Annotated in this window: 114 protein-coding genes, 1 other RNA gene, 2 pseudogenes and 1 riboswitch (1 of these 118 running past the window's edge); of the genes and pseudogenes, 98 read left to right on the forward strand and 19 right to left on the reverse strand. The window is 39.3% G+C overall.

The annotated features are described in order from the left end of the window. Nucleotides 1-1,262: immunoglobulin-like domain-containing protein (locus CFS04_RS08340; protein ID WP_369821519.1), on the forward strand; the 1,262-nt coding region annotated here is incomplete at its 5' end. 441 nt (nt 1,263-1,703) lie between these two features. On the opposite strand, the gene CFS04_RS08345 is transcribed toward CFS04_RS08340, so the two are convergent. Continuing rightward, nucleotides 1,704-3,341, reverse strand: a complete 1,638-nt coding sequence (locus CFS04_RS08345; RefSeq protein ID WP_159457893.1) for a leucine-rich repeat domain-containing protein — start codon at nt 3,339-3,341, stop codon at nt 1,704-1,706. Between the two features lie 20 nt (nt 3,342-3,361). Next, nucleotides 3,362-4,042, reverse strand: a complete 681-nt coding sequence (locus tag CFS04_RS08350; protein WP_088810187.1) for a Crp/Fnr family transcriptional regulator — start codon at nt 4,040-4,042, stop codon at nt 3,362-3,364. Nucleotides 4,043-4,451: 409 nt separating this feature from the next. Between CFS04_RS08350 and CFS04_RS08355 the strand changes: the two genes are divergently transcribed. The 10 genes from CFS04_RS08355 (at nt 4,452) to CFS04_RS08400 (ending at nt 10,558) form a co-directional block, all read left to right on the forward strand. Beyond that, a complete protein-coding gene (locus CFS04_RS08355) occupies nt 4,452-4,805 on the forward strand; it encodes an iron chaperone (protein WP_088810188.1) in 354 nt (117 codons plus the stop codon). A gap of 66 nt (nt 4,806-4,871) precedes the next feature. Beyond that, nucleotides 4,872-5,303: a universal stress protein gene (locus CFS04_RS08360; protein WP_088810189.1), complete on the forward strand. Its 432-nt coding sequence runs from the start codon at nt 4,872-4,874 to the stop codon at nt 5,301-5,303. 123 nt (nt 5,304-5,426) lie between these two features. Further along, on the forward strand, nt 5,427-5,828 hold the full coding sequence (locus tag CFS04_RS08365) for a DUF4064 domain-containing protein (RefSeq protein WP_088810384.1): 402 nt from the start codon (nt 5,427-5,429) through the stop codon (nt 5,826-5,828). Nucleotides 5,829-5,833: 5 nt separating this feature from the next. Next, the gene (locus CFS04_RS08370) at nt 5,834-6,244 is read left to right on the forward strand and encodes a peptidase (RefSeq protein ID WP_088810190.1); all 411 of its coding nucleotides are present in this window, start codon (nt 5,834-5,836) and stop codon (nt 6,242-6,244) included. Nucleotides 6,245-6,343: 99 nt separating this feature from the next. Beyond that, nucleotides 6,344-7,348: an inorganic phosphate transporter gene (locus CFS04_RS08375; protein WP_088810191.1), complete on the forward strand. Its 1,005-nt coding sequence runs from the start codon at nt 6,344-6,346 to the stop codon at nt 7,346-7,348. Between the two features lie 45 nt (nt 7,349-7,393). After that, complete coding sequence (locus CFS04_RS08380; protein WP_088810192.1) at nt 7,394-8,593, forward strand: multidrug effflux MFS transporter; 1,200 nt, start codon at nt 7,394-7,396, stop codon at nt 8,591-8,593. Continuing rightward, complete coding sequence (locus CFS04_RS08385) at nt 8,583-8,963, forward strand: VOC family protein (RefSeq protein WP_088810193.1); 381 nt, start codon at nt 8,583-8,585, stop codon at nt 8,961-8,963. The genes CFS04_RS08380 and CFS04_RS08385 overlap by 11 nt, the downstream gene beginning before the upstream one ends. 17 nt (nt 8,964-8,980) lie before the next feature. Beyond that, entirely contained in the window at nt 8,981-9,364 is a 384-nt protein-coding gene (locus tag CFS04_RS08390; RefSeq protein WP_088810194.1) for a DUF1149 family protein, read from the forward strand. A 93-nt stretch (nt 9,365-9,457) separates the two neighbouring features. Further along, on the forward strand, nt 9,458-9,685 hold the full coding sequence (locus CFS04_RS08395; RefSeq protein ID WP_088810195.1) for a hypothetical protein: 228 nt from the start codon (nt 9,458-9,460) through the stop codon (nt 9,683-9,685). A gap of 63 nt (nt 9,686-9,748) precedes the next feature. Then, on the forward strand, nt 9,749-10,558 hold the full coding sequence (locus CFS04_RS08400; RefSeq protein WP_088810196.1) for a ZIP family metal transporter: 810 nt from the start codon (nt 9,749-9,751) through the stop codon (nt 10,556-10,558). 146 nt (nt 10,559-10,704) lie between these two features. On the opposite strand, the gene CFS04_RS08405 is transcribed toward CFS04_RS08400, so the two are convergent. Beyond that, nucleotides 10,705-11,955 (reverse strand): condensation domain-containing protein, encoded by a 1,251-nt coding sequence (locus tag CFS04_RS08405; RefSeq protein WP_088810197.1) that lies wholly within the window; start codon nt 11,953-11,955, stop codon nt 10,705-10,707. A gap of 131 nt (nt 11,956-12,086) precedes the next feature. Between CFS04_RS08405 and CFS04_RS08410 the strand changes: the two genes are divergently transcribed. From CFS04_RS08410 to CFS04_RS08425, 4 genes are all read left to right on the forward strand, one after another. Further along, nucleotides 12,087-12,449, forward strand: a complete 363-nt coding sequence (locus tag CFS04_RS08410) for a PadR family transcriptional regulator (protein ID WP_088810198.1) — start codon at nt 12,087-12,089, stop codon at nt 12,447-12,449. Beyond that, nucleotides 12,446-12,856, forward strand: a complete 411-nt coding sequence (locus tag CFS04_RS08415; RefSeq protein ID WP_088810199.1) for a permease prefix domain 1-containing protein — start codon at nt 12,446-12,448, stop codon at nt 12,854-12,856. Before CFS04_RS08410 ends, CFS04_RS08415 begins: the two co-directional genes overlap by 4 nt. Next, entirely contained in the window at nt 12,856-13,644 is a 789-nt protein-coding gene (locus CFS04_RS08420) for a hypothetical protein (RefSeq protein WP_088810200.1), read from the forward strand. The genes CFS04_RS08415 and CFS04_RS08420 overlap by 1 nt, the downstream gene beginning before the upstream one ends. A 137-nt stretch (nt 13,645-13,781) precedes the next feature. Further along, nucleotides 13,782-14,306: a VanZ family protein gene (locus CFS04_RS08425; protein WP_088810201.1), complete on the forward strand. Its 525-nt coding sequence runs from the start codon at nt 13,782-13,784 to the stop codon at nt 14,304-14,306. Nucleotides 14,307-14,506: 200 nt separating this feature from the next. Here the strand turns inward: CFS04_RS08425 and CFS04_RS08430 are convergent, their stop codons facing one another. Further along, nucleotides 14,507-16,519 carry a penicillin-binding transpeptidase domain-containing protein gene (locus tag CFS04_RS08430; RefSeq protein WP_088810202.1) on the reverse strand — a complete coding sequence of 671 codons (2,013 nt, stop codon included), beginning with the start codon at nt 16,517-16,519 and terminating at the stop codon, nt 14,507-14,509. 107 nt (nt 16,520-16,626) lie between these two features. Here CFS04_RS08430 and CFS04_RS08435 point away from each other — a divergent pair, with 107 nt between their 5' ends. The 7 genes from CFS04_RS08435 to mscL all read left to right on the forward strand — a co-directional run bounded on the left by CFS04_RS08435 (nt 16,627) and on the right by mscL (nt 21,607). Continuing rightward, complete coding sequence (locus CFS04_RS08435; RefSeq protein WP_088810203.1) at nt 16,627-16,941, forward strand: hypothetical protein; 315 nt, start codon at nt 16,627-16,629, stop codon at nt 16,939-16,941. A gap of 150 nt (nt 16,942-17,091) precedes the next feature. Then, on the forward strand, nt 17,092-18,018 hold the full coding sequence (locus CFS04_RS08440; RefSeq protein WP_088810205.1) for an LCP family protein: 927 nt from the start codon (nt 17,092-17,094) through the stop codon (nt 18,016-18,018). Nucleotides 18,019-18,027: 9 nt separating this feature from the next. After that, nucleotides 18,028-18,510 carry an ATPase gene (locus tag CFS04_RS08445; protein WP_088810207.1) on the forward strand — a complete coding sequence of 161 codons (483 nt, stop codon included), beginning with the start codon at nt 18,028-18,030 and terminating at the stop codon, nt 18,508-18,510. A gap of 137 nt (nt 18,511-18,647) precedes the next feature. Next, nucleotides 18,648-19,352 carry a hypothetical protein gene (locus CFS04_RS08450; protein ID WP_244169936.1) on the forward strand — a complete coding sequence of 235 codons (705 nt, stop codon included), beginning with the start codon at nt 18,648-18,650 and terminating at the stop codon, nt 19,350-19,352. Between the two features lie 152 nt (nt 19,353-19,504). Further along, the gene (locus CFS04_RS08455) at nt 19,505-20,500 is read left to right on the forward strand and encodes an NADP-dependent oxidoreductase (protein ID WP_088810210.1); all 996 of its coding nucleotides are present in this window, start codon (nt 19,505-19,507) and stop codon (nt 20,498-20,500) included. 32 nt (nt 20,501-20,532) lie between these two features. Beyond that, nucleotides 20,533-21,144, forward strand: a complete 612-nt coding sequence (locus CFS04_RS08460; RefSeq protein ID WP_088810212.1) for a cyclase family protein — start codon at nt 20,533-20,535, stop codon at nt 21,142-21,144. A 67-nt stretch (nt 21,145-21,211) separates the two neighbouring features. After that, nucleotides 21,212-21,607, forward strand: coding sequence for a large-conductance mechanosensitive channel protein MscL (gene mscL, locus CFS04_RS08465; protein ID WP_088810213.1), 396 nt, complete (start codon nt 21,212-21,214; stop codon nt 21,605-21,607). Nucleotides 21,608-21,630: 23 nt separating this feature from the next. Here mscL and CFS04_RS08470 read toward each other — a convergent pair whose 3' ends face one another. Genes CFS04_RS08470 through CFS04_RS08480 form a run of 3 tightly spaced genes read right to left on the reverse strand, consistent with a single transcriptional unit; the run spans nt 21,631 to nt 25,857 of the window. Then, entirely contained in the window at nt 21,631-23,781 is a 2,151-nt protein-coding gene (locus CFS04_RS08470) for a transglutaminase domain-containing protein (RefSeq protein ID WP_088810215.1), read from the reverse strand. Beyond that, nucleotides 23,781-24,908: a DUF58 domain-containing protein gene (locus tag CFS04_RS08475; RefSeq protein ID WP_088810216.1), complete on the reverse strand. Its 1,128-nt coding sequence runs from the start codon at nt 24,906-24,908 to the stop codon at nt 23,781-23,783. Before CFS04_RS08475 ends, CFS04_RS08470 begins: the two co-directional genes overlap by 1 nt. Continuing rightward, the gene (locus CFS04_RS08480) at nt 24,901-25,857 is read right to left on the reverse strand and encodes a MoxR family ATPase (protein ID WP_088810218.1); all 957 of its coding nucleotides are present in this window, start codon (nt 25,855-25,857) and stop codon (nt 24,901-24,903) included. The genes CFS04_RS08475 and CFS04_RS08480 overlap by 8 nt, the downstream gene beginning before the upstream one ends. Nucleotides 25,858-26,035: 178 nt before the next feature. Between CFS04_RS08480 and rlmN the strand changes: the two genes are divergently transcribed. From rlmN to ssrA, 19 genes are all read left to right on the forward strand, one after another. Continuing rightward, nucleotides 26,036-27,139: a 23S rRNA (adenine(2503)-C(2))-methyltransferase RlmN gene (gene rlmN, locus CFS04_RS08485; protein WP_088810220.1), complete on the forward strand. Its 1,104-nt coding sequence runs from the start codon at nt 26,036-26,038 to the stop codon at nt 27,137-27,139. A gap of 362 nt (nt 27,140-27,501) precedes the next feature. Next, nucleotides 27,502-27,921, forward strand: coding sequence for an Imm48 family immunity protein (imm48, locus tag CFS04_RS08490; RefSeq protein ID WP_088810222.1), 420 nt, complete (start codon nt 27,502-27,504; stop codon nt 27,919-27,921). Nucleotides 27,922-27,962: 41 nt separating this feature from the next. Then, nucleotides 27,963-28,319 (forward strand): DUF488 domain-containing protein, encoded by a 357-nt coding sequence (locus CFS04_RS08495; protein ID WP_088810224.1) that lies wholly within the window; start codon nt 27,963-27,965, stop codon nt 28,317-28,319. A gap of 66 nt (nt 28,320-28,385) precedes the next feature. After that, nucleotides 28,386-28,751 carry a heme oxygenase IsdG gene (gene isdG, locus CFS04_RS08500; RefSeq protein WP_088810225.1) on the forward strand — a complete coding sequence of 122 codons (366 nt, stop codon included), beginning with the start codon at nt 28,386-28,388 and terminating at the stop codon, nt 28,749-28,751. Nucleotides 28,752-28,762: 11 nt separating this feature from the next. Further along, nucleotides 28,763-29,317: a nitroreductase gene (locus CFS04_RS08505; RefSeq protein WP_088810226.1), complete on the forward strand. Its 555-nt coding sequence runs from the start codon at nt 28,763-28,765 to the stop codon at nt 29,315-29,317. Nucleotides 29,318-29,334: 17 nt separating this feature from the next. Further along, nucleotides 29,335-29,499: a 50S ribosomal protein L32 gene (gene rpmF / locus CFS04_RS08510; RefSeq protein WP_088810228.1), complete on the forward strand. Its 165-nt coding sequence runs from the start codon at nt 29,335-29,337 to the stop codon at nt 29,497-29,499. A 125-nt stretch (nt 29,500-29,624) separates the two neighbouring features. Then, the gene (locus CFS04_RS08515) at nt 29,625-30,344 is read left to right on the forward strand and encodes an NUDIX hydrolase (RefSeq protein ID WP_088810230.1); all 720 of its coding nucleotides are present in this window, start codon (nt 29,625-29,627) and stop codon (nt 30,342-30,344) included. 12 nt (nt 30,345-30,356) lie between these two features. Continuing rightward, nucleotides 30,357-31,136, forward strand: coding sequence for a type I 3-dehydroquinate dehydratase (gene aroD / locus CFS04_RS08520; RefSeq protein ID WP_088810232.1), 780 nt, complete (start codon nt 30,357-30,359; stop codon nt 31,134-31,136). Nucleotides 31,137-31,227: 91 nt separating this feature from the next. Further along, the gene (secG, locus tag CFS04_RS08525; RefSeq protein WP_088810233.1) at nt 31,228-31,461 is read left to right on the forward strand and encodes a preprotein translocase subunit SecG; all 234 of its coding nucleotides are present in this window, start codon (nt 31,228-31,230) and stop codon (nt 31,459-31,461) included. Nucleotides 31,462-31,948: 487 nt separating this feature from the next. Further along, complete coding sequence (locus tag CFS04_RS08530; RefSeq protein ID WP_088810235.1) at nt 31,949-32,695, forward strand: carboxylesterase; 747 nt, start codon at nt 31,949-31,951, stop codon at nt 32,693-32,695. Between the two features lie 20 nt (nt 32,696-32,715). Then, on the forward strand, nt 32,716-35,085 hold the full coding sequence (gene rnr, locus CFS04_RS08535) for a ribonuclease R (RefSeq protein WP_088810237.1): 2,370 nt from the start codon (nt 32,716-32,718) through the stop codon (nt 35,083-35,085). A gap of 15 nt (nt 35,086-35,100) precedes the next feature. After that, the gene (smpB, locus tag CFS04_RS08540) at nt 35,101-35,568 is read left to right on the forward strand and encodes an SsrA-binding protein SmpB (RefSeq protein ID WP_088810238.1); all 468 of its coding nucleotides are present in this window, start codon (nt 35,101-35,103) and stop codon (nt 35,566-35,568) included. Nucleotides 35,569-35,785: 217 nt separating this feature from the next. After that, nucleotides 35,786-36,205, forward strand: a complete 420-nt coding sequence (locus CFS04_RS08545; protein ID WP_088810239.1) for a PTS sugar transporter subunit IIA — start codon at nt 35,786-35,788, stop codon at nt 36,203-36,205. Then, nucleotides 36,198-36,668, forward strand: a complete 471-nt coding sequence (locus tag CFS04_RS08550; protein WP_088810241.1) for a PTS sugar transporter subunit IIB — start codon at nt 36,198-36,200, stop codon at nt 36,666-36,668. Before CFS04_RS08545 ends, CFS04_RS08550 begins: the two co-directional genes overlap by 8 nt. Before the next feature lie 21 nt (nt 36,669-36,689). Then, nucleotides 36,690-37,442: a PTS sugar transporter subunit IIC gene (locus CFS04_RS08555; RefSeq protein ID WP_088810243.1), complete on the forward strand. Its 753-nt coding sequence runs from the start codon at nt 36,690-36,692 to the stop codon at nt 37,440-37,442. A gap of 17 nt (nt 37,443-37,459) precedes the next feature. Continuing rightward, the gene (locus CFS04_RS08560) at nt 37,460-38,281 is read left to right on the forward strand and encodes a PTS system mannose/fructose/sorbose family transporter subunit IID (protein WP_088810245.1); all 822 of its coding nucleotides are present in this window, start codon (nt 37,460-37,462) and stop codon (nt 38,279-38,281) included. A 17-nt stretch (nt 38,282-38,298) separates the two neighbouring features. Next, on the forward strand, nt 38,299-39,267 hold the full coding sequence (locus tag CFS04_RS08565; RefSeq protein ID WP_088810246.1) for an SIS domain-containing protein: 969 nt from the start codon (nt 38,299-38,301) through the stop codon (nt 39,265-39,267). A gap of 179 nt (nt 39,268-39,446) precedes the next feature. Beyond that, on the forward strand, nt 39,447-42,155 hold the full coding sequence (locus tag CFS04_RS08570) for a sigma 54-interacting transcriptional regulator (protein ID WP_088810248.1): 2,709 nt from the start codon (nt 39,447-39,449) through the stop codon (nt 42,153-42,155). Nucleotides 42,156-42,225: 70 nt separating this feature from the next. Next, nucleotides 42,226-42,591: a transfer-messenger RNA gene (ssrA, locus tag CFS04_RS08575) on the forward strand. Between the two features lie 191 nt (nt 42,592-42,782). On the opposite strand, the gene CFS04_RS08580 is transcribed toward ssrA, so the two are convergent. The 7 genes from CFS04_RS08580 to CFS04_RS12970 all read right to left on the reverse strand — a co-directional run bounded on the left by CFS04_RS08580 (nt 42,783) and on the right by CFS04_RS12970 (nt 51,330). Next, nucleotides 42,783-43,514, reverse strand: coding sequence for a hypothetical protein (locus tag CFS04_RS08580; RefSeq protein WP_088810250.1), 732 nt, complete (start codon nt 43,512-43,514; stop codon nt 42,783-42,785). A 616-nt stretch (nt 43,515-44,130) separates the two neighbouring features. Beyond that, nucleotides 44,131-45,456: an APC family permease gene (locus CFS04_RS08585; protein WP_088810252.1), complete on the reverse strand. Its 1,326-nt coding sequence runs from the start codon at nt 45,454-45,456 to the stop codon at nt 44,131-44,133. A gap of 87 nt (nt 45,457-45,543) precedes the next feature. Continuing rightward, the gene (locus CFS04_RS08590) at nt 45,544-46,509 is read right to left on the reverse strand and encodes an L-threonine 3-dehydrogenase (protein WP_088810254.1); all 966 of its coding nucleotides are present in this window, start codon (nt 46,507-46,509) and stop codon (nt 45,544-45,546) included. Nucleotides 46,510-46,656: 147 nt separating this feature from the next. After that, a complete protein-coding gene (locus CFS04_RS08595) occupies nt 46,657-47,847 on the reverse strand; it encodes a glycine C-acetyltransferase (RefSeq protein WP_088810385.1) in 1,191 nt (396 codons plus the stop codon). 84 nt (nt 47,848-47,931) lie between these two features. Further along, the gene (locus CFS04_RS08600; protein WP_088810256.1) at nt 47,932-50,040 is read right to left on the reverse strand and encodes a transcription antiterminator; all 2,109 of its coding nucleotides are present in this window, start codon (nt 50,038-50,040) and stop codon (nt 47,932-47,934) included. A 659-nt stretch (nt 50,041-50,699) separates the two neighbouring features. After that, entirely contained in the window at nt 50,700-51,104 is a 405-nt protein-coding gene (locus CFS04_RS08605) for a VOC family protein (RefSeq protein WP_088810258.1), read from the reverse strand. A 58-nt stretch (nt 51,105-51,162) separates the two neighbouring features. Further along, nucleotides 51,163-51,330 carry a hypothetical protein gene (locus CFS04_RS12970; protein ID WP_159457892.1) on the reverse strand — a complete coding sequence of 56 codons (168 nt, stop codon included), beginning with the start codon at nt 51,328-51,330 and terminating at the stop codon, nt 51,163-51,165. A gap of 300 nt (nt 51,331-51,630) precedes the next feature. On the opposite strand from CFS04_RS12970, the gene licT reads away from it, so the two are divergent. After that, nucleotides 51,631-52,473, forward strand: a complete 843-nt coding sequence (licT, locus tag CFS04_RS08610; protein WP_088810260.1) for a BglG family transcription antiterminator LicT — start codon at nt 51,631-51,633, stop codon at nt 52,471-52,473. Nucleotides 52,474-52,536: 63 nt separating this feature from the next. Here the strand turns inward: licT and CFS04_RS08615 are convergent, their stop codons facing one another. Beyond that, nucleotides 52,537-52,860, reverse strand: coding sequence for a DUF3116 family protein (locus tag CFS04_RS08615; protein WP_159457891.1), 324 nt, complete (start codon nt 52,858-52,860; stop codon nt 52,537-52,539). Between the two features lie 350 nt (nt 52,861-53,210). Here CFS04_RS08615 and CFS04_RS08620 point away from each other — a divergent pair, with 350 nt between their 5' ends. From CFS04_RS08620 to CFS04_RS08755, 23 genes and pseudogenes are all read left to right on the forward strand, one after another. Further along, entirely contained in the window at nt 53,211-59,807 is a 6,597-nt protein-coding gene (locus CFS04_RS08620; protein ID WP_088810262.1) for a DNRLRE domain-containing protein, read from the forward strand. 1,181 nt (nt 59,808-60,988) lie between these two features. Then, entirely contained in the window at nt 60,989-61,402 is a 414-nt protein-coding gene (locus tag CFS04_RS08635) for a hypothetical protein (RefSeq protein WP_088810267.1), read from the forward strand. Nucleotides 61,403-61,587: 185 nt separating this feature from the next. Further along, nucleotides 61,588-61,735: pseudogene (locus CFS04_RS13180) on the forward strand (RHS repeat-associated core domain-containing protein); the annotation flags it as partial. A gap of 354 nt (nt 61,736-62,089) precedes the next feature. Beyond that, a complete protein-coding gene (locus tag CFS04_RS08645) occupies nt 62,090-62,767 on the forward strand; it encodes a HEAT repeat domain-containing protein (protein ID WP_088810268.1) in 678 nt (225 codons plus the stop codon). Between the two features lie 219 nt (nt 62,768-62,986). Continuing rightward, on the forward strand, nt 62,987-63,307 hold the full coding sequence (locus CFS04_RS08650; protein WP_088814589.1) for a hypothetical protein: 321 nt from the start codon (nt 62,987-62,989) through the stop codon (nt 63,305-63,307). Nucleotides 63,308-63,450: 143 nt separating this feature from the next. After that, nucleotides 63,451-63,804 (forward strand): hypothetical protein, encoded by a 354-nt coding sequence (locus tag CFS04_RS08655; protein ID WP_088810272.1) that lies wholly within the window; start codon nt 63,451-63,453, stop codon nt 63,802-63,804. Nucleotides 63,805-64,033: 229 nt separating this feature from the next. Next, a pseudogene (locus CFS04_RS13105) lies at nt 64,034-64,732 on the forward strand (RHS repeat-associated core domain-containing protein); the annotation flags it as partial. A gap of 2,341 nt (nt 64,733-67,073) precedes the next feature. Then, nucleotides 67,074-68,159, forward strand: coding sequence for a hypothetical protein (locus CFS04_RS08675; protein ID WP_088810276.1), 1,086 nt, complete (start codon nt 67,074-67,076; stop codon nt 68,157-68,159). A gap of 325 nt (nt 68,160-68,484) precedes the next feature. Beyond that, nucleotides 68,485-68,694 carry a hypothetical protein gene (locus CFS04_RS08685; protein WP_088810278.1) on the forward strand — a complete coding sequence of 70 codons (210 nt, stop codon included), beginning with the start codon at nt 68,485-68,487 and terminating at the stop codon, nt 68,692-68,694. A 154-nt stretch (nt 68,695-68,848) separates the two neighbouring features. Continuing rightward, nucleotides 68,849-69,037, forward strand: coding sequence for a hypothetical protein (locus tag CFS04_RS08690; RefSeq protein WP_088810279.1), 189 nt, complete (start codon nt 68,849-68,851; stop codon nt 69,035-69,037). A gap of 189 nt (nt 69,038-69,226) precedes the next feature. Beyond that, nucleotides 69,227-69,709 carry a hypothetical protein gene (locus tag CFS04_RS08695; protein ID WP_088810281.1) on the forward strand — a complete coding sequence of 161 codons (483 nt, stop codon included), beginning with the start codon at nt 69,227-69,229 and terminating at the stop codon, nt 69,707-69,709. Further along, nucleotides 69,702-70,709, forward strand: coding sequence for a hypothetical protein (locus CFS04_RS08700; RefSeq protein ID WP_088810282.1), 1,008 nt, complete (start codon nt 69,702-69,704; stop codon nt 70,707-70,709). Before CFS04_RS08695 ends, CFS04_RS08700 begins: the two co-directional genes overlap by 8 nt. A gap of 146 nt (nt 70,710-70,855) precedes the next feature. Next, nucleotides 70,856-71,632: a Crp/Fnr family transcriptional regulator gene (locus CFS04_RS08705; RefSeq protein WP_244169934.1), complete on the forward strand. Its 777-nt coding sequence runs from the start codon at nt 70,856-70,858 to the stop codon at nt 71,630-71,632. A gap of 77 nt (nt 71,633-71,709) precedes the next feature. Then, complete coding sequence (locus tag CFS04_RS08710; RefSeq protein ID WP_159457889.1) at nt 71,710-74,490, forward strand: immunoglobulin-like domain-containing protein; 2,781 nt, start codon at nt 71,710-71,712, stop codon at nt 74,488-74,490. Nucleotides 74,491-75,100: 610 nt separating this feature from the next. Next, nucleotides 75,101-75,823, forward strand: coding sequence for a Crp/Fnr family transcriptional regulator (locus CFS04_RS08715; protein WP_179946385.1), 723 nt, complete (start codon nt 75,101-75,103; stop codon nt 75,821-75,823). Nucleotides 75,824-76,028: 205 nt separating this feature from the next. Further along, complete coding sequence (locus tag CFS04_RS08720) at nt 76,029-76,526, forward strand: DUF4352 domain-containing protein (RefSeq protein ID WP_088810285.1); 498 nt, start codon at nt 76,029-76,031, stop codon at nt 76,524-76,526. A 26-nt stretch (nt 76,527-76,552) separates the two neighbouring features. Further along, a complete protein-coding gene (locus CFS04_RS08725; protein ID WP_088810287.1) occupies nt 76,553-77,839 on the forward strand; it encodes a nucleotide sugar dehydrogenase in 1,287 nt (428 codons plus the stop codon). Between the two features lie 15 nt (nt 77,840-77,854). Continuing rightward, nucleotides 77,855-78,583, forward strand: a complete 729-nt coding sequence (locus CFS04_RS08730) for a YveK family protein (protein ID WP_088810288.1) — start codon at nt 77,855-77,857, stop codon at nt 78,581-78,583. Nucleotides 78,584-78,589: 6 nt separating this feature from the next. Continuing rightward, complete coding sequence (locus CFS04_RS08735; RefSeq protein WP_088810290.1) at nt 78,590-79,267, forward strand: CpsD/CapB family tyrosine-protein kinase; 678 nt, start codon at nt 78,590-78,592, stop codon at nt 79,265-79,267. Nucleotides 79,268-79,281: 14 nt separating this feature from the next. Then, complete coding sequence (locus CFS04_RS08740) at nt 79,282-79,935, forward strand: sugar transferase (protein ID WP_088810292.1); 654 nt, start codon at nt 79,282-79,284, stop codon at nt 79,933-79,935. Nucleotides 79,936-79,958: 23 nt separating this feature from the next. Beyond that, a complete protein-coding gene (locus CFS04_RS08745; RefSeq protein WP_088810294.1) occupies nt 79,959-80,693 on the forward strand; it encodes a WecB/TagA/CpsF family glycosyltransferase in 735 nt (244 codons plus the stop codon). Next, on the forward strand, nt 80,693-81,202 hold the full coding sequence (locus CFS04_RS08750; protein WP_088810296.1) for a DapH/DapD/GlmU-related protein: 510 nt from the start codon (nt 80,693-80,695) through the stop codon (nt 81,200-81,202). The genes CFS04_RS08745 and CFS04_RS08750 overlap by 1 nt, the downstream gene beginning before the upstream one ends. A gap of 131 nt (nt 81,203-81,333) precedes the next feature. Continuing rightward, nucleotides 81,334-82,410, forward strand: a complete 1,077-nt coding sequence (locus tag CFS04_RS08755) for a glycosyltransferase (protein ID WP_088810297.1) — start codon at nt 81,334-81,336, stop codon at nt 82,408-82,410. Nucleotides 82,411-82,494: 84 nt separating this feature from the next. Here CFS04_RS08755 and CFS04_RS08760 read toward each other — a convergent pair whose 3' ends face one another. From CFS04_RS08760 to CFS04_RS08770, 3 genes are all read right to left on the reverse strand, one after another. Next, a complete protein-coding gene (locus CFS04_RS08760; RefSeq protein ID WP_088810299.1) occupies nt 82,495-82,713 on the reverse strand; it encodes a helix-turn-helix transcriptional regulator in 219 nt (72 codons plus the stop codon). A 9-nt stretch (nt 82,714-82,722) separates the two neighbouring features. After that, nucleotides 82,723-83,202, reverse strand: a complete 480-nt coding sequence (locus tag CFS04_RS08765) for a DUF2975 domain-containing protein (protein ID WP_088810301.1) — start codon at nt 83,200-83,202, stop codon at nt 82,723-82,725. Nucleotides 83,203-83,271: 69 nt separating this feature from the next. Next, entirely contained in the window at nt 83,272-83,583 is a 312-nt protein-coding gene (locus CFS04_RS08770; RefSeq protein ID WP_088810303.1) for an SdpI family protein, read from the reverse strand. A 101-nt stretch (nt 83,584-83,684) separates the two neighbouring features. Between CFS04_RS08770 and CFS04_RS08775 the strand changes: the two genes are divergently transcribed. The 22 genes from CFS04_RS08775 to CFS04_RS08875 all read left to right on the forward strand — a co-directional run bounded on the left by CFS04_RS08775 (nt 83,685) and on the right by CFS04_RS08875 (nt 101,629). Beyond that, nucleotides 83,685-84,653 (forward strand): ABC transporter substrate-binding protein, encoded by a 969-nt coding sequence (locus CFS04_RS08775; RefSeq protein WP_088810305.1) that lies wholly within the window; start codon nt 83,685-83,687, stop codon nt 84,651-84,653. After that, complete coding sequence (locus tag CFS04_RS08780; protein ID WP_088810307.1) at nt 84,650-85,654, forward strand: iron ABC transporter permease; 1,005 nt, start codon at nt 84,650-84,652, stop codon at nt 85,652-85,654. Before CFS04_RS08775 ends, CFS04_RS08780 begins: the two co-directional genes overlap by 4 nt. After that, a complete protein-coding gene (locus tag CFS04_RS08785) occupies nt 85,651-86,439 on the forward strand; it encodes an ABC transporter ATP-binding protein (RefSeq protein ID WP_088810308.1) in 789 nt (262 codons plus the stop codon). Before CFS04_RS08780 ends, CFS04_RS08785 begins: the two co-directional genes overlap by 4 nt. A gap of 160 nt (nt 86,440-86,599) precedes the next feature. Further along, nucleotides 86,600-87,772 carry a rod shape-determining protein RodA gene (gene rodA, locus CFS04_RS08790; RefSeq protein ID WP_088810310.1) on the forward strand — a complete coding sequence of 391 codons (1,173 nt, stop codon included), beginning with the start codon at nt 86,600-86,602 and terminating at the stop codon, nt 87,770-87,772. 60 nt (nt 87,773-87,832) lie between these two features. Next, nucleotides 87,833-88,231 carry a GFA family protein gene (locus tag CFS04_RS08795; RefSeq protein WP_088810312.1) on the forward strand — a complete coding sequence of 133 codons (399 nt, stop codon included), beginning with the start codon at nt 87,833-87,835 and terminating at the stop codon, nt 88,229-88,231. A gap of 136 nt (nt 88,232-88,367) precedes the next feature. After that, complete coding sequence (locus tag CFS04_RS08800) at nt 88,368-88,721, forward strand: arsenate reductase family protein (protein ID WP_088810388.1); 354 nt, start codon at nt 88,368-88,370, stop codon at nt 88,719-88,721. A 36-nt stretch (nt 88,722-88,757) separates the two neighbouring features. Continuing rightward, nucleotides 88,758-89,138, forward strand: a complete 381-nt coding sequence (gcvH, locus tag CFS04_RS08805) for a glycine cleavage system protein GcvH (RefSeq protein WP_088810314.1) — start codon at nt 88,758-88,760, stop codon at nt 89,136-89,138. Between the two features lie 46 nt (nt 89,139-89,184). Further along, nucleotides 89,185-89,493, forward strand: a complete 309-nt coding sequence (locus CFS04_RS08810; RefSeq protein ID WP_088810315.1) for a thioredoxin family protein — start codon at nt 89,185-89,187, stop codon at nt 89,491-89,493. A gap of 121 nt (nt 89,494-89,614) precedes the next feature. Next, nucleotides 89,615-90,493, forward strand: coding sequence for a cation diffusion facilitator family transporter (locus CFS04_RS08815; RefSeq protein WP_088810317.1), 879 nt, complete (start codon nt 89,615-89,617; stop codon nt 90,491-90,493). 78 nt (nt 90,494-90,571) lie between these two features. After that, nucleotides 90,572-91,264, forward strand: a complete 693-nt coding sequence (locus CFS04_RS08820) for a response regulator transcription factor (RefSeq protein ID WP_088810319.1) — start codon at nt 90,572-90,574, stop codon at nt 91,262-91,264. Further along, complete coding sequence (locus CFS04_RS08825; RefSeq protein ID WP_240310311.1) at nt 91,248-92,390, forward strand: cell wall metabolism sensor histidine kinase WalK; 1,143 nt, start codon at nt 91,248-91,250, stop codon at nt 92,388-92,390. Before CFS04_RS08820 ends, CFS04_RS08825 begins: the two co-directional genes overlap by 17 nt. Before the next feature lie 106 nt (nt 92,391-92,496). After that, nucleotides 92,497-92,631, forward strand: coding sequence for a hypothetical protein (locus tag CFS04_RS13110; RefSeq protein WP_255377318.1), 135 nt, complete (start codon nt 92,497-92,499; stop codon nt 92,629-92,631). 67 nt (nt 92,632-92,698) lie between these two features. Further along, a riboswitch (SAM riboswitch) is annotated at nt 92,699-92,804 on the forward strand. A 79-nt stretch (nt 92,805-92,883) separates the two neighbouring features. Then, nucleotides 92,884-93,906 (forward strand): methionine ABC transporter ATP-binding protein, encoded by a 1,023-nt coding sequence (locus CFS04_RS08830; RefSeq protein ID WP_088810323.1) that lies wholly within the window; start codon nt 92,884-92,886, stop codon nt 93,904-93,906. After that, entirely contained in the window at nt 93,903-94,568 is a 666-nt protein-coding gene (locus tag CFS04_RS08835) for a methionine ABC transporter permease (RefSeq protein ID WP_088810325.1), read from the forward strand. The genes CFS04_RS08830 and CFS04_RS08835 overlap by 4 nt, the downstream gene beginning before the upstream one ends. A gap of 17 nt (nt 94,569-94,585) precedes the next feature. Continuing rightward, entirely contained in the window at nt 94,586-95,419 is an 834-nt protein-coding gene (locus CFS04_RS08840; protein WP_088810326.1) for a MetQ/NlpA family ABC transporter substrate-binding protein, read from the forward strand. Between the two features lie 208 nt (nt 95,420-95,627). Beyond that, a complete protein-coding gene (locus tag CFS04_RS08845; RefSeq protein ID WP_088810328.1) occupies nt 95,628-96,338 on the forward strand; it encodes an N-acetylmannosamine-6-phosphate 2-epimerase in 711 nt (236 codons plus the stop codon). A gap of 1 nt (nt 96,339) precedes the next feature. Continuing rightward, entirely contained in the window at nt 96,340-97,341 is a 1,002-nt protein-coding gene (locus tag CFS04_RS08850) for a Gfo/Idh/MocA family protein (RefSeq protein ID WP_088810330.1), read from the forward strand. A 29-nt stretch (nt 97,342-97,370) separates the two neighbouring features. Next, complete coding sequence (locus CFS04_RS08855) at nt 97,371-98,777, forward strand: PTS mannitol transporter subunit IICB (protein WP_088810332.1); 1,407 nt, start codon at nt 97,371-97,373, stop codon at nt 98,775-98,777. Between the two features lie 60 nt (nt 98,778-98,837). Beyond that, a complete protein-coding gene (locus tag CFS04_RS08860) occupies nt 98,838-99,506 on the forward strand; it encodes an HAD family phosphatase (RefSeq protein WP_088810333.1) in 669 nt (222 codons plus the stop codon). Then, the gene (locus CFS04_RS08865; RefSeq protein WP_088810335.1) at nt 99,493-99,936 is read left to right on the forward strand and encodes a PTS sugar transporter subunit IIA; all 444 of its coding nucleotides are present in this window, start codon (nt 99,493-99,495) and stop codon (nt 99,934-99,936) included. Before CFS04_RS08860 ends, CFS04_RS08865 begins: the two co-directional genes overlap by 14 nt. A 5-nt stretch (nt 99,937-99,941) precedes the next feature. Further along, nucleotides 99,942-100,823 (forward strand): ROK family protein, encoded by an 882-nt coding sequence (locus CFS04_RS08870; RefSeq protein WP_088810389.1) that lies wholly within the window; start codon nt 99,942-99,944, stop codon nt 100,821-100,823. Continuing rightward, nucleotides 100,823-101,629: a MurR/RpiR family transcriptional regulator gene (locus tag CFS04_RS08875; RefSeq protein ID WP_088810336.1), complete on the forward strand. Its 807-nt coding sequence runs from the start codon at nt 100,823-100,825 to the stop codon at nt 101,627-101,629. The genes CFS04_RS08870 and CFS04_RS08875 overlap by 1 nt, the downstream gene beginning before the upstream one ends. Nucleotides 101,630-101,670: 41 nt before the next feature. On the opposite strand, the gene CFS04_RS08880 is transcribed toward CFS04_RS08875, so the two are convergent. Further along, complete coding sequence (locus CFS04_RS08880; protein ID WP_088810337.1) at nt 101,671-102,729, reverse strand: hypothetical protein; 1,059 nt, start codon at nt 102,727-102,729, stop codon at nt 101,671-101,673. Nucleotides 102,730-103,078: 349 nt separating this feature from the next. On the opposite strand from CFS04_RS08880, the gene sufC reads away from it, so the two are divergent. The 11 genes from sufC to CFS04_RS08935 all read left to right on the forward strand — a co-directional run. Next, complete coding sequence (gene sufC, locus CFS04_RS08885; protein ID WP_088810338.1) at nt 103,079-103,864, forward strand: Fe-S cluster assembly ATPase SufC; 786 nt, start codon at nt 103,079-103,081, stop codon at nt 103,862-103,864. A 19-nt stretch (nt 103,865-103,883) separates the two neighbouring features. Beyond that, a complete protein-coding gene (gene sufD, locus CFS04_RS08890) occupies nt 103,884-105,185 on the forward strand; it encodes a Fe-S cluster assembly protein SufD (protein ID WP_088810339.1) in 1,302 nt (433 codons plus the stop codon). Next, on the forward strand, nt 105,186-106,412 hold the full coding sequence (locus CFS04_RS08895; RefSeq protein WP_088810340.1) for a cysteine desulfurase: 1,227 nt from the start codon (nt 105,186-105,188) through the stop codon (nt 106,410-106,412). It abuts the gene before it with no gap. After that, entirely contained in the window at nt 106,409-106,849 is a 441-nt protein-coding gene (sufU, locus tag CFS04_RS08900) for a Fe-S cluster assembly sulfur transfer protein SufU (RefSeq protein WP_088810341.1), read from the forward strand. The genes CFS04_RS08895 and sufU overlap by 4 nt, the downstream gene beginning before the upstream one ends. Before the next feature lie 14 nt (nt 106,850-106,863). Next, entirely contained in the window at nt 106,864-108,258 is a 1,395-nt protein-coding gene (gene sufB, locus CFS04_RS08905) for a Fe-S cluster assembly protein SufB (protein ID WP_088810342.1), read from the forward strand. A 166-nt stretch (nt 108,259-108,424) separates the two neighbouring features. Further along, nucleotides 108,425-110,536 carry a DUF262 domain-containing protein gene (locus CFS04_RS08910; RefSeq protein ID WP_088810343.1) on the forward strand — a complete coding sequence of 704 codons (2,112 nt, stop codon included), beginning with the start codon at nt 108,425-108,427 and terminating at the stop codon, nt 110,534-110,536. Nucleotides 110,537-110,678: 142 nt separating this feature from the next. Next, nucleotides 110,679-112,601 (forward strand): glycosyl hydrolase family 28-related protein, encoded by a 1,923-nt coding sequence (locus CFS04_RS08915; protein WP_088810344.1) that lies wholly within the window; start codon nt 110,679-110,681, stop codon nt 112,599-112,601. A gap of 114 nt (nt 112,602-112,715) precedes the next feature. Continuing rightward, nucleotides 112,716-113,474 (forward strand): polysaccharide deacetylase family protein, encoded by a 759-nt coding sequence (locus tag CFS04_RS08920; protein ID WP_088810345.1) that lies wholly within the window; start codon nt 112,716-112,718, stop codon nt 113,472-113,474. Continuing rightward, nucleotides 113,471-114,424 (forward strand): ABC transporter substrate-binding protein, encoded by a 954-nt coding sequence (locus CFS04_RS08925; protein ID WP_088810346.1) that lies wholly within the window; start codon nt 113,471-113,473, stop codon nt 114,422-114,424. Before CFS04_RS08920 ends, CFS04_RS08925 begins: the two co-directional genes overlap by 4 nt. A 79-nt stretch (nt 114,425-114,503) precedes the next feature. After that, the gene (locus CFS04_RS08930) at nt 114,504-115,313 is read left to right on the forward strand and encodes a Cof-type HAD-IIB family hydrolase (RefSeq protein WP_088810347.1); all 810 of its coding nucleotides are present in this window, start codon (nt 114,504-114,506) and stop codon (nt 115,311-115,313) included. 12 nt (nt 115,314-115,325) lie between these two features. Continuing rightward, nucleotides 115,326-115,343, forward strand: the start of a protein-coding gene (locus CFS04_RS08935; RefSeq protein ID WP_088810348.1) for a hypothetical protein. The gene runs 486 nt beyond the window's last position; the window shows 18 of its 504 coding nt (coding positions 1-18); its start codon is at nt 115,326-115,328; the stop codon falls past the right edge of the window.

Consider the following 115,343-nt stretch of genomic DNA (forward strand, 5'->3'; position numbering starts at 1 on the left):
ACTATTTCGCCGTTTCAACAGATTCTTACGTACAAGGAACGTTCACAGGAAGTGTGAAATATGTTTCCCTTGTTGTGAATGGCACAGAATACGTGAAAACCCCTGTAAAAGATGCGAACACGTGGAGTTATTACTCTAAAGGCAAGATCGCGGTGGGTGATACGGTTTCTGTGAAAGGGTACAATGTCGCAGGCGTTGTAGTGGATGAAAAACCAGTCAATGTAATTCTTAACCCACCAGGCGATAGTACTGTTACAGCAAATAATTTTGTCTTGTACCAAGATAAGTATGTTACAGGAACGTATACAGGAAGCGTGAAATATGTTGCACTGAAAGTCAATGGCACAGTATTAGGTAAAATCCCAGTTTCAGGTGGCACTTACTCATACTATGCAAAACCAAATATCACTTCTGAAGAAGATGTAGTATCCGTCGTTGCGTATAATGGCGCAAGTGTCCAAGTAGCGGAAGCACCTTTCGAGGTAAGTGAACTTCAGACAACAAGTGAAATTACAGCGAATAATTATAGTCTTGGAGATGGTTCAATTGTCGGAACATACTCTGGAGATGTGAAATACATTTCTGCAACAGTGAATGACACAGAACTTTCTAAAATCCCAGTAGACGGGTCAGGCACATATGAATACTATATTCGCCGTTATATCACAAGTGATACAGATCGAATTGTAATGAAAGCCTACAATTCAAGAAATGAAGTTGGAGACACTGTTCAAGTAACCATCAATCCAAGTGGTCCATCAGCGATTACTGCACAGACTTACAACCTTGGTGATAGTTCAGTAGTCGGCACGTATTCTGGAAATGTGAAATATATTTCCGCAACTGTGAATGACACAGAACTATCTAGAATCCCAGTAGACGGTTCAGGCACATATGAATACTATATTCGCCGTTATGTCACAAGTGACCAGGATACTATCGTAATGAAAGCTTACACTGCAGGTGGAGCTGAGGTGGCTTCTAATAGAGTGACGATCCCACCAACTGCTCCAGCAACGTTAACAACAGATATCTTTACGATTGGAACTTCAAGGGAGGTCACAGGAACATCAACAAATGGTGTGAAATATATTGCGCTTAAAGTTGAAGGTGTCGTTAAATCTAAAATTCCAGTAAATGCAGATGGTTCGTTTACGTATTATGCGAAATCCTTACTGAAAACACCAGGTATGGAAGTTTCGATGATAGGTTATGACGGGGCGAACAATCAGGTTATTGAAACACCGGTAACGGTTCGATAAAATTTAACGTAATAAAGAAAGAGGCTAGGACATAAATTCTTAGCTGAACATGAAAACCGGGTAGAAAATCGAAAAAAGATTTTCTGCCCGGTTTTTTATTGAATAGACGTGTATGGGGGATATTTTTGCCATAATGGGAAGAGGAGAGAAATCATATAGCCATCTTGTTCTCATATAGCTAAACGAGAAAAATTGGTAACACGTTTTTTCTTCTGCAAACTTGTTTTGGAAAATATTCCTAACAACTATGTATTGAAGAATGCATTTTTGGTTTTTCCTCCGAACGCAATATATCAATTTATACAAAAAATCACCGGTTAATTCTAAAGGGGTGAGCAAAATAAAAAAGGTGATGGGAAGGCATATTAGGTGTGGCTTTCCCATCATCTTTTATTTGTTTTTACGAATTAATATGAGTCCGGATAATGTGGTGATAAGTAGTCAAATTAATTGTATTTTTTGTGGTGATTTGTCACCTGTTTTTGGTAGGGGACTAGTTGAAGGTACGGGGACTGGTTTTTGGCTTGTAGTCGGCGGCGTACTATTTTTTGTTGTTTCTTCAAAAGAAGTGTTTGGAATAATGGTTATTTTTAGTGTTAACGGGGAAGCGTTGTTGCCGTTCGGGTCGGTGCTGCTTACAGTGACTTCATAAGTTCCAACTGTGTTCCAATCTACTTGATTTAAGCCAGTGATTGTTAGTTCAGAGCCATCATCTGTATGTATATTTGCCAGTTCTTCGTATTCTGAGATAGTAAGCGGGGGATGACCTGCAACTATACGAATATCAGTACCGCTAATGATTGGAGCATTGGTATCTACTGCTGGCTTGGTCAGGAAAGTGACAGAATATACGAAATTAGGATATGATTTTTTGTAAGTTATGCTGACTTTGTCTGGGATAGAAGTTGAGGTATCCCAAGTATGATTGCCATTTGTGAAAGAATATGTATCACTTGGATAGGGTATGTTTTCAGTTAATGGTTCTTTGTAAAAATCATAAGCGATTGTTTTGGAAGCTGGAAGAGTGACTTTGTTCTGATTGATTTCTGTATTTGATAAATTTATAGTTTGATAGGCTAGTTTAAGTGAGCATCCTGCATCAAAAATATTTTTTAAAGGTGAGATATCACGAATATGGTTAGAACCTAAATCGAGATAAGTTAAGTGGGAGAAGTTTGTAAGCGTTGTGACATCAGTAAGTTCATTTGAGACCGCGAATAATTGTTTAAGGTTTGTTGAATTTTTAATATCACTTAGAGAAGACACTCCATTTTCTGAAAAATCGAGATAAAGTAAGTCTTCCATGTTCCTTAGAGCGGACAAATTTGTTACTTGATTAGCGGCAAAGTTCAAGTCAATTAGATTTGTTAATGTTTTAATAGCCGATAAATCAGTAATTTTGTTAGTATGCATCGACAAATCTGTCAACTGTGTTAAATTTTTAAAAACCGAAATATCTGAAATCTTATTGTCCCCGATAAATAAGATTTCTAAGTCATGCATATTTTGAAGAAAGGAGATATCAACAATTTGATTACCTTCAATATTTAAAGTTTTAAGTTTTGTTAGACCAGCTAGAGCAGAAATATTAGTAACCATATTCTGCCCTAAATCCAAGTACTCTAAATTGGTAAGGTATTGAAGGGCTGAAATATCGGATAGTTCAAAGTTACCTTGAAGATTTAAAGAAGTTAAAGCGTTTAAATGAGCTAATGGTGAAATGTCTGTGATGGAATTGACGCTTATATTTAGATCCACTAAATTATTTAAGTACTCGGCGCCTTGAATGGAACGGATGTTACAAAAGTTAGCATATATATCTGTTATTCGATTGAGCTCTTCTTGTGTCACAATGTCTGTACTTGAACTTGCTCCGGTTTCTTCCATGATAACTTCGCGGAAATGAACGTCTGGGAAGATAGATTCATAGGTGGAGTTTGGCAGCAAGTTTGTTGCATTCAAATCATTAGTAGGTTGAGAATCAAATGTTTGTGGGAGATTCTCGTCTGCTGCAAAAACAATGTATGTTGCACATAAATTTGTTGTTACAATAATGAAAGACGCTAATAAACATTTCAACAATTTTAAACACTATTTATTTACTTTAAATAAGATGGGATAGTTGCGGGGTGCAATTCGCGCATTTTAGTAATATCTACAACAATATTTGCGCCATCTTTAAAAATAATTTGATCTTTGTAAAGTAAATCAAGATGTTTATAAAAGCCACCTTGTGATAGCGTGGAATATTCCATCAGGCGTGTATGGGTATATTCTTTTGGAAGTTTAACGAAATGTGCACTTTCAACATTAGAATCCAACAAGTAGCTAAGGTTGAACATACATTGGACGAGTACATTTTCTTTGCTTCGAATGCTTAATAAAGATTTAAGATAGTAGTGCGACGAGAGACGCTTCATGATGTAATAAATGAAGGGAGCGTTATGCGGAAAAGAAAGTAGATACTCTAAATCTTCTTTTTTTATGGCATAGACTTTTGTTGTTGTCAAAGTCTCAAATATCATTCCTTTAAAATCATCAAAAATTTGACCGAATCCGACAATATCTCCTTCTGTGAAAAAGGAGTATACTTGGTCGCTTTTTGTTTCCATTGTTCTTTTAATATATCCCTCTACGATGCCTGATATAATAATGTAACAAACATCCATTTCATCAAAGGAAACAATTGTTCTCGCTGGAACTTCGAGTTCTTTAATTGCTTCCGGAAGTTCAACTTTGATGGCGCGGACGAATTCATTTGTACTAAAGAGAGTATTCATAATTTCACACCTTTCAATTAGCATAATACCATGTGAAACATAAAAGTGCACCCCACTTTAGTGCTGATTTAACCTATAATTTGTCTATTCTGTGAATTTTCTTTCATTAACTTTGAAAATGTGAACAAATTTCGAAAAAATGCATTTAGATAAGTAGAACTAACAACCGTTGTCAAATACTACTACGAAACGAAAACAATAAGATAGAAGAAAGCGAATGGAAATTTAAAAATAGGACTTCAATATAGGACTAAAAAGGATGGCTGGGAATGCTGTTGTATGGAATTAAATGGATAATCAAACTAGGAGGAGCTAATAGATGGGACTTGGACGATATTCGAAAGCGTTATCATGATATTATTGTATTTTCTGCGAGGGAAATGGTATTCTAAAACAAGAGGTGAAGGAAATGGAAGCATATCAAAATATTGATGAGTACATCGCGCAGTTTTCAGGGGAAACGAAAGAACGTCTTGAAAAGATTCGTGCTCTAGTTCATGAGATGGCGCCAGAAGCAACTGAGAAAATTAGTTACGGCATTCCAACATTTTATTTAAATGGTAATTTAGTTCATTTTGCCGGGTACAAAACGCATATTGGCTTTTATCCAGGGGCAAAAGGGGTAGCGACATTTTTAGCTGATGTAGAAGGAAAGTACAAATATTCAAAAGGGACTATTCAATTTCCGCTAAAAGAAGATTTACCTGTAGAATTAATTGAAAAAATTGTCAAATTCCGAACAGAAGAAAATCGCGCAAAATAAGGTTTTAACGAAAGTGAGTACAGGTATAGAAGAGTATAGTCCAAGTTTGAAATTGGAGGAATTAACATGACAAATTATAAACGTATTTTAGTTGCGGTAGATGGTTCAGACCAGTCAGAGGCGGCGTTTTATGAAGCAGTTAATCTAGCCAAAGCACTTGGTTCATCGCTTTCGCTCGCAAGTGTCATTGATGTTCGATCATTCCCAACATTTACAGCAGAAGGCAGGACATGGGAAGCTGAGTTAAGAGCTGATGTGGAAGAAATTCTTGCTAAGTATGTGCAAATCGCAAAAGAAAAAGGTGTAGAATCAGTCGGGACTTTTTTGGAAGTCGGTAACCCGAAAAAACTTTTAACAGAAGAGATTCCTGATTTATATGGTGCAGATTTAATTGTTTGCGGGGCGACGGGACTTAGTCGTTTGGAAAAAGTTTTAATGGGAAGTATTTCATCTTATATTGTGAAACACGCAAAATGCAATGTTTTAATTGCTAGATAATATAAAAAAGAAGGAGATCAGGGCTGATTTCCTTCTTTTTTGTATTTTTTTCATAGAAATTAGAGCATTTTCTTGGAAACCATGCTAAACTATAAAAAGGCGATGAAAAAAGAGGAGGGCGTTATGAACAGACAAGCTGAGTTTATTTTAACCATCATTGGCGCAGCATTTAGTATAGTGACAACTATTTTTATCGTAATCTATGCATTGTTTATGGGAATGGGTATTGCGGCAAGCTTAGAATTCGCGAGTGGAAATACTACAGCATGGTTTTTAGGAATATTTGTTGTCATTTTTGGCATGATTATTCTAATTTCAATTGCATCGGCAGTTTTTGGTTTTATTGCTGCATTTAAAATAAAGGAAGATGTTCCGAAAGTGCAAACGTATGCGATTATGTTAATTGTTCTAGGGGGCTTGCAAATTTCAAGCATTCAAGGGATTTTATTTTTAGTAGCTGGTATTTTAACAGTGACGAAAAAAACGCCGAAAGTCCCTTCTATTGAAAACGAGAGTGAGGAATAGACAGAATGGGTATGATGTTTTTATTTACGATTGGTTTATTATTTTTAGCGTTAGTGTCGCTTGCAGCACGCGCGATTGTAGCGGTCTGGATTTATAAAGATGCAGAAAGACGTGGGATGAATTCATTGCTTTGGTGTTTACTTATCGTATTCACAAGTGTGATTATCGTCTTGCTGGTTTATTTGTTTGTGAAGAAACCTAGCTTTGAACCCAAAAAAGGGTTGGGGCTTTTGATTACGGGTTGTGTTATGACAGGTATAAGCTTCGTTTTGAGCATTTTTGTTATCATTGGCTTTTTCGGTATGTTTGGGATGATGATGGATGGATTTGACGATGGTTATAACTACGATTACGACATGCATGACAATATGTTTGATGATTACGATTATGATTATGACGACGAGTATGATTTTTAAAACAGATGCTGCATCAAAGAACCCCTGCAAATAGTAGGGGTTTTTGTTTTTACTGAAACAGGGTAGGTAGAGAAAAAAGCGTTGTTAGGAGAAATTGTTATGGACACGGTTATTTTGATTACGATATTAATTGTCCTTGTGGGACTTACTTTCGATTTTATTAATGGATTTCATGATATTGCAAACGCTGTTGCGACGTGTATTTCAACGCGAGCTTTGAAGCCACGCGTCGCGATTTCAATGGCCGCTGTGATGAATTTTTTAGGGGCAATTTCTTTTACAGGTGTGGCAGAAAGTTTGACGAAAAGTATTGTGGATCCTTTCGCATTGCAGCACGGGGAATTTGTTGTTTTGTGCGGGTTAATTGCGGCCGTCATTTGGAATTTGCTTACTTGGCTAATTGGTATGCCGAGTAGTTCCTCTCACGCACTAATTGGGGCGATTGCGGGCGCTTCAATTGCATCGGCAGGATTTAGCGTTATTAATTTTGGCGGTTTTACGACAATTATTATTGCGCTCATCATTTCGCCAATTATTGGTTTTTCGGTCGGCTATTTGATTTATTCGGCGTTTAAATGGATTTTCAGAAACCGGAAGCGCGCGAAAACAAATCAGCGTTTTAAAGTCGCGCAAATTTTTACAGCGGCCATTCAGGCGTATGCCCACGGGACAAATGATGCGCAAAAAACGATGGGAGTCATTACACTTGCTCTTATTGCAGGAGGGCTCCTAAAAGAAACGGCGGGCGTTCCGTTTTGGGTTCAACTGTCCTGTGCGCTAGCGATGGCGATTGGCTCGTCAGTTGGTGGTTTTCGGATTATCAAAACCGTCGGCACGAAAATCATGCGTATTGAGCCTGTGACAGGCGTGGCAGCCGATATAAGCTCGCTTTCCGTTATCATGACAGCAACGCTCACGCACCTTCCCGTTAGCACGACGCAAGTTATCGATAGCTCGATTATGGGCGTCGGCACCGCGAATCACAAGAAAGAAGTGAACTGGCGGACGGGCAAAAACATGCTTGTTACATGGGTGATTACGCTTCCTATTGCAGGGGTACTCGCAGCGCTCGTTTACTGGGTGGCGGCTTTTCTTTTCTTATAAAAGGGAGTGTCTGCCATATTTTTTGATGGACTTAAAGGAGATTCTATGCAGAAAAAAGACAAAATTGTTTTTTCATTAGTGATTATTTTAGGCTTGCTTTCCGCGTTTGGCCCGCTGTCGCTCGACATGTACTTGCCAGCGCTACCAGACATTGCAAACGACATGGGGATTGCAGCATCTATGGCACAGCTTAGCTTGACGGCCTGCATGATTGGACTTGCAACCGGCCAGCTCGTCATCGGCGCGCTTAGTGATGCTGTCGGTCGCCGAAAACCACTTCTCATTGGCGTATTTACATACTTTATCATTTCCTTTCTTTGTATTTTTACAGGCAATATCATTTTATTTATCCTACTCCGTTTTATCCAAGGATTTGCTGGTGGGGCTGGAAGTGTGCTGTCCCGGGCAATTGCGCGCGACTATTACGAAGGGAAAAATTTAACGCGGTTTTTCAGCTTTTTAATGTTAATTAATGGGCTTGGCCCGATTTTAGCGCCGATAATTGGGAGCGGCATGCTGCTTGTGACAGACTGGCATGGGATTTTTATATTATTAACTGCAATCGGACTTGTCCTTTTCGTGTTATCGTTTTTCATGGTTAAGGAATCGCTACCGCAATCAGAACGCGAACAGGGCGGGCTAAAAGGAACGTTAGTGACGTTTGGCAAATTAATTCGCAGTGCTGATTTCATGCAGTTTGCCTTACCACAAGGCCTTTTAACGGGCATGATGTTTGCCTATATTGCGGCCTCGCCATTCGTTTTGCAAAGCATTTATGGTTTATCGCCGCAAATGTTCAGCTTATGCTTCGCTTTAAACGGATTAGGTCTTGTTATCGCTTCCCAATTAGCGGGAATGTTCAGCATGCGGTATACTGAAGTTAGCGTTTACAAATTCGGCATCACACTCGCTGTTTTGGCTAGTCTAGCCTTGCTATTTTTACTCGCTTTTTTAGCCCCCGTAATGGTTGTTATTGTCGTGTTGTTCCTTGCAATCTCAAGCGTTGGGATCATTAACACGGTCGGAACCTCGCTCGCAATGCAAAGCCAAACAAAAAATGCAGGGAGTGCATCCGCGCTAATCGGTCTAATGGGTTTCCTTTTCGGCGGGATTGTTTCACCACTTGTAGGGCTTGGTAGTGGGAAAACAGGCCTTCCAATGGGACTTGTTATGCTAGGTTGCGCGCTCGCAGCCGTCTTCGTTTTCCTATTTTATCAGAAGGGACGAATCAAACATGAAAATTGAACACGTTGCAATTTGGGTGAAAGATTTAGAAGTTATGCGCCAATTTTATGAACAATACTTCGAGGCCACTTCATCTGAAAAATACGTCAATGAAACGAAAGGCTTCGCATCTTATTTTCTGACAATGGCGTCTGATTGCCGAATCGAACTGATGACCCGTCGCGATATTGTTTCAGAAAAAGAAGGGGAACAATTTGGCTACGCGCATCTAGCCATCTCACTAGGCAGCAAGGAAAAGGTCGATCAATTTACCGAGATTTTTCAAAACGACGGATTTAAAATTGCAGGCCTGGCCCGAACAACAGGAGATGGTTACTATGAAAGTGTGATTTTGGATCCAGAAGGAAATACGATTGAATTAACGATATAAATTTCGAGGTGAAGAAAATGGAAATTAAAACAAATCCAATTGTTGTTGAAAAGTATAATTTTGAAACGAACGTGACAGAACAGACTAGCGGAGAAAACCAAATTAATGTGCAGCTAAATGAAGTTGAACCAGTTGGCGATGATAAATCGATTTTAGAAGCAGGTAAGATGTTTAAAATTGATGTGCCCTTTATATTAACACTCGACCGCTTCAAAATTGATGGACATATTAGCCGGATTATTCAAATTGTCGACTTTTTTGGTGCGGCAGAAGAGCTTGAAAAGCATTTAATGGCGGAACTTTCTGCGCCTTTAGTTGACTATATTAAACGCTTAACGTATGAAGTGACTGAAATCGCCTTTGATGAACCAGGCTTCCAACTTAAATTTGAATCGAACTGAGCCCGAGCAGGGGTTCAGTTTTTTTAGGAATTGGACTTGAATGTTAAACGTATTTTCGCTATGATGAAGGAAAGACAAGAACGGAGGGATAGTATGACAGAGAACGAAGAGCAAAAATTGTTTGATAAAGAAAAAGTCAAAGAAATTTCTGAAAAAGTCGGAGGAGCAGCAACAGATGCTGCTGGAAAAGCTGGCGAAGTTCTTGGAGATGCTGCCAAAATCGCAGTTTACGGGTCGCTTGAAGCGGCAAAAGTAATCGGTAAAACAAGTGGTTCCTTTCTAAAAGGCGTGAAACGTGGTTTTCAGAAAGATAAAGAATAAACAAGTCATTATGAGGTTTGGGAAATCCTAAACCTCATCGATTTTATTTAGGGAGTTTTTTGTGTGATAGCTTATTTTTCAAGTTTAAATCCTGTCTTATTAGCTCTTTTAGCAGGTTTATTTACATGGGGGTGTACGGCGCTCGGAGCCGCACTCGTTTTTTTCTTTAAAGATCTTAATCAAAAAATGACAAATGTTATGCTCGGTTTTGCTGCTGGTGTCATGCTTGCTGCAAGTTTTTGGTCACTTTTAAGCCCTGCGATTGAACAAAGTGCGGATATGGGACGGTTTTCATTTGTTCCAGCACTTGTCGGTTTTGTTTTAGGTGGCGTATTTTTAAGATTAGTTGACCGCATCATTCCGCATCTCCATCTAGGCTTTCCAGAAACGAGTAAAGAGGGTCCGAAAACAAAACTGCGTAAAAGCATTTTGCTCGTTTTATCGATAACGATACACAATATTCCAGAAGGAGCGGCAGTGGGAGTCGCTTTTGGAGCCGTTTTAGTCGGTGACACAGAAACTTTTGTTACGGCTGTTGTATTAGCTTTAGGAATAGGAATTCAAAATTTCCCAGAAGGAGCAGCTGTGTCTATTCCACTGCGCGGTGAAGGTTTAAGTCGCGCTAAAAGTTTCTGGTATGGACAACTTTCTGCTGTAGTGGAACCAATTTTCGCTGTTATCGGCGCATTGTTAGTCGTTTTTGTGACGCCAATTTTGCCATACGCGTTAGCTTTCGCTGCTGGAGCAATGATTTTTGTTGTGATTGAAGAATTAATTCCAGAGTCGCAAGTGGAAGGTTCAACGGATTTAGCCACTGCAGCAACAATGGCTGGCTTTGCGGTGATGATGGTTTTAGACGTTGCACTCGGATAAAAAAGTTTAAATTAATACTTTTAAAGAAAAATATGGTATACTTAATGATAGTGAACTTGTTCACAAACTATATAGATAGTTTTTTTGGAAACTTTGCTTTCCAATAACTATAAAAACACGAAAAAGCTCCCACTTTTCGTGTTTTTTTATTTGTGTGGCAAAACTGCCTTTAGCTCCTCTAAAATGGCCAATTGGAAACGATAATCTTCTTCAGTGCCGTGCAAGTTTGTCGAAAGTGACAGTTCACCGCGAAAAGTTGTAACCGCAACTTGGAAATAAGGCGCAAATTTGAGCGAACCCGAAATAAAAACGTCAGAAACCGTGATACCCCCAAAATCAAGCAATTTATCATCTATAATTCCCATATTGGTTAAACTCGTTTGTGGAATATTGTACCGCTTTTGCACTTGTTTTTTAAACACACGGTAGGGGAGAAACTTATAAATAAGTTCGAGTAGGTAAAATTTATGGAGTGGTTGCAAATCGCTTTTTTTCGCTTTGAAAATTTCTTTTTTCTTGAGTAAAGTAGTTTCCAAGCTTTCAAAATCGCTACCGCGAAATGAAAAAGTTAAATTGGCCGTTAAATTTGTGATGTCAGGCGTTTTTTTGGTAAACTTTCGCAAATCAATTGGGCAGTCGATGTCAAGTTCTGCGGTGTGCAACTTGTTGTGCAAGGCGATGCTAAACGCGGTGACTAGACAGTCGTTTATTGTCACCCCGTGGTTTTTGGCGTAGGCTTTTAACCAAGAAAATGATTCGTTTGAAACTTTAACGCGTAAAATATATGGGTGCGAATCGTCACCTTTTAGCGGGTAATTTGGATTTTTTGAAGGGCTTGGAGTGATTTTATCTGTTAAAAAATGCCATTTTTGAGCAAGCGAGAAGTTTTGAAAAACTTGATTCAAACTTCTGGACGGGGCTTCTTTTTTTATGGTGAAATCTGGATTTTGAACTAGTTTTGTGTAAAATTCGGCGAGTAAATATAAAAGCTGTTTAAAGCCGGCGCCGTCAGCGAGCATATGATTTAAAATGACGACAAGATTATCTTTTTGTGAAGTACGAATGACCGTCACCCGAATTTGTGGGCCCGTTAAAATATTTAATTTTTTAGTTAGCGCCTGTTGAATGACAGGGTTAGAGTCTTCTGTTTCGATAAGCGAAATGAAATTTTGGGCAGAAAAATCAGCTTCTACCCACTTGGCGCTAGTTTTAGTCTGTTGAAACTTACAAAATAAATGTGGCAATTTATTCCCCAATAAGCGGATTGTTTTTTCAAGAAGCATCAAATCTAGGTGCCCCTCCACTTCTAAATAAGCATGTAAATGATGATCATTTTTATGGTTTTCGCTTGAAATAAGATGTTTAATATCGGAACTTTCCGCTTTGTAATGTGGCATAAATGATTCCCCCTTGTTTGCCAATTTTCCCATTATAGCAAGGCTTTAAACGTTTTTTATAAAATTACTTTGACACATAGAGTAATTCATGTTAAACTAAGTTTATCAAATTAACTCTATGTGATAGAGTAATGCGTGGTAGAGTAATTTTGGAGGTGTTCAAAATACGAAGCGACATTTTGCGTGGCCACGTGGATTCGATTATTTTACGTATATTAATGGATGGTGATTCTTACGGTTATGAAATCTCAAAAGAAATTAGTGACCGAACGCGTGAGAAATTTCAAATTAAAGAAGCCACTTTATACGCAGTTTTTCAAAGGCTGGAGAAAAAGGGGTTCATCAAAAGTTATTATGGCGATCGAAGTCACGGCGGAAAAAGAAAGTATTACACAATTACAGCTCGTGGAAAAATGTATTTAGACGAAATGATAGTGGAATGGAAAGAAATCAAGGAAATTATGGCAGTATTTTTGGAGGAGAGTGCAAATTGAGAAGAATTTATGAGTTTGTAGACAAGATTTTTGATGACGTACCGAACAGCGACCGAGCTTTACAAGTAAAAGAAGAGATTTTACTAGACATGGAAGAAAAAGTATATGATTTAATGGAGCAAGGAAAATCGCAAGAAGATGCCATCAACAAAGTATTAGTGGACTTTGGCGATATTGATGAAATCAAAGCAGAACTTAAGATCGGCGGCAGTAAAAAGCTAGCTTATGCAAGACTGAACTTAGATTTCGCCATTTGGGGAAGCATTTTATTCATCGCATTATTTATCTTTATTAACGTTTACTATACGCCAAACACAATTTGGTTTGTATACCCGACATTTGGCATTTTATGGTGGCCGCTATCGATGTTTTATTACTGGCACCGTAAGAAGGAGGAATTAAAATAATGGACAAAAGCACAAGAGGCTTCTTATTTATAAGTTGCTGCTTTATCATCGGTTTTCTGATTTTACTAAATTTTCTAGTATTTCCGGGAGAAAACTGGTCAATTTATACAGCCGTTTTACTACTTTCACCAGCATATTTCTTTTTAGCAGACGGAAGCAAGCATTTGAGAAGCTATTCGCTCGTCACGAGTGTACTCATCATTGCCGTTTTAGCACTAACAAACTACTTTGAATCACCCGAATATGCTTGGATTTTATTCGCGATTCCTGCGATTCTCGCGTGGCCAATCATTATTTTTGGAGGAAAATATAGCGCCAAATTTGGTTACTCCTTCCTAATGAGTACGCTACTCGTCTTATGTTACATTGGCTTAAACATTTATTTCGAGCCGCGGTTCCCGTTTAGCATCTTCACCACTTTCGCGATTTACTGGTGGCCGCTATCTGTTGCACTCGCAAGATTCCCGCGTGCCTTTTCAGTTATTGGAACGATTTGGCTAACATTATTTTTTATCGTAACCAATTTTGTGACAACCGATGTGATTTGGTGTGTCTATCCTATTTTCGCCGTATTATTTTGGCCGCTATCGATGTTTTTCGCGCGCCACATCTTTACCTATTCCATTTTATGCACGATGTTAGTTAGCGCGTTCTTCATTGTTGTAAATTGGCTAACTACGCCAGAAGTAATTTGGGCTATTTATCCCATTTTTGCAGTCATCTGGTGGCCGCTATCCATATACTTCTTTGTATATCGGCGCCGAAATGTGAAACAGAAATTTTCATAAGCTACCTAAGAACCGTCCCTTTGGATGGTTTTTATTTTGAAATATCGTGATAAATGAAAAAAACGTTTTTTTTCATTTTCTTCTAATCTTTGAGTGATATATTCAAACGGTAACTATCATGAGAAAGTGAGAAAATTATGTTTAAAAATAAAAAAATTTGGATTGGGATTAGTTTTTTATGTGCGCTCTTTATTATGGCTATTTTATTTAAATCATCATCTGAAACTTACGAACAACAAACGCTTATTCCTTTGTTAGATCAGATTCTAGCAAGGCGACCGTTTGAAAATATTTTATCGCATATTTCATTTACATATGCGGGATCAGAAGTAAGTATTGCTGTAAAAGGCTACAGTGGATTCATTGAGTTTTTCCTTCGAAAAGGGGCTCACTTCTTTACTTATTTTATTATGGGAGGGGCTTTATTTCTCGGCGTGCGCGGCGTGACAAAGCAAAACAAATGGGCTTTTCCAGCTGGTCTCATTATTCCGCTCATTTTTGCCTCAACTGATGAGTACCATCAATATTTAACAGGCGGGCGAACACCGCTTTTGCAAGATGTAATGCTTGATTTTGTAGGGGCAACAATTGGAGTTGTGACCACCTTTTTTGTATTAAAACAATTGGAACATAAACGAAATTTAAAGAAAGAGGCCAACTAAGTTGACCTCACAAACTCTAAATTTAAGTAAAACAAAACGCAATCACACCATACCTGGACTGAGGACAAATGGTAAGATTTTAGGCAAAGCCGAGTACCGCACCGGAGCGTATTTGTATACGTGAGGAGTGGAACGCAGGTTTTAACGACGAAGATTGCCGTTTGTCCTCAGTCCAGAGGCCAACTAAGTTGGCCTCTTTTTTAATACATAGATTCGATGACAGGTTTTAATTTATCGATGACCAAACTGCTGCCACCACGACCTTTAACATCTTCTATCATGCCCAGGATTAAATAGTTGGGATTTTCTGCGTCGAAGGCATATAAAAAGCCGTTTTCAAGGCCATCTTCGCCTTGTTTTTGTTTTAATTCGGCTGTGCCCGTTTTAGCAGCAATTTTATGACTGGAATTTAATTTGTGGGCGGTCCCATTTGGATCCGATACTGTTTTAATAAGCGCATCTTTTACAAGATTTGCCGATTCTGCTTTGATGGCTTGTTTAGATTCAGCTTGTTTTGCATCGCTGGCTAATTTTGGATAGACCATTTTACCGCCATTCGCAATGGCCGTGTAGGCGACCGCTTGTTGAACAGGACTCATGAGCAATTCGCCTTGCCCGTATGAGGTGTCGGCTAATAAAATGTCGGAGTTTAATCCATCATTTGAAATTTGTGCGGGCTCCATTGAAAACGGTAAATCGAATTCTTGGTCAAAATCAAACTTTTTGAGACCAGTCGTCAAGCGATCCTTGCCAATTTCAAGGCCTTCTTGCGCAAAATAAATGTTGTCCGAATAGACGAGGGCGTCTGTCATGTTGACCGATGGCTTTTCATGAACGCGTGTCACAAAATAATTGCCCCATGAAGCGTCTTTTTGCCACTTAAGGCCATCAATTTGGCGTGTTTTATCTGGTGTTGTGACACCTAAGTCTAAGCCGATTCCCGCCGTAATCGTTTTAAACGTAGAACCGGGAGCGTAACGCGTCGCATAGCGCGCTAAAAACGGCGTGCGCTTGTCTTCGCTATATTTTTTGTAGTCGCTAGCGGAAATGCCAGCTGCCATTTTGTTTGCATCATATGAAGGTGTGCTAACGAGCGCTAATAAATCGCCACTTTGAGGGTTAATCATCGTGACCGCGCCAGCTTCATTTCCAAGGCTATCAAACGCTTTTTTCTGAATATCAGCGTCGATTGTTAGGTGAACGGGTTCGCCGTCGTTACGTGCTACTTTTTGCAGTGTAGATTCTTGTTTGGTGCGGTCGTTAATAATTTTAATTTCGCCACCGTTTTTACCGCGGAGCTTTTTATCATAATAGCGTTCAAGACCCGTTTTTCCAATGATATCGCCAACATTTAACTGCGGATTTTTCTCAATATCTTCGGCGCTTACTTCACCGACGTAACCAATTAGATGGGCAGTCGCTTGGTTTAGCGGATAAGTTCGGAGCTCTTTTTGGGCGTAGGCAAGGCCGGTTGATTCGGGTAAGTTGCCACTCAAAATGGTCTTGATGGGAACGAAACTATCAGCTTTAACCCATTTTTGTTCCAAAGCGTGGTTAATCTCTTCTGCTGGAACGTCAAGTTTTTGGCTAATGGCCATGATATTTTGCGTTTTTTCATCGCCTTCCCCAAGCTTTTCAGGGACCACACCTGCTTCATTGAAGTTGCCGATCGTCGCCAGTTTTTTCTGATTTCGGTCGAGAATATCGCCGCGTTTCGCTTCATCTGTCACAAGTCTAACTTTGTCATCTTTCACCATTCCAGGAAAAACAAGAGCGGGCACCCAGTCCACTTTCCATTCCTCATCTTCCTTAGAAATAGTCGATTTATAACTTTGGGTTTTGAGTTTTCCGAGGCTTGTTTGCATGTTTAAATCATAGGTCAAGTCATAAGTACGACTGTTCTCGCCTGGTGTAACTTGCAAGTTGTCCACTTGAACATCTTTGACCCCAAGACCACCAAAAACCGTGGTGTACTTTGTTTCCAAATCTTTTTTTGTGAAGTCTACGGCTTTTAATGATTTGGAAGTTACATATGTATCAAGCTTCGCATAGTTTTCCCGCGCAATTTGATTGGTGAATGCCACTGCCGCGTCTTTCGCTTTTTTATCCGCTGATTTATTTAACACGATAAAAAATGTGATTCCTCCGGCAATAAGTAACACGGCAAGAGCCGAAATGCCAATTATCCACCATTTCTTTCTACTAGTATTCATTTTTTTATCACCTCTATGAAAATTATTTTACATTTTATTCTTGCTCATGTCATACTTTTTTCTTATTTTATTGATAAATTGGAAGGATAAGAAAGGATGATGACTTTATGGAAGAACAAAATCAGATTACGTACTCTACAAAAACGCCGCAAAACAAATGGAAGATAGCGACGATTATTATTAGTGTATGTTCCATTATTGTAATTGCAATTTTAAGTTATATGCTCGTAACAACAAATACAGGAAATGATATGAACGGAACAATGCAACAACAAAATGGTGGTCCAGGCAACTTTGGTCAACAAAATGGAACGAGCCAAGAAGGCATGACACCGCCTGATGCGAATTCTGGTGCGACGCAAGACGGAGGAAGTTCAGACTCAGGAAATTCGAGTGATAGTAGTGATTCGTCCACATTTTAATAATTTTAATATAGCAGAATTGTGCATGAAAAAAGTAGTATTTTCCTAATCTTTAACAATTCTTATATGTTTTCAGTCTCTTTTTTTGATAATTTATTGTAAGATAAGGGTATCAAAGGATACTTGGAGTTAAAAATAGAGGTGAAAAATATGGCAAGACATGCTGAGCATAAGAAAGTTAGGAAAGGTCGCGTTTTTGGCACAATTCTGCTTTTGCTCGTTTTAGTACTATTAGTTTTTGGAGTTGTAGGCTTTTTTCAATATAAATCCAGCTTAAAAGAAGCGGAAGCAGACAATGCGTTAAAGGAATTTACATTTAATGGTGAGAAGCCTTCTGGTGATAGTGTAAACATTCTATTTATCGGTAGTGACTCGCGAGGTGAGGATCAAGGTCGTTCAGATTCACTAATGATTGCGCATTATGACAAAAAGAAGAAAGAGCCTAAAATTGTTTCGCTTATGCGCGATACATATGTAGATATTCCAGGACATGGCAAAAATAAAATCAACGCGGCTTATTCCTACGGTGGGCCAGAACTTGTGCGTCAAACGGTTAAGGAAAACTTCGGAATTGATTGCAATTACTACGTTGTGACAAGTTTTGAAAGCTTCCCGAAAGTCATTGATACGCTTGCGCCAGATGGGATTGAAATTGACGCGGAAAAAGATATGTCACAAAATATTGACGCTAACATAAAAGCCGGCAAGCAAAAAATGGACGGTCATACACTCCTTCAATATGCTCGCTTTAGAAAAGATGAAGAGGGCGATTTTGGACGGGTAAGACGCCAACAACAAGTGCTTGCGGCTGTGAAAGATCAGGCGATTACGGCAACGAGCGTGTTTAAATTACCGAGCGTGCTCGGCACTGTGCAAGGCTACACTACAACGGATTTACCGACTTCTCTTGTGCTTAAAACGGGGCTGGACTTCGCACTTGGCAGAACGTCTGACTTGGAGACACTCACAGTTCCTGTGAAGGGCACTTGGGAAAATCAGCGCATTTCGGGCGCTGGGGCGGTGCTGCGAATTGATATTGCGAAAAACGCAGCCGCGATTCAAGATTTCATCAAATAGGAGGTTATCATGAAACCTGAAATTGTCAAACAAGGGGATAAATTGATTTTTTGTGCGGTGCAAACAATTGATGCGCCGATGACTTCTTGCTTTGAGCTAGTATCTACGACGGAAGGTCTCGGAAAATGGTTTGCTGAACTCGAAATGGGGCAGCTTTCAGCGGACGGCTATTTGCTTTTTAAAATGACGGAAACCGAAAAAATTGAAATGCCTATTTTAGAATTCGAGGAAAATGTGGCGCTTGGTTTTGCTTGGGATAACGATGCGGTCTACTTTCGTTTTGCCCCGTTAAGCGAAAATGAAACGCAGCTTATTTTCACCGAAGAAATCGTGCAAGTAACCGATCATACGCCGCGCGACTTGGCTGGCTGGACAATCTGTCTTGATGCGTTCAAAAAAGCGCTTGAAGGTGAAGAATTTACGTTTGATAAAGCCTATTCTGACGTTTTGTATGAAGAATATCGAAAAAAATTAGTGGAGTGGCTTAATTAAGTCGCTTCACTCTTTTTTATTCCCAATCGTTCTCTTCCTATTAGGCGTGTTTATTTTGCAAAGTCCTGCAAAAAATTTAAAAAAGTATTTAAGTTCATGTATAATGGGTAAAGACAACATGAAAGGGAGTGGAAATTTTGAAAAAATGGAACTGGACTAGGATATTAGCCATTTTCGTACTTGTAACTTTATTAGTGTCAATTGTCTACGCTACGGTTAACTTAATTTTAACACCAGCCGACGCTTATCTTGGCGAAGGAGAAAAAACGCGCGGAGATTACACATTAATGATTTTACAATGTATTCTTGGTGTTGTCGTGCTCTTTTTACCATCTATGTTAAGTAAAAGAATGAAGTTCGAAATACCTGATGCGATGTATATTGTCTTTATAATTTTCCTTTATTGCGCTATTTATTTAGGTGAGGTACAAAGTTTTTATTACTTAATTCCAAATTGGGACACGATTTTACACACGTTTAGTGGTGCGATGCTCGGGGGACTTGGTTTTTCTATCGTCAACTTGCTAAACAATAACGAAAATGTTTCGTTAAACATGAGCCCGTTTTTCGTGGCACTGTTCGCGCTTAGTTTTGCAGTATTCCTTGGTGTTTTATGGGAATTCTATGAGTTCGGAGCCGATTCATTAGGCATGAACATGCAAAAAACAATGCTTGAAAATGGGACGCCGCTTGAAGGACATGCTGCAGTTGCGGATACAATGGGTGACCTATTTGTAGACTTCTTAGGTGCGCTCGTCATTTCGATAATTGGCTATATTTCGATACGCAAGAAAAAAGGCTGGATGTCGAAATTTGAATTTAAAAAAGTAGTCAAAAAATAACGGTTAGATGGCAAATGGTGAACTTCAAAATCTCTGAAGTTTACCATTTGCCTATTTTATAATGGGCACCTTTTTATCCGCTTTGCGAAGGATTTTGTTTAGAAATCTTGTTCACGTGGTAGTGATGCAAATAACGAGGGAAGGTGACCAAAATGAAACAAATCGTATTAAAAGCTAGACCTACAGGCAAACTGAGCGCAGATTTATTTGAGACAAAAGAAGTTCGTTTAAATGGCCTGCATGACGGGGAGTTACACTTGCAACTTGTTTACCTTTCTGTTGACCCCTATTTGCGCGGCAGAATGAATGCGGACTCGTCGAATATGCCACCATTTAAAATTGGGCAGCCTATGAAAAGCAGCGGCGTTTTGCGTGTGGTTCGCTCCGCTAGTCGCGATTTTGCGGAAGGCGATTTTGTGGTGGGGCAAGTTCCGTGGCAAGAGGAAGTCATTCTTTCTGAGGGGAAAGTGCGCAAAATTGATACGAGCGTTATTTCGGCGAAAGCGTATCTAGGCGTAATAGGAATGACTGGGCTAACGGCTTATTTTGGCTTACTCGATATTGGACAGCCAGAGAAAGATGAAACGGTTGTTGTGAGTGCGGCGGCGGGGGCAGTTGGGTCTACGGTCGGTCAAATTGCTCAAATTAAGGGCGCTCACGTAATTGGTATTACCGGTACGGACGATAAAGCGCGCTATTTAGTCAAAGAGATTGGGTTTAATGCGGCGGTGAATTATCGTGATCCGAATTTTGCCGAAAACTTGAAGCGGGCGTGTCCGAACGGAATTGATGTTTATTTTGAGAATGTTGGCGGCGAAATTAGTGACACTGTCTGGCCGCTCCTCAACAATTTTGCGCGTATTCCGGTGTGTGGTACGATTTCGAATTACAACTTGCCGGCAGAAGAAGATGTGGGGCCTCGCATTCAGCGCTATTTGATTCAAGCGAATGCGCGTATGCAAGCTTTTTCCGTGACAAATTATCAGGCGGATTATAAAGAGGCGACGAAACAGCTTGTTAAGTGGCTTGAGGAAGGGAAACTCACGCATAAGGAAACAGTTTTAAAAGGCTTTGACCAAATTGTTCCGGCATTTCTTTCATTATTTGAAGGGAAAAATATCGGGAAAATCATTGTGGAAATGGCCTAGCGCTTGCTGGGCTTATTTTTAAGGAGGAAATTATGGCTTACGTTGATTTATCGCATACAATTGGGGGGCGCTCGCCTGTTTATCCGGGGGACAGTGCGACAAACATTGTGCAAACTCGTTTTTTTGAAAAAGATGGTTATGTGATTCATGAAGTGGAAACGAATTTGCATGTTGGAACGCATGTTGATATGCCGATGCACCTTGTGCCGGATGCTCGTTTTGCAGCGGCTTTTCCGGTCGAAGCATTTACTGGGAAGGCCGTCTTATTTGATGTGCGCGGGCTGTCAGAAATTGACTGGCAGACTCAATTTGAGTGCGTTAAACTGGGCGACATCGTTTTGTTTTACACGGGATTTGATGCTTATTACGGCGAAGAAAAATATTATACGCAGCATCCGATTTTAACGGAAAATTTGGCGAAGATGCTTGTGGAAAAGCAAATCAAGATGGTCGGAATCGACACCCCCTCGCCTGATTTCGCCCCGTTTATCGTGCATCAAACGCTACTTGCGGCAGGCATTTTTATTTTGGAGAACCTAACAAATTTACGCGCCTTACTTTCAGCTCCCGAAGTCGAATTGCATGCGGTCCCGCTCAAAATTGAGGCTGAGGCAAGCATCGTTCGCGCGTACGCAAAAATCTAGTTTTAATCCAAATATATGACAAACCTAAAAATTGATAGTATGCTTTTTAAGAAGGGGGGATGTCAACATGAAGAAATTCGCACAGGAATTTAAAGATTTTGCACTGAAAGGAAATGTGCTCGATTTGGCAGTCGGTGTTGTAATCGGGGCTGCATTCGGAAAAATTGTGGCTTCGCTTGTCGACAACATTATTATGCCACTTGTTGGGATGATTTTAGGCGGTGTCAGCTTTGAAGACTTGCACGTTGTTGTAGGCTCTGCGGACTTAAAATACGGGTTGTTCATTCAATCTGTTGTTGATTTTGTCATCATTGCGCTCTCACTATTTATTTTTATCAAAGTCCTGATTGGTCTCTCGAAGCGTCGCGGCGAAGAAGAGGCAGAAGCACCAGTAGAAATTACCAAATCGGAAGAATATTTAAAAGAAATTCGCGATTTGTTGCAAAATAAGAAAGAGGTTTAACTTACATAAACGAGGTCACTCCTTTAGGAATGACCTCGTTTTTTAGATTGAATTACATGAATCACACGTTCAAAGTCTTTTTTCGCTACTGGCGTATTTTGGTTGCCGTAAAGCCAATTTTCATAGGTTGTTGTTAGTTCTTGGAAGCCGTCAAGTTTTGTGCGTGCTGCAAAGGCAGATAATGTTTCGCTCGGTTCGCGAATGTATCCGTAATTTTTAAGCAGGTGTAGCAGTTTGAGGTAGCTCGTTTCGAAAGTCCATTTTTCTTTTTGAATAGCACGCTTAAACCAGAAAAGCTGAATTTGTTTGCGGAAGATGAAAATCATCAAGGCGATCAAAACGGTTGTGCCAAAAATGCTCCAGAAAATCAGTCGCGGGTTGATGGCTGTTTTTTCAGTAGAAGTCGTATCTTTTTTTGTTTGAGTTTGTCCCGTATCCGTTCCTTGCTCGGCGTTTTTACGTTGTTCAGTGGTTTCTTCTTGAGCGCCTTTTTGCGTGTCCTCAGAACTACTTGGTGCGTCGCTTGTCACTTGACGCTCTTCAGTTGAATCAATGAATTCTTCTGGGTTTTGGAAAGTTGCTGTCGGTTCAAATGGTACCCAGCCTGTTCCCGGGAAATAGACTTCTGGCCAAGAATGGGCGTTATTATTTTTGACGGAATAGAGCGTTTTATTGTTTTCGCTACGAATTTCATCACCAGAAGTAAACCCTTTTGAAAAACGTGCTGGAATGCCGATTGTACGTAGCATAACGACCATTGAGGTAGAAAAATTATCACAGTAACCGACTTTCGTTTCAAACAAAAACTGATCGACATAATCCGCATCTTGCGGTGTTGTTTTGGCATCTTCCGTACTGTATCTGAATCCACCTGTGAAACTTAAATAGTTTTCAATTGCTTTCACTTGGTCATACGTTGTGTCCGCATTTTTTGTTACTTTTTCCGCTAGATTGCCCACACGTTTTGGCAATTCAGTTGGAAGTTGCGTATAAGCCGCCAAAAATTGGTCGGAAAGCTCGTTGAATTTCGCCGCTTTCATCAATTTTAGATCGTAAACGGGCTCAGCCACGCTCATCGAATAGCTCCTGATTTTCGCCGCAGGAGTCACTTTTTCGGTACTATCGGAAAGGGCAAAAGTCACTTCTTTACTGTTAAAAAAGGAATGTGTTCCATATGTGTAGACGAGATAATCGTTCGCGTTATCAAATTGGACGTCGAGCGTACTTTCCTTTGATTGATACTTGTCCGCTAACGCTAACGGGAAAGCTTCGGCGTCTTTGAAATTTTCTACGTCAGTACGATTAGAAGTTGCCCAACCACGTCCAGTGTAGGCGCGTTTCGTCTCCACGCGGTAATAATGTTCTTTTTCAGCCCATACTTGGAAAACTTGCGAATGATCAGGCTTTAAAGCGCCGCCAAGTTCGGAGTCGTCCTCACTATAGCCGACCGTCCGTGTTGTATTCATACCAAGTGATTCGCGAATATAGGGAACCGGATCATTAAAAACCGGTTTTTGCTGTGGGAACAGCAAGGCGCTACCTAAAAATACCCCTAAAAGTGCAATAAGGGCCACGTGATAAAATATCGGACGCTTTTTGTCTGTCAATCCGCTTAATCGATTCGGCGTCTCCAGTCGTTTGGACAGCGCAAAATGAAGCAGCAAGAAGCCAATAATGACGGTTCGCACTAAAGCCATTTGACCGGCGTATTCAGTAAATGTGTTGACGACGGCGATGTAGGCCACGGTTAACGCAAGCACGCTCATAATCCGCTGTTTTTTCAAAAGTGTAAAGCTTGTAATGTAGTTAAGAAGCCAAATGGCGACAAAGAAAATGAGTGTGATGAACGCCATGCTAATATCGTAGGCGTTGAAAGCAAATAGGTCGCGGAAGCCAGACTGAATAATTTGCACGAACGTGCCTAAAAAGCCGAGTTCAAATGGATGTCCGTCATTGAAGTAAATCCCCATCAAGAAGTAAATGAGCAAAAGATGGAGCGGCAAGGTCGCATAAAAGCGCCAGCCGAGGAAAAACATGCCAAGTGAAAGCGCGACGTAAATAATCATGTAGAGCGGGTTGGTTAAATTTGTAAGGAAAATGAACGGATAAACCCATTCTGAAATGAGCAAGATGGACAAAATGTAGAGGATAATCGTCAGCAACTTTGCACACATCACACGCCACCCCCCGACTCAAGCGAATCTTTCCGCAAGTAAATAGCGTTTTGGGAGAGCTCTTGTTTGTCTAAAATGGAGATTAGCGTCATTCGCCAATTGGACTTACTTGCCACCTGAAGTAGCGCATTTGAAATGACCGGCGCAAAAATAAACGCGTCCTTCTGCCATTTTAGTAGCGCCTGCAATTCTTGCATTAAAACCGCTTCATCAAGCGGCTCCAATTCAGCAAACACATGCGACATCTCAGCGATGCGATTTTTATCACGGCTAAAGTCAAACGAACGGCCATTTTCGCCTAAGATGGTGATGCGCACTTCAGCGCCGTCTTCGAGCATTTTACGCGAAAAAGAATAAGCCGCACGTAAGGCGTGTTCAAAATTTTCATGGACGCTACCGAAAAAAATAATTTGCATTTTATGCGCGCTACTATTTTCAAATTCACGTGTCATCATCGTGTTTGTTTTGGCCGTACTTTTCCAGTCAATCCATGTCATTCTGTCACCGGGAATGAATTCGCGCAAACTGTGAAGAGAGTCGTTCTTATGCAAAGTCCAGTACGGCGCGTTTGCATCTCGGTCAGGATTCGCCGCACCAAGTTTTTGCAAAATATTCGGAAAGTAAGTTGGATAAATCGTCACATGCTCTTCCTCACCAATTTGCGAGCTCCGTTCAATTAAACCAAATGCGTCACTTGTTTCAGCCGTGATGGTCGAAAAAGTGTGACGTCCTCGTGTTGCACGAAATGGTTTAATGGCGACTTCAACATTTTTTTTGAAAAAAGGATAGAGGGTTTGTTGGCGCGCATGATGGGCACCAAAAGAAGCTGGTATTTTCTGTTCAATAAGCAAATAGCCAACCGGAAATCGACTTTTACGACTAAAATGAAGCTTCATTTGCACAAAATCCCCGTCAAAATATTCCTTTTTTGGAAAAACACGATGAACGTGCCAATTTTTAAGACGATACACCGCCGAAAAAATTAAAAAGAGCATGACAATTGAAAAGAAATATGTTAAAAACCAGCTCGCTGTATCACCTTGAAATAAAGTGTATGTAATAAGCGCCGCATAGAGGAGGAGAAGCATCAACCACCTAGAAAAAAGCAGCAGCCTAGTTCTAAGCATGAGAAGACCTCTTTTCAACTGGAATTGGAACGGAATTTAGCACATCTTGAATGACATCAGCTTGCTTGACAGCTTGATAAGTCGCTTCAGGCGTGAGTAACAACCGATGTTCAAAAACAAATGGCGCCAAATATTTAATATCATCAGGCATGACAAATTCGCGTCCTTTAAGAAAGGCATAACTTTTAGCTGCCATCATCATCGCAATCGTTCCACGCGGACTAACGCCAAGCGAAACCGCAAAATGAGCACGAGTCGCATGGACCAAATCCACAATATATTGCTTCAATTCCGTACTAATTTGTGTCGCTTGACTTGCTTTTTTTAAACTTAAAAGATCGGTTAAATGAATCACTGCTTCCGCTTCCAGCAGAGTGTCCTCGCTTTGTTTCTCAGAAAGAAGCGCAAGTTCTTCCTCAGCGCTTGGGTAGCCCATTTCAATTTTCAAAAGAAAACGGTCGAGCTGTGCTTCAGGTAGCGTATACGTTCCTTCATATTCAATCGGATTTTGTGTGGCCATAACAAAAAACGGGTCAGCAAGTGGTCTTGTAACCCCATCAACCGTAACGCTTTTTTCAGCCATGCCTTCTAATAGGGCGGCTTGCGTTCTAGGCGCGGTGCGATTAATTTCATCAGCTAAAATGATGTTCCCCGTAATCGGTCCCGGACGAAATTCAAATTCGCGTGTTTCGGGATTAAATACGGAAATACCTGTCACGTCAGAAGGCAACAAATCAGGCGTAAACTGGATGCGTTTGAAATTCACATCTACTGATTTAGCAAGCGTGCGCACGAGCATTGTTTTTCCAACGCCTGGAACATCTTCAATTAAAACATGCCCACCAGCAAAAAGTGCCGTTAAACTTAATTCAATAACGTGGCGTTTCCCCACGATAACTTTTTCAACTTCGGAAATAATTTGCTCAATTTGATTAAATGGTGAAGTCATTAAAAAGGCCCCCATTTCATTTTTACTAATAAAATAAGTATATGCTACTATGATATTGATGTAAAAGAATTTTAATTTAATTTTTTCTAAAGATTTTTTTAAACAGAATAGGTGTTGCTTGTACGCTTAAAAACCTTTAAAATGGTATAGAAGAAAATGAATGAGAAGAGGCTGAATAATGACGAAGAAATCCATTTACGGATTAACGTTTGATGATTTAACGGAATGGTTTTTAGACAAAGGACAAAAGAAATTCAGAGCGACACAAGTGTGGGAATGGCTTTATCGTAAGCGTGTAGGCTCATTTGATGAAATGACGAATGTCCCGAAAGAAAGCATTGAAATTTTGAAAGAAAACTTTGTCTTAAATAATCTAGAAGAACAAATTGTGCAAAAATCAAATGATGGCACAATCAAATATTTATTTAAATTAGAAGATGGCAACTTAATTGAAACGGTGCTTATGAGTCATGAATACGGCTTATCGGTCTGTGTTACGACACAAGTCGGCTGTAATATCGGCTGTACGTTTTGTGCAAGCGGACTTTTAAAGAAGCAACGCGACCTAGACGCAGGGGAAATCGTATCGCAAATTATGAATGTGCAGCGCTACTTAGACGAGCGTGATAATGACGCCCGCGTAAGTCATGTCGTCGTGATGGGAATCGGCGAACCGTTCGATAACTACGACAATGTCATGAGCTTTTTGCGCGTTGTGAATCACGACAAAGGGCTTGCAATTGGCGCGCGCCACATCACCGTTTCAACCAGTGGACTCGCACCGCGCATTAAAGATTTCGCAAACGAGGACTTCCAAGTCAACCTGGCCGTTTCCTTACATGCACCGAACAACGATATTCGGACGAAAATCATGCGAATTAATCGGACGTTCTCGATTGAAACGCTCATGGAAGCAATCGAATATTATATCGAGAAAACCAATCGCAGGGTAACCTACGAGTATATTATGTTGCGTGATGTCAATGACTCCAGACAAGAAGCGCAAGAACTCGCCAATTTACTCAAAAACCATAAAAAGCTCGCCTATGTCAATTTAATCCCGTACAACCCAGTCGATGAGCACAATCAATACGAACGAAGCAAAAAAGAAGACGTCCTCGCTTTCTATGACGTCCTGAAAAAGAACGGCATTAATTGCGTTATCCGCCGTGAACACGGCACCGATATTGATGCTGCATGCGGTCAACTTCGCAGCAAACAAATTAAACGCGTCGGCATTCGCGAACGTATGCGCGAGAAAAAGGCGCTTGAAAACCAATAATTAAGATTACCACCCTTTAAAAGTTGAATTTTGAAGGGTGGTTTTGTTTTGGAGATGCTGCTTCTGGCTTTGTGAACAGTTTAGGCAGTATTTTTTGCGCGATAACTTTCTATTTTAATGAAGGAGAGAAACTTTAATAGCTTTGTTTTTAGACACTTATACTGGCTAAAGGAAGTCTATTTTATTGGACATGTTAACGAGGCAGAAGAAGAGTATCGAGCGAGAGTTCAAACTGAAATCGAAAACATAACCTGTCCACGTCGTGAATTAGTTTTTGACCAGAAAAATTAACTCTTGAAAGCTGCTGATAAAGTGTTATAATGGATATATTTCAAAAGCAAGTTAATAAGGGAGTGCCAAAAGTGGAAGTAACTTTTTTTGAAGCAGCGAGGAATTGTGCAAGTAAGGTTGCTGAGGTTATTAAATTTGATAAAAATGATGCGTTTGAAGCTAAAGTGGTGACATCTTATTTATTTGGGATGCTTACGATGCTTGGCTCTGAGATGGATGCCGATGGAAGTGAAATTCAGGCGAGCTTAGTCGCGGCATTAGTTCATAATTTTCATTTTAGCGAGCAAGAAGCAGCTAAATTATCGAGTCACGCGATTCACTGTACAGAGAAAGCGAAACACCCAACGCAGTTTACGGTGATTGGACGCGGTCTAGAGGGTTACGTTGATTACTACAAAACGGGTGAATATAAAGAAATTCAAGAAGATGTTTCAAGCATCTTTGACATCGTGCGAGAGTGTCAACGAGAAAATATACAACAAGCTAGGTGAGGTAATCATCTAGCTTTTTTTGTTTAAAAGGAGCAGGTTTTATGCTGAAATTAAAACGGCTTTATGAACCAGCAGAAACAGAAGATGGTTACCGCATTTTAGTTGACCGACTATGGCCGAGAGGGGTTTCAAAGGAAAAGGCGAAACTAGATGAGTGGGCGAGAAATATGGCGCCGTCAAATGAAATCCGGACAGACTTTCATCATCAGAAGATGGATTTTCAAGCGTTTAAGGAAGGCTATTTGGCGGAGCTTTCAGGGAATCAATTCCGGATGGTTTTTTTAGACAAAGTGAGAAAAGAACTTGAAAAAGGAAATGTGACTTTTTTATTTGCGGCGAAAAGTGAAGAGGAGAACCATGCGCGGGTGCTTTTAGAATGGGTTTCTGAAAATCTATAATTGACAATGAGAATCATTATCACTATAATCGAAGTAATGAATCGGCAAATTATAGGAGGAAAATGGATGATTATTGTTACTAACACAATTAAAGTGGAAAAAGGCTACGGGGATCAAGTGATTAAGCAATTTACTGGAGCTGATGGTTCTGGACACCCAACAAAAGAGATTGCAGAAGTAGAAGGCTTTTTAGGTTTTGAATTGTGGAAGACGCATCTACCAGAGAGCGATTTTGAAGAGGTTGTGGTGACAAGTAAATGGGTGAGTGAAGCGGCGCAAAAAGCGTGGGTTAAAAGTGATGCATTCAAAAAAACGCATGGTCGAACAAAAGATTCGCGCGAACAAAAACGTGACCGTAAAGGCATTTTAGGTAATGAGGTTGTCCAATATGAAGTTGTCCACATCCAAGAACCAGCTGCTCAAGTAGAATAGGAGGGCTCGGTATGGGGAAAGTAGCGGAAACCATTCGTGCGCGCCGTTCCATTAAACAAGCAATTGAGGAACCAATTTCAAAACAATTTGTGCACAGTCTGATTGAAACGGCTTCCTTTGCACCGTTCCATAGCAAGCTTGAACCGTGGGAAGTTTATGTGGTGGAAAGTCCAGCGCAGAAGGAAAAATATGTAGAGGCTGTCGTACGGGCGACTTGTGAAAAACCAGAAGAGGCCCATAAAATTCGCGAAAGTACGATTAAAAAGATTGGAAAAGCACCCATAACACTCATTATTACGTCAAAAATTACGAGTGTTGCGAAGAAAGACTTTGAAGCCATTGCGGCGACAAGTGCATTTATTCAAAATCTACAACTACTCGGTTGGGAAGAAAATATTGGCATGATTTGGCGAACGAATAAGTACATTTTCAACCCAACGTTTCAAGAGGTGTTAGGGATAAAACCAGACGAAAAAATCATTGGAACGCTACATTTAACTAAATTTGTTGAGGTTCCAAAGGCGAAAGCAAGGCGAGAAATAGCGTCTTATGTGCATGAATTGTAATTTAGGAGGTGATGAATGTGGCTGTACCTGCTAGAAGAACGTCGAAAGCGAAGAAAAATAAACGACGGACGCATAAAGGTTTAAGCGTACCAGGTTTGACTAAGAATCCTACGACAGGTGAATATCAAATGTCCCACCGGATTGCGCCGGACGGTACGTATAAAAATAAGCAAGTCTTATAAGAGTTCCCATTTTTGCGAAAAAGACGTTTTTTTCTTCGCAAAGATGGGTATTTTTTTTGTGTACGGCATGCTAAAATGGATTTTATAGGAATAGGACAATTCATGTAGAAATGAGGCCAATTGGAATGACAGATAATTTTGTGAAGCAAGAAGAGGCGCTGGAATCCTATGATGCAAAAAAATTTCGGACGCCAGACGGCTATACGAGCGATATTTTACTTTTTACGGTACAGGAGAGCAAATTGCATGTGCTTTTAATTGAAAGAAGCCGTTTGAATGCGGAAGGAAAGCCTAATATTGAAGGCGGAAAATGGGCGTTCCCGGGTGGATTTGTTGATCCGAATGAAGATGCGCATCAAGCGGGCATTCGCGAATTGGAAGAAGAAACGGGTTTAACCGATATTCCACTTACGGCGTTCGGTGTTTATGATAAACCTGGACGCGACCCGCGCGGTTGGATTATTACGCGTGCACATTATGCTTTTGTTCCGAAAGAAGCCCTTTTAAAACGAACTGCTCTAGATGATGCGGCAAACGTGGCGCTCGTTTCGGTAGACGAAGCATTCAAATTACCGCTTGCGTTTGATCATTTGGATATTTTGCGTGATGCCACTCATAAAATCAATCAGGAAATGCTTCTTTCCACGAAGGTCAGCGATTTTTTACCTGAATTTTTTACATCAGAGGAGTTGTATGAAGCTCTTCAGGGGTGTACTTTGAAAGATGCGATGCCGTCTTTTGAGGAATTTAATCATTATATTGAGCTTTTGCCTTTTCTTGAGCAAAGCGAAGATGGAAAATACTTTTTTAGCTCGGAAGCGAATGCGCATAGTATTTTCTTTTAAGGGGGATGCACGATGAACCTTGTAACAATAAATGATGTTGTAATTGGCGAAGGGACGCCCAAAATTTGCGTTTCTCTAATGGGGAAGACGATTGCAGATTTAAAACGCGAAGTGGCGCTTATTAATGAGTTTGACGTGGATATTATTGAATGGCGCGCAGACTATTTTGGTAAGGTGCATGACCTTGAAACGGTCAAATGGGCTCTCCGCGAAATTCGACCTCTTATCAAAACAAAACCGCTTCTTTTTACTTTTAGAACAAAAGGAGAGGGCGGCGAACTGGAAATGAAAGACGATTTCTATTTTGAGTTAAACCGTGTGATGGTGCGTACTGGCGAAGTGGACTTGCTCGATGTGGAACTATTTCATGATGAAACCGCTGTGGCAGAATTAGTAAGTCATGCACATGCGTCAAATGTGAAAGTGCTAATGAGTAGCCATGACTTTGAAAAAACGCCCCCAAGATCAGAAATCCTAGCTCGTTTTGCGCGCATGGAAGCCTTACAAGCTGACATTACAAAAATTGCCGTCATGCCTGAAAACGGAGCCGATGCACTTGTTCTACTAGATGCGATGAATACGCTGAAAAATGAAGCTACAAAACCGTTTGTTGCTATTTCAATGGGAACGCTCGGCGTCATTTCGCGCCTATCTGGCGGCTTTTTCGGTTCAGCGATTACGTATGGAAGCATCGGAAAAGCTTCTGCGCCTGGACAAGTTCCTGTTCAAAATTTACGGCTAATTTTAGATGCTTTAGAAGCGAAATCAAGCGAGGCATTCACAGAATTGTAACAAACAAATTTAGCTACATCTATTGTACGGCGCGCCGTATTATGGTAAGATTATCTTTAGTCAAAATGGACGGTTTTTAGGAGGAAAAAGAATGAGTACATTTTTAACAGCTACGCTAGTTGTTGTGTCTATACTGCTCGTTATCGTAATTATTCTTCAACCAGGTAAAAGCAATGGCCTTTCAGGCGCCATTTCTGGTGGAGCAGAGCAATTATTCGGCAAACAAAAAGCACGTGGCCTTGAATTATATTTGCACCGCGCAACAATCGTATTATCCATCATTTTCTTTGCAATACTCATTGCATTAGGCTTTTTCATTAATTAAGCCGATGATGATAAACCACCTACAACCGTAGGTGGTTTCAGCTTGTAGAAAAACTCTAAACTTAAGCCAAACAAAACGTACCACGCACAATCAGACTGATGACAAATGGTGAGATTCTTACGCATTGCCGAGTACCGCACCGGAGCGTACTCGAGTACGTGATGACTGAAAACAGGAAGGGCGTAGTTTGCCCGACCATGTGAGAAGTTAGGCGAAGCGGAGTGGAACGGAGGCAAAAACTCCGAAGATTGCCGTTTGTCATCAGTCTGAAACCACCTACAACCGTGGGTGGTTTTTGTTTGGGTTCATACAACATATCAGCAACTGTCTAGTATAGCGCGCTTCCTTTTTTAGCGACTTCCCCCTTCATATTGTGAATACATATCCCATACATTTCAAGTCTCCTCACAAAATTTTTTAATTGCTTGAAACCGTAATTTCACGTACACTAGAGTAGAATCAAAAGTTGCGTGAGGAGCGTTTTAAAATGAAATTTACACCACCAAAACCTTTTTTATTTGAAACAGGGAAAAGAGCGGTTTTGTTACTTCATGGGTTTACGGGAAGTTCGGCGGATGTGCGAATGTTGGGGCGGTTTTTGCAAGACCATCATTATACGTGTTATGCGCCGCAATATAAAGGGCACGGCGTGTCGCCGGATTTGTTGCTTCAGACGGAACCAAGTGATTGGTGGCAAGATGTATTAGATGCTTATGCGCATTTAGAGGAACTAGGCTACAAGGAAATTGCGGTTGCTGGGCTGTCACTAGGCGCATTATTTTCTTTAAAACTCGGATTTTCAAAACCTGTGAAAGGGATTGTTTCGATGAGTGCGCCGACGAAAATGGATAGTTCATCGCCGATTATTTCGGGGTATATGGATTATGTACGGAATTATAAGCGGCTTGAGGGCAAGACTCCAGAAGAAATTGATGCGGAAATGGTGCATTACGAAGGGGCATCGATGAGTCAAATTGCCAAATTGAAAGACGAAATTAATGCGGTGGCGAGTGAAATCGATATGATTTATGCACCGATTTTCGTTGTCCAAGGCAAACTTGATGATATGGTGGACGTGGACGGTGCCCAGTGGATTTATGATACAGTCGAATCTGCGGATAAATCGCTTAAGTGGTATGAAAATTCTGGTCACGTCATTACGATAGATAAGGAACGAAAAGAGTTACAAAACGATATTTTAAACTTTTTAGACCGTTTAGATTGGCAAGAATAAATAGTAAGGAGGGATGAATGATGGAAGAACATCAAATGGAGGCGCACATATTAGACGTTTTGCGCGCACAAAAGGATCAAACTTTTTCATTAGATGATTTAGAAGCGGCAACAGGCTTAGCTGACGCAGATGCATTTAAAGAAATGGTGAAAGCGCTCGTTCGCTTGGAAGATAAAGGGGACATTATTCGGACGAAAAAAAATCGGTATGCGCTACCTGAAAAGATGGATTATATTAAGGGGACTTTCCGGGCGCACGAACGCGGATTTGGTTTCGTTTTACCAGAAGAGAAAGACTTGGACGATATTTTTATCCCCCCGACAGAAGTCAATGACGCAATGAATGGCGACTTAGTGCTCGCGAACATTACGAAACGAAAAGGCGACAACTTGGCCGAAGGTACCATCAGTAAAATTGTGGAGCGAAAAACAACGCAATTAGTTGGTACATACATGGAGGATTTAGTTGGCGACGGAATTGTTATTCCGGACGATAAACGTGTATTTGGTGAAGTGCATGTTGACTTGGCGGATGGCTTAAAACCGGTTGACGGACATAAAGTCATTGTCGAGCTCACGCAGTACGCACATTCGCATAACCGGGCGCGTGGTGTTGTGAAAATGATTATTGGGCATAAAAACGATCCAGGCGTTGATATTTTATCGATTATTCATAAACATGGAATTGAAATGACTTTTTCAGACGCGGTCATGAAAGAAGCGAATGCGGCAGACGATGTTGTGAATCCTGATGAAATTGGTTCGCGGCGCGACTTACGCGATGAAGTCATCATCACAATTGACGGAGCCGATGCGAAGGATTTAGATGACGCGGTTACTGTTTCAAAACTTGAAAATGGGAACTTTAAACTTGGCGTGCATATTGCAGACGTCACACATTATGTGAAGGAAGGTTCTGAACTTGATAAGGAAGCGGCTCTTAGGGCCACGAGTGTTTACTTAGTAGACCGTGTGATTCCGATGTTGCCCCACCGCCTATCAAACGGGATTTGTTCTTTAAACCCGAAAGTGGACCGGTTTACGATGAGCTGTGAAATGGAAATCGATGAAACTGGGCACGTGGTCAGCCATGAGATTTTTGAAAGTATCATCAAAACGACGGAGCGGATGACGTACACGGACGTGAATGCGATTTTAGTGGACGAAGATGCCGAGCTGCGCGAAAAATACGCGCATATTGTACCGATGCTAGAAGACATGTTTGCGCTCTCGAAACATCTCCACGAAAAGCGAGAAGCACGAGGAGCCATTGACTTTGATGCAAAAGAAGCGCGGGTTTTTGTGGACGAAAAGGGGCACCCAGAGAAGGTTGTCTTGCGAGAAAGGTCGGCAGGTGAACGCCTGATTGAGGAATTTATGTTGGCGGCAAACGAAACTGTTGCGGAACATTTCCACTGGATGGACGTGCCGTTCATTTATCGTATCCACGAAGATCCAAAAGAGGATAAGCTGGCGCGTTTCTTTGAGTTCATTACGAATTTCGGCTTGGTCGTGAAAGGCACCTCCAACCAAGTCCATCCAGCAGCATTGCAACAAGTTTTGGATGAGGTGAAAGGCAAACCAGAAGAAATGGTCATTTCAACGGTGATGCTACGCTCGATGCAGCAAGCGAAATACGATACGGTTTCAGCAGGCCACTTCGGTCTTGCTACCGATTTTTATACGCACTTCACATCGCCCATTCGCCGTTACCCGGATTTAATGGTCCACCGCCTAATTCGGCAGTACTTCATAAATGGTGACGTATCAGAAGAAACGCTCGCAAAACGTGCAGAAGAGCTACCTGAAATTGCGGATCATTCTTCTAAAATGGAGCGCCGCGCAATTGAAGCCGAACGTGAAACAGACGAGCTTAAGAAAACAGAGTTTATGGTCGACAAAGTTGGCGAGAAATTTATCGGCATCATTAGTTCGGTTACGAATTTTGGCTTATTTGTTGAACTGGAAAACACGATTGAAGGCTTAGTCCATGTGAGTGCGATGAAAGGTGATTATTACCAGTTCCACCAAAACATTTTAGCCATGATTGGCGAGCGTACTGGGCTAGTTTACCGAATCGGGGACGAGGTCGAAGTAGAAGTAACAAAAGTCGACGTTGACGCACGCGAAATTGACTTCACATTAATTAGTGAGGGCAAAGAGGGTGGCAAAGCGAAATTCCAAAAACAAAAACCGGTAAATAAAACCCGCGCTTTTAAAGAAAAAGGAAATCGTAATCAGAAGCGGCGTAAGCCTCATTCGAATAAAGAGGAGAAGCAATCTGACGGCGATTGGTATACGAAACCGAAGAAGAAAAAGAAAAAAGCATTCTATGAGAGTGTGGCCAAAAAAGGCCAGCCTAAAAATAGTAAGAAGAAAAAACGCCGTTAAGGAAGGAGGATAAAGATGCCAAAAGGTGAAGGAAAGCTTATCGCGCAAAACAAAAAGGCGCGTCACGATTTTGCAATCGAAGAAACTTTTGAAGCGGGTATTGTCCTCCAAGGTACGGAAATCAAGTCTGTGCGAGGTGCTCGCGTGAATTTGAAGGACGCTTATGCGCGCGTGGATAAAGGTGAAGTTTTTTTACACAACATGCATATTAGTCCTTATGAACAAGGAAATCGTTATAACCACGACCCGCTTAGAACGCGAAAGCTTTTGCTGCATAAAAAGCAAATCAGTCGTCTAATTGGGGAAACGAAGGAAGCCGGATATTCGATAGTCCCGCTTAAAATGTACTTGAAAGATGGCTACGCGAAAGTTTTAATTGGCGTCGCTAAAGGGAAGAAAAAGTACGATAAGCGCGAAGATTTAAAACGAAAAGAGGCCAAACGAGATATTGAAAGGGCGTTTAAAGAGCGCCAAAAAATGTAATGAATGTGATGTATGAATTTTGTGAATAAAGAAGGACGTAGGCTTGGATTAGTTAATAATCCAAGCTTTTTTTTGTGGGGAAAATGAAATAACACAATTTATCCAGCGCGAAGTTGTGTTATTTGAAAGGGATAAAGCATGTGGTAGAGCCGTTTGTGAGCTGTAACAATTGTTTGGCACGATTATTGCAACTGTAAAAAAAGAAGGGAGGTTAGTTATGAATAGAATTATTTTAGTCAGCCATGGCAAACTTGCGCTTGGAATGAAAGATACACTTGATATGATTATTGGCGAAAAGAATGAGGTTATTGCGTTTGCAGCTTACTCAGATGATGAACCGTTTGAAGAGAAAATCAGAGAAAAAGTTCATGCAGAATATCAGCAAAAAAGTATCATCATTGTTACCGACATTTTAGGTGGAAGCGTAAATAATGAAATGTTAAAACTTATGCAAACATTTCCGAATATTCACTTGCTTGCTGGGATGAATTTACCATTAATTATCGAACTCGCTACATATCCAAACGCTTTTTCTAAACTAGAAATGGCGGAAGTAGTCGCGGCAAGTAAAGCGGCCATTGTTGACTGTCAGGCATTATTAAAAGCTACTCGGAAAGGAGGCGAAGGATTTGATTAAGTTTTCAAGGATTGATCATCGTTTATTACATGGACAAGTGATCTTTTCATGGAGTAAAGCAATGAATATTACGCGAATTATTGTAATTGATAATGCGACAGCAAAAGACGATTTTAAAAAAATGTCTTTGAATCTTTCTAAACCGCCAGATATTACTTTAAATATTTTTTCAGTAGCAGAAGCACTTCAAAAAGTTGAGCAAATTGAGGCTTTAGAGGACCAGATTATGCTTATTTTCGGCGGGACAAAAGATGCGTTAGCGTTTTCTAAAGGGTATCCGAAAATACAAGAAATTAATTATGGTGGAATTGCGAATAAAGAGGGTTCGAAAGCATTTAGTAACGCAATTTATCTAACAGAAGAAGAGGTTACTGAGAGTAAAGAAATGGCGGATGCAGGGATACGACTTTATATGCAACAAGTACCGACTTCGAAATTGGAAGAATTAAACCCTAAATTATAACCGCAGAAGGGAGAGTTTGAGATGTTACTTAAATCCATTCTTTTAGGGCTTGTCGGCGTCATTGGGATTCTCGATTCAAGATTACTTGGGCGATTGAATTTAGAAAGGCCACTCGTGATGAGCACACTGACAGGCATTGTTTTGGGAGATATGACAAAAGGGCTTATGATTGGAGCGGCCTTAGAATTAATCTCGCTTGGATTAGTAAATGTAGGGGCAGCAGCTCCGCCAGATATGACGCTTGGTTCTGTCATTGCTACTGCGTTTGCCGTTCTATCAAATACAGACGCACAGACCGCATTAACAATTGCAATACCAATTGCTGTGCTTGGGCAAATGCTAGGTATCTTTTTACGAACGTTACTTTCACAATTCAGTCATACGGCAGATAAACATATTGAAGCAGGAGAATTTAATAAGGCGAAGCGAATCCATATTTTATGGGGGACCGTGCTTTATTCTCTGATGTATTTCGTGCCGATTTTTTTGGCCATTTATTTTGGAACCGATTTAGTGAAGATGATTGTAGATAGTATTCCAACTTGGTTAACAGATGGCTTAACACTAGCAAGTAAAATATTGCCTGCTTATGGTTTTGCATTACTTCTTACGACGATGCTCACGAAAAAGATGCTGCCATTTCTACTTGCGGGCTTTTTCATAACAGCGTATTCAGGTTTAAGTTTAACAGGTGTTGCCATTTTTGCTTGCTTAATTGCCTTTGTATTTGCCGATATCAAATTTAAAAAAGAGAAGAAAGTCGATACTTTATAAGCTAGGGAGGGAATTTTATGACTGCTACAAAAGAGGAACTTACGAACCAGAAAAAATATTGGCAATTTTTTTGGCGCTCCTGGATGATTCAAACTTCTTGGAATTATGAACGGCAGATGAATATGGGCTTCATGTTTGGTATGGCACCAATTTTGGATGCGATTTATGATAAACCAGAAGAAATAGATCTGAAAAAAGAAGCTTACAGACGCCATATGATTTTCTTTAATTGTACACCGCAAACCTCTTCTTTTGTGATGGGGCTTGCCTCTTCGATGGAAGAACAATATTACCAAGACCGTGATAGTTTTGATCCAGAAACCATTACTGCTGTGAAAACGAGTTTGATGGGTCCACTTTCAGGTATTGGAGATTCTTTCTTTCAGGGAACAATCCGCGTGCTTGCTTTCGGGATCGGAATTACATTGGCTCAGCAAGGAAATATTTTAGGTCCAATTTTAGCTATTTTAATTTCGTTTATACCTGCTTTTTTAGTGACATATTATGGTGGGAAAATCGGTTACACGGCAGGAAACAAATATTTATCCAAGCTGTACAACGAAGGCTTGATGGACAAGGTGATGTATATTTCAACAGTAGTAGGGCTGATGGTTATCGGTTCTATGGTTGCCAGTATGATTGGAATTACAACACCAATTACATTTGGAAAAGCGTTTAATTTACAAGAAGTTTTAGACAATATTGTGCCAGGAATTATTCCGCTCGGTTTAACCTTCTTTATGTACTGGTTACTACAAAAGAAGGTCAAAACAGGATGGATTCTCTTGATTTCTATTGCTGGGGGTATCATTCTCAGCGTGCTTGGAATATTTCAATAAAAATGGAGGAATGAATAATGAATAGTCAAACAATCATTAAAAATATTTTAAAAAAAGCAACAGAGGTTAAAAGTGTTATATTTGTAGGGTGTGGAGCGTCTAAAGCAGACCTTTACCCCGCTAAATATTTTTTGGAAGAAAATACTGAAAACCTGCGTGTAAGTTTGTATACTGCAAATGAATTTAACTTTGCGACACCAAAAGCTTGTAATGAAACAGCTATCGTAATCACTGCATCGCTTGGTGGAGCAACGCCAGAAACGGTGGAAGCTACAACAAGAGCGCGTAAGCAAGGGGCGCATGTTATTTCACTTACACATATAGAAAATTCAGCCATTACAAAAGATGCCGAATATGTTATTGTTCACGGATTTGAAGCAAACTATGCAGCCAAACAAGAGAAAATGACATATGCTCTAGAATTAGCTTTAGAAATTTTGCATCAAACGGAAGGATATGCACATTATGATGCCCTGACGGATAGCATAAGCCAATTACCAGCATTCACCGAAGAAGCTGTGAAAAGCTTAGAACCGCAAGCGAATATTTTTGCTGAGAATTACAAAGATGAAAAAGTCATTTATTTTATGTCTAGTGGGGCAACGCATGAAGTGGCTTATGCAACTTCTATTTGTTTAATGATGGAAATGCAATGGATTCATTCAGGCACTTTCCATGATGGTGAATTTTTCCATGGACCATTTGAAATCGTTGATAAAGATGTGCCATTCGTTCTCTTTATGAATGATGGGAAAACAAGGACAATGGATTCTAGGGCACTAACATTTTTAAATCGTTTTGATGCTAAAACAACTGTACTCGATTCACGCGATTTTGGTCTAGGAAACATTGCAGCTGGTGAAGTCATTGATTATGTAAATCCAATGCTATTAACAGCAGTCATGCGTGTCTATGCTGAAAAATTAGCTGAAAAGCGAAATCACCCGCTAACAAAAAGAAGATATATGTGGAAATTAGAATATTAATAAAATAGCCAAGTCCATGTCTCGAAAATATGGGCTTGGCTTCAATCAATGATGAGTAATGTTTTTGCGTGTTAGACTCATTTTGTGCAGGTTAATGGTTTTTTCTACACTTTCAAAATAATGAAAAACTGCTAAGCTAGAAGGAGAATAACGAGTGATTTTTAACGAGGTGGTTTGTGATGACAGCGAATTTATTAGAATACCTTGCTTCCTTAACAGCGAAGTTATCAAAAGAAAATAGCCATTTATTTACGGCGAGTGCTATTTCTGAAAGCACAGGATTTAGTCGTAGTACAGTAAGTCGCTATTTAAATGAGGGAGTGAAGGAAGGGGTAGTATTAAAAATTAGAGAACGTCCTGTTTTGTTTGTGGATAAGATGAGTTTCAGCAATCATTTTTTTACGCCTACCCAAATCATTTTTGATTCTGTAGAAGAACTACTCAATCCGGAGAAAAAAGATGCACTGGCCAAAATTATTGGGGCGAACGCCAGCTTAAAAGAACAAATTGAGCAAATTAAAACAGCTTCTCTTTATCCAAATAATGGGCTTCCAATTATGTTAGCAGGTCCTAGTGGTTCAGGGAAAACTTTTTTAGCTAGACAGATATACGAATATTGTCTAGAAGAAGGTTTACTTCCTAAGAAAGCACCGTTTGTTTCGCTTAATTGCGCGCAGTACTACCATAATCCTGAACTGCTGTCTAGTTTGTTATTTGGTCATGTAGAAGGGGCCTTTACAGGAGCAGATCATGATAAAGAAGGTCTGCTTGCACATGCAAATGAAGGAGTCTTATTTTTAGACGAAGTTCACCGGCTAACAGAAGAGGGGCAGGAAAAATTATTTACATTTATGGACCAAGGCCTCTATTCACCAATCGGAAGTAGTAATGTTGAAAAAAAAGCGACTGTGCGCTTGATTTTCGCAACAACTGAAACTATTCACTCGACCTTCCTGCCTACATTTGTGCGGCGTTTACCTGTTATTGTGAATATTCCGGGTTTTGGCGAACGTACTTGGCAAGAGAAGTTACACTTGATTCATCATTTTTTTATGGAAGAAAGTAAGATTTTAAAACACACAATAGAAGTTTCGAGTCAAGTCATGGGTTATTTACTTTCCAGTCAGTTTGAGGGGAATGTGGGGCGTCTTCGGAATATCATTAAATATGCAGCAGGCAATGGTTATACAAAGCTTGAACGTTCGGAAGTCATACAAGTCAATATACAAGTCTTACCAGCAGATGCACAGACCAACTTCCAAACCACTTTTCCGCGTAAAAATATCGAAAAACAAATTTACGATTACACAAAACCATTTTCCTATCCTAAAGCTGATCGCCTTTTAAAAAGCATTCAGATGGTATATGAAGATTTCGTTCTACAATTTGATAAGGAAACTGATTTTTATATCGTGGAGATGACTAAAAATGTAAATTTGCTACTAGATAAACTCTATTTTGAAAGTAATCTCGACACGGATCAAGCTTCTTTTTCGAGCTTAACCTATCATTTGCGTTCTATTTTTAAATATATGGAAGAAAATTATCGTTTTGAACAAGATGGAAATAAAATATTATCTATGGCGTATTTACTTTATCACAAGGAATCTAGAGCTTTTCTAGCTAATCATCCACTTTGGAATAGTCAAAGGAACCGAATCTTACAGTTTTTGCAAGAAAACTTGAATGAGGCATTTTGGCTGGCAAAACAAGTACTAACCTTGCTTGGCGAGCGAATGGACCAAAAAATTTTAACCGAAGATATTGTTTTTATTTCGTTTTATTTTCACGGAACACATATTCAAAGTTTGTCTTCAAATATGAGGGCTGTCATCTTAGCACATGGATACTCAACAGCGAGTAGCATGGCAAATATTGTCAACCGTATTTTACAAAAAAATATCTTTCAAGCCATTGATATGCCAATTGATACAACGATTACAGATATCGAGACCAGACTTTTAGAATATCTGAATACTGAAATTTCAACAACAAATGGTTTAATTTTACTTGTTGATATGGGGTCGTTAAGTGAACTTGCTAAACGACTAGAAAACAAAAGCAGAGGACCTATTTTGTTAATGGATTATGTGTCGACGCCTATTGCGCTTGAAGTAGGACAAGATTTAATTGCAGGCAAACCGATTGATAAAGTGGGAGAGTCGATTCATCAAAAAAAACTGAATCGCGAACTGCTTTTTCCAAGTGTGAAAAAGAAAAAAGCGATTCTTACATGCTGCTACACTGGAATGGGAAGCGCCATACAAATTCAGGAGATTTTGCAAAAGAGTTTACAGAATACACCTTCGAAGCTAGAAATTATCCCATATGATTATAAAAAATTGAGTCAAAATAAGAAAGAAGAGCTTCCGTTTCAGTTGTACGACGTTTTAGCTATTGTAGGCACTGAAAATCCTGGAATTTTGTCTGTTCCTTATATTGGCCTTAATAAATTAATTAGTGGTACGCATATTACGGAGTTTATCCGTCTACTAAAACAACATTTTGAGTTAGATGAAGAAGAACTTCGAAAAGATTTAATTTTTAATTTCTCACTTAAAAAAATCATTCAAAATATGACTGTTCTGGATGCCGAAAAGGTACTACAAAACGTTGAGCGGTCTGTTGAATTCATGGAAGCCAAACTCGACATAATACTTGATAATAACAAGAAATTTTTGCTGTATGTGCATATGTGCTGCATGATTGAACGGATTTTGCGAAAAGAAAAAGTAGATGAACAAACGGATATTGAGGCTTTTTTAGAAAAAAACGAAAAAATGATACAGGTGATTGGTCTGGCAATATCCAATTTAGAAAAAGAATATCATATTGAAATCCCGCTGTTAGAAATCCGTTTGATAGCTGATATTGTGAACACGATTTAAGAGAACAGCCCCTTAAAAAGCTTGTGTTTAGAAAGACATTTCTGTATACTAATGTTAGTGATTTTAAACTGGGGCTGTTACGGATTCGACAGGGATAGTTCGAGCTCGGATGGCGCGTCGAGGGGTCGTCCTCGTTAACAACGCAAAAGCCAATAATAACTGGCAAAGAAAAACAAAACCTAGCTTTCGCTGCGTAATAGTAGCTTAAGCTGATCCTCCGTGCATCGCCCATGTGCTACGGTCAGGGTCTTACTCTAAGTGGGATACGTTTAAAGGCTTCCGTTTGTAGTCTTTAAAAAGAGATTAATCAAGCTAGCTGAAAGGAAGCCGGTTTCGAGGCCGATATTCAAGCGAAATTCTAATATCGAGACTACACGCGTAGAAGTTCGAGTGCCGATATTTCTGGACGCGGGTTCGACTCCCGCCAGCTCCATAAGAAGAAATTGATGAAAAGTGTTGTAAATGGATTTTTGAAGCCATTTACAACACTTTTTATTTTTGAACAAAAGGGTAAAGATCTGCTTTTTGAAAACTTCTGCCACTATTATCTCAAATGTTATTCAATCGCATAAAAAAACACCAATAAAAATTTATTGATGCGAAATTAGAGCTGAAATTGTTTATTGACTAGTCTTCCCAGCCACAAAGTGAGTAGCCACTCGCGATAGCTTCACTTTTACTCATTGAAACTACAGAGTTAGCACTATTTAGACCGCGGCATGATGAATCGTAATGAAACTTCTTTCCTGATTGTGGTGCGACAAAAACAGTTGCTACTGTTTCAGAGGCTTTAGGAGTTGGTGCCGCTTGCTTTGGTTGGGTATTCGGTGCTTGATTGTTATCATCGGTTTGATTTGTTTCTTTTTTTGGAACAGTTGGATTTTCCTCTGCTCGTTTTTTAGCTTCATCTGCTTTTTTCTTGGCAGCTTCCGCTTTTTGCTCGATTTTTAGTTGAACAGCATCAATACGATCTGAAAACTTTGAGACAGTTAAAAATTCATTGTTATCAATAAATTTCTTTGCCTTATCTAAGTCTGCAGTATTTAGTGATTTTTCAGCAGAATCAAGCAATTTATTTGCCTCATTTTCTGCTTTTTCGATTTCCTCTTTTTCATATACACTAAGTTTCTCTTGAATTTCTTCTTTTTCGGACTCAACCGAACTTAATTGGTCTTCTGCAGCAGATAAGTCATCATTAAGAGCGTCAATCTTTTTATCTTGTGCTTTAATCTTCGCTTCGAGCTTTTGGTAATCTTCCTTCGCAACAGTGTCATCATTAGAGCAGCTCCCAATTAATCCCAGCCCTAAAACAATAATAAGTGCCCAAAACCACCATCTTTTATGTATCGGTTTTTTCAAAGTAGCTTTCTCCCCTTTTGTAATAAAATTTAAGTCTTCTTTATTTAAAAAGCAAAATGCTTCAGCTCTTTTTGAATGAAAATCGATAATTAATCGGAAAATATATATATACTTATATTATACAATATAAAATTATGTGTGCCAATTGATAATAAAAAGGACTATCGTTTGCCAAGAAGGCTAATTCCTATACTTCCTTTTCTTTGTTTTTCTGCGTTTCCGTTTCGAACTACGCTGGAAAAGCTCTTGAAAAAATTCTCCAATTATATCAACAATAAGCCAAATGAAGAATTCAATTATCCATTCAAAAATAATCATTTTATCCTCCCAGTTTTTAGTTGAATTATGGTGTAAAACATACTAATTTTTTAAAAATAGCGCATAATTGTGTATATTTAAAGAAAAAGATAAAAAATGAGTATCTGGTGCAGGTTCTCATTTTTTAAACAAAAAGCGATTGGGTAAAGGGGCCCAATCGCTTTTCCAGTGATAGCGTGATAATCCGTTATTTCTTCTTGCTTTTTCGTTCATCGAGTTCGGAAATGACTATAACGATAATGATGAGGGTGCTTAGGGCTGCCCAGACAATCGTAGACATTTTGTTCACTCCTCAAACTTAGTCTTCGGTCATGTGGCCTTTGCTCTTCTTATAAAAGTAAATGGGTAGGCCGATTGCTGTAAGAAGAAGCCCGATACCAGCATTTATTGGTTGCGTGAATAAAGTATTGAGCACGATAAACAGTCCGCCAACAATCGCGATAATTGGAATGATGGGGTAAAGCGGTACTTTATACGGGCGTGCCATATCTGGTTCTCGTTTCCGCAAAATGAAGACAGCGATAAATACGAGGGTGTAGAAAATCCAAATAACAAAAATTAACATATCTGTTAATTGATTGAACTGTCCAGAGAAAATCATGATGATGGAAATGATTAAAACAACAATTCCGCTGTTGTAAGGAACAGCCGTTTTACCTAGTTTTGCAAACCAACTGCTGAATGGAAGTTGGTTGCGGATAGCCATCGCATAAGGGATACGAATGCCCGTCATTGTGTAGCCGTTAATCGTACCGAACACGGAAATTAAAATTCCAATCGTAATCAGTTTTCCGCCAATAGAGCCAAAGATGATATTGGCTACGTCAGCTGCCGGAGTTGCAGTCGCTGCTAGGGCTGTTGCAGGCATAACCATTAAGTAGGCAATATTAATTAGTAAGTACACGGCCATAACAACCGTTAAGCCTAAAACAATTGCTTTTGGCAAATCTTTTTTAGGGTTTTTCATTTCGCCGGCAATATTACCGACGTGAATCCATCCGTCATAAGCGAACATGGTAGCAACTAAACCAGAACCTAGACTTGTTAGGAAAGGGTGGTCTTCCACGCTCATTGGAAATAGTCTAAATGCGACATCTCCTTGATGAAATAAGCCGAAAATAATAATAAGTGCTAAAGGTAACAGCTTACATACAGTTGTAACAGCTTGAAGTGAACCAGCTACTTTGGCCCCTAAAAAGTTCATACACATGATAAATATAGCCGCCGCAATTGCAACAGGAATAATAATTGCGTCACTTGTACCAAAAAGGTTGGCTACTTGAGTTGCAAAAATAATAGAAAGCGCCGCAATGTTTGCCGGGAAATAAATGACAGTTTGCGCCCAGCCAAGCATGTAGGAAGCTAGTTTACCATAGGTCTTTCTTAAATAAACAATCATACCGCCTGTTTCAGGGATTGCAGCGGATAATTCAGCGGCTGTCAAGCCACCGCAGATCGTAATGACGCCACCAAGAATCCATGCAAGCAATCCTAGACCGGCAGTTCCCGTAGCAGAAAACACGGCTTCAGGCTTAAAAAATACGCCAGAACCGATAACTGTACCGATAACGACAGTAAGTGCCGTGAAAAAGCCAATTTCTTTTTTTAATTTCTGATTTTCCATATTTTTCTCCCTACTGTTTGTGAATCTGAAAAAATAGCCTCACAAACATTTTTAGTCATTCTAAAAAGTTGTTTAGAGCGGAATATCTCACTTTGTTACACTATCATTTTCTAATTTTTCTGCAAGCTTTTCAAGCATATCTTTCGTCATTCGGTCTAAATCGAACTTTGGATCAAAGTCCCATTCATTTTTTGCACAGCTAGCATCTAGCGAATCAGGCCAAGAGTCAGCAATACTTTGGCGGACTGGGTCAACGTCGTAGTTCATTTTAAATTCAGGAATCACCTTGCGAATCGAAGCGGCAATTTGTTCTGGATCAAAACTCATCGCGGTGATATTAAAGGCGTTACGGTGAACTAGGCGCGACGGATCAGCTTCAAGCAATTTCACAATCGCATCAATGGCATCTGGCATATACATCATGTCCATGTAAGTGCCTTTCCCAATGAACGACGTATAACTTTTTTTCTTGAGCGCTTCGTAATAAATATCGACCGCATAGTCCGTGGTTCCACCGCCAGGAAGTGTCGTGTAGGAAATTAATCCAGGGAAACGAACGCCACGAGTGTCGACACCGAACTTGGAGTAGTAGTAGTCGCACAATAATTCACCGGCCACTTTTGTTACGCCGTACATGGTCGTCGGACGTTGTAGAGTGTCTTGCGGTGTATTCACAGCAGGCGTACCGGGGCCAAATGAGCCGATGGAGCTAGGCGTGAAAAATTTTAAATTTAGTTCGCGTGCCACTTCAAGCGCGTTGACGAGGCCGCCCATGTTTAAATTCCAAGCAAGTTGCGGTTTCGCTTCCGCTACAGCAGATAAAAGTGCCGCTAAATGAATGAGTGTATCCACATCGTATTTTTTTGCAAGTTCGAGCATGCTTGCTTGGTTGGTGACGTCCAGAATTTCAAAGATACCTTCATTACAAACGGGGCTATCAATGCGGCGGATATCAGTTGCGATGACATTTTCTTCGCCGTAGTCATGACGTAAACGCATCGTAAGTTCAGAACCAATTTGACCTAAGCAACCAGTAATTAGAATTTTTTTCATTGTAAAAACCTCCGGACAAATTATTTTGAAAGATAAATCATTTTGATGATATAATGATAGTGTTAATAATTTTTTATAGGCGGGACTAAGCGCATTTTGGACGATGTAATGCTTAGCCTCGCTTTTTTATTGCAAGGAAATTGTAATTTATGAAATAACGTTTAGTTCTCTACCTACTTTTGCATAAACTTTAAGTACTTCATCTAGCATTTCTTTTGTATGTGCCGCAGTTGGCATGTTGCGAACACGACCAGTGCCTTTTGGAACGGTAGGGAAGACAATGGATTTTGCATAAACGCCTTCTTCAAGCAAGCGACGAGAGAACTTTTGCGTTAAGTTTTCGTCACCGATAATGCAAGGGGTAATAGGCGTTTCAGAATGCCCGATATCAAAGCCTAAATCTTTTAAGCCAGCTTTTAAATATTTGCCGTTATTCCAAAGCTTTTCAATGGTTTCAGGCTCATTTTCCATAATGTTGATGGCTTCGATACATGCAGCAGCCGATGATGGTGTGAGAGATGTCGAAAACAAGAATGGTCTTGCACGCACTTTTAGCCAGTCAATTAGTTGTTTTGAACCGGCAACGTATCCGCCCACCACACCAATCGCTTTGGACAGTGTCCCGATTTGAAAATCAATTTTATCCGAGAGACCGAAATGTTTCACTGTTCCTGCACCGTTTCCCATGACACCAGAACCATGAGCGTCATCCACGTAGGTGATTAAGCCAAATTCTTCGGCGATCTCAACGATTTCAGGGAGTTTGGCGACATCGCCGTCCATTGAGAATACGCCATCGCAAATGTACATTACTTTTTCATATTGACCGCTTTCGGTTGCTTCTTTGGCAAGCTCGCGCAAATGATCCATATCTTGATGGCGGGCGCGAATGACTTTAGCTCCGGATAGGCGACAACCGTCGATAATGGATGCGTGATTCAGCTCATCTGAAATGATGGCATCTTTTTTGGTCATAACGGCGGAAATGGCGCCCATGTTGCAGTTGAAACCAGATTGGAAAGCAATTGCTGCTTCGGTATGTTTGAACTCTGCGATGCGTTTTTCAAGTTCATCGTGAATGGTCATTGTGCCGTTAATTGTGCGGACAGCACCAGCGCCGACGCCGTATTCTTTTGTCGCTTCGATGGCTTTTTCTTTTAGGCGCGCATCATTTGAAAAACCAAGATAGTTGTTGGAAGATAAATTAATAAGTTCTTTATCATGGATTTTAACTTTTGCGCCATTCGGGCCTTGAATGGAATCAATTTCATTGTATAAACCTTGTTCACGTAATGCAGCAAGCTGTGGTGTTAGAAAATCATTTAAAACTTTGGACATTTTCATGATTCCTCCTCTTTTTTTTATATTAACATGCCTATTTGCCGAATAAGGTTGGCACGGATAAACATGATAATGACAATTTTAGAATGGAAAACCTAAATTTTCTGTACGATACGTATTTTTATGTTCTAAAAATTCTTCTAAATACGTTGAAAATAGTGATGCGATTTTTTCCTTGTCGCCCGATTCTGCAAGCAAAATCGCGGCATCATCTTCCGTCAAAACGGTCAACAAGTAAGTTGTAATTTCAAGCAGTTCGGCATTAAGTTCGTAAGGTAGCATAAAAATCATCACAGTAGATATGGCGGACTTTAAGCCGTCCTCAATCTGGAAATCGAGCGAATGCTTTAGTGTGAAAACGTGGGTTGAAGCTGTTTTCACGTTATCATTTACAAGAAAGTAGGCAGAATTTGCGCCGCCAGAAATGACTTTTTGCTTCGCCTCGAGGGAGCTCAATTTCTTAAAGATTTTTTCGGGTGAAAGGTCAGGTTCTTTGTTCGCGATGGACTGACTGAACGAACGCAAGTTATCCTCTTTGTTTCGCGTCATGTCACTGCCTTGTTCGATGTAAAGGGACTCCAAGAAGGAAATAATCAGCCCGTAAAATTGATGCATATTTTTTAAGCTAGCAAGCGTTTCAGGTAGCTTTTTTGAGTTGTCTTGAAGACTCGGAAAGTCGACATAATTGCCTTTTGCGCCCACGATTTTTTCAAGTTTATGTTTGAGTTCTTTAATTTCAGCATCAGAAATGAAGATGCTAATTCGTTCGTAGTCCATTTTGAAATCGGTTAAATCCGTTGTGGAAAGGACAATATCATATTTATGTAAATCGGTTTCTTTCACGAGTTCAAGTGGTGTCACAAACTTAATTTTTTGTAATTTTGGCAGACGCTTGCGAAATCTGGCGCGGAGCCATGTGCTAACGCCATTACTTCTAGAGGTCACAATTAGTGCACTGTAGGGTCTTAAATTCTCGGATTGGATGATCGCCGCTTCGAAATGGAGCACGATGAAACCTGTTTCTTCTTCAGGTAGCTTTTTAAACGGATAAAGCTCGGATGCGACGCGTTGTACAATGTTAAACAAGTCACCAAACTCACTTTTAATCAAAGGTAAAAGCGGGTTGCTTAGTGGCATTTTTTTCTTTAAGCGGATAAGCGAATATTGAATGTGTTCCGTTAAGCCTTTTAGCAGGGACATTTGGGACAGCGGCAGTTCGATTTCTCTTGCGACGCGGGAAATGAGTTTTTTTGCGATTCGAATGGCTTGTACTTTTTCGTTGCGATAAAAAACATCTTCGCCATGACGAATTTCTGCTTCGAGAACTTGCATGGTTAACTCGGTAATCTCTGCTTCTGGAATGGTTTGTTCAGGTAAGCAGTCTTTTAAAATGCGTTCAGCGATATCGTATTCGGGATAATCTTGTAGAAATATATGATTGTCGCTTTTTTTAGAAATGATTTTCCCTTTTGAAATTTGCTTCACTGTAATCAGAAGGTAGATGAGCAAATCAACAAGTGAATCATTGTCGACTTCATAAGATAGTTTTTTCATCCAGCGTGTTAAGGTTCGGTCAGCTAATTCAAGCAATTGGAAGTCGATAAAATGGCTTAAAAATTCATCATTATTTTGAGTCGGAACGCCGTCTAACGTATCCACAAAATATTGATAAAGTTTCAGCTTCGGCATGGTCATTAGTAAGAGTTCGCGCAACAATTCGCGCTTTTCAATGACAGAAGCATCTAAATGGACGCCGATGCCGCGCTTTCGCTCGATGCGAATTTTTCCGTCCCACTCTTCTTCAATTTTTGTGAGATCACTTCCGACAGTTGCAACGGTAACCGAAAGTTCACTAGCCAGCGCAATAAGTTTGACAGGCTCGTTCGTCGTTAAAAGCACACGCAAAATAAATTGCTGTCTTTCAAGCGGCGTAAATTCATTTCCGATTAAATCAAGCAAAGTAGAACGAACATGTTCCCGGTCATGAAGCGAGCCGCTAACGGATAATTTACTACCTTTCCGAATAAGCGAAAGCCCAAAGCTTTCAAGGGTTTGCTTGACTTCATCCAAATCACGGCGCACAGTTCGCTCGCTGACATCAAGGTCATTTGCAAGCTGCTGAATCGAAATGTCACCTTTTTCAGGAAGTATTTTTTCTAAAATAATGCGAGATCTAGCAGATAGGTACATATATTTTCTTCCTTTCGCAGAACTTCATTCGCAGTTTCTTTCAAAGGGTAAATAAATGTAACCCGATAAAACGCTTTTTGAATAAAACGGAAATTTTATTCGCGCTTCTGGAATAATTTACCTTACACCTTTATCCTATGACTCCGCTTACAGATAAGCAATATAAACAAATCTCTAATTTGTCCAGTTTTTTTTGCCAAAGTTTGGACAAAGTTTTATCAAACGTTGAAAATGAAGCTCAAAAGGATTTAAAATTCCTTCAAAGAGGAAGGATTTTCAATTTTGTGAATTTGTTATCAAATCCAAATTAGTTAATGAGCAAACTATTTTAGTATGCCTGTAAAATCTTTCTATCTAACTAGCATAACAGGTGCAGACGCATATTTAAAGCTTGAAAATATACATCAATTAAATTTTTCGGAGCATTCAGTAACCCTCCGGCTTTAGTTCAAGAGGACTGTAATCGCTTTCGTTACATGCGTTTAAAAGATTGAAATAAAAGTGTGAGAATAACGAGCTCATCTGTAAGGCTGCTATAAATTGAAAGCAAGGGGAAAAATGGTTTTCGTGATCCATTATGGAAAGTTATCCCTTAAAATGGCATGCAACAGAAATGATTAATAATAAAAAAAACGTCCGAGCATGGCTCGGACGTTTTTTTACTGTGGATTCATTTCCATATGGAAAAGTTCGAAAATGTGACCATTGATATCGTAAAAGCTTTTCGAATACATGCCTTGTTCGTCCATGAGATATCCCTTTTTAGCCCCAGCATTGACAGCTTTTTCGTAAAGTTCATCCACTTCAGCCCGTGTGTCAAATGTAAGTGCGTTGATGACAGCCGTTGTTTTTCTGTAATCAGGAAGTTCTGACGCAGGCAGGAACTGTTTGAAGAATGGTTCCACTAGTAACATAACGAAAGTCGTTTCGTTCAGAATCATGCAAGTCGCGTTTTCATCGGTAAAATCCGCATTAAATTTGAAACCTAGTTCCGTGTAAAAAGCAATGGATTCATTTAAATCCTTCACAGGTAAATTAATGAAAGTCATTTTTACATTTGGCATTCTCTTTTCCTCCTAAAAAAGCACCTAGCGTATTGCCGGGTGCTTTGATTTATTTTGCTCAATCTAAAATTCTCCGATGGAATTGTTGCTTTTGTTCCGTGGCTGGCTTATTGTTTACATGGTTTTTTTCAGCAAACTGATGGTGGGAATTTTCTTTTGGCAAGGCATCACTCATTTTGGGTGCTTTCTTCGCTGTCCGAACTGAATTCGTTTTAATATCTGCCATTCTGGAAATCCTCCTTTTCAAAGCGCTTTGATTACTCATTTTCCCGATTTCCCTGTTTCAAAACGTTACGTTTTAAAGTATAATGAGTTACAAATGCAACTAAAATTTAAAACACTCAATATAATGTAGACAAATTGCAAATAGGTATTGCAAACGTTTTCTTTATATACTATAATAAAACAAGAATTGTAGGATTGTTACTGTTCGGCAGGCAAAACCTGAATTAATTCGAAGACTATTGTTTTTTTGTAGTTTTGGAATTAGTTTGGGTTTTTTCTTTTGAAAGGATGGTTAAGACAAATGGAGATCATAAAAATCTTAAACAATAATGTTGTCGTTGCCGAAGACGGAGAGGCCAAGGAAATTGTTGTTATGGGGCGTGGATTAGCTTTTCAAAAGAAAGTCGGAGATGAAGTTGACGAGACGAAAATTGAAAAGACCTTTGTAATGGAGTCACATGAGCTTTCCGAAAAGCTTTCTGAATTACTAAGCGAAATATCCGCCAAACATTTGCGAGTCGCTGATGACATCGTACAGTATGCAAAGGAAAAACTAGGCGCCGAACTTAGCGCCAACATTTACTTGACACTTACCGATCACATTAATTTTGCGCTGTCCCGCTATAAACAAGGCATTAACCTGAAAAACGCATTACTTTGGGAAATCAAACGCTTTTATCAACCCGAATACCAAGTTGGTTTAAAAGCACTTGGCATTATCCAAGAAGAGTTCGGTTATTTGCTAGATGAAGATGAAGCCGGCTTCATCGCACTGCATATCGTGAACGCACGCCAAGACGGCCAACAAATGACCACCACAGTCACAATGACGCAAATTGTTCAAGATATTTTAAACATCGTAACGTATCATTATGGTATGGTCTTAGATGAAACCTCGCTCAATTACACACGTTTTGTGACGCACCTTCAATATTTTGCTCAAAGAATGCTGCTGGACGAAGTCGTTGATTCTGGCGATGATTTTCTGTTTGAACAAGTCCAAATCAAATATCCAGAAGCATTTAAATGCACCCAAAAAATTGATGCCTATTTAAAAAATACCCATCATGCCTCCTTAACGCGTGATGAACAAGTTTATTTAACGATTCATATTTATCGCGTAACAGAACGCAACTCCCTTTAACTCATATGTAATGCATTACATAAAAAAAAGCAGCGATTAAACACCGCCGCCTGACGCAGAATGCTAGTCAAAAATAAGTGGACTCTTACTTTTGATAGGAATAACCTTACAATTGTTTGGTATATTTCGACTAGCGTTCTTTTTGATATGTAACATTAAGTTACGCCCTTTTGTAGTAATGTGATAGCTTGTATTTGTCTGTCCATATGCTCGAAGTACATACCCGTATTCTTCCAGTTTATACAATACTTCAAGAATATGATTTTTGTTTAAATCTGTTTCGCGCTCTATTTTTGGTAATTCTTGTTGCAAATAATCCATCTCCAGACAATGAGAATCTAAGAAATGTAAAATTTTAAAAATCTGCACGTAAACATAGCCGTTCATTTTGTCACCCCATTAAAGTCTATGACTACCTCAACTTCTTTATCCCGTACGCCTTTTATTCAACGAAAGCAAAGTTACAATCCTATCAATTTTAGTATACAACATTTATGGATATAAAACTAATTATATAATTTGCAGATTTTTATAAAACAAAGGGAAGTGTTTTATGTAAAAAAAGACATCTTTTTGAAAAGAAAGTATAAAATGTTATTTGGTTGTGAAATTAAGTACGAAAAAAAGGGATAATTACATTGACAAAAGACAAATGAATTGTTACGTTTGTGTTACGTGGGCGATTGGGGGGCGTTTGCAAAAAAAGGGTTTTTAAAAATAGAAAAAGGGGTTTGAACATGAAAAAAATATGGAAAAAGGGACTGCTCAGTTTAATGTCGGCAAGTCTTGTTTTGTCGCTTATTCCACCATACATAGGATTTGCTGAGGAGGATGTAGCGAGTAAGGATGACACAAATAAGACAGAACAAAAGCCAACAGAAGTAAAAGATGAAAGAACGGAAACAGAAATTGTATATGACAATCATGACGGAAGTTTTACAAAGCAAATTTTTTCAGAACCTGTTCATGTAGAAGTTGACGGAGAGATGGAACGTGTCGATCCAGATTTGGAAAAAGATACGGTAACGGAGAAGATTACTCCGAAGCAAACACAAATAAACATTGAATTTTTTGAAAACATGGAGAATGGAGTTTATCAAAAATTAACGCAAAGTGGTGCAGAAGTGACATTTGCGCTGAAATCCGCTAGACAAGGTGAGACAGAAATTTTAACCGAAAATCAAAAGGCAACTTTTGAAGACAATGAGGTTACATATAAAAAGGTGCTTCCGGATACTGATTTAAGACATTTTACATTTAATCAGTCAGTAAAGGAAGACCTCGTTTTACATGAAAAAAATGAGCTCGATACGTATGTATACCAAATTGAAACAAAACTACATGTCAAGCAAGCGGAAAATGGCGATATCGTCTTTGAAAATAAAACAGGCGACACCATTTATACATTACCGAAACCAGTTATGGCAGATTCGAATATTGGCGAGGAATCGGGTGAAGCTGTTACATCAGAAGCGGCACATTTCGAATTAAAGCCACTTACGAAAACGGTTTATGAATTGCAATTGAAGGTAGATACAGAATGGCTTAATGATCCAGAGCGGGTATATCCTGTTTATATTGATCCTTCTGTTCGAATTGATGATATTTATAATGCGAATATTAATTCTGCAAGCACAACAGAAAATAACATTGGGAGTAAACTATGGGATTCTGGTCAGAATGCCTATACACTGAAACTCGGAAAGTGGGATAATTCAACAGGAAATAACGCTGCTTTCTTAAAAATGGATACTTCTACATTAAACAAAGCATCCATTTCAAAAGCCACTTTAAAGCTTTATAATATTTGGCACATGTCGCCGACTTTAAAAAATGATATTTGGTATTATGAAGCCAATGCTAACTGGTCTCCGTGGCAAGTTACATGGGCAAACCAACCAAGTGGAACACGCCTAGGGAGCGTAGATGTTGGTCGTGGACAATGGGCGAGCTTAGATGTGACGAGTACGGTTCAAGCATGGGCAAGTGGAGTACGACCAAATTACGGTTTTCGCCTAGGGACAAATATTGACCAAAATTACTGGAAGAAAATAGTTGCAAGTGAAAATAATACAAACTATCCTTACTTGGAAGTGACGTATACCTATGCCCAGCCCGAGAAACCAACTGTAAAGACATATTCGAACGGGGTTGGCATGGGTACAGGTTACATGGATTTATCTTGGAAGGCAGTTCCAGGTGCGACAAGTTACAATATTGTTATTTCTAATGGTTATAACTATGAATATTTTAACACTGGGAGTTCGGCAACAACTTGGAGCACAAAAGATAAGAAAATTTTCCCGACTGCTGCCGAAATTGCAGACGGTGAATTTTATTTTCACCATGATGGGAAAGGAACCGAATTTGCTCTTGATCCGCGGGAATTATATGAGAACGGCTATTTAGCAGGAAGTGGCTTTGGACTACGCAATTTAACGCGCTATTTATTCCGTGTGCAGGCAGTTTATCCAGGCGGTGAAAGCCCAAACTCCGATTTGGTTTTTGCCTACATGCCGATTGAAAAGCCAAAAGCGCCTGTTGCGAAAGCTTATTCCAATTTGGCACATAAGGAAACGGGGTATGTCGAGTTAAATTGGGAGCCAAGCCCGATGGCGGATGGATATAAAGTCCTTGCCTACAACGGAAAAACGTACGAACAATATGATGTAGGCACGGCGACAAAATGGACAACGCAAAATAAAGGGATTTGGCCGACAAACGCAGAAATTGCAGATGGCAAGTTTGCACTTCATAAAGACGGAAGTGGTGCAGAACTTGCAAGAGACCCTTCGCCAGTCTACCGAAATACAGGCGGCATTTACGGGGAACGGAAAAATTATTGGTTCCGCGTAATTGCTTATCAAAAGGCGGGCAACAATGCGGAAAGTGCGCAATCTGATCCTGCTACGCCAGTCATTCCAGAGGCTGTGAATAAACAGCTTGGTATGGCGGATTACTGGACGAGCGTACCTGTACGCGGCGGGGAAGTTAATGCGACAAATGGGAATTTCTTGTTCCATGAAACGGATTTCGAACTCGCAGGACGCGGACCAAGCATTAATGTGGACCGAACGTTTAATAGTCAAGACGAGGCAATTGGGATTTTTGGGAAAGGTTGGACAAGTACGTTAGAGGAAAAACTTGTAGAAGAAGCGAATGGCGATATTATTTGGGTTGAATCGGACAAGAAAATCCATCGTTTTACTAAAAAAGGGGATTCTTATACGGCGCCATCTGGTATTTATTCGGAAGTTTCTAAAACGGCGGACGGCTTTTTGAAAGTGGAAGAAGATAAATCTGAAACACGTTTTCTTCCAGATGGTCGTTTAGTTTCTGAGAAAGATACGAAAGGGAATCAGCTGACATATGTGTATGCAGATGGCAAGCTTGCGAGTTTACGTGATGCGTCTGGTCGGACGGTGACGCTCACTTATGACGGCGATTTAGTGACGAAACTTGTTGGTCCTTTGGGGCGGACGATTAGTTATACGTATAATGGGAATCAGGAGCTTGTAAGTTCCTCTACGGCGCGTGGTAAAGTCTACCGATACGGCTACAAAGATGGGTTGCTAACGGCGATTTATGATCCGAAACATACGGATGCTAAACCTTATGAAACGACATTTGTTTATGAGGATGAAAAGCTGACGGAGATTACGGATCCGGTCGGGAAAAAGACGACGCTTTCTTATGATAAGGAAAAACATCAAACGACTTTAACAAATGAGAAAAAGAAAAAAACGATTTATGAGTATAACGATGCAGGAAATCCGAAAAAGGAAATTGTGGATGCGGATGGATTGAAGCTGACAACAACCTACACGTATGAATCAAATAATTTAACAAAAGAAGTCAATCCAAAAGGGCAGGAAGAAACGTATACGTATGATGCAGATGGAAATGTGACGCAGATGACGGATGCTTATGGTACGGAATCTTACACGTATAATGACAACAATGATGTGACGAGTGCAACGGATACGGAAGGCCGTAAGACGACGGTGGCGTATGACGGAGCGGATGCGGTGTCGGAAACATTGGCGACGGAAGCACAAGTCTCTTCTGTTACTCAATACGATAGTTACGGAAATCCGATTCGCGGTAGCGGAGAGCTCTCTTCTGGCGGAAATTTAGTTCAAAATAGTGGGTTTGAAAAAGGAACGAGTCTTTCGAACTGGACACTCATACAATCGAATGCAAAGGGTGGCATTACATTTGATAACACGCAAATGGCACCTGGTGCGCTTGGTGGCAGTGGTTCAGTGAAGGTGACTAGCGAGGCGCTTACAACGGATAAAGGCTATTCGGCGGCAACACAGCGCGTTGATGTGGATCCAGAAACAACGTATACATTTAGTGCATGGACTAAAACATCGGGAATGACAAACGCGGATGGTCTTTTGATTGCTAGATTACAAGATGCGAATGCGAAAGATGTAACGGATGGAAGTGTCTGGCAGTCGAATCGTCCAACTTCGATTAAAAATAATAGCGGCTGGGTAAAACGCCAACTGACATTTAAAACATCAAAAAATACGCGTCAAGTGTTGCTTTACCTAGACAACGAGCAAGCTGCACCAAATAAAGGAAAAGGCACGATTTGGTATGATAATGTTCAACTCGAAAAAGGTAGCGTAGCATCTAGCTACAATCCAGTCGTAAACAACAGTTTTGAAGACCATAATGGTACGCTTCCAGCAGGATGGGCTCGTACGGGAAATACAGCTTTATCCCAAGCTAAAGTGGTTGATAATGAAAGCTTTAGTGGCGACAGCGCGGTTTATTTTGAACGGAAGGCGACGAGCGAAGCGCATACACACATGCTTCAAGATGTCGCTATCAATCAAAAAGAAGCAAAGGCACTCACGTTAACCGCATTATCTAAGTCAGAAAATGCCAAAGTAAACGGCGCGACTACAGTGATGTCCAATGATTATTCCATTTGTGGGACGATTTATTATCAAGATGGAACGGCTTCCTATGTACAAGGGCAATTCCCGCTCGGTACAAACGACTGGAACCGAAGCGCTGTAGTTATAAAACCTGCAAAACCAATTCAATCCATTAAAATCTACACATTATTCCGTAATGGCTTAACTGGAAAAGCTTGGTTTGACGATGTTCGCGTCATAGAAGGCGAAGTGCTCACACGCGAAGAGTATGATGCATCAGGCAACTACGTGACGGCAAGTTACGACGAAGAAGGCCGTAAAATTAGCTTTACCTATGATGCATACGGCAACAAAACTTCAGAAACGGACGAAAAAGGCAACAAAAAAACGCTCACCTACGATGCCGACAACGCTCTAACGAACACAACACTCGCAAACGGCACATCAGTCGCGTACAAATATGACGACAACGGCAACACCACAGAGAAAAATGTTACCGCTTCTGGAAAAACGCAAAAGAATAGTTATGCCTACGACGTAGACAACAAGATTACAGCGTTCACCGATGCACTTGGGCGGACAATTCAGTACGAATATGATGCAAGCGGCAATGAGACAAAGGCTATCATGCCAAATGGGCGCGTAACCGAAAGTACGTACGATTCAGCAGACCGCACGAGCGGCATCAAGTGGAACAACGAACCAGCGTTTAAATTCCAGTACGATCCAAACGGCAACCAAACAAAAGTCACCGACGAAATTAATGGTATCGTGACGGACAAAACATACGACGACGCAGACCGTATCACAAAAGTGACCGAACGCGGCGGTCAAATCAGCTATTCCTACAAAGACAAGCCAACACAAAACAACAAAGGCAAAACCGACAAAGTGGCCGACGTTTCCATTAGCCACGGCGACTATACCGCCAAAACAAGCTACACGTACAACGATTTAGACCAAAACACCCGCGTGAACGACGGCAGTAAAAACGCCTATTTTGAGTTCGACGAGTTCGGCAACATTGGCTTATACACAGCAGGTAACGGCACAGCCGCAAACTATGTGTATGATAGCACCCAAAAAGTAACGAATGTGGCAATTGGCGATGCAGAAGGCGACCTCATTTTAGACGAGAGCTATACGTACGATGCAGCAAGCAACCGTACAAATATCGACAACAAAAAAAGTGGAAAAACTACCTATGAATACGATGCCGTTAATCAATTGACGAAAGAAAGCTTGCCAGACGGCACCGTCAAATCCTACACGTATGATGGTTTTGGAAACCGCACGCAAGTTCAAATAACTGGTTCAGAATCGAAGACCACTGCCGCCACGTTCAATGACGGCAACCAGCTTGTGCAATTTGGTGGCGATAGACTGACTTATGATACTAATGGCAACCGAACGAGTGACGGAAAATTCAATTATACGTGGGACACAGGCGACCGTTTAATCAGCGTTACAAAAAAAGGTGAAAATAGTCCATTTGTCCGTTATACTTATGATGATGACAACCGCCGCTTATCCAAAACAGTGGACGGTGTGACAACCAATTATCATTATGATGGTGACAGCATCGATGTGCTGTATGAAACGGATAGCGCAGGAAAAGTGCTCCGCCAATATGTCTATTCCGACAGCAATATCCGCCTAGCCATGAAAATGAATGGCAAAACACTGTACTATCACTACAATGCACATGGTGACGTCATTGCTATGACAGATGAAAACGGCAAAGTGGTCGCGGAATACGCCTACGATGCATGGGGCGTTGTTCTTAAAAACACAGCCACAACAACCGAGACAAAAGCCAATCCATATCTATATGCAGGTTATACGTATGACAAAGAAATCGAACAGTATTACTTGATGGCGCGCTACTATGAACCAGAACAAGGCGTGTTCACCGCCTACGACCCAGACCCAGGCGACGAAGACGACCCACAGACGATGAATGGGTATAATTATGCGAATAATAATCCTGTGATGATGATTGATCCAGATGGAAATATTGCATGGTGGGTGGTAGCAGGAGTTTCAGGGGCTGCTTGGGAAGTCGGAAAGTATTATTGGAAAAATAGAGGAAAAAAGAAGAGCTTTAAAGGAGTTGCAAAGGCAGCTGGGTGGGGTGCAATTAAAGGTATAGGACAAACTGGTTTATTCCGTGTTGTTGGATTAGGCAGTAAGATAACAGCAGCTACCAAACTATTTTCAAAAAAGAAATACGGGAATATTGCTTTTGCGAAGCGTGTGAAAAAGAATTATAAGACAATGCGTTATACAGTGAATCAAAACATAAAATCATTAAAGAAACAACCTGTGAAACATTTAAAAAGAACTTTAGATTGGAGAGCGGGTAAGAGTTATAGAAAATTAGTTAAAAAAAAATACTCTCAATTCAAGAATTTTATTAATAAAAGAAAAAAGAAATAACTAAGAGGAGGAAATATCTTGAAAATTTTAATGTCCATTCTAATGTTTATTTTCTCTGTTCTTCCAATAATTTCATCATTCTTGTTGTTTTCTCAATCTGGATATAAAAAACAAGACTCGATACCTATTGTTATATTTAATCTAAGCCTAATTCTTATCTCACTAGCACTCTCGTATTTTGCTATGCTCTCATGGTATTCTGATGTCGGCGTATGTCAATTTTTTACGTTACTTTTTGTAGTGATAGCGAGCATTATTATTTTTATTGGAGTTAGTAAATTTTCTACAGCAAAAAAATGGAAATATATATTATTGGCAGTGTGGACATTATTTCTAATCTTTTTTGAGGTTTATTTCATTATGATAGATTTTGAAATAATCTAGTTACTTAAAAGAAAGCTTTTCAAAGTGTATTCAATAAATGAGTATGGCTGTTATACAGGAGTAAATCCTGAAATTCCTCTTCTGTTTTTTGTTTTCTCTGTCCTAAACTCTACAAACACTCGAAACATATACTATAAAAGAACTGATAAAAAGCTCAAACAAATCAAAGAGAAGATGAAATAAGTTGGTGAGTTTAACACGAAGATTAATATAGAATATGAATCACAAATAAATGCTAATCTAAGAAAAGCATTCTCACTTTTTAGTAACTGGTATGAAAAAGAAAATCTATCTGCCGGTGAGTTAACGTTAAAAGTCAATTGTGTAAATGGTACTGGAGATTTGTCTCTAGTATCATTTACAAATGGTAAAGAGAAAGTGTACAATATCAAATATTTTATGAGTCCTTTGAAGATGATTTATCTGCTCTTGATCCTTTTTTAGAGTTTTTGCTTAAAGGGGTACTTTATGTTATAAATCCAACTTCAAAAGGGAAGGCTTTAAAAAAACGAATAAGGGCTTTGCTATTACAGTTTCAAGAGACACTTTTTAATGAATTTCCACCAATCTCAAAAATCACTGCTCAAAAAAATCAAGTGTCAGTAGCTGGTTTGCGCGTTCGAATGGATACGGGAATAGGTTTAGAAGAAAAGCAGAAAATAAGTCAATTAATAAAATGGATTCACGAAAACACAGAGTTTCCAACTCGTTTGAATTTATATATATAAAATGCCTTTGTTTCAGATAAATTGGGTGAGTTTATTTGGCCAAATCATGAATACCGTTCACCTAGGATTGTGATCTATTTTTTATCTGCAAAAGGAGATTTAGAAGAAGTATTCTTAACGATTCTTCATGAAATTTTCCACTATAAAGAGTGGCTGGATGGAAAACGGATTTTGAATGAGGAGGAGGCGGAAGAATATGCGGAAGAAAAACTCGAGTGTTTTGAATTGAATGAGATGTATAAGTTTCATGGCTTAAAATATCGAATGAATGTGTCTTCGAAAACATTACATGAAGAAAGTCTAAAAATTCTTAAGTATTATAAAAGAAATTATCATTTCTGCGATGGATTAAAAGTGACAATTAGGCAAAATAATCAAATTGCTAGTAAAAATAATTTCAATACGTTGATTCCATATATTACTCCAGGGAAAGTGACGCTATTTATCCTGCCTTCATTACAATTAAAAAATTATTTTATTTAATTAGCGAACAAGTGACTCTTTTTTTTCGTTATATGGAAGATAAGGATATTGAGAAAAAAAAGCATATTGAAAGAAATAGAAACAGATTATAAGGAATTTTTAGAATAAGGTGGAATGTCAAAAGATAAAAGACCTGTTTTTTTAAAAAGTAGCAGCAGGAACTTCTATATAAAGGTTAATCCCGCTTAATGGCTCGCTACTATGAACCATCCCAAGGCGTGTTCACTGCCTATGACCCAGACCCAGGCGACGAAGACGACCCGCAGACAATGAATGGGTATAATTATGCGAATAATAATCCTGTGATGTATGTGGATTCGGATGGGAATTTTGCATTTGTAATTCCAGTTGTTTATTGGGGTTATGGTGCAGCGATTGCGGCGACTCCTGTGGTTGGCTATGGCATCGGCAAAGGGAGTAAATGGGCTTGGAAAAAGACGGGAAAATTCCGAAAACAGTGCGGAACTTTGTGGAAGTATAGAAAACCGATTAGAAAAGCAACAGTTAGAACAGTAGGTAAGATGTGGAAACGTTCAATAAGTAAGTTTTCTAAAGGTGGAAAGAAAAATGTTAGAGATTCAGGATTAATGGGTCTATCTAATGTGGAAATACTCGCAAGATATAAATCGGCAACAGGAGCTGCTAAAAAAAGGTATGAAAAAGAATTAAAAGCAAGGGGGTTCAAAAATGTACAAAAAAGGAAAGGAAAATGATGTATGGATGAAAAGACTGCTATCTGATAATGAAATTGATATAGAGATAGTGGAAGAATTTATTGGACGCCTTAATAATGATGAACAGTTAGAAAAGTTGTTACAACTTATTAACTCTCAAAATAGAGATGTTAAATTATATGCTTATGAGGAGTTAATTCGCTTCTCGGATGAAAAAGTTTTAAAAGCTGCCCGTAAAGGTTTACAAGAAGATGACGAGTTAGTTCGAATTGCGGCTGTAGAAATCATTCAAGAAAAAAAAGATTTTAAACAATTGGAAGAATTAATGAAATTACTAAAAAGTGATGATGATGAACTAGTAAGATGTTTTTCTGGAGAAGCTATTGGATTTTTGAGTGAGCAGTTGATAAGGTTTTTGGAAGAAAGGGTATCACTTGAAGAAGGGAATGTTGCAATTGTGGGTATTTATAATGCTCTTTATAGGTTGGGTAAAAAAGAATATCTCAAATCTTTATTGTTATTGCTAGAGGATGATTATCATATAATAGTTATACGAACTATTATAACTTTAAAGAGTATTTTAAATCCAGAAAATCAAAATTTAATTTTGAATAAAATAGTAGAGATGAAAGGTATTAACTTACCTATTTCAATTCAGGAGGCATTAGAACATTATTTTCCAGAGAGTTAATTAAACAACAGATAAGTATACAAAGCTAACTTTACAAAAGGGGTTTCTACAGTATTGTACTTAGGAACTCCTTTTAGGGGCCATAACTAGCATCTTAGAATAAATTGGGCATTCTGGAATATTCAGACAATATTGGGGTAGCGTATTGCTAATATGTTCCAATTGTAGGTATTTACGGCGTATGCTCCTTATTCAGGGGGGGATGAAGATGACCCACAAATGATGAATGGGTATAATTATGTGGGAAATAACCCGGTAAATAAAATCGATCCTGATGGACATTTCTGGCAGTATGTTGCAGCTGCTGGTATTGGTGCAGCGTTTGGTGCAGGTAAATACTATATTAAAAATAGGCTTAAAGGAAAAAAATCAACTTGGAAGGGCGCTGGTAAGGCAGCGCTTATAGGAGCTGGGAAAGGAGTGCTATCAGTTGGGGTAGGTAGAGTGTTGGGGTTTGCGAAAAAGGGGAAATATATTGCTAGAGCCATTAAAACAAAAAAACAATCCAAAATTTTAAGCAGTATGGTAGGCATGCAGTAAGATTTGTTAAAAATCCTAAAAAATACTGCGGGTAAGCGTTTAGTTGGAATAAGGAAAGCAAGGTATAATTCTTTGAAAGCCCGGACATTTAGAAACTCGAATGCAATAAAAAAAGCTTGGTAAGATTATTAGGATGGTGAGAAATGGATTTTATTTTAGATGTTGTCATTAATTTTGTAGCATTTGTCAATTTTATACTTCCTTCTGCTAAGTTGAAAGTAAAGGAACAGTATATTGAAAAAATCATAGCAATATCTGGACTGATAGGTATGTCAATGGTAGGAATAGGCTTCTTCATTTCAGGAACAGATAAGGTGTATGAATATATGTATGTTATTTTATTAGTAGAAATATGTATATTTTTAGCCAATATAGTTATAAATAATTTGATTCGGTGGAGACCCACAAATAGGATAAGAAATATTAGTATTTTAGTTTTAATAATAACTAATATGCTTGTATATATTAGTTATATAGTTTTGACATTTGTTATATAGGCTTCATAGTTATATTGAAAATGCTTATAAAAAATAGTGTGAAGTCAGGTTCCTATATGTTTTATACTTGAAGTCTAAGTCATTGTTTGATTATCAGGTAGATGAAAAAGTCGAAAAGATTGCCTTCTTTTCGACTTTTTCATGTGGTTGTGCGACCTTAGGTTAAGGGGCCAAGGAGCAAGTGAGCAGAAAAATGTGGTAAAAACGAATATTAATACATAAAGAAATCAGCGTCACAAAAAAAGGTGAAAATAGTCCATTTGTCCGTTATACTTATGATGATGACAACCGCCGCTTATCCAAAACAGTGGACGGTGTGACAATCAATTATCATTATGATGGTGACAGCATCGATGTACTGTATGAAACGGATAGCGCAGGAAAAGTAATCCGCCAGTATGTTTATTCCGACAACAACATTCGCCTCGCGATGAAAATGAATGGCAAAACCCTTTATTATCACTACAACGCGCATGGTGATGTAGTGGCGCTGACAGATGAAAACGGCAAAGTTGTCGCGAAGTATGCCTATGATGCCTGGGGCGTTGTTCTTAAAAACATAGCCACAACAAGCGAGGCACGCGCCAATCCGTATCTGTACGCTGGTTATACGTATGACAAAGAAATCGAACAATACTACTTAATGGCCCGCTACTATGAACCAGAACAAGGCGTGCTTACTGCCTACGCCCCAGACCCAGGCGACGAAGACGACCCGCAAACGATGAATGGGTATAACTATACGAATAATAATCCTGTGATGATGATTGATCCAGATGGAAATATTGCATGGTGGGCTGTAGCCGCTGCGGCAGGATCAGCTTATGAGGTAGGTAAATATTTGTATAAGAATAGGAACAAAGGCTATTCTGCTAACGGTGTATTTGGCGCTGTAGTAAAAGGTGGATTAAATGGTGTTTGGAAGACAGGCGTTGGACGAGTTTTTGGGCTTGGTGGAATGACTAGAGTGGGAATGAAAATTATAAAGAAGAAAAAATTATATAAATCAGTTTGGACAAATGCTAAAAGTTTATACAGAAATCCAGGGAAGCATTTGAAAAGAACTTTAATCAATAAAAATGTTACTAAAAAAAGCAAAAGAAACTATTCAAGATTAAGAAGCCGTATTAATAATGATAAATTGAACCGTTTTTACAAAAAGAAAAAATTTTACAAAGGCAAAGCTGTTAAAAAGAGAAGGAAGTGATTAGAATTACCTTTTTGACGAAAATAATGATAAGTTTGTTGTGTACAGTGGTCACCTTATATAGTGGCTATATATATATAGTTATCGGAGAGGGGAAACTAGGTATTTCCAAATGGAGTTATAGGACTTTTTCCGCTCTTAGTTTCCTGTCATTTCTCTATTTATCTGTCATGTCTTTTATATTTTTTGTTACTTGGGATGTGCGAGACGATAAAATACTCTATCAATCCGTGATATTCGTGATTCTAACGATATTATTAAACCTTCTGTTTTTTAAGAAGCCGAAAAGTAAACTGTTATTAGTGATTTCGATATTATGGTGTCTGGGCATTGTTTTCTATGCTGTGTATGTATTCAATGTGAAATTTTTGCTAGAAGGAATTTTTGAATTTAAATTTGGGAGTATAAATATTGAATTGGCTTTATTGTGTATGATGGTGGTTTTAGCTTCAGCTTATTTGATAAAGTTAAATACTGATGTATCACGTTGGATGGTAAAAGTATTGTTTGTCATCAATTTGGGTACTCTCGTATGTGGTTTGACTTTGTCATTTGCAGTATTATTTGTTAAAGAAAATCGAATTTGGTTACCGCTATTTAGTTTGTTGATAACAATTCTATTTTTACTTTTAGTTTATCGAATAAAAAATAAAAAAATTTTTATAATGGTAACCACTTGGAATTTAATAATGAGTGTGTATTTTTTGTCTTTAATTTTTGTATCTTTTGACAACTAATTCATTGAAAACGACTTCTCTGAATGATGATAATAAGGGTTGATTCGCATAAAAACCATTATAATTAAACATTTTTTATTTCAAAAATCAAATTCCTGGTGCACCTGCTAAATCCACTCATGCATCGGGAATTTGAAACAAGTTATTGAAAAGGCAAAACTATAGAATTTTCCATCAAGATAATGGAAGTGTTGATAGATATGGAGGTATAGTAATAACAGGGATGTAACTTTAATTGAATATCATAGTATCGATATTCAAAAAAATCAAATCAAATTCCACTTAGTGTATCCAGATTTTAATAAGAAAATAGAGCTAATTTTTAATAAAGTTTGTGGTTTTTATTTTGTAAATGGATATGAAACAAGCCGATATTCTACAGAAGATTATGAATACGGAGAGAAAAGGGAATTATTATCAGTAGTATATGATAACTCAAAGGAATAAAAATTAATAATTAAATCCAGAGATACTTTTTATAATGGTTTTGATGCTAACTTTAATTTTACTTTAGAATTTATGGAGGGGCTTTTGCTAATTGAAGCCGATGAAATAAAAGTTGATGGCGAAGAATACAATAATCTACTTGAGCATATTGAATTGTAGAGTTCTTTTGGTGCCTAGGAAGTTGTCCTGAAAGGTATAGCTAGAACAACCTAGGCACATGCTAACCCGCATCTGTACGTACTACAAGGAAACAAATAATATTGCTTAGCGCGTTACTATGAGTCAGAATAAGATTTGTTTATCACCACACCTCAGACTCAGGCGATGAATAGGTACGATTATGGTCAAAATAACCCCGTTATGCACGTTGACCCTGATGGACATTGGGTTTGGCTCGCAATAAATGCCGGTTTTGCAGCTTATGACGGCTATAAAGCTTATAAAAAGACGAAAAGTTGGAAAAAAGCATTAATTGCAGGTGGAAAAGGTGCGCTTAGTGGTAAGTTTAAGCTGGCTAAGAGAGCAGTAAAAGCCACTAGATATATAGGTAATATTAAGCCTGGATTTAAAGTTAAAATAAACTACCTAAGACCGGGACGTTATGCAAAAGGATCAATAAAAGCTACAAGCAGAAGCTCTAGGTTAAACAAAGTCCCAAGAGCAAAGCTCAATAAAATTGGCAATCGAAACGGATGCCACAGTTGTGGTGTCAGACGTCCAGGAACAAAGTCAGGGAATTGGATTGCAGACCATCAACTCCCTACAGCCTTGGCAAGAGGGAGGTCACAACGTTTGTATCCACACTGTACCCGGTGTACATCGAGACAAGATGCACAGGTAAGAGTTCTGAAAAAAAAGCGGAGGTAGGGTGATTCAATTTGGAAAATAACTTTTTGAAAGTATTAGATGAGAGCGCAATAAATTATGATTTCCCGATGCTAGATAATGAGAACATTCCTATGATAGCTTGCAAGCTATCTTTATATTCAGATACAATTGAGTGGATACTTTTTATTGAAATACTTTCTATAAGACAAAGTGTCGAAAATAATGTTTATGCGTATGGCTCTAATATTGACTTTCAAGGATTACAGTTTTGTTATGATGACTATTTGAAAGTTTATTCAAATGGGCAGATTCTTGGGCTAGGAGAGCTAATAAAAAAAGAAATCGAAGGAAAAAATCTTAAAATATGCATAAATAAAAGAAAAAATATTGATCTAAGCGCTCAGTATATGTCATTTAATAAACTTGATGAAAATTATCTTTTAAGAAGCATTTATGAAGAACATTCAGAAGAGTTTTGGTTGGATAAAGAGGAGCTGTTTAAAACCATCTCAAAACCTATATTAGGGCTTCTTTTTGAAACAGAAGCATGGGAGCATCCTGATATAGCTAATGAAAAGCTGCCAAGTACTTCTCCATTTTTTCAATCTTTGGCTAAAAAATTAAAAAATCCTGATGTAACTGTTGCCTTAGGTGATATTAATACGCACTGGCTAAATTGGTATTTTAAAAGAGAGCAACAAGTTCAAAATGGATTGTTTGAAGAACAAGAAGTATCTTTAAATCAGTTGAAAGATAAATATCACTTAGTAAGAATTAAAAAAGCATGTTATTTAACTTTTTCAAGCATGGTAGATCGAAGTTCGCTTGTTTATAAACAATATAAAGATAGTATAATTAACGGATTTATTTTAAATGAACTAGATGAGGCAGAGGAAGATTTAGTAGAACTTGGAATAAACTTTAGCAAAAAAGGAGGAATTATTTGTATTCCTGAAGTAGATGAAGATGTTATAGAGTTATTTGAAATAGATGCTGATCAAGGTGGATTGAGGTATATTTTCATTAATGAAGCAGGCGTTTATGACGAGAATGAACAACTTATTGAAATGCTTGTGGGAGGAAAATGCTTCATTTGGGAAATTTATGGAGATGGAGCATTCCTTGTAGAGTGGTAAATTTAAAGTTTCTTGAATGTTGTTGTACAGAGATTGTAGTGATGAGACTGGGACTTTTTGCCAGCTTCATCTTTACAGATCACTGGATATACTAACCAAGGGATAAACCAAGCTATTTCTAGAAACAATAGAGGGGTAAAACCCTCTGCTATTTTGCATACTATTAAATATCCTAAAAAAACTTCTGTAAGGCGAGGGGGGAAAGGGATGGCATATAAGTTAAGTGGCAAGAAAAGTACAGTAGTGGTTAGCAAACGAGGAAAGATAATAACAACATATGGAAAGGGAAAGGGAAATACAAGGTTAAGGAAGGCGAAAAAATAATATGAAAATAGAAGACCGAGAATTGTTAGATTTAATTCTATCTGAGTATCATGTGAGATTGAAGTGGGGAGAGATTGAGAGGTTAAATGAAAAGGAAAAAGAACAAATAAAAGAAATCCTTTTAGAGTATTTTATCAAGTATGGTTTAGACGAAAATGATGAGGCAACTAAGTATGGAAAGCAAATAGATAATTTGATTGATTATTTTTAAATTTGGACGAAATCATTCAGTAGGAACAGATTCTTAAAAATTATTTGAGTGTAAATAATAAATCCTAGTTTTTTTATTTATACAGTTTTTCTTTTTGGAATCATGAATAGAATATAAAAAAAGCCTATACTCAAGTTGATGGGGGACGCAAGCTGTGAAACTTGGTTTAGTAGTAATTGACAAAAAAGGAGATTTTCTATTAAAAGAAAGTATCCCAGTAAAGCAACCGGGAAGTATGGGGTTAGATATACTAGAAAATATTAACTATTATGTTGAGGACTATGAATCTCAATCCATTAGATTTTATTGCAGGGAAATTGAAGTTATGGGATCGGTTGGATAAATAATGCCCAGCTTAGAAGCTAATACGAGTAACTATATCTAATGAACGTAGCTATCTTTTTCAGACAAGAAAAAGTAGATTCTAATTTAAAAGTTGTAGTCCATTATGCGTACTTTTACTCAAAGTTTTAGATGCACTTGTTATCCCATGTATCTAAAACTTCAGATTAACATTTAAAAAGGAGAAGTTATGAAAAAATATCCGCACATTCATTTGTCATTTGCACATGTTTTTACAGCTGATGAGTATTACCGGGTTTATTTTTACGAAAATACACTTGTTTTTGTAAAACTAGGCGGGCAGTTTCATCATGAAAATTTACTTGAACAGGCAGGGCTTTTTGGCGCCATTTTATTCTATATTCCGTACAAAATAGCTAGAAGGCGACAGGAAAAACGAGAGGCTCATGTGGATGCTGTTTTAGTGAAAAAAGGAATGAAAGCTTTACTTAGCGAACGGAAAAGTTTTCAGTTGAAGCAATCTGAAATCAACAAAATTATTTTCCGAACAAATTGGAAGACGCAAATTTTTTCAAACTATGACAAGCACTTACTTCTTTTGAAAAATGATGGAACTTGCCTAAAGGCAGCCATTTCATTTGGGCAATCGAAGAATTATGTTATCGGGAAATTGATGAAAAACGGTTTTTTAGTGGAGGAAGAAGATGAATAAAGAGGAGTTTTTGGAATACCAACCAATTCAAAATCAAGGTTTTGTAGGAGATATTTCGTTTGAAGACTGGGAATACGGGCAGGACGTTTTTAGCGATATGCAAAAAATCGTTGCCAGTGACGCGGCAACCATAATTTTTCCAGAAAAAAGAAGTGTAAAACAATTTTTGCGAGAGGAAAATATTCCTTTTAAGGTGCATATGGCGGAAGTTTATTTACACTCGCCAAGCCCTTTTCATGTGGTTAAAATCCTTGAAGAGTATTGCGTTTACGGCTTTTGTAAATATATGACACTATTTTTAGGTAACCCATGTGAATTTCGTTTAGAGCAATTTGGGAAAAAAGGAGGATGGGACATTGGCCGATATTTAAACGGCCATTCAGTTGGGCTAACGTTACTTGAAAATGAGCCAACACTCTATGTGTCCGCCCAAAATGAACAGGACTGTGAAAACTTCATTCAGCTAATCGAACAACGTTTAGATGATAAAATCGTTCCGTTTATGGACTATAAGGAAACTAATTTAGGCGGCATTTTAGTCCCGCCGGCATTTTTAAAAGAGTTTAATTTGCCAGTCGAAAAATTTCGTATTTCTGCGCGGCTTTTAAATAGCCCCAATGCAGGAAATGATGATGCGCTCCCCCAATTGTTTGTAGGCGATAATCTTCAAATGATTGCGATTGCTAGTTCGTACGATGACACATTGGATGAGTTGGGAATTGATTATCATTTGGATAATAGAATGTTACTTTCGGAACCTATAGCGGCTGAAAGGCGTGAAGCAACAATTAATCAGCTGCATAAAGAAAGCTTTTTAGAGCGGGTTTATCTTTTTTATGGGAATAATCCGGATGTTAAAGTAAGGAAAAATCAAACGAATTCTTTTTTGAAAAAATTGTTTTCATATAAATCGTTTTTGGATTTTAATTTAGAAGAAGGCGGGAAAGCCGTTATTCTTTTGTTTGATGGTGAACTTGCGGTTATGTTTGAAAATGTATAAAAAGGAGTCTAACCTCACCTTGAAAGTGGGGTTTTTTTGTTTCTTTCGGGTTTTCGTAACAGAAAGTACACAAAAAAAGAATAAAAAGTTACAAAATTGACCACTTTTTCAGTCGCAACCTGATATGATATTAAGTGAAAATAGGCTTGTTTGCAGCATATATTGACTTTTTCTATATAAAAAAAGAAGATGGAAAGAAGGGGAAAAGTCAAAAAAATACACCAAAGGAAGGAACGGGGCATATGTCTTCAGAGATAAAGGAGTTTTATTCTAATGAAACTGTAGAGTTGGAGTTTAGTCATGAAAACTTGATTGAATTGCTTATTCATTCACCGCGAGTTAGTTGCGAGTATCGGAAGCTCAGAAAAAGAAATATAGTCAATCCGATTGCAAACAACGAAGTGTATTTTTTATCGTCAGGCATAATGGTTTTAACAAAAACAGATTTTCCCATTAATATTAGAAAAGCTAGTGAATTTGTTGGGTTAGAGAGAATCATTTTACAAGAGGACGGTATAAGTGAATACAGGGCAATTGTAGATTGTGAAGTTATCGTTTTTCAAGTTGGAGAAGTTTTGATGGAATTGTTTAGCCATCAGGAAGGTTGGTTATTTTTAGCAGTAGAAATGCAGAAACAAATTAAGTTTCTAACGAATCGGTATTTACTAATGCAGGAAGATAGTTTTTCAAGGTTAAAAGCAACCTTTTTTGATTTGGCTTCAAGATTTGGAACAAAGCAAGATGAAACCTACATACTACCAAAACAATTTAATAAAAAATTTATTGCAGAATATGCTGGCCTCAGCCCTAGTTCAGTCAAAAATGTAGAAGTTAGTTTGAAATCAGAGGGATTTATTGAAATTGCAGACAAATTTTATATTGTCAACTTAGAAAAATACTGCTCAAAAAATGTGTTTTCTTAGGGGGATATAAATGGCTGATGTAAGCAAATTGATTGATTCGAGTTGAGTCAATCAGAAATAAAAAATAGGGAGGAAAAATGTTAATGGTAGTAAAGGGATTTTTAAAAAGAAGTGGGAAAATTGTTTTAGCGACGGTGTTAATTGGGAGCTCGTTAATTGCTTTTTCGCCTGTTTCAGCGTTTGCTGATGAAGCAGTAGCGAATAGAGTGGCATTGACAGCAATACCGGCTGATGCAACTGAGGTAGCGACATTTGGGGAATTAAGAGCAGCGCTACTAGATGCAAATGTTACAAATATCAAGCTTACAGCAGATATTAGAGTAACTTCAAGCTTTAACTTTTCTTCACAAAAGAATTTGTATGGTGACGGGCATACGATCGACATGAACAACTACCGAATTGGAATTTCCAAAACTAAATTACTGAATCGTGTTGAAGGGATAACGATTACAAATCAAAACATCTATCCGCTATTTTGGTCCGAAAGTTCTGAAGTAACTGTGACGTATAAAGACGTCAACTCTTCAGGGGCGCAATTTATTTATAATGCGCATGGAACAACCATTTTGGAGGGGAAAATTACGGCAAATTCTACGAGGGAAGAAGTATATCAAGGGGATAAACTTCTTGTTAAATCAGGAGCGACTGTTAATTTCACTTCCCAAACGAGTTCTCCAGCATTACGAGTATACGATAGCGTAAATCAAGAGGCAAATTCTGATTTTAAAGTGACTTCAAAAGATATTTCGCTTTACGGACATGACAGCGATACAAAAATCATCGTTGCTGGAAGCATGGTATTAAAATCCACAGATGAACAAGCGATTTATACAGCATGGTCAAATGCCGAAATGACGGTTGTAACAGGTGGTAAATTTCAGGCTACATCAGGGGAATTAACTGAAGAAGGAATTTCACTTACAAATGGAAACTTAACTGTACAGACAGGTGCAGACTTTGTTGTAACCTCTCCGGGTAGGCAAGGGACCGTACAAACAAGTGGTAAATTAGTATTTGAGAATGGTTCTAACTTTCTAATCACAAATACAAATGCTGTAGGGTCTGTTTTTGCCAACTATTCTAGAAGTTCGACAAATATCAACATTAATTCCGATAACGGATTATCAACTTGGGATGCGGGATTAATTAATAGTGCAAAACCGACTCATAATTACTATGATTTTAAAACAGCAACTTTTGATTTGTCTGGATGGGATCGAAGTAATCTTAACCAGAAGAATTTGACTTCGAACAGCTCGGACTTCAAGGCGCAATTTGTCAGTAAGACAACCGCTAAAATTAGTGGTGGTAGTTATGCTTTAACAAATATCGCAGCAACGACTATTGACAGACTGACAACGGATTCTACAAATATATCAGGCACAGCAGAGCCAAATGCAACTATTGAAATTAGAGTAAACGGTGAAGTAATTGGAACAGGAAACTCTGACTCAGAAGGGAAATATAATCTTGTAATTCCTAGACAAGTTATTGGAACTGAAGTTACAGTAGAGGCTGTGGCAAAAGGTAAAACATCTAGTGCTTCAACAAATGTTCAGCAAGGTAGAGTGTTAGCAGAAACAACCATTGATGATGTGACAAATAAATCTACAGTTGTTTCTGGAACAGCAGAACCAAATGCAACTATTGAAGCAAAAGTAGGCGCGGAAGTAATTGCTACAGGAACAGTTAATGCGGATGGACAATATAGTTTAACTATTCCAGCGCAAAAAGTAGGCGTTGTTGTTACGGTAAACGCTATGGTTGACTGGCTTACATCTTCTGCATCTACAACAGTAACGAAAGAAACAGAAGGGACGATAACCATTACAGATCCTTTCTATATTGGTTATGATGAGGCTATTAAATCCACAGTTAGTGGTGATGTAGCGAAAGTGTATCTTCAAGTTGATGGTACAGACTACAAAGCCATTTCAGCTGAAGGAAGTTTTGAATACTTGGTCGAACATGAAATTACAAGTTTGTCACAAGAAGTATACCTTGTGGCAGTAGATGAGTCAGGCAAAGAGTTATCTCGTGCAAAAGTAGAGCTTAAAGATGGCGATTTATTAAGGGGCTCTGTTTCAGCTGATGCATTTATTGTTGGAGTGAGCAATTATGTAGCGGGTACTTACGAAGGTTCAATCGCAAAAGTGGCGCTTGTTGTTAATGGAACGGTTTATCCAGCGGTAGGTGTAGTCGGAGAAGATACTTTCCAATATTATGCAAAAGATAAAATTACAAGTCTCACTGATAATGTGGAGGTACTCGGCTATAATCCAGAAGGGAAATTAATTTACAGGACAGCTGTTTTAATAAACGGTCCCGGTAGCATTCAAGGGACAATCACAGAAGATTCTAGTGATTACATTATGATAACAGATTCCTATATTAGGGGAACTTTCACAGGAGGAGTTAAATATATTTCGCTTGTTGTGAACAATATGGAATATGCAAAAGTGGGAGTAATTGATAGCATAAACTGGCAATACTATGCAAAAGACAAAATTACAAGCCCAAATGATACTGTTGTTATAAGAGCATATAATGCGGCGGGGGCGCTCGTTGATGAGGAAAGAATCAATGTTTTACAAGAACCAAGAAAAGAAACAACGATTACTCCAGATGCTTTTACACTAAAAATTGATAGCTATGTGAAGGGAAAATTTACTGGAGATGTAAAATATGTTGCACTAAAAGTTGGCGACAAAACATATAGTAAAATTGGTGTCATGGATGATTCTAACTGGAGATATTATGCGAAAGATAAGATTCTAAGTACAGATGACCAAGTTACTATTATAGGTTACGGTTTGATGGGGGAAATAATCGTACAAAATGATGTGGAAGTAGAATAAAAATTAGTAAGAGAAGCATAAATTGTACAGGATTTATGCTTCTTTTTATCTGTAATTTGCTTTATATACACATCCGATGTAATTATGGACATTTGTAACGAATTTGTGAACTCAAGAAATTTCGAATAATCAAAAACCGGATTATTCGTAGAGAATTTTACGAAAAAAATAAAAAGGCACAATTTTCCGTGCAAAGCAAGAAAATACGCCGAAAGATCAAGGTTGAAAAAACAATTAGAAGCGGTTTTTAGCAGATGATTTTCAATATAAATATTGCTTTTTAGTAATTAGTAGATAAGAAAACTTGTAACAGAAAATACACAAAAAACAAAGGTTAATCGATAAAAATAGCTTTTTTTCTGATTTTAAACTGATATGATAATTAGTGAATTAAGAATTGCTAAAAGAAGTACTCGATTTTAGGAAAAGTATTAGCTTAGTTTTGAGTATGTTAATTCAGAAAGGATTTGAGTTGTACGATTTTCATTTAGGTAGCTTTGTTAAAGTAAGAACATGTCGATTAAAGCACTTTCACTAATAGATGATAACGTTCAAGTTACTGAAAAAAACGAAAATTCTGAAAAGCGTTCTGGTTAGGAGGGTGAGAAAAATGCTTACTGAGATTAAAGAACTGTACTCCAATGATGCTGTAGAATCAAATTTTAATCAACAAAATTTGATGAAATTGCTCATTCAATCTCCACAAGTGAAACATGAATATCGGAAAATGAAGAAGAACCATGTGATTAATCCAATAAAGAGCAATGAAATTTATTTTTTAACATCAGGGATTATAGTTTCACAACATCAGGATTTCCCCATTAGTTTACAGCAGACAAATGAGTTTATTGGGTTGGATACTATTATTTTGCAAGGGGATTACGTCGATAATTATCGACCAATTATAGATTGTGAGGTAATTGTCTTTCAAAAGTCTGAAGTACTACTGGAATTGTTAAGTCATCAAGAAGGTTGGCTCTTCCTAGCATTAGAAATGCAAAAGCAGAATAATGTTTTAACGAATCGATATCTATTAATGAACGAAAATAGCTTTTCAAGACTTTCAGCTACTTTTTTTGAATTAGCTTCAAAATTTGGTGTTAAGCAAGATGATGCTTATATTCTTCCAAAGTATTTTAGCAAAAAATTCATTTCGGAATACGCAGGTCTAAGTCCCAGTTCTTTAAAGAAAATGGAAAGCCTTTTAAAAGAGGAAGGGATAGTAGACTTTGTAGACAAAATTTACATTGTTTATTTAGAGAGATATGCGAACTCCGAAAAAGCGATTTACAACCCAAAGGTTTTACAAAAGTGGTTGGAAAAAGAACAGTAGAATGCAGTTGCGTAAGCATTTTTTTTATTTTAGTTATGAGTTTTAAATGTTTTGTGCAAGTGGGCTACTAATCAAATAGTTGCCGCTTGCAAACAATCTATCAAAATTTTTGATGGATTCTACAAGTCACTAGAGTATTTGGATGATGAAGTTTTCATCACTCGTTTTAGGAAATAATTTAGAATTGAAGGAGTTAATTTAAACTATGAAAAAAGTTTTACTAGCAGTTTTATCAGGCACATGTGCGTTATCTTTGGTAGCTTGTAGTGCACCTGCAAAAGATGAAGGTAAGGAAAATAACAAACAAGAGTCAGTGGAAAAGAAAGCTTCTGCAACTTATCCAGTGAAAACAGTAGATAATGTAGAAATGAAAATTGAAAGTATTGAAACAACAGAGAACGGTAAGGGCGATAAAAATATTGTTCAAATCAATATGAACTTTGAAAATGAAAATGCTACGCCGTGGGGTGTTGGTGGTAGCGAATTTATTATAAAAGACGGCGATAAAACTTACACAGTTATTCCTGATGCAAATAATATCGGAACAGATATCGAAGCGAATAAATCTGTTAGTGGTGCAATAAATTTTGAATTGCCAAAAAGTGTGAAATCAGGCGATTTATCCTATAAACCAGTTACTTTTGGCAAAGAAAAGCCTAAAGTACTTGCAACTTGGGAAATTTCCATTCCAGACAACAAATGAGATTAAATCTATGAGGAGATGATCGTTTGAAAATCGCAGTAATTGGTCTTGGCTATATTGGTTTGCCCACCGCGATAATGTTTGCTAATCACGGACAAGAAGTGGTTGGAGTAGATGTTAAAAAAGAAGCTGTTGATATGTTAAATGAAGGGCGTCTTCACCTTGAAGAACCAGGGCTTCAAGAAGAGCTAGATAAGGCATTATTATCCGAGCGTTTTAAGGCTAAGCTGGAACCAGAGGCAGCAGATGTTTTCATCATTTCAGTTCCAACACCGAATATTCCTGATGAATATCTTTCTTGTGATTTAACACATGTGAAAGACGCGGTAAATAATATTCTTCCTTTTCTTGAAAAAGGAAATGTGGTTATTTTAGAATCTACAATTGCCCCGCGTACAACAGAAGATGTAGTAAAGCCGATGCTAGAGGAGGCTGGATTCATTGTTGGTGCAGATGTGTTTTTAGTTCACTGCCCAGAACGCGTTTTACCAGGGAAAATTATTCATGAATTGGTATATAACAATCGTATTATTGGTGGGCTTACACCTGCTTGCATAGAAGCAGGAAAACACGTGTATGGTTTGTTTGTTCAAGGGGAACTTATCGAGGCTACAGCAGGTGCTGCGGAGCTCTCGAAACTCATGGAAAACACGTATCGTGATGTAAATATTGCTCTTGCTAATGAACTTGCAAAAATTGGTGATGCACTTCAAATAGATGCGCTTGAAGTTATTCAAATGGCGAATAAGCACCCGCGTGTTAATCTACATTCACCAGGTCCAGGCGTCGGAGGGCATTGCTTAGCGGTGGATCCATACTTTATTGTAGCGGCAACACCTGAAAACACACCACTTATTCAAAAGGCGCGCGAAATTAATAATCAGATGCCGCACTTTATTTTAGAAAAAGTGAAAGAGTTTATGAACTTAATTGACGGTCGAAAAATAGTCGTATGTGGAGTCACTTATAAAGGTGATGTGGACGATATTCGTGAAAGTCCAGCTATTGAAATTGTTCAATTATTAAAAGATGAAACCGATTTTGAAATGACTATTTTTGATCCACATGTGCATAAGCCGTGGATTGAACCAAACTTTGAGGAAGCTATTTCAGGAGCTGATTTAATGCTTGTTTTAGCCGATCATAGTGAGTTTAGAATGATAGTAGCTGAACAGCTTGACGGAATGAATCAGAAAAATATTTTTGATACGAAAAACATCATTTCAGAGATGGCTGATGCAAGGGTTTATAACATGGGAAGCTTATATAAGATGAAAAGGGATAATAAAAAGTTAGTTTCAATTGTTGAATAAAGACAGGAGGAAACAATGGAAGATACATTAAGCCTAAAGCAGCTATGGGACCTTTTGAAAAAAAATAAGTGGCAAATTTTTATTAGTACTTGCGTATGCACACTTTTGATGACAGGCTACCTTTACTTTTTAGCAATCCCAGTCTATAAGAGCGAAACAGAAATATTAATTAATCAATCAGTTCCGGAAAACTCACTTGTAGAGTCGAAAGACGTTCAGGCAAACTTGCAACTTGTAAATACGTATGCCTCGATTATAACGAGTCCACGTATTTTATCAGAGGTTTCTCAAAAAATGGACGGAAAATATTCGGAAAAAAAATTGGAACAAATGATTACAGTTAACAGCACGGCGGAGTCACAAGTTATTCAAATTAATGTCGAAGGAGAAAATGCAAAAGATAACGTCAAAATTGCAAATGCGACAGTTCAAATTGTCAATAAGGAAATCCCTGAAATAATGAATATTGACAATACTTATATTTTGTCACCTGCCGTTTACGATTCAGACGCTGCTCCTATAAAACCGCATAAGAGTTTATTAATTGCTATTTCAGCTGCTGTTGGAATGATTATTGGTGTCATTATTATGTTTGTCCGCAATCTCTTTGATCGTTCTATTAAAACAACTGAAGATGTAGAGCAAATTTTGGAGCTTTCAGTTTTAACTGTTATCACTGAAATGAAAGAAGAAGATTTACGAGAACGAAGCAATACTAGAAATAGACGCAAGAGGAAAGGATAATGTCTGATGCACAATAATCAAATGAACAGAAGAAAATTGATTGTTGAAACAAATCCTAATTCGCCGATTACGGAACAATTTAAAACTCTTCGTACGGGTATTCATTTTTCATCTGTAGATAAAGAATATAAGTCGATTTTAGTTACTTCTCCTGAGCCTGAAAGTGGAAAATCTACCATATCTGCTAACCTAGCTATTTGTTATGCGAAGCAAGGAAGTAAAACGCTTTTAATTGATGCAGATATGCGGAAACCAACGGGACATAAAACGTTTGGAATTAGATTTAATATTGGCTTATCGGACTTGTTAACGGATAACGAAATCCAGCCAGAGAATGTTTTTCATGAAACTGAAATTGAAAATTTAATGATTTTAACGAGCGGAACGATACCGCCGAACCCAAATGAATTACTAGCTTCTAAAAAAATGGGGCAATTATTAGCAAGTTTTGCTGAGGAATTCGATCAAATTATTATTGATACACCTCCAATTTTAGCTTCATCAGACGCGTTAGTTTTAACCCCTTATGTAGATGGCGCAATTCTTGTTCTTCGTAGTGACAAAACGCTTAAAGAACATGCGAAATTGGCGGTACAACAGCTTAAAAACACCCAAGTATCAATTATTGGATCGGTCTTAAATTATGTGAAAAGCAACAAGAATAATTATTACTATTATAGTTAATGAAAGGAATCGAGATGGAGTCAATTAAAACAGTGGCAAAGCCCACTACAAAAACAACTATGAGATTTTATCCAATTGCCAAGCGAGTTATAGATTTTCTTGGTGCAAGCTGCGGTCTGTTTCTGTTAACACCACTCTTTATTTTATTATTTATCCTCATTAAACTAAGCGATTTAAGAGCACCTGTTTTTTTTAAGCAAGAACGTATTGGTAAAGATGGTAATCGCTTCATGATGTATAAATTTCGTACGATGATTCCGAATGCCGAAGAAAAATTAGCCGAGTTACTTGAACATAACGAGGTTGAAGGCGCGATGTTTAAAATGAAACATGATCCGCGAATCACTAAATTAGGAAGATTTTTACGTAAAACAAGCATTGATGAATTACCACAATTAGTAAATGTTTTAAAAGGCGACATGTCTTTAGTTGGACCACGTCCGCCGCTTGAACGAGAGGTTGAGGAGTATTCAAAAAGGGATTTAGGACGTTTAGCGATCACGCCAGGTTGTACAGGATTATGGCAGGTCAGTGGACGTAATGATGTTAGCTTTTCTGAAATGGTGAATTTAGATTTGCACTACATTCAACATGTCAGTTTTTCACTAGATATGAAGATTTTGCTGAAAACGGTACGCGTGATTTTTGTGCCGAATAGTGCTTATTAATTCAAGAGGAGAAGCAGAAATTTATGACTCGTATGTTTTTATTAGGAAGCTACGTGGATGCTCTAACAATGCAAGAAACTTTGGATAAAATTGAAGAGATTGTCCACGAAAAAAGACCAGTGCAGCATGTTGTTATTAATGCCAGTAAAATTAATTTAATGGCGGAAAATAGCGAACTTGCAAAAATTATAAATGATTCGCCGCTTATCAATGCAGACGGACAGTCAATTGTCTGGGCGGCAAACTTTTTAGGAAAACATATACCTGAAAGAGTTACGGGTATCGATTTATTTGAAAAATTAGTTGAGAAAAGCGCAGAAAAGGGATACCGAGTTTTTTACTTTGGTGCAACCGAAGAAGTGGTGCAAAACGTTGTGCGGATTCATCAAGAGAAGTTTCCAGCACTACAAATTGCGGGGTGCCGAAATGGTTATTTTGATGATGCTGAGTCGGAACAAATTGCGCTTGATATTCAAAAATCACAAGCAGATATTGTATTTGTTGCTTTTTCCAGTCCAAAAAAAGAATTTTGGATTCGGGAGCATATTGATACGATGAAGGCTCCTTTTGTTATGGGCGTGGGAGGAAGTTTTGACGTTATTTCGGGTTTGACAAAGCGGGCACCGGAGTGGATGCAGAAAACTGGCTTGGAATGGTTTTACCGTTTTGCTCAGGAACCGCGTCGCATGTTTAAGCGTTATTTTGTGGGAAATTTAAGCTTCATGAAGAAAGTGCTGAAAGAAAGGCGGCATAAGTAATGCTTGCAATTGTATTTTCAATACTTAACTGCCTTCCGATGCCTAATCGACTTGCAGCTGGACGCTTATTGCGCAAGCTTAAGAACAAAGTTGCTAAATCGCTATTTGGAAGTTGTGCAGAAAATAGTAACTTACGACCAAATTTAAAATTAAGATATACGAAAAATATTCATATTGGAACGCGTTCATCAATTGGTGATAACTCGCGAATCATTGCTGCGGCACCAGTTCATATTGGTGATGATGTTTTAATGGCACCTGAAGTAGTCATTTTAACGGAAACGCATTGTATTGACGGGACGCAGAAAATTCTAGATAGTGGAACAGAAAAAAAATCTGTTTCTATCGGCAATGATGTTTGGATTGGGACTCGTGTCACGATTTTAGCGGGTGCAGAAATTCCGAATGGTTGTGTTGTAGCCGCTGGGGCAGTGGTTCCGGCGAAGAAATATCCACCATATAGTATTATTGGCGGAGTTCCGGCGAGAGTGATTCGTGAAGAGAGATAAAAAGGGAGTGAGGCACATTGAAAGTGATTCGAAAAATCGATGTGCCTTCTTGTTAGTGTGCAGTTTTCTAAAATTTAAAATAAAAAAGTTTACTAAGTTGTTGCAAAAATATTTTGAAAAGGAAATTAGACATGAAAATACTTGTTATCGCCAACATGTTTCCATCTAAAGAATACCCGTCATACGGCATTTTTGTGAAAAATCATGTGCATATACTTGAAAATGCATCAAGTGAAATTGATACGGTTACAATGAATAAAGAGTTAAACAAGTGGAAAAAGCTTTGGAATTATATTGTTTTTTACTTCCGTATTTTCTTTACTTTATTGTTTAAAAAATATGATGTAGTTTACTTGCATTACGCTTCTCATAGTGCGATTCCCATTTTATGTGCGAAAGCTTTAAACCGTAAAATTAATCTTACTGTGAATGTTCATGGTAGTGATGTGTTTCCGGAAACCCGGATTCAAGAACGGTTGCAATCATGGGTGGCAAGGTTATTAAAACAGGCGAATCATGTTGTTGTGCCGTCTGATTATTTCAAACAAGTGGTTATAAAACGATACAAAATTGTATCTAGTGATATTTTGATTTCGCCGTCTGGTGGAGTGAATCGCACGCTTTTTGCACCTCAAAAAATAGATAAGGACGCGGACGTTTGTTGTGTTGGCTACGTGGGACGTATTGATATTGATAAAGGATGGGACGATGCTCTTCGAGGTTTTGCGCAATTTAAGCGCGTATCGAATCGGCCTGTGCGGCTTATTATGGTGGGGAATGGTAAGGAAAACGAGCAAAAAGAAGCGCTTATTCAGGAGCTCGGGCTTCAAGATGATGTGCGTTGCTATACTTTACTGCCGCAAGAGGACTTGGCCGCACTTTATAACGAAATGGATGTTTTTGTATTTCCTAGTCGGAGAAAAGGGGAGAGCTTGGGACTTGTTGGCATCGAAGCGATGGCGTGTGGAGTTCCGGTGATTGGTAGTCGTATTGCGGGAATTCAAGGGTATTTGATTGAGGGAGAAAACGGTTATTTCACGGAGGTTGGTAGTGCTAGTTCGATTGCTGAAAAATTGGTGCAATTTAGTTCAATCAGTGAAGCAGAAAAACAGGTATTGAAGCGCAATGCCTTTCATTCTGCGACAGCATATGATCAACAACTGGTTCAAGAGGAAATGGTGAAATTGTTGCCAATCCTAGCGAATTAACGGTCAGGCGGATGACAAAGGTAATCTTTGCTATCCGCCTGATTTTTTATTTCGTGTAAGTTCATAATTTGCTACAGTTACCTGCTAAAGTGTTTCGTCGTCTTTTTGATACTCTAAAATGTCGCCGGGTTGGCAGTCAAGTGCTTTACATATAGCTTCTAAGGTTGAGAAGCGGACGGCTTTTGCTTTGCCGTTTTTTAGAATGGATAAATTTGCCATTGTAATGCCGACTTTTTCGGATAGTTCTGTAACGGACATTTTTCGTTTGGCGAGCATAACATCTACATTTATAATAATGGCCATAAAATCACCTCATATCGTTAAATCATTTTCAGATTTGATGGAAATCGCGTTTTGTAGTAGCTTCTCAAGAACAGCCGAAAAAATGGCGATAATAAATGCGGCGAAAATGACCACGATTCCGATGAAAATAATTCCGGGCGCATCTGTGATGTTGGCTGCCATGTAGAATAGTGGTAAGGTGAGTAAATATAGGCCACTAATTAGGAAAGCAGAAAACTTGATTTTAGTTAGATTTTTAACTGCAAGGGTTGAAAAAGCCTTGTTTTTATCAATTAAAAGTAGCAGTTTGAATGCTTGAACTACGGCAATGAAAAATGGAATGGCACTCAAATAAATGCTGATGAAAGCCATATAAACAAAAATTTGATTGTTTGGAAAGGTCTGAAGTGCCCCGATAATCAGGCGAGGCAGACCGACAAATGCAAGCGCCAATACTGGAATACAGAGAACAATAATGACGAGCTTTAAAAGTAAAGTTTCTCTTTTCATACTAAATACCTCACTACTTTTAGGATTAGTTTTAGTATAAAATAAAATTTGTTGTTTTTCAACAAAAAATTATTGTTTTATTTTACGTTCGGTTAATAAAATGGATAGGCATAATAAAATTAAAAGGATGACGAAAAACAAGCTACTGCGTATGAAAAATTGGATGGGGACAAAACTTAGTGCAACGTAAAGGAAAAATGTGGCGGTACCGAGTATTAGCCAAAGCTTGCCTAAGTAGCGATGCGCTCGTTTGAAGGCTTCTGGTGATTTTAAACTCGCTTTTGTCCGGTAGCTGAGGGCTTGGTTTTGATTGGTTGGGGTGAAAAAATAAAAATAGGCGCCTAAACCGATGAGTAGCAAGGGGACTACAAAGTCTAACATGTGATCGCTCCGTTCTTAATGAAAATGATTCTCAATTAACCTTTGAATTAAAAGGGATTTTCTAGTACAATAAATATACCAGAAAACACGGGGAGGAAACTATGAAAAAGGCATATTTTGGACTGGTTTTTATCGCGATTTTATTTCTTGCTGCTTGTGCGGGGGCTCCTGAGTCGGCGGAGAAAGAGACTCCTAGCGAGGCGAAAGCGGAAAAAGCAGTTTTAACGATACATGATATGGCGGGGCGGACTGTCACGTTTGATACATTACCGAAGCGAATTATTACGCTCACAAATTCAGATATGAACATTGTTTATGCGCTTGGCGGGAAAGTGGTTGGGCGGCAAACGCAAGATGCGAGTGGTGTGGAACCGGACGAAGCGAAAAGCGCTACGGAAGTTGGGAATACACATGATTTAAATTTGGAAAAAATTGCGGCGCTTGCGCCTGATGTGATTGTGGCGAGTTCGGAGCAAAATTTGAAGGATGTACCAGCGCTTGAGGCAATTGGGGCGAAGGTTATTTTGACGGGCGCGAATTCGGTTGATGAAATTAAAACGCAAACGGAAGTGCTGGGGAAATTGCTTTCTGCGGAGGCGAAAGCGAAGGAATTGAATCAGATGCTAACCGAGAAGGAAGAGGCAATTCAAACGGCGCAAGCGGGGAAGAGTGTCCGGGCGCTTATGATTTTAGGGGCACCGGGAAGCAATTATGCGGCTTTGCCGACATCGCTTAGCGGAGATACTTTGCGAATTGCTGGCGGAATTAATGTTGCGGAAAACTTAAAGGGCGTGGAGAATTTTCCACAGTACGCGGCACTTAATATTGAAAAAATTGTTGCGGAAGATCCGGAAGTGATTTTCTTAATGATTCACGGTGGGGATGAAAAAGAAACGGAAGCGGCTTTTCGAAAAGAAATGGAACAAAATGACGCTTGGAATTCGACTACGGCGGTAAAAAACGGCCACGTCATGGTGCTCCCGGCTGATTTGTTTGGAACGAATCCGGGTGTCCGAATTGACGAGGCGCTTGATTATATGACTCAGAAATTAAATCAGGTGGCGAAATGAGTGCGGCGCATGATCCTAGACGAAGACGCCGTTTGATTTCGCTTGCTGTTGTTCTAGTCCTTCTAATTGTGGTTTTCTTTTACGGTTTGACGACTGGTTCGGTGGGTCTTTCGTATTCGCAAGTTTGGCATGTTTTAACGGGTGACGGCGACACGCTTTCCAACCAGCTCGTATGGAATTTACGCTTGCCACGAATGCTAATTGCCTTTTTAGTTGGGGCGGCGCTTGCGATTTCAGGCTGCCTACTTCAAGGCGTTATGCGAAACCCGCTTGCTGATCCAGGCGTTATCGGTGTATCGGCGGGCGGAGGCCTTGTTGCCATCATCTTGACAATCGTTTTCCCTACCTTATCGGGTTTCGTCCCGCTTGGTGCATTTTTAGGCGCATTTGGAACAGCCCTTTTAATCTACATCGTGGCTTGGGATAAAGGGGTTTCACCGCTGCGCGTGATTCTATCTGGTGTGGCGATTAATGCGTTTATTACGGCGATGACCTCTGGCATTATGGTGCTTTACTCGAATCGTGTGCAGAGTGTGATTTCATGGATGACGGGCACACTTTCGGGGAAAAGTTGGTATCACTTGGAGATGATATTTCCCTACATGGTGGTCGGATTTATCCTTAGCATTTTTGCCATCCGCTCATCCAATGTGCTCATGCTCGGCGACGACGCGGCGAAATTGTTAGGCTATGCGGTTGAAAAGCATCGTTTCTTCATTATCATGTTGGCGGCATTTTTGAGCGGCGTGGCAGTCAGTGTGGCGGGCCTAATTGGCTTTGTCGGCCTAGTTGTCCCACACATTTTTAGATTGATTATTGGGAATGATTATAAATATTTACTGCCGATGTCGGCGCTAGGCGGTGCCGTTTTGGTGGGCTTTGCGGATACGGCGGCGCGAAGCTGGTTTGGCTCGATTGAGCTCCCAGTGGGGATTTTACTTGCGATGATTGGCGCGCCGTTCTTCCTCATTCTATTACAGAGAGGGCGTGTCACTTCATGAAAATAGACATTGAAAACCTTTCTTTTTCGAGAAAAAAGGATTTTGCGATTCGCGATTTGTCGCTGCAAATTGAAGAAGGAAAAATAACGACGCTTGTTGGACCGAATGGGTCGGGAAAATCGACTATCCTTCGACTAATGATGCGCCTTCTCGAACCTAAAAGCGGCTGTGTCATGCTTGATGGAACTGATTTGGCGTCGATTAGCGCGAAAAAATTGGCGAAGGAAATGACGATGCTTTCGCAGGCACCAGACGGCCTTTTAGATGTGGTGGTGCACGATTTAATTGCCTACGGGCGGATGCCGCATAAAGCGTGGCTGAGTACTGGGCTTACTACGGAAGATGAAACGGTAATTCGTTGGGCGCTTCAGGTATGCAATTTGGAGCACCTCGCTTATCGGCCGCTTCACACGTTGTCAGGCGGCGAGCGGCAGCGAGCGTGGCTTGGTATGGCTTTGGCGCAAAAGACGCCAATTTTATTGTTAGATGAGCCGACGACATATCTTGATATCGCGCATCAATTGGAACTTTTGGATTTGCTTACGAAATTAAATCGCGAGTACGGAATGACGATAGTGCTTGTTTTGCATGATTTGAATCAAGCTGCACTTTATAGTGATCAAATTTTTGCTTGTACAGATGGTGCGATTGCTAAAACTGGTACGCCTCATGAGGTGTTTACGACGGCACTTTTGGAAGAAATTTTTCACATAAAAGCAGATGTTTCAGAAGTTGGTGATAAACTATCGATTCGGCCGGTTTCGTCTACGCGTTTCTCATCATAATTTTAGATTAGAATTTCGTGAAAAAGCTTCCTATCTGTTAAAAACTTGATATAATGAAGAGAGAAATTTTATGTTATAATGTATAAATTGGGTTTTACGGGAGTGTTTGGGGGCAAAGTAAGGGATTGTTTTGTTAACCAACCAGTTAGGAGCGTAAAGAATGAACCAGCAAAATAAAATGGCAGGGCGAATTGACTACGGTATTATTTTAACTTTAATGTTGCTCTGCTTAATTAGTTTAATATCGATTTATAGTGCGCAGATTACGAATGAGCAGTATGATACGAACTTTGTGATGAAGCAAATCGTTTGGTACGCGGTGACAACATTTGCGATCGTTGTGATGATGCAACTTGATTATGATAGGCTGACAAAATGGGCGTATTATTATTATGCGCTTGGTATTTTCCTGCTTGTGTTTGTGCTTGTTTTTGGTAAAGAAGTAAAAGGTGCGAAAAGTTGGATTATCATTCCATTTTTGGGAAGCTTACAGCCGTCGGAAGTTGTTAAAGTTATTATTATTATCGTTTTAGCGAAGGTTATTATGGACCATAACAACAAGTTTAAGGTACATACGATTAAGTATGATTTTTGGTTGATTGTGAAGATAGGACTTTTTGCAGCGGTCCCGCTAGTGCTTATTATGATGCAACCGGATTTAGGGACGACACTTGTTTTTATTGCGATTATTGCGGGAATGATTCTCGTTTCGGGGATTAGTTGGAAGATTATCGTACCACTGTATGGTGGGATTATCGCGCTTGGAACAGCTGCGATTTGGATGGTTATTTATCATCAAAATTGGCTCGTTAAGATTGGCTTTAAGCCATACCAATTTGATCGTATTACGACATGGATTAATCCGGAAACTGATCCGCAAGGTGGCGGTTATCAAGTGCTGCGTGCGATGACGGCCATTGGTTCTGGGCAGATTACCGGGAACGGCGCGGGATATGATGCGATTGCGATTCCAGAAAACCATAATGATTTTATTTTTACGATTATCGGTGGTGACTATGGCTTTGTAGGCGCCAGCATTTTACTTGCGCTATATTTCCTGCTCATTTATCAAATTATTCGGGTGGCACTTGATATTAATGTTCCTTACTATTCTTATATTTGTACGGGTGTTGTCATGATGATTATGTTCCACGTTCTTGAAAATGTTGGAATGAATATCGGTTTACTGCCTATTACAGGGATTCCGTTACCATTTATAAGTTACGGAGGAAGTGCACTACTCGGAAATATGATGGCGATAGGTCTCATTTTATCCATTCGTTTTAACTATCAAAAATCGATGTTTGAAATCGAAAGTAAGATGGTAAATTAAGCTGAATCATTTAGATTCAGCTTTTTTCTTAAATATATATAGTAAAAAGGAGCGGTTTTGATGGGGGAATTAGATGGGAGATGTCTTTGTGGGGCTGTGAATGTGACAGTGAATTCTAAAGATCATGACATTCATGCGTGTCATTGCGAAATGTGTCGGAAATGGACAGCTGGACCGTTTTTGAGCATTAGTGGTGGTTTGGACGTGATTTTTTCGGGGGAGGAAAATATGACGCGCTTTTCTTCGTCGAAACTTGGTGAACGTGGGTTTTGCAAGACGTGCGGTTCGACTTTGTTTTGGCATAATGTGAAATCAGGCGAGTATTTTATGAACTCGGAACTTTTTGTTTTGGAGGACTTTAGGCTTGTAAGTGAGATTTATATTGACTGTAAGCCGGATTATTATAGCTTTAGCGAGGACACGAAAAAGTGGGCGGAAGAAGAGATACTAAAAAGTTAAGGGGATTTTTATGTATGCGCTTTCTTTTTTGCGCTGCTTTTAGCCAAAAGTTGTGTTGGACTTGCTTTTTTATTTGTGATTTTGGGGAAAATGGACTATGATAGAAGTAGATTTAGGTGGGAAGGGAGTAGCGATTGTGATAGATTTTTATTGGTACCCGAAGTGTTCGACATGCAGAAAAGCAAAGGCTTGGATTGAGGAAAACAAGGTGGAGGTTAACCAAATTGATTTAATCGAAAATCCGCCGACAGCGAATGAATTAAAAGCGCTGTTTGAAAAAAGTGGTTTGCCGCTTCGCCGTTTCTTTAATACAAGTGGAATCAAATACCGTGAACTCGGTTTGAAAGATAAGTTAGATGAGATGTCTGAAGAGGAAGCGTTCAAATTGCTTGCTTCTGATGGAAAATTAATTAAGCGTCCGCTTACGACGGACGGGAATAAGGTAACACTCGGCTTTAAAGAAGAAGAATTTGAAGCTGCTTGGAAATAAAATTGCGCTGTTTTATTAAAAGGAGGAGTTTTTAAAATGAGTTTACCAAAAGATTTATTGTATACGGAAGAACATGAATGGGTGAAACAAGACGGTGATACGTATATCATTGGCATTACAGACTTTGCGCAAGACCAATTGGGCGATATTGTTTTTGTTGAATTGCCAGAAGTTGGCGATAAAATAGAGCAAGGTGACTCTATTGGAAGTATTGAGTCTGTTAAAACGGTTTCTGATTTTTATGCACCGGTAACGGGGGAAGTTGTAGAGGTTAACGAAGGCTTAGAAGATGAACCAGAACTTTTAAACAGTGATACATATGAAAAAGGTTGGATTTTGAAAGTGAAAAATGTATCTGCTGAACAAATTGATGCGCTATTATCAAGCGAAGATTATGAAAAAGTGATTGAGGATTAAATTTTCGAGCCAACCTTGTATGAGGTTGGCTTTTTAGGAGGTAAATATGATTCAGTTTGATAAGAACGACTTGGCGCGCTTTTTGGAGGAAAAGAAAAGTGGCTTTTTTTATTTTTATACGCCTTTATGTGGTTCTTGCGGGCTTGCTGGGCAGATGATTGAGCTTGCGGAAAAAAGTGCGGGTATCGAAACGTATGCGTTAGATTTAAATCTTTCGAAAGAATATGCGCCATGCTTTGAAATTGAAGCGGTACCGGTTTTAGTGCGGATTGAACGTGGTGAATTTGTGGATAAAACGTATACTTTGCATAGTGTTGTCCCAGTTTTTAACTTTTTAGAAAGTTTCCCAGAGTAAAAAAAGTTTCATCTCTGATATAGAACTGGTTAACACTAAAAAGGTTGCTGTAGACCCATTTAACTTCGATATGATACACTTATTCAGGTGTTTGATAAGTGAGTGTTTGGGGGCAGATAAGATGAGTCACAATAATTTAACAATTTTATCCGTTATAAGTAATTTTATTATTGTTGTTTTAAAATTAATCGTTGGTTTTTTGACGGGATCGGTGGCTGTTATTTCGGAGGCGGTCCATTCATCGATGGATCTTTTTGCTTCTGTCATTACATTTTTCTCAATTCGGATTGCGGGGAGACCTGCTGATGATGACCATCCGTATGGGCACGGCAAAGCGGAAAATATTGCGGGTACAATTGAAACGCTGCTAATTTTTGTTGCGGGGATTTGGATTATTATAGAATCGATTAATAAATTTACGAATCCGCATGAAATTCGTCTTCCTGCACTCGGAATTGCTGTAATGCTTTTCGGTGCAGCGGTAAACATGATTATTTCTCGGGTGATTAAACGCGCGGCTGATAAGGCGAATTCTGTAGCAATGAAATCAAACGCGCTACATCTTTATACGGACGTTTTTACATCGCTTGGTATTGCAGGAAGTCTGCTACTCGTTTATTTGACTGGCTGGACTTGGCTCGATCCAACGATTGCAATTATAACCGCAATTTACATTATGTATGAGGCTTGGAAGTTGCTCAAAGAATCGTTTCCACCACTTATGGACCAACGTTTGAATAAAAAAGAGGAAGAAGAAATCAAACGTATTATTTTAGCTCACAAAGAGGATTTTATTGAGTTTCATGATTTTCGTTCGCGAAGAGCGGGTGCGGAGGAGTACATTGATTTTCATCTTGTTGTGTCGAGTGAGATGACGGTGACGGAGGCTCATGCGCTTTGTGACACGATTGAACGGGAAATTGGTGAGTTTTATTCGAAGGCACAGGTGTTGATTCATTTGGAACCGGAGGAAGAGCGACAAATGTTTAATATTTATTAAAGAAATCTCAACTGATTTCTTTTTTTTTCGTTGTGATGGTACAATGAGGGTAATAAAAATGAGAAGAGGTAAGGGACGATGACATCTATTTTAATTGCAGATGATGATAAGGAAATTGTCGACTTGGTCAAGCTTTACCTGCAAAATGAAGGATATGATATCCATCAGGCTTATGACGGGGCTGAGGTTTGGAGTTTGGTGAATAAAATTGATTTTTCACTGATTATTTTAGATATTATGATGCCGGAAATGGACGGCTTAGAAGTTTGTCGTATGATGCGCAGTGAGGGGATTTTAACGCCAATTTTAATGTTGAGTGCGAAAGCGGAGGACAACGATAAAATTATGGGGCTTTTAACAGGTGCGGATGATTATATGATTAAACCGTTTAATCCGCTCGAACTTTCTGTGCGCGTGAAGGCGATTTTAAGGCGGATTCAAAATATGCAGTCGGTTGCAGCGGACGAAACGAATAATTTAGTCATTGGTCCAATTGAAATTAATCGGGATCAGCATATTGTGACGGTTAACCAAAAGGAACTTCATTTGACGACGTCGGAGTTTGATATTTTACATTTACTTGCGAGTGAACCAGGCCGGGTTTTTAGTTCAGAATATATCTTTGAAAAAATTTGGCAGGAGCAGGCATTTGGCGCGAGTAAAACGGTCATGGTGCATATTAGTAACTTACGCGATAAATTGCGGGAAGCGCTAGACGGGGAGAACGTGATTAAAACGATTTGGGGAGTAGGGTATAAAATTGAAATTTAAACAAATGATTGAGCGGCTCGCGCATGTAATGGGTCCTTGGCAAGTTGCTTTTTTTGCGATAATTTCATGGCTTCTAGCGGGCGTTGCGCTCCAGACGATTTTTTTGTGGGTGCAGTCGATTCGTGATGAGTCGGTGGTGCTTCGTGGTTTAAGCGATTCATTTATGGATTTATTTGGACGAGGAAAGTATAACAATGTGGTGGAGTCGCCGGTGGTTCTTTTGGCGAAATATATCATTACGCTCATCATGGCGTTACTTATTTTCTATATTTTTTACCGGTTAATGCGTCAACGGAAACTAAAGAAGCAACTGCGCACAATTAACTATGCGCTCGGGCTTGACCGTCCAGTTGATACGAAGAGTCTTGTTCCAGAAATTCGCGAGCTGGAAATGAACATTGAGAAAATGCGCTCACGTCAAGAAAATTTAATGAAACAGGAGCAAGAAGCGCAGCAAGCGAAAAACGATTTAATCACGAATGTATCACATGATTTAAGGACGCCACTCACTTCAATTTTAGGCTATTTAAGTTATATTCACGATGATCGTTACCGTGATGAAGTCGAACTCAAATACTATACCGAGCTCGTTTATGATAAAGCAAAGCACTTGCATAAGCTTATCGATGATTTATTTTCTTATACACGCTTAGAAAGTGCTGAATATACGCTGGAAAATGATCGGTTAGATATGGTCGAGCTGCTCCGCCAACTTGTCGCAGAATTTGATGGGCTTGCACGTGATAAGGGCATGGAAATCATTGAAACTTATGAGGCGGACAATTTAGTTGTGAGCGGTGACGGCAATCAGATTATGCGCCTCTTTGAAAACTTGTTTTCAAATGCCCTTAGATACGGGGAAGGCAATCAACATATCGATTTAGTTGCCCGAAAAGAAGAAGACTTTGCGGTGATTGATGTCATTAATTATGGTGAGGAAATTCCCGCGCTTGATTTGCCACATTTGTTCGACCGCTTTTATAAAGTCGATAAAAATCGTACGACGACAGGCACGGGTCTTGGCCTTGCGATTGCAAAATCAATCGTGGAACGCCACGGCGGCCTTGTGATGGCGACAAGTAAACATCATAAGACAACATTTACCGTGAAATTACCATTAATTTAAACGAGCAATTTCAAGCTCATATTGATTCAATCTTTAGCTTTTCTTTCCCATTTCTTTCCCGCGTTTTTAGCTTAAGGAAGTAAAATTTAAGCTAGGAGGGGAAAAAATGACAAAGAAAAGCTTTTTTATTATGTCGATTGCTATTTTAACGGTCATTGCTGTCTTTTATTATACTTATCAAACGAGCCCCGGATTATCCGAAAGCATTTCCTCGATACATAAATCTGAAATTTACTGTTGACAAAACAGCGTTCTAAATGTAATATGAAAAAACAGGACGCGTTTCAAGCGCGCCAATTATAATTTAATTCTTATCCAGAGTGGTGGAGGGATATGCCCGACGAAGCCCAGCAACCTAAGTAAACACTTAAGGTGCTAATTCATACAGAACAGATTGGTTCTGAAAGATGAGAAGAAAGTCGTACAACGCTAAATTCGTGCCTTTCTGCTCATGCAGGAAGGCTTTTTACATTGAGAGAAAAAGGTGAAGCGAATGATAACACTCCAAAATGTGGTAAAAGATTATGCGACAAGAAAAAATAAAGTGCGGGCGGTCGATGACGTTAGCTTGGAAATTGCAGAAGGCGAGATTTTCGGTGTCATCGGTTACTCTGGCGCGGGGAAAAGTAGTCTGATTCGACTGTTCAATGGTTTGGAACTTCCAACAGCAGGACAAGTTGACGTAAACGGCAAGGTAGTAAGCCAAATCCGCGGGAGAGAACTTCGGAAGGCTCGGCAAAAAATTGGGATGATTTTTCAGCATTTCAATTTGCTATGGTCGCGAACCGTTTTTGACAACATTGCGTTCCCACTAGAAATTGCAGGCGTACGCGGACAAAAACGAAAAAATCGTGTGAACGAACTTATCCGTTTAGTCGGACTTGAGGGTAAAGAAGATGCTTACCCGTCGGAACTGAGCGGTGGACAAAAACAGCGCGTTGGAATTGCGAGGGCACTGGCTAACGACCCAACTGTACTACTTTGTGATGAAGCGACAAGCGCACTTGATCCGCAAACGACTGATGAAGTCTTAGAGCTCCTACTAGATATTAACAAGCGTTTAAATTTGACGATTATCGTTATTACACATGAAATGCACGTTATTCGTAAAATTTGTAACCGAGTTGCCGTTATGGAGGCTGGGAAAGTGGTTGAGTTAGGCGACGTTTTAGACGTTTTCAAACATCCGAAACAGCCTGTGACGAAGCGGTTCATTGAACAAGTCACAGAATCAGATGAAACGGAAGAATTAATTCACCTACTGCTTGAAAACTATTCGGAAGGCAAGCTCGTTAAACTGCTCTTCATGAGTGAAAATGCGACAAGGCCGGTCATTTCGGAAGTCGCAAAACAACATGATGTGTCGCTAAACGTGCTTCACGGAAGCTTAACGCAAACGCAAAACGGCGCTTACGGGACGCTTTACGTGCAAATTGAAGGTAGCGACGCGGAAATTGAAAATACGATTCAGCATTTACGCGACTTGAAGATTGAAACAGAGGTGATTGAAGGATGAAGGAACTCTTCCCAGACGTTGACTGGCAACTGATGTGGGGCTACACGCAAGAAACGCTCTACATGACACTTTATTCTTTAGTTGCTGTTTTCATACTTGGTATTTTACTCGGCTTATTGCTCTTTTTAACGAATCGAAATGAAGGAATGCCTGCCAAAATTTTATATTGGATTACAGCAATACTCGTAAACGTATTCCGATCGATTCCATTCATTATCCTAATCGTGCTACTTTTACCAATGACAAAAACGCTCGTTGGAACGATTATTGGACCAAAAGCCGCACTACCCGCTTTAATTATTTCTGCTGCACCATTCTATGCCCGCATGGTAGAAATTGCTTTTAGAGAAGTAGATAAAGGTGTAATTGAGGCAGCTAAAGCGATGGGCGCAAATCTTTTCACCATCATCGGTAAAGTTTTAATTCCGGAAGCTTTGCCAGCTATCGTTTCAGGTATTACCGTCACAGCGATTTCGCTTGTTGGTTTTACGGCGATGGCAGGTGTAATCGGAGCAGGCGGACTTGGAAACGCCGCATACTTAGAAGGTTTCCAGCGAAATCAACCTGATGTCACGATAGTTGCGACAATTATCATTTTAATCATCGTATTCATCTTCCAAATCATCGGCGATTTACTCACGAAGGCAGTCGATAAAAGATAAAAAAAGGAGAGTTTAACATGAAAAAAATCTTTGGTGCAATTTTTGTTTTTAGCTTAGTTTTAGTTTTAGCCGCTTGCGGCAGTGGTTCTTCTGATAAAAAGTCATCTAGTTCTGATGGTAAGGAGTTAATCGTTGGTGCTTCCAACACGCCTCATGCGCAAATTTTGGAGCAAGCGAAGCCAATTTTGAAGAAAGAAGGAATTGAGCTTAAAATCGTCAAGTATACCGACTACGTAATGCCAAATAAAGCACTCGATGAAGGTGAACTTGATGCCAATTATTTCCAACATAAACCTTATTTAGAACTTGAAGAAAAAGAAAAAGGTTATAAATTTGCTGATGTTGGTGCAATTCATATTGAGCCAATGGGCATTTATTCCAAAAAAGTAAAAGACTTAAAAGATTTAAAAGACGGCGCGCAAATTTTACTTTCTAACAGTCAATCTGACTGGCCACGTGTTATCGGCATTTTTGTTGATGAAGGCTTGTTGACGTTAAAAGATGGCGTAAAAGCGCAAGATGCAACATTTGATGATATTAAAGACAATCCGAAAAACTTGAAATTCAAATATGATTTAGATCCAGCTTACTTGATGACTGCGTATAACAATGAGGAAGGCGATGCGGTTGCAATCAACTCAAACTTTGTAGTTGACCAAGGCTTAAACCCTACAAAAGATGCGATTGCAATTGAAAGCAAAGATTCGCCTTATGCAAATATCGTGGTAACACAAGAAAAAAATAAAGACAACAAAAACGTGAAAAAACTCGTTGAAGTTCTCCATTCAAAAGAAATCCAAGATTGGATTACAAAAGAATGGGACGGCGCTGTAGTTCCTGTTGATAAATAAACGTTAAAAGGCATTGCCAATTTGGCAATGCCTTTTTTATAAAAAATTTTAAATTTTTTTAGCCCAACTAGGGCCATTCTTTTTAAAGTGAAATGAAAATTATTTTCGTTTTATGATATTGATAAAATTATTTTTCTATAGTATATTCTATTTGAAAGCGCATACTTTATATAAAAAGAAGCAGAAGACCGAGAAGGAGGAGAATACCATGATGAATGATTTTTTACAACAAGTTAAAGGAGGATTGATTGTTTCCTGTCAAGCTCTAAAAGGAGAGCCCCTTTATAGCTCATATATCATGTCAAAAATGGCACAAGCCGCGTTAGAAGGTGGAGCAGTAGGGATTCGAGCAAACACAGTATCAGACATTAAAGCGATTCAGAAAGAAGTAGACTTACCAATTATCGGTATTTTTAAACAAGATTATCCAAATTCTGAAGTTTTTATTACACCAACTTTAAAAGAAGCACGCGCGATTTGTGAACTCGGCGTAGCAGTTCTTGCCCTAGATGCAACCACGCGAAAACGCCCACAAAGCGAAACCCTTAAAGACATCATTCAGGTGGTTAAAAGGGAGTTTCCAGACGTACTTATTATGGGCGATACCGCAAGCTTGCAAGATGTTGCTTTTGCAGAACAAGCAGGTGTAGACATCATTGGGACTACGCTGCATGGCTATACGCAAGAAACAGCAGGCTGTAACATTAGCCACAATAAATTTGCCTATTTAAAAAGCGTCTTGTCGCATACCCAATTGCCTGTTATCGCAGAAGGGAAGATAGACACGCCAGAAAAAGCGGAAAAAGTGCTCGAACTTGGCGCAAGAGCAGTCGTTGTCGGCGGGGCCATCACGCGTCCAAAAGAAATTACAGAACGATTCATTGCATCCATTAAACAAGTAAAAGGAGAGGAAGTTTAAAATGGAACAAAAAGTAAAAGTTGCCGTAATCGGGATTGGTCAAATGGGAAGTTATCACGCGGAAATTTACCAGAAGTTACCACAAGTCGAATTGGTTGCCATCTGCGAGTATAACGATGAGAAACGCGCTGAAGCTGAAAAGAAATTCAACTGCAAAGGCTACAAAGAATACCGCGATTTATTAGAAAACCCGGAAATTGATGCAGTGAGTATCGTCCTACCAGATAACATGCACCGGGAATGTGTTGAATTAGCAGTTAAAAACAACAAACATATTTTGCTTGAGAAGCCAATTGCAAAAGAACTCGAAGACGGGGAAGCCATTTATGAAATTACGAAAGATTACGATAAAGTATTTACAGTTGGTTTCTTACTAAGATTTGATCCACGCTTCAATATGGTCAAGCAGCGCCTAGATAGCGGGGAACTAGGCGATATTATCCATCTTTATTGTCGCCGTAACAGTCCGATAACGGGACCTAAACGTTACATAGGTGCATCTGACCTTAGTATGCATGTTATGATTCATGACATTGACTATATTAACTGGTATATGAATGCTAATCCGGTCAAAGTTTTTGCCAAAAGTCGTAGTGTGCTTTTAAAAGAAAGTGGTATGAATGATGTTATTTATGCGATTGTCACGTATGAAAATGGCGCCATTGCGTGTCTAGAAGCCTGTTGGGTGTTGCCAGAAAACTCGCCAACGATTATTGATGATAAATTAGAGTTAGTTGGGACAAAAGGAGTTGCTTACATCGATTCTTGTGATCAAGGTGTGAAATTTGTAAGCGGTGAAGGTGTTTCCTATCCTGATTCAAGACATTGGTACTACACGAACGGAGAAGTTAGCGGCGATTTGGCAGAGGAAGTCATGGCTTTTGTAAACAATGTTGTTAGCGGTACAAAATCCATTATTACACCAAAAGAAGCGCTTGACTCACTGCGCGTAGTAGATGCAATCGAAAGGTCTATCAAAGAAGGAAAAGAAGTAGAACTTTAAGAAAGGTACGTTTGGAAAGGGGGATTTAAATGTCCATTCATATGAAAGTTCAAAAGTTTGGAAGTAAGCTGAGCGGCATGGTGATTCCGAATCTCGGGGCATTTATGGCTTGGGGGATTTTAACCGCTATCGGCGTTGCAACCGGAAGTGAAATGCTCAAAAGCTTTATCGCACCAATGCTTAATTTCTTGCTACCATTACTCATTGCTTTCGCAGGTGGTCGTGCTGTTCATGGCTACCGTGGTGGTGTTATCGCAACTGTAGCAACGATGGGAGCAATTATTAGTTCAGATATTACAATGTTCATTGGCGCAATGATTATGGGACCACTTTCAGCTTGGATTCTCAAAAAATTTGATGAAAAAATTGACGGGAAAATTCCAACCGGTTTTGAACTATTAATCAATAACTTTTCAATTGGAATTATCGGAGCCGCTCTTGCTTTATTTGCATACGTGGCGGTGGCGCCAGCCGTAGCAAGCGTGACAACAGTTTTAGCAGAAGGTGTGGATTACCTTATCAACTATCACCTCTTGCCACTAACCGCACTCATTATCGAGCCGGCCAAAATATTATTCTTAAACAACGCCATCGGTCAAGGTATATTAAGTCCACTCGCAACCTTACAATTAGCCGAAACAGGAAAATCAGTCTTATATCTACTGGAGTCTAATCCAGGACCAGGTTTAGGCATTTTACTAGGCTATATGTTTTTTGGAAAAGGGAGTTCGCGAGCATCGTCTTACGGGGCAAGTGTCATCCACTTCTTCGGCGGGATTCACGAAATTTATTTCCCGTTCGTCCTAATGAATCCCGTTCTTATCCTGCCGCTCATTTTAGGTGGCATGACGGGGACTTTCATTTTAACGATGACAAATGCTGGCCTTGTTGGTGTCGCTTCGCCTGGAAGTATCATCACCATCATGATGATGGCAGCGCCTGGTGACCATATTAAAATCATTATTGCGGTTTTAGCGGCGGCGCTTGTCACATTCTTAACTGCTATTCCGTTCATCAAACGCGCGAAAAACAGTGAAGAAGCCTTGCAAGAAGCAGCTGTGCAAATGGAAAGCTTGAAAGGTAAAAAAAGCAGTATTTCATCCGTGTTTGCCGAAAAAGAACCAGCAAGTTTTGATTTTAGTAAGGTGAAAAGGATCGCTTATGCATGTGATGCCGGCTTGGGTTCTAGCGCAATGGGAGCCTCTGTTCTACAGAAAAAAGTGAAAAATGCAGGTTTAGATGACATCAAAGTATTCCATATTGCGGTAAATGAATTGCCGACAGAGTGTGATATCATCGTGACACATAAATCACTGATGGAACGAGTGCGCGAGAAACAGCCGGGCGTTTATTATGTGGAAATAGTGGACTACTTGAACGCGCCAGAATATGCGGAACTCATTCAAAACTTAGTAGATAGTCGCAAAGAAAAATAACTGATTTGGGAGGAAAATACGTTTTCCTTCCAAATTTTATCTGTTTCTAGGAGGGAAATTATGCTAAAAGCGGTCATTATGGATTTTGACGGGGTAATCGTTGATACAGAAGTAATCTGGTGTGAGATTTTTCAAGAATGGTTCAAAAAAGAGCTCGATTATGATGTATCTGTTGAGGAATTTTTAATTTGTGTAGGCGCAAATGATCAAGCGTTCTTTCAAAAACTTGCACATGAAAAAAATATAACGGTAAATCAAGAGGTATTCGCCAAAGAAACAAGCGCGCTTTTTTTGGAAAGAAGTAAAGCATTGCCGGCTAAAGAAGGGGTGGTTGCTTTTATTGAAGCGGTGAAAGAGTACGGCTTGAAATTGGCTTTAGCTACATCATCTAAGCGGGCCAAGCCGACTTCGCATTTGACGCGTTTAGGCTTAATCGATTATTTTGATGTCATTGTTACGGCGGAGGATGTGGAGCGAATTAAGCCGGCGCCTGACTTGTTTTTAGAGGCGGCTAGGCAGCTCGCGGTTGAACCTGGCGAGGCGGTTATCATTGAGGATTCGAAAAATGGACTTATTGCGGGAAATCAGGCGGGTATGCCGGTCATTGTTGTGCCAAATGAGGTGACCAAATACAGTGATTTAACTCCCCATTATCAAATCATTGATTCTTTAGCACAATTACATGTAGGTCAGTTGAAAAAAGAGGTGGATAAAATTGTTAATGGATAATGTAAAGCTTGAGGATATTGAAATTGGTGTTTCGGCAGAAAACTTTGAAGAGGCAATCCGAAAATCTGCTGAAAAACTTTTAGCAAGAGGCGCCATTGAAGCTTCGTACGTCGAAGCAATGATTCGTTCAATGCACGAAAACGGACCTTATATTGTGATTGCCAAAAATGTCGCTCTCGCACATGCTAGGCCGGAATTTGGGGTGAATAAAGCAGGACTCACTTTTTCTACAATGAAAGAAGGGGTTGTGTTTGGCAGTGAAATGTTTGATCCGGTAAAACTTGTGATCACGCTTGCGGCAACGAGTGCGGACGATCATTTGGAGCTGCTCGGGGAACTTGCGGAGGTGCTTATGGAGGAAGAGCGTGTTTTGCGGTTAATTGATGCCAAAACGGAAGCGGCCTTTTATGAGGTGCTTACAGAGGGGTGACGATTGTGGCGGAATATTTGTGTATGGATATTGGTGGTACGGCTATTAAGTTTGCGAAGTTTAGTGAGTCGGGTGAGCGTCTTACGCCGGTTCAAATGGTGCAAACGAGACTGACGAAGACGGAAAATTTTATTATGGAAGCTGTGCTAGACATTGTGGCTAAAAATAAGGTCGGGATTTCGGGCGTTGCGGTTTCGTCTGCAGGCGTTGTGGATACGGAGCGCGGCGAAATTAGTTATGCGGGCTACACGATTCCGGGGTATACGGGGACGAAAATAAAAGAGCGAATTGAAGAGGCGTATCAATTGTCATGCCAAGTTGAAAATGATGTGAATTGTGCGGCGCTTGGTGAGTTTTATTTAGGGGGCGCTAAAAATTTCAAGTCCGTTTTATGTTTGACGATTGGCACGGGTATTGGCGGCGCCTTTTTAGCAGACGGCAAATTGCTTCGCGGCGCTTCAAACCGTGCTCTCGAAATTGGATATATGGGCGTTAATGGCAAGCATTTCCAAGAACTTGCGGCAACAAGCGAACTCATTCGGCAAGCGAGTTTGGTAACGGGTGAGGTTAATTTGACGGGGAAATCAATTATGAAACGCGCGCTAAACGGCGATAGTGAAATTCAAAAGATTGTCGATGTTTGGATTTGCAATCTGGCAGCGGGTCTTGTAAATTTAATTTATGTTTTAAATCCTGAAGTTATCATTTTAGGCGGTGGCATTATGGAACAAAAAACATATTTTAAACCTCGAATTGAAACGGCCGTTTTAGACCAGTTAGTGTCTGATTCATTTAACACGGCAAAAATCGAGTTTGCAACGCTTGGGAATGAAGCGGGCATGGTCGGGGCGCTTTACCATTTTTTAAGTAGAGAAGGTCGTGTGTGATGAATATTTTGCAGAAAATCCAGCAAATGTATAATGTTTTACCTTTAAAAGAGCGGAAAATTGCTAAATATATTTTGGAGGAAAGCAACTCGATTAAAAATATTACGATTACGAATTTGTCGAAGAAAACGGGGGCGTCAAGCGCGACAATTACACGTTTTTGTAAGCGGCTTGGCTGTGAAAGTTTTGTTGATTTGAAAATAAAAATCAACACGGCAACAACAGATTTGCCACCAGCGGGTTATGAAGATATTTTTGAAGATGTGTATTCGTTTTATCATAAAGTGATTGACAATACAGTGAAAATGATTGATAAAGCTGAAATTCGCAAAGTCGTTAATTTAATTCGTGAAGCTGGACGTGTCTATATTTGTGGCTTAGGCAGCTCCGGACTTACGGCCATCGAAATGTCGCAACGCTTCATTCGCATGGGATTAAACGCAACAGGTCTCAATGAGTCACACATGATGATTATTACGGGCGCGATTACGAAGCCTTCCGATATTGTAATCGGGATTTCAAATTCCGGCAACACGAGCGAACTCATTAGCACGCTAAAAAAAGCAAAAGAAAACGGCAGCAAGATCATTACGTTCACGAGTTTTGAAAAAAATGAAATGGTCGAGCTTAGCGACATTAACATTCCAGTCTACAACAGCCTTTTTGTGAGCAACCAATATTTTGTCAATAGTCAGTTTTCGCTTATGTATGTGATGGACATTATTTCCCTTATGCTACTCGAAGACCATAAAATGCATGAAAATATGGAAAAAACAATCCATACCGTCAACAAAGAGTTCTATTAAAAAAACGCGCTTTCGTAAAATCGAAAGCGCGTTTTTTAGTGCTATTTATTATTTTCAATTTGCAAATACGATTTTAATCCATCTGAGATGACTTTATCAAGCTCTTTCTTTGTGACGATTTCATCGCTTGACGGAATGGCAGGTACTTTTTCGTATGGTAACCAATTTAATTCAGTCGTTATATTAAAATGATCATTGTTCGCTTTGTTTTCATAATCTGTGTCGAGCGTTAGTTTGCTAATCCCAAAGTCCGAGTCGGGTACAAGTCTCATACGAATGTCTAGTTTGCGATTTTTGTCAGCATTTAGCTTTTTAAAATAAGCGCGCACGCTATTTTGATAGTTTTGCCATTCTTTTTTTGCAGTGATTGTCGACTCATCGTTTTGTCCCGAGAGAAGGTTTACAATGGCGTTGTTTTTATCCCAAGCTGTAAGTAGCTTATCGGATAAGGTGACGAAATCTTCTTTATGGATAGAAATTTCAACCGTACCATCTTCATTTGTTTTAAAGCGATCATCATCCAGTTGGTTCATAAATTCATATAAAGCAATACCGGTTTCTTTTTCCAACTCATTGATTTGTTTCGCTTGTTTTTGAACCGTTTTTTTATCAATTGGTTGGTTGGAAATATTTTGTAGAGCAGAGTAAAAATCAAGATATTTTCCTTGCAAATCTTCATTTTTATCCAAAACAGTGTGATAGACTTGTTTAGACGTTTGGCCTAGCGCATCTTCAATATTTGGGTCGATTGTGTAGAAAATATCAACTGGAATATAAATGAGTCCGTTACGGTTATTTTGGAGCGACTGAACATGCAGTGAATAATTGCTCCAGTGCACATTGGCGTCCATTCCAGAAGTTTGAAGCATTGTATCAGCAGAAATTTTTAAGTCTACTTCTGTTGTATTTAAGTCGTTTATCCCAAGCTTCTCCGTGTAGTTGGAAGATACTTCATTAACTTTGACCTTGGTATCTATTGTAAATTGTTTATTTGCACTTAGTTTTTTCATGGCATTTGTAAAGTCTGACTTGGGAGAGCTGCACCCTTGTAACGAGAGAAATAGCAATAGTAGGCCGATACCTATTATTACTTTTTTCATAAAAAATCTCCTCCGATGAATAATATTACAGAATTAAAGTATTGTTTCAAAAATATTACGTTAGCTTAACGATAACATATCACACCCTATTAGACAACCTCTTTTTTCTGATGAAATTGAAATTTTGTGTAGGTAGAATGAATTTTCGACTAAAAGATAAGGAATAAATTCTCAAATAAGAAGTAAAAAATGATAATTTAAACCGAGGTGGAAAAATTGCCTTGTTCATAGTAAAATGAAGGATAGAAGATAAATTGTGCAGTTTTTTATAGTTGTAATCAAATTAGAATTATACTAAACTAGGACTATGCGAGATTGCATGTAAAACAAACTGGGGAGGGTATTTTGAATGTCAACACTTAAGATTGAAGATTTATACGTTGAAATAGAAGGAAAAGAAATTTTAAAAGGTGTTAACCTTGAAATTTCAACTGGAGAAATTCATGCCATAATGGGGCCAAACGGTACAGGGAAGTCGACACTTTCGGCTGCGATTATGGGGCATCCTAAATATGAAGTAACAAAAGGACGTATTACGCTAGACGGAGAAGATGTGCTCGAAATGGAAGTCGATGAGCGCGCACGTGCTGGTCTGTTTTTAGCGATGCAATACCCAAGTGAAATTAGCGGCGTTACAAATGCTGAATTTATTCGCACAGCGATTAACAGCAGACGTGAAGAAGGAAAAGAAATTCCACTTATGCAGTTTATTCGTAAACTAGATGAGAAGATGGAACTTTTAGATATGGACGAAGAAATGGCTGAACGCTATTTAAATGAAGGATTTTCTGGCGGTGAAAAGAAACGCAATGAAATTCTCCAACTCCTTATGATTGAACCTGAAATTGCGATTTTAGATGAGATTGACTCGGGCCTTGATATTGATGCACTTAAAGTCGTTTCAAAAGGCGTCAATGCAATGCGCGGCGAAGGTTTTGGCTGCCTGATTATCACGCATTATCAGCGTTTACTAAACTATATCGAGCCTGATTTTGTGCATGTAATGATGCAAGGAAAAGTCGTGAAAGAAGGCGGCGCTGAACTTGCTAAACGTTTAGAAGCAGAGGGTTATGATTGGATTAAGCAAGAGCTTGGCATTGAATTCGAAGAGGAAGAAGACGTAGTCGAAAAATAAGGAAAGTGGGGTTAAAATCATGACAGAAAATGTAATTGTAAAGGATGATTTTATCCGCGCCTTTTCTGAACATGCTAGCGAACCAGCTTTTTTAACCGAAAGTCGCTTGGCAGCTTGGAAATTAGCAAGTGAACTTGACTTGCCATTTGTGGATAAAACGAAGATTGAACGCTGGAATTTTACGGAGTTTGATACGTTTGAAGGAGCTAGTACGGGGCTTTCAAACGAAGCTTTAGCTGAAAAGGTAACCAACTTGGTTGATTTAAATAAAGCGGATGCGAACTATTATGTGCAAGTGGATGCGCGTCCGGCAAGATTACAACTTAGCAAGGAGCTGCAAGAACAAGGCGTTATTTTAACGGACATTGTGACGGCAGCCAAAGAACACCCAGATCTTTTTAAACAATATTTTATGAACGAAGCGGTTCAAGTAGACGAACATAAGTTGACGGCGTTTCATGCGGCACTTGTGAATGGCGGTGTATTTTTATACGTGCCGAAGAACGTGGAAATCAGTGAGCCAATTCAAACGATTTTTGTGCAACAAGATGCGAAAAAACCGCTCGTTAATCACGTTTTAGTTGTGGCGGACGACAATAGTTCGGTGACTTACGTGGAAAACTATGTTTCGCTTGACGCGGAAGGAACTGGAATTGCAAATATTGTGGAGGAAGTCATCGCGAATCGCAATGCGCGAATTACATTTGGTGCGGTAGACAACCTTTCAAAAGGCGTTACGACGTATATGAATCGTCGCGGTCATATTGGTGCGGATTCAACCATTGAATGGGCACTTGGTCTAATGAATGACGGCGACACCATCAATGAAAATATCACGAATTTAATGGGTGATGGCTCAACTGGCGATGTGAAGACGGTGACGGTTGGTCGTTTCAAGCAGACTCAAAACGTGACGACAAGAGTGACTCATTACGGGAAAGCCTCCACTGGGACTATTTTATCCCACGGTGTCATGAAAGATAAGGCGACGACGATTTTTAACGGTATTGGACATATTAAGCACGGCGCTTCGAAGTCTGATGCGCAGCAAGAGTCGCGTGTTTTGATGCTGAGTAAAGGTGCGCGTGGTGACGCGAATCCGATTCTCCTAATTGATGAGAATGACGTTGTCGCGGGGCACGCTGCTTCGGTTGGTCGTGTTGACCCAGTTCAACTGTTCTATTTGATGAGCCGCGGCATTTCGAAGCAGGAAGCGGAGCGCCTTGTAATTCACGGGTTCCTTGATCCTGTTGTGAAACAATTGCCAATTGAAGGCGTGAAAGTGATGCTGAAGGAAGTTATCGAAGGGAAAGTGCGCTAAATGAAAGATTTCGCCAAAATTCGTTCTGACTTTAAAATTCTTGAGCAGGAAGTGAATGGGAAACCGCTTGTTTACTTTGATAATGCGGCGACTGCGCAAAAGCCGAAACAGGTTGTTGACGCGCTCACGCATTATTATGAAGCAGACAATGCGAACGTTCATCGCGGTGTGCATACGCTTGCTGGCCGGGCAACGGATGCTTACGAGGGTGCGCGTGAGAAAGTGCGGGCATTCATTGGGGCGAGCCATGTGCAGGAAATTATTTTTACGCGTGGTACGACGACGGCACTTAATTTGGTAGCGGATAGCTACGGGGCGGCGAATGTTTCTAGCGGGGACGAGATTGTTATTTCACATCTTGAACACCACAGCAACTTCATTCCGTGGCAGCAGCTTGCAAAGCGCACAGGTGCGACACTGAAATTTATCGAACTCGAACAAGATGGAACCATTTCTGTTGAAAAAGCGGCTTCCGTGATTGGCGCTAAAACGAAAATTGTCGCCTTGGCGCATGTTTCAAACGTGCTCGGTACGGTGACGCCGATTTCTGAAATCGCTCAAATCGCGCATCGCCACGGGGCAGTCATCGTGGTTGACGGGGCGCAAGCCGTTCCGCACATGGCCGTCGATGTAGGTGCGCTCGATGTGGATTTCTATGCGTTCTCAGGGCATAAAATGATGGCGCCAACTGGAACCGGCGTTTTATACGGGAAAAAAGCACTTTTAGAAAAAATGGCGCCGACTGAGTTTGGTGGCGAAATGATTGATTTCGTCGAACTGTACGATTCGACGTGGAAAGAGTTGCCGTGGAAATTTGAAGCCGGCACACCAACGATTGGCGGACAAATTGCGCTTGGTGCGGCGGTGGATTATTTGACAGAAATCGGCATGGATGCGGTTCATGCATATGAGCAGGAGCTTGTCAGCTATGCGCTCGCCGAAATGCAAAAAATTTCTGGCATTACCATTTACGGCTCGCTAGATGCGCATAAGCGCGCAGGTCTTGTGACGTTCAATTTGGACGGCGTTCATCCACACGACCTTGCCACAGTCCTTGACGAAGAAGGTATCGCCGTTCGGGCCGGGCACCACTGTGCACAACCACTCATGAAATGGCTTGGCGTGAACTCAACGGCTCGCGCAAGTTTCTATATTTATAACACAAAAGAAGAAATTGATCTTTTCATTCAAGGATTAAAGTTAACGAAGGAGTATTTTGGCTTATGAGCAGTCGCAAATTAGACGGTCTATACAGACAAGTGATTATGGATCACTACAAGAACCCTCGGAATAAAGGGGAGTTAGCCGGGTCAAACGTCACAATAGACTTAAACAACCCGACATGTGGTGATGAAATTCATTTGCACTTGAAAATAGATGACAATAAAATTACAGCTGCCAGCTTTACGGGAAGTGGATGTTCCATTTCGATGGCAAGTGCTTCCATGATGACAGAAAGTGTCATTGGGCATACGGAAGACGAAGCGCTTGAAATGTCTCACCAGTTTTCCGAAATGGTCCAAGGACACGAACATGAAGCGATAGATGAATTTGGTGACGTGGAAGCCCTAGCAGGCGTCGCAAAATTTCCAGCACGAATTAAATGTGCGACCCTAGCATGGAAAGCCATGGAGCGGGCCATTCACGAAAGCGAAAATCGTTAAAGGAGGAACTTAATATGACTGAAATTCCAGATATTGGCGAATACCAATACGGATTCCATGATAAAGATACGTCCGTTTTCCGTACAGAACGCGGTTTAACGGAAGATGTTGTACGTGAAATTTCCAAAATTAAAGAAGAGCCCGAATGGATGCTCGACTTCCGTTTGAAATCGCTCGAACAGTTTTACAAAATGCCGATGCCAACTTGGGGCGGAGACCTTTCAGAACTAGACTTCGAGGACATCACGTATTACGTGAAACCTTCCGAACAAACCGTTCAATCTTGGGACGAGGTTCCAGAAGAAATTAAACGTACATTCGACAAACTTGGCATTCCAGAAGCCGAACAGAAATATTTGGCAGGTGCATCCGCACAGTATGAATCCGAAGTTGTTTACCACAATATGAAAAAAGATTTGGAAGAACTCGGCATCGTCTTTAAAGATACTGATACCGCGCTAAAAGAAAACGAAGACATCTTCAAGGAATACTTCGCGAAAGTCATTCCACCATCTGACAATAAATTTGCTGCATTAAACTCCGCCGTTTGGTCGGGAGGTTCGTTCATCTATGTACCACCTGGCGTTAAAATCGACACGCCACTACAAGCCTACTTCCGAATTAATTCCCCGAACATGGGACAATTCGAGCGGACGCTTATAATCGTCGACGAAAACGCAAGCGTCAACTACGTGGAAGGCTGTACAGCCCCCGTTTATACGACCAACTCGCTTCACTCAGCCGTTGTTGAAATCGTCGTAAAACCAGGTGCTTATTGCCGTTACACTACCATTCAAAACTGGGCAAATAACGTCTACAACCTCGTAACGAAACGGACGTTTGTTGAAGAAAATGGCACGATGGAATGGATTGATGGCAACATCGGTTCCAAGCTGACAATGAAATACCCGTCTTGTTACCTTAGAGGAGAAGGCGCACGTGGTATGACACTTTCCATCGCCATCGCCGGTCGTGGCCAACGCCAAGATGCCGGTGCAAAAATGATGCACATGGCACCAAACACATCGAGCACAATCGTTTCAAAATCCATCTCGAAACACGGTGGTAATGTAACGTATCGCGGCATCGTCCATTTCGGCCGTAACGCGGACGGCGCTCGTTCAAACATCGAATGTGACACGCTCATCATGGACAACGCATCGACATCCGATACGATTCCATACAACGAAATTTTAAACAATAATATTTCCCTTGAGCACGAAGCAAAAGTATCCAAAGTATCCGAAGAACAACTTTTCTATCTCATGAGCCGCGGCGTTTCAGAAGTCGAAGCAACCGAAATGATCGTCATGGGCTTCATCGAACCATTCACAAAAGAACTGCCAATGGAATACGCAGTTGAAATGAACCGTTTGATTAAGTTTGAGATGGAAGGATCGATTGGTTAAGGTAATATTGAAACGGAAATGAAGCGACTTTCGCTTTATTTCCGTTTTTTTTCATAGATAGAATTCTTATTTCACTTGAAATATACTTCATGCTATACTTTTATCATATAGACAATTAAACAACAGCTTCGCGAAACCTAGCGAAAGCGGAGGAGGACATGAAAATATGGAAGGTAATGTAAGGCATCTGACAGAATATTTGCGCGGTGCCTCAAAACTGATAATTCCAGTATATCAGCGGAATTATGATTGGAAGATAGAAAACTGCAAACGGCTCATGGAAGATTTAATGATGTTAGAGAAAGAACATAGACAGACGCATTTTTTTGGAAGTATGGTCGTAAAACCGGGAAATTTATCACAGGAAATTATTGTTATCGACGGGCAACAGCGACTTACAACCATATCACTGCTTCTTTTGGCGTTGAAAAACTGGATGGAAGCACACCAATTGACAGGGGAACGGGTGAACCCGGCCAATATTGAAAATGCATTTTTGATGGACGCGTTCAGTCGCGATGTAGATAAATATAAATTGATACCGAATTCTAGAGATTTTCATACATATAAAAAGTTATTTGGTGACGAAAAATTCTTTGTGAAGCATTCAAATTTAACGATAAACTATGAATATTTTTATCATGAGCTGGAAAAGGAAAGCATTTCTCTCGACGAACTTATGAATGCGATAGAAAAATTACAAGTGATGATTGTCAATTTGAATTCACCAGATGATGACCCGCAACTCATTTTTGAAAGTTTAAATTCAACAGGTGTGGACTTGACCGATGCCGATAAAATTCGGAATTTTCTTTTGATGAATGAAAAGCAAGAACTGCAATTGGCGCATTTCCAAAATTACTGGGAACCAATTGAAGAGCGGACACAATTTCAGCTAAGCTCGTTTTTTCGAGACTACTTAACCGTTAAAAATAGCAAATATCCGAATATCTCGAAGGTATATGAAACGTTTACGGAATTTTATAGTAGCAAATTTAATAATAAGGCGGTCTTTTTCGATGAGCTTTCAGAATATTCGCTAGCCTATCAGCAAATTTTGGAAGGCAACACGGAAAACAAAGAAATCAATGCCATTTTGAGACGCTTCAATGAATTGCAATCAACCGTTGTACGCCCGTTCCTAATGGCGGTTCTTTATGATTACAACCAAAATGACTTGCAAGATTTTGAAGTTGTCGATGTTTTCACCATTTTAGAAAACTACATCGCAAGAAGAATGATTGCTAAAATACCGTCTAATTCTCTTAACAAAGTTATTGAAACTTTGTACCGCGACTTAAAACGGTTGAGAGCAGAGTCAAATGACACGCCCACGCTAAAAGATTTATTTAGTTACCTAATTTTAACCAAAACGAGTACTGCAAAAATTCCGGACGATTTCGTTATCAACGACCATTTACGCGCAAATGATTTTTACAATATGAACGCTGCTTTTAGAACTTATTTTTTTGAGCGGTTGGAAAATTTTGGGCATGCCGAAGAACTGCAGATTTATGAAGGCGTTAGCGCGCGAAAATATTCGATTGAGCACATTATGCCGCGGCGGCTGACGCTCGCATGGCAACAAGAGTTGGGGCAAGATTACAAGCAAATCCACGAAATGTACTTAAACAGGCTCGGAAATTTAACACTGACGGGCTATAACTCAAAATACAGCAACAAATCTTTTTTGGAAAAACAAAATATGGAAAAAGGATTTAAAGAGAGCCATTTCGTCAATCTAAATAAACTTCCCGCTCACGCTGAAAATTGGGGCGAGGAAGAAATCAATCAACGAACAGAAGAACTAATTGAAATCGCGCTTAAAATTTGGACGTACCCGCAAACAGAATTTTTGCCAACCATTCCAGAAAATGAAATGATCGTTTATAACGGCGAACAAACTTTCACTGGTTATAAAATAAAAGGCTATCGTTTCAAGGATGAAGACTATCAATTTGTGACAACATGGAAAGAGTTCTATGTCCATTTCGTAAAAGAGTTAACGGAAATATCCAGCATGCCCATTATCGAGCTAATGAAAGCAGAAGGCCAAACTGGTTTAGAGTCAATGTTTTCAGGCGAAGCAACGGTAACAAATAGCGAGGTAATGTCTGGCGTATATGTGTATATTGATCTTTCGAACTCACGAAAGATGAACTATATTAAGGAACTGATGGATTTATATAATTTGGAGTACAGTACTTTGTTAGTGGATGCAATTAAGTACGAAGGCAAAAATGTTGAGGATAGAAAGTTAAGTAATGTAAGTTATTAAATTGAAAATCCCCGCTGCGGAATGTGGCGGGGATTTTCATTTTTAGATGAGTGTATACCTTTCTTGAGAGAATGTTGAACATGTGCTAAATTTTAGGTGCTAATAGAAATATTAGCAAATTTGAATAAAGGAGAGGATTAAAATGACTTATGCAACTATTGTCGATGACATTATTGATATCCGTGATTATAATGTTGCGCTAGATGGTGTGACGGATGACTCAGCAGGAATTAATAGAGCTTTTGAAGAAGCTGCGAGACGTGGTGGGGCGAGTGTTTATTTTCCAAAAGCAAAAGGAATTGCTATTAAATCTCCAATTATTGTTCAAACAACAGCGATTAAAATTTTAACAGAAACATCATATAAAACAAGAATTACAGCATTAACGGGATTTGAAGGAGCGGCGTTACTTTATTTTAAGCAATCTACCGCAGATCCGAATACAATATTTAATACAGGGATAAATATTGATGGAGGGATTGATATTAATTGTAATAACGCGAATGCTGACGGTATTTTAGTGGAAAACGGATATGACAAAGTTTCGTTTCGCAATGTCAGCATTATGAACCTTCATTACAATCATAGTGGATTTAATTTTGTAACAGAGCCTAATAAATTAGGGCAAACTATTTTGCTAGAAAATAGTACCGTTACCCGTGTGAAAAAAGAAACGGCACTAAAGGAAAGCCATGTAAGCGAGAATGACTTGCTTGGAAAAGCTTGTTACTACTTTAAGAAGTATCAGGAAATTAATTTAATTGGCTGCAAGGGGTTTGCTAATCATCCAAATGATATGATTGAACCTAATATACCTCGAATTGGAACTGCATTTGAATATGAAGATTGCCGAGGTGTGAATATGGCAGGCTGTTCGGCTGCATTTGCTAATACGGCAATTTCATTTAAAGCGGTTACTAGAGAGGCAATCGGATTAACTGTTTCCGCTCAAACGAATGAACGGATTACAGGGAATGCACTTATCACAGAAGGAAGCGGTAACCTTAAATGTAAAGAAATTATGGTGTTGCCGATTCGCGGGGAAGCTGCTATGAATGACGGAGGTTCAGGAGAGTTCCATTTGAAAAATACGATAATGTCAACCATTTATAGCTTAACTCAAAAAGTAGCTTTGGAAGAAATGGCTATACAAAATTTAGTTATTTCTGATGATATGACAAAAGTATCGATGGTAGAGAACAATAATAGTGTTCTTGGCGTTTCAAGTTATCCAGATTATATTTTTAAAATCCGTGATGCGGCTCAAATTGAGGGGAATTTAAATCCAAAACTAGCTTTAAAAAGTGATAAACAAAAGTATCGGATGGCTTTGGAGGATTCTACCAACGCACTGAATTTGGATAGACATACGGAAGGTACGGCTTGGAAAACACACTTGTCAATCAATTCAGTAGAAACAAAGCTTAATAATGAGAATATTACTTTGACAGCGGACGGCATTATGCGAATTAAACGTGCAACTAATCCCGATTTAACTTTAGAAAGCAATAGGCAGCAGTATCGCATGATGCTAATGGATGATGCTGAGAAGTTTAAATTGGAAAAATTAAATGAGGAGAGCGGAGGGCGATGGGACGAGTATTTGTCTGTTGCGCCAAATGATACAACGCTTACTAATGTCGAACTTGTTTTAAATGGACATGTTCAAGCGAAGGAAGGTATCGCTATAAATGCCGACCAAGCGAAGGGAAAAGGGGTAGTCTTAGAAGGTGAGGATCATAAATATCGCTTATCTGTCTCAAAAGATGGCTTAAATGTTGAACAGCAAGTCCCAATAGGTGACCAATTATTTAGCTGGAAACCAATTTTTGAGCTCAATGATAAAAATATAAAAATTATTAATCAGACTGTTAAAACAACTGATTTTAATTTACAAAGTGTTGATGGCGAATATTTAGCACGTCTACTTTCAAATCCAGCGAATAGCTATACGGGACTAGCAATTCGTTACCGCGCAGATGGACAATCGGGATTTGCTCAAGTGCAGGTTGGGCAGAGAGATTCAGCAGGGCTCGGGAAACGTGCTTTGTATATTCCAAACTAAACGCTCCTATAAAATATAAGCGTTAAAATTCACATCACGCATTTACAAACCCCTTTCATTCCGCTAAAATGAAAGGGGTTCTTGTGAGTGTTTTCACGAAAAGGAGAGGGGAAAATGAGTTTTCATGTTTTAATGTATCACGAACTGCGCGAGCGGGGAGCAATTGGGGAGAGCGCGCCTTCGGTGGTTGAAGTGGCGACAAATTGTGATGCCGCACTTCCAAAAATGCTTTTTGCTTATGTGGATGACTTCGAAAAGCAAATGGATATGTTGCAAAGCGGGGGATTTAATGTAATTTCGATGCAGGATGTTCGGGATTTTTATGAAAAAGGTAAAACTTTGCCTGAAAATGCCGTACTAATTACATTTGATGATGCATTCCAATCCGTTTTACGGTACGCTTACCCGGTGTTAAAAAAACGTGGTTTACACGCGACTTTATTTGTTGTGCGTGGCTGGCTAGCTAAAACCGCCAAGCGCTTTAATCCAGAAAAATCAGTGGTTATGAGTGTGAGCGAGGTGAACGAAATGCGTGACGTGTTCACGTTTGCCAACCATACGACCGATTTGCATGATCAAGATGGTGCGAAAAGCACATTTCAAACGGCGACGACAGCCGAACTTTTGGCGGATTTAAAAACGTGTGCGGAATTTGTCGATGAGCCGGATATTTTCGCGTACCCATTTGGGGCTTACGGCGAGGCTGATTTGGAACGCCTGCAACAAGCAGGAATTAAACTAGCTTTTACGACAAAACCAGGGCGAAATGAGCGCGAAACGCCTCCACTCGAACTTCACCGCCAAGTTGTTGCACTCGGCATGACAGCGGAAGAATTGAAACAAATTTTACATAAGGATGGTAAGGAAAATTGAAAAAATGGCTTGGAATTTTAATGTTGCTTTTAGTTGGTGTAGTGGTTGTAGGGTGTTCAAATTCGGAACCAGAAAAGGCTGCGGAGACAAAAACGGAAACGACGAACAAACCGTTGCGTTTTGGGACGCTGCCAGCAGAATCTGCTATTCCGATTATTTTAGCCAAAGAAAAAGGCTTTTTTGAGGAAGAAAAAGTGAATGTGGAGATTACCCCGTTTAATGCGCCGAACGACCGCAATGTCGCGGCTCAAGCTGGGAAAATCGACGGTATGATTGGCGATGTGATGACGGCACTTTCGATGCGTGACGGTGGTATGGATTTCACGATTACGTCCGATATTAATGAAGATTTCAAATTGCTCTCCTCGCCTGATTCAGGGATTACGGATATCAAACAGCTTGATGGCAAGGAAGTTTCGCTCGTGCCGAAGTTTTTACTAGAATACATCATGGACGAAATGGCCGCGGAAAATGATATTAGCTACAAAATCGTACAAATTCCGTCGATTTCTGCGCGATATGAAGCGCTTTTGAATAATCAAGTGGATTCTGTGATTTTTACAGAACCTCAAGCCACTCTTCTTGAAAAAAATGGCGCCCATGTTCTCGGAAGCTCCGCAGAATACGGGATTAAAGGTGGCACAATTAGTTTTGCAAGCGATGTTGTGAAATCCCGCGAAGCGGATATTTCTGCGTTTTACCGGGCGTATAACAAAGGTGTTGCGTATATGAATGAGCATGATGCGGCTGATTACGCGGATATTTTAAAGACGTATAAATTCCCAGATGCGATGACAAGTTACTTAGAAAATAAAGAAGAAGACTATACAAAAGCTCAAAAAGTCAGCAAAAAACAATTTGATAGCATTGAAAAATGGACGAAAGAAAAAGAAATGATTCAAAAGGATTATTCTTATGACGAAATGACCGATTTTTCGATGTTGGATTGACTTAAAACCGCAAGTTCATCTTGCGGTTTTTATGGACTTCGCTATAATTAAAGGTAAAGGTTTGGAAAGGGAGAAAGTTGTGGAGAAATACTTGATTTGTACCGATTTAGATGGTACGTTGCTTGGGAAAAATCATAAGGTGCCGAGAAAAACACGGCGACTTTTGAGGAAATTAATAAAAGAAGGCCATTATTTTTCGGTGGCAACTGGGCGGATGTTTCATGCGGCGAATGAATTTGCGAAAAATATTCATGAAGAAGCATTTGTAATCGCTTCAAATGGCTCAATTGCGGCGAACAAAGAGGGGATTTTCCACCACGTGAAAACGGATAATGATGCGCTTACAAAAATTTACGAGATTTGCCAGGCTGAAAAGGTAAGGGCGTTCTTTTTTTCGACGGATACGGTGTTCTATATTGGTGAAGTCCCGTCCCATTTTAAACAAGAAGATGATAAAGAACGCGTTCAGGCGGTGAAACATGTTTCGGTGAATGAGCGAGATGTATTCGAGCGGTTTGTCGATGAGATGGTGAACGGTTTAATTGTAGAAGAGCAGGATTTTTCGCGGATTCAGGAGTTGCGTACGGAGCTTGAAGTGCTCCCAAATGTGCACTTTTTGTCCTCTCATATGAACAATATTGAGATTTTGCCGGAGCAAATTGATAAGGCGGTGGCCGTGCGGAATTTGGCTGAGCGCCTTTCTGTGAAGCAAGAAAATGTGATTGCTTTTGGTGATGGTGAAAATGATTTAGGGATGATTGAATTTGCTGGAATCGGTGTCGCGATGGGGAATGCGAACAATGAATTGAAAGAAAAAGCTGATTTTGTGACGGAAACGAATGAAAGAGAAGGCATTTATAAGTTTTTAAAGCAGAGAAAATTACGATAAGGGGTTATTTTTATGAGTATTGACGCAAAA

It is taken from the genome of Listeria sp. ILCC796 (assembly GCF_900186175.1).
In the GTDB taxonomy this organism is placed as follows: Bacteria; Bacillota; Bacilli; order Lactobacillales; family Listeriaceae; genus Listeria; species Listeria goaensis.

Excerpts from the sequence above, each read along its gene's own strand:
- CFS04_RS08385 (WP_088810193.1), top strand. The coding sequence starts at position 8,583 with ATGAAAATTGAACACGTTGCAATTTGGGTGAAAGATTTAGAAGTTATG.
- CFS04_RS08420 (WP_088810200.1), top strand. The coding sequence starts at position 12,856 with ATGGACAAAAGCACAAGAGGCTTCTTATTTATAAGTTGCTGCTTTATC.
- CFS04_RS08410 (WP_088810198.1), top strand. The coding sequence starts at position 12,087 with ATGCGTGGTAGAGTAATTTTGGAGGTGTTCAAAATACGAAGCGACATT.
- CFS04_RS08475 (WP_088810216.1), bottom strand. The coding sequence starts at position 24,908 with ATGCTTAGAACTAGGCTGCTGCTTTTTTCTAGGTGGTTGATGCTTCTC.
- CFS04_RS08730 (WP_088810288.1), top strand. The coding sequence starts at position 77,855 with ATGGAAGATACATTAAGCCTAAAGCAGCTATGGGACCTTTTGAAAAAA.
- CFS04_RS08715 (WP_179946385.1), top strand. The coding sequence starts at position 75,101 with ATGCTTACTGAGATTAAAGAACTGTACTCCAATGATGCTGTAGAATCA.
- rlmN (WP_088810220.1), top strand. The coding sequence starts at position 26,036 with ATGACGAAGAAATCCATTTACGGATTAACGTTTGATGATTTAACGGAA.
- CFS04_RS08915 (WP_088810344.1), top strand. The coding sequence starts at position 110,679 with ATGACTTATGCAACTATTGTCGATGACATTATTGATATCCGTGATTAT.
- CFS04_RS08650 (WP_088814589.1), top strand. The coding sequence starts at position 62,987 with ATGATGAATGGGTATAATTATGTGGGAAATAACCCGGTAAATAAAATC.
- CFS04_RS08605 (WP_088810258.1), bottom strand. The coding sequence starts at position 51,104 with ATGCCAAATGTAAAAATGACTTTCATTAATTTACCTGTGAAGGATTTA.
- CFS04_RS08820 (WP_088810319.1), top strand. The coding sequence starts at position 90,572 with ATGACATCTATTTTAATTGCAGATGATGATAAGGAAATTGTCGACTTG.
- CFS04_RS08595 (WP_088810385.1), bottom strand. The coding sequence starts at position 47,847 with ATGTCCAAAGTTTTAAATGATTTTCTAACACCACAGCTTGCTGCATTA.
- CFS04_RS08530 (WP_088810235.1), top strand. The coding sequence starts at position 31,949 with ATGAAATTTACACCACCAAAACCTTTTTTATTTGAAACAGGGAAAAGA.
- CFS04_RS08835 (WP_088810325.1), top strand. The coding sequence starts at position 93,903 with ATGAAGGAACTCTTCCCAGACGTTGACTGGCAACTGATGTGGGGCTAC.
- sufC (WP_088810338.1), top strand. The coding sequence starts at position 103,079 with ATGTCAACACTTAAGATTGAAGATTTATACGTTGAAATAGAAGGAAAA.
- CFS04_RS08620 (WP_088810262.1), top strand. The coding sequence starts at position 53,211 with ATGAAAAAAATATGGAAAAAGGGACTGCTCAGTTTAATGTCGGCAAGT.
- CFS04_RS08895 (WP_088810340.1), top strand. The coding sequence starts at position 105,186 with ATGAAAGATTTCGCCAAAATTCGTTCTGACTTTAAAATTCTTGAGCAG.
- CFS04_RS08775 (WP_088810305.1), top strand. The coding sequence starts at position 83,685 with ATGAAAAAGGCATATTTTGGACTGGTTTTTATCGCGATTTTATTTCTT.
- CFS04_RS08695 (WP_088810281.1), top strand. The coding sequence starts at position 69,227 with ATGAAAAAATATCCGCACATTCATTTGTCATTTGCACATGTTTTTACA.
- CFS04_RS08365 (WP_088810384.1), top strand. The coding sequence starts at position 5,427 with ATGAACAGACAAGCTGAGTTTATTTTAACCATCATTGGCGCAGCATTT.
- CFS04_RS12970 (WP_159457892.1), bottom strand. The coding sequence starts at position 51,330 with ATGGCAGATATTAAAACGAATTCAGTTCGGACAGCGAAGAAAGCACCC.
- CFS04_RS08430 (WP_088810202.1), bottom strand. The coding sequence starts at position 16,519 with ATGAATACTAGTAGAAAGAAATGGTGGATAATTGGCATTTCGGCTCTT.
- CFS04_RS08785 (WP_088810308.1), top strand. The coding sequence starts at position 85,651 with ATGAAAATAGACATTGAAAACCTTTCTTTTTCGAGAAAAAAGGATTTT.
- CFS04_RS08750 (WP_088810296.1), top strand. The coding sequence starts at position 80,693 with ATGCTTGCAATTGTATTTTCAATACTTAACTGCCTTCCGATGCCTAAT.
- CFS04_RS08815 (WP_088810317.1), top strand. The coding sequence starts at position 89,615 with ATGAGTCACAATAATTTAACAATTTTATCCGTTATAAGTAATTTTATT.
- CFS04_RS08455 (WP_088810210.1), top strand. The coding sequence starts at position 19,505 with ATGAAACAAATCGTATTAAAAGCTAGACCTACAGGCAAACTGAGCGCA.
- CFS04_RS08375 (WP_088810191.1), top strand. The coding sequence starts at position 6,344 with ATGGACACGGTTATTTTGATTACGATATTAATTGTCCTTGTGGGACTT.
- CFS04_RS08645 (WP_088810268.1), top strand. The coding sequence starts at position 62,090 with ATGTACAAAAAAGGAAAGGAAAATGATGTATGGATGAAAAGACTGCTA.
- CFS04_RS08405 (WP_088810197.1), bottom strand. The coding sequence starts at position 11,955 with ATGCCACATTACAAAGCGGAAAGTTCCGATATTAAACATCTTATTTCA.
- CFS04_RS08555 (WP_088810243.1), top strand. The coding sequence starts at position 36,690 with ATGTTACTTAAATCCATTCTTTTAGGGCTTGTCGGCGTCATTGGGATT.
- CFS04_RS08560 (WP_088810245.1), top strand. The coding sequence starts at position 37,460 with ATGACTGCTACAAAAGAGGAACTTACGAACCAGAAAAAATATTGGCAA.
- CFS04_RS08395 (WP_088810195.1), top strand. The coding sequence starts at position 9,458 with ATGACAGAGAACGAAGAGCAAAAATTGTTTGATAAAGAAAAAGTCAAA.
- CFS04_RS08460 (WP_088810212.1), top strand. The coding sequence starts at position 20,533 with ATGGCTTACGTTGATTTATCGCATACAATTGGGGGGCGCTCGCCTGTT.
- CFS04_RS08880 (WP_088810337.1), bottom strand. The coding sequence starts at position 102,729 with ATGAAAAAAGTAATAATAGGTATCGGCCTACTATTGCTATTTCTCTCG.
- CFS04_RS08390 (WP_088810194.1), top strand. The coding sequence starts at position 8,981 with ATGGAAATTAAAACAAATCCAATTGTTGTTGAAAAGTATAATTTTGAA.
- CFS04_RS08850 (WP_088810330.1), top strand. The coding sequence starts at position 96,340 with ATGGAACAAAAAGTAAAAGTTGCCGTAATCGGGATTGGTCAAATGGGA.
- CFS04_RS08795 (WP_088810312.1), top strand. The coding sequence starts at position 87,833 with ATGGGGGAATTAGATGGGAGATGTCTTTGTGGGGCTGTGAATGTGACA.
- CFS04_RS13110 (WP_255377318.1), top strand. The coding sequence starts at position 92,497 with ATGACAAAGAAAAGCTTTTTTATTATGTCGATTGCTATTTTAACGGTC.
- CFS04_RS08380 (WP_088810192.1), top strand. The coding sequence starts at position 7,394 with ATGCAGAAAAAAGACAAAATTGTTTTTTCATTAGTGATTATTTTAGGC.
- CFS04_RS08860 (WP_088810333.1), top strand. The coding sequence starts at position 98,838 with ATGCTAAAAGCGGTCATTATGGATTTTGACGGGGTAATCGTTGATACA.
- CFS04_RS08685 (WP_088810278.1), top strand. The coding sequence starts at position 68,485 with ATGAAAATAGAAGACCGAGAATTGTTAGATTTAATTCTATCTGAGTAT.
- aroD (WP_088810232.1), top strand. The coding sequence starts at position 30,357 with ATGAACCTTGTAACAATAAATGATGTTGTAATTGGCGAAGGGACGCCC.
- CFS04_RS08515 (WP_088810230.1), top strand. The coding sequence starts at position 29,625 with ATGACAGATAATTTTGTGAAGCAAGAAGAGGCGCTGGAATCCTATGAT.
- CFS04_RS08565 (WP_088810246.1), top strand. The coding sequence starts at position 38,299 with ATGAATAGTCAAACAATCATTAAAAATATTTTAAAAAAAGCAACAGAG.
- secG (WP_088810233.1), top strand. The coding sequence starts at position 31,228 with ATGAGTACATTTTTAACAGCTACGCTAGTTGTTGTGTCTATACTGCTC.
- CFS04_RS08710 (WP_159457889.1), top strand. The coding sequence starts at position 71,710 with ATGTTAATGGTAGTAAAGGGATTTTTAAAAAGAAGTGGGAAAATTGTT.
- CFS04_RS08755 (WP_088810297.1), top strand. The coding sequence starts at position 81,334 with ATGAAAATACTTGTTATCGCCAACATGTTTCCATCTAAAGAATACCCG.
- gcvH (WP_088810314.1), top strand. The coding sequence starts at position 88,758 with ATGAGTTTACCAAAAGATTTATTGTATACGGAAGAACATGAATGGGTG.
- CFS04_RS08765 (WP_088810301.1), bottom strand. The coding sequence starts at position 83,202 with ATGAAAAGAGAAACTTTACTTTTAAAGCTCGTCATTATTGTTCTCTGT.
- rodA (WP_088810310.1), top strand. The coding sequence starts at position 86,600 with ATGAACCAGCAAAATAAAATGGCAGGGCGAATTGACTACGGTATTATT.
- CFS04_RS08545 (WP_088810239.1), top strand. The coding sequence starts at position 35,786 with ATGAATAGAATTATTTTAGTCAGCCATGGCAAACTTGCGCTTGGAATG.
- isdG (WP_088810225.1), top strand. The coding sequence starts at position 28,386 with ATGATTATTGTTACTAACACAATTAAAGTGGAAAAAGGCTACGGGGAT.
- CFS04_RS08505 (WP_088810226.1), top strand. The coding sequence starts at position 28,763 with ATGGGGAAAGTAGCGGAAACCATTCGTGCGCGCCGTTCCATTAAACAA.
- licT (WP_088810260.1), top strand. The coding sequence starts at position 51,631 with ATGGAGATCATAAAAATCTTAAACAATAATGTTGTCGTTGCCGAAGAC.
- CFS04_RS08655 (WP_088810272.1), top strand. The coding sequence starts at position 63,451 with ATGGATTTTATTTTAGATGTTGTCATTAATTTTGTAGCATTTGTCAAT.
- CFS04_RS08435 (WP_088810203.1), top strand. The coding sequence starts at position 16,627 with ATGGAAGAACAAAATCAGATTACGTACTCTACAAAAACGCCGCAAAAC.
- smpB (WP_088810238.1), top strand. The coding sequence starts at position 35,101 with ATGCCAAAAGGTGAAGGAAAGCTTATCGCGCAAAACAAAAAGGCGCGT.
- CFS04_RS08920 (WP_088810345.1), top strand. The coding sequence starts at position 112,716 with ATGAGTTTTCATGTTTTAATGTATCACGAACTGCGCGAGCGGGGAGCA.
- sufD (WP_088810339.1), top strand. The coding sequence starts at position 103,884 with ATGACAGAAAATGTAATTGTAAAGGATGATTTTATCCGCGCCTTTTCT.
- CFS04_RS08425 (WP_088810201.1), top strand. The coding sequence starts at position 13,782 with ATGTTTAAAAATAAAAAAATTTGGATTGGGATTAGTTTTTTATGTGCG.
- sufB (WP_088810342.1), top strand. The coding sequence starts at position 106,864 with ATGACTGAAATTCCAGATATTGGCGAATACCAATACGGATTCCATGAT.
- CFS04_RS08360 (WP_088810189.1), top strand. The coding sequence starts at position 4,872 with ATGACAAATTATAAACGTATTTTAGTTGCGGTAGATGGTTCAGACCAG.
- CFS04_RS08845 (WP_088810328.1), top strand. The coding sequence starts at position 95,628 with ATGATGAATGATTTTTTACAACAAGTTAAAGGAGGATTGATTGTTTCC.
- CFS04_RS08570 (WP_088810248.1), top strand. The coding sequence starts at position 39,447 with ATGACAGCGAATTTATTAGAATACCTTGCTTCCTTAACAGCGAAGTTA.
- CFS04_RS08810 (WP_088810315.1), top strand. The coding sequence starts at position 89,185 with ATGATTCAGTTTGATAAGAACGACTTGGCGCGCTTTTTGGAGGAAAAG.
- CFS04_RS08495 (WP_088810224.1), top strand. The coding sequence starts at position 27,963 with ATGCTGAAATTAAAACGGCTTTATGAACCAGCAGAAACAGAAGATGGT.
- CFS04_RS08700 (WP_088810282.1), top strand. The coding sequence starts at position 69,702 with ATGAATAAAGAGGAGTTTTTGGAATACCAACCAATTCAAAATCAAGGT.
- CFS04_RS08740 (WP_088810292.1), top strand. The coding sequence starts at position 79,282 with ATGGAGTCAATTAAAACAGTGGCAAAGCCCACTACAAAAACAACTATG.
- CFS04_RS08720 (WP_088810285.1), top strand. The coding sequence starts at position 76,029 with ATGAAAAAAGTTTTACTAGCAGTTTTATCAGGCACATGTGCGTTATCT.
- CFS04_RS08745 (WP_088810294.1), top strand. The coding sequence starts at position 79,959 with ATGACTCGTATGTTTTTATTAGGAAGCTACGTGGATGCTCTAACAATG.
- CFS04_RS08780 (WP_088810307.1), top strand. The coding sequence starts at position 84,650 with ATGAGTGCGGCGCATGATCCTAGACGAAGACGCCGTTTGATTTCGCTT.
- CFS04_RS08440 (WP_088810205.1), top strand. The coding sequence starts at position 17,092 with ATGGCAAGACATGCTGAGCATAAGAAAGTTAGGAAAGGTCGCGTTTTT.
- CFS04_RS08370 (WP_088810190.1), top strand. The coding sequence starts at position 5,834 with ATGGGTATGATGTTTTTATTTACGATTGGTTTATTATTTTTAGCGTTA.
- CFS04_RS08350 (WP_088810187.1), bottom strand. The coding sequence starts at position 4,042 with ATGAATACTCTCTTTAGTACAAATGAATTCGTCCGCGCCATCAAAGTT.
- sufU (WP_088810341.1), top strand. The coding sequence starts at position 106,409 with ATGAGCAGTCGCAAATTAGACGGTCTATACAGACAAGTGATTATGGAT.
- CFS04_RS08480 (WP_088810218.1), bottom strand. The coding sequence starts at position 25,857 with ATGACTTCACCATTTAATCAAATTGAGCAAATTATTTCCGAAGTTGAA.
- CFS04_RS08615 (WP_159457891.1), bottom strand. The coding sequence starts at position 52,860 with ATGAACGGCTATGTTTACGTGCAGATTTTTAAAATTTTACATTTCTTA.
- CFS04_RS08770 (WP_088810303.1), bottom strand. The coding sequence starts at position 83,583 with ATGTTAGACTTTGTAGTCCCCTTGCTACTCATCGGTTTAGGCGCCTAT.
- CFS04_RS08735 (WP_088810290.1), top strand. The coding sequence starts at position 78,590 with ATGCACAATAATCAAATGAACAGAAGAAAATTGATTGTTGAAACAAAT.
- CFS04_RS08600 (WP_088810256.1), bottom strand. The coding sequence starts at position 50,040 with ATGTACCTATCTGCTAGATCTCGCATTATTTTAGAAAAAATACTTCCT.
- CFS04_RS08855 (WP_088810332.1), top strand. The coding sequence starts at position 97,371 with ATGTCCATTCATATGAAAGTTCAAAAGTTTGGAAGTAAGCTGAGCGGC.
- CFS04_RS08355 (WP_088810188.1), top strand. The coding sequence starts at position 4,452 with ATGGAAGCATATCAAAATATTGATGAGTACATCGCGCAGTTTTCAGGG.
- CFS04_RS08830 (WP_088810323.1), top strand. The coding sequence starts at position 92,884 with ATGATAACACTCCAAAATGTGGTAAAAGATTATGCGACAAGAAAAAAT.
- CFS04_RS08585 (WP_088810252.1), bottom strand. The coding sequence starts at position 45,456 with ATGGAAAATCAGAAATTAAAAAAAGAAATTGGCTTTTTCACGGCACTT.
- rnr (WP_088810237.1), top strand. The coding sequence starts at position 32,716 with ATGGAAGAACATCAAATGGAGGCGCACATATTAGACGTTTTGCGCGCA.
- mscL (WP_088810213.1), top strand. The coding sequence starts at position 21,212 with ATGAAGAAATTCGCACAGGAATTTAAAGATTTTGCACTGAAAGGAAAT.
- CFS04_RS08470 (WP_088810215.1), bottom strand. The coding sequence starts at position 23,781 with ATGTGTGCAAAGTTGCTGACGATTATCCTCTACATTTTGTCCATCTTG.
- CFS04_RS08590 (WP_088810254.1), bottom strand. The coding sequence starts at position 46,509 with ATGAAAAAAATTCTAATTACTGGTTGCTTAGGTCAAATTGGTTCTGAA.
- CFS04_RS08910 (WP_088810343.1), top strand. The coding sequence starts at position 108,425 with ATGGAAGGTAATGTAAGGCATCTGACAGAATATTTGCGCGGTGCCTCA.
- CFS04_RS08840 (WP_088810326.1), top strand. The coding sequence starts at position 94,586 with ATGAAAAAAATCTTTGGTGCAATTTTTGTTTTTAGCTTAGTTTTAGTT.
- CFS04_RS08875 (WP_088810336.1), top strand. The coding sequence starts at position 100,823 with ATGAATATTTTGCAGAAAATCCAGCAAATGTATAATGTTTTACCTTTA.
- CFS04_RS08445 (WP_088810207.1), top strand. The coding sequence starts at position 18,028 with ATGAAACCTGAAATTGTCAAACAAGGGGATAAATTGATTTTTTGTGCG.
- CFS04_RS08760 (WP_088810299.1), bottom strand. The coding sequence starts at position 82,713 with ATGGCCATTATTATAAATGTAGATGTTATGCTCGCCAAACGAAAAATG.